The organism is Bradyrhizobium manausense (assembly GCF_001440035.1).
GTDB lineage: Bacteria > Pseudomonadota > Alphaproteobacteria > Rhizobiales > Xanthobacteraceae > Bradyrhizobium > Bradyrhizobium manausense.
The window spans coordinates 237,361-319,790 of the sequence record NZ_LJYG01000112.1; the positions used below are offsets into that span (position 1 = coordinate 237,361).

Below are 82,430 nucleotides of genomic sequence, written 5' to 3' on the forward strand. Positions count from 1 at the left end.
TGGATTCCGGGCTCGCGCTTCGCGCGCCCCGGAATGACGAGATCTCACTTAACTATCGCCCCGTGTTCTTGGCAGCTCCGGAAAATCCTCCTCACGGAATTCCCGGCCGCGCAGCGGATCGTCGCGATCGTTGTCGCGTTCGAGCCGTCGTAGCTGCACGCGGCGGATTTTGCCAGAGATCGTCTTCGGCAGCTCGGAGACGATTTCCAGCCGGCGGATGCGCTTGAACGGCGCAAGCCGGGTGTGCAGGTGCTTGAAGATGGAAAGCGCCGTCTCCGGCGTCCGCTCGGCGCCCGCGGTCAGCAGCACGAAGGCCTTGGGAATCGCGAGCCTGATGGGATCGGGGCTCGGCACCACCGCGGCTTCCGCGACGAGCTCATGCTCGAGCAGCACGCTCTCGAGCTCGAAGGGGCTGATGCGATAGTCGGAGGATTTGAACACGTCGTCGGAGCGGCCGACGAAGGTGAGATAGCCGTCCTCGTCTGCGAAGACGACATCGCCACTGCGATAGAGCTCGCCTTCCGCGCCCGACAGCTTACCGTCGTCGCCCTGATAGCCTTGCATCAGGCCGGCGGGACGAGCAGCGCCCAGCAGCAGCGCCACCTCACCTTCCTTGGCTGGATGGCCGTCGGCGTCGCTGACTTGCACACGGTAGCCCGGCAGCGGCCGGCCCATCGAACCAACCTTGATCTTTTGCCCAGGCGAGTTGCCGGCAAGCGCGGTCGTCTCGGTCTGGCCATAGCCGTCGCGGATGGTCAGACCCCAGGCAGCCTGAACCTGGTCGATCACCTCAGGATTGAGCGGCTCGCCCGCGCCGCAGACTTCGCGCAAGGCAACCTTGAACGAGGACAGGTTCTCCTGGATGAACAATCGCCACACCGTCGGCGGCGCGCACAGCGTGGTGACGCCGCAGCGGCCGATGGTGGCAAGCAGGCCCTTCGCGTCGAAGCGCGGCTGGTTGACCACAAACACGGTCGCACCCGCATTCCACGGCGCGAAGAAGCAGCTCCAGGCGTGCTTGGCCCAGCCGGGCGAGGAGATGTTGAGATGGACGTCGCCGGGCTTTAGCCCAATCCAGTACATGGTCGACAGATGCCCGACCGGATAGCTGCGCTGGCTATGCCGCACCAGCTTCGGCTTTGCCGTCGTGCCCGAGGTGAAATAGAGCAGCATCGGGTCGTCAGCGTTGGTCGGGCCGTCGGGCGTGAAACTCACAGGCGCCTTCGCCGCTTCGTCGTAAGCGAGCCAGCCCTCGGACGTCTCGCCCACAACGATGCGCGCGACACCATCGACGCCAAGGCTGGCAAACTTCGCGACCTGATCCTGTGCGGCCACCACCGCCTTCGCCTTGCCGCGATCGAGCCGGTCGCGCAGCTCGTCGGCCGTGAGCAGCGTGGTCGCGGGGATCACGACGACGCTGAGCTTCATTGCGGCGAGCATCGTCTCCCACAACGGAACCACATTGCCGAGCAGCAGCAGGAGGTGATCACCGCGCTTCAGGCCCTGCGCACGGAGGAAGTTGGCGACCTGGTTGGAGCGCTGCGAGAGCGCCGCAAAGGACAGTTTCGTCTGCTTGTCCTGCGCAGCATCGACAATCCAGAGCGCGGGCCGATCCTTGCTCTCCGCATTCGTCGCCAGCTCGGCGTCGAACCAGTCGAGCGCCCAGTTGAAGGGATCAGGATCGGGCCAGCGGAAATCCCTGACCGCTGTCTCGTAATCCGTGCGGTGCTGAAGCAGAAACGCGCGCGCTTCCTGAAATGTCGTCATCAAGATTTCCCGGCCAGCTCCCTAACGTGCTTGATAATTCCGGAAAAATCCACCCCGCCATGGCCGGCTGCGTCGAAAGACTGGTAGATCTCCTGCGCATGCTTGCCGAGCGGCGTCGCCGCGCCGGCGGCCTTGGCGGCGTCCTGCGCCAGGGTCAGGTCCTTCACCATCAGCGCCGAGGCGAAGCCCGGCTTGTAGTCGTTGTTGGCCGGCGAGGTCGGCACCGGGCCGGGAACCGGGCAATAGCTCGTCAGCGACCAGCACTGGCCCGACGAGGTCGAGGCAACGTCGAACAGCGCCTGATGCGAGAGGCCGAGCTTCTCAGCCAACGCAAAGGCTTCGCTCACCGCGATCATGGAAATGCCCAGGATCATGTTGTTGCAGATCTTGGCCGCCTGGCCGGCTCCGGCGCCGCCGCAATGCACGATCTTCTTGCCCATGTTTTCGAGCAAGGGCTTGGCTGCCGCGAACGCACCCTCCTCACCGCCGCACATGAAGGTGAGCGACGCGCCCTTGGCGCCACCGGTGCCACCGGAGACCGGCGCGTCCACCGAGAGCACGCCATGCTGGGCCGCAAGCGCATGTGCGGCCCGCGCGCTCTCGACGTCGATGGTGGAGCTGTCGATGATCAGCGCGCCCTTGGTCATGACAGGTACGACCTCGTTCCAGACGGCGAGCACGTGCTTGCCGGCCGGCAGCATGGTGACGACGACCTCGGCGCCTCTTACCGCGCTCGCCGCGCTGTCGGCGATGCTGGCGCCATCGGCCTTGGCCTGATTGCGGGAAGCCTCGACGAGGTCAAAGGCCACGACCTTGTGGCCGGCCTTGACCAGATTGGCCGCCATCGGGCCGCCCATGTTGCCGAGACCGATGAATGCGATCGTAGCCATTGTCGTTTCCTCCACTTCGATCGTTATTGGTTGAATTTGAGCTCGTCGGCGCCGATCTCGGCAAAATACGGTGCAAGCATCTCCGGCGTCACATCCTCGATGCGCGGCGGCGACCAGGTCGGGTTGCGGTCCTTGTCGATTACCGCGGCACGCACGCCCTCGCGGAAATCATCGCTGCGGAAGACCTCATTCGCGGCGCGATATTCCCGCACCAGGCATTCCTCCAGGCTCGACGCGGTGCGCGCCAGCCGCAGCAGTTTCAGCGTCACCACCATGCCGCGCGGCGATTTTTCGTTGAGCGTCTTGAGCGTTGCCAACGCAAAGTCCGAGCCGTCGCGCTTGAGCGCGGCAAAGATGTCTTCCATGCGGTTGAAGCCGAACAACGCATCAATCACCGGCTCCTTTGCCGCGACCGGCCCCGCGGTCTCGCCGGTCGCAAAACCGTTGATGAGCCTGCTGATATCAGTCGCGGTCGCGCCCGCGCGCACCTTGGTCAGCGCCTCACGCAACTCCGGCAATTTCGCTGCAGGAACCACCCAATCGGCAAATCTCGCGTGGATCGCATCCGGCCCGTTCATGGTCTGGCCGGTCAGGCCGAAGAACGTGCCGATCTCGCCGGGCGAGCGCGACAACAAATAGGTGCCGCCGACATCGGGAAAGAAGCCGAGCCCGACCTCCGGCATCGCCAGCTTCGTCCGATCCGTGACGACCCGATGGCTCGCATGCGCGGACAAGCCGACGCCGCCGCCCATCACGATGCCGTCCATGAAAGCGACATAGGGCTTTGGAAACTTCTTGATCCGGGCGTTGAGGATATATTCCTCGCGCCACAGGATCTTGCCGAGATCGCCGCCAGCCTTCGAGCTTTCCCAGAGCGTGCGGATGTCGCCGCCGGCGCACAGGCCGCGCTCACCGGCGCCTTCCAGCAGGATCACGGCAACGGTGGGATCGCTCTCGAAGCGGTCAAGCGCCTTCTCGATGTCGCGAAACATCTCCAGCGTGACGGCATTGATGGCCTTGGGACGATTCAGCCTGATCACGCCAGCCCCGCCCTCGACACGGGCGACCAGATCGCCCTCCTCCACTTCGTTCATCGCGCGCCCTCGATCAGTTTGCGCGCCACGATGAGCCGCATGATTTCATTGGTGCCTTCGAGGATCTGGTGCACGCGCAGATCGCGCACGATCTTCTCGATGCCGTATTCGCTCAAGTAGCCGTAGCCGCCGTGCAGCTGCAGCGCATGGTTGGCGACCTCGAAACCGACATCGGTACCGAAGCGTTTTGCCATCGCGCACAGCATGGTGGCGTCGTGGTCCTTGCGATCCAGTGCGGCCGCAGCCCGCCACAGGAGGGTGCGCGCGGCCTCAAGCTCTATCGCCATATCGGCGAGCTTGAACTGCAAGGCCTGGAATTCATCCAGACGCTTTCCGAACGCCTTGCGCTCCTTCATGTAGGCGCGCGCCTTGTCCAGCGCGGTCTGCGCGCCGCCGAGCGAGCACGCCGTAATGTTCAGGCGGCCGCCGTCGAGGCCGGCCATCGCGATCTTGAAGCCGACACCCTCCTCGCTCAGCCTGTTGGCAACAGGCACGCGGGCGTTCTCGAACATCACGGCGCGGGTCGGCTGCGCGTTCCAGCCCATCTTGCGCTCATTGGCGCCGAAGGAGACGCCCGGCGTCTTGCCGTCAATGACGAGGGTCGAGATGCCGCCCGGGCCATCACCGCCGGTGCGCACCATTGCGACCAGGAGATCAGTGCCGCCGGCACCAGAGATGAACTGCTTCTGGCCGTTGAGGACGTAGTGATCGCCGTCGCGCACCGCACGCGTCCGCAACGCCGCTGCATCGGAGCCGGCGCCCGGCTCGGTCAGGCAGTAGCTCGCGATCAGCTCCATCGAGCAGAGCTTTGGCAACCATTGATGACGCTGGGTGTCGCTGCCGAAGGCATCGATCATCCATGACGCCATATTGTGGATGGAGATGAAGGCCGACGTGGTCGGGCAGCCGGTCGCCAGCGCCTCGAAGATCAACGCGGCGTCGAACCGCGTCATGGCGGAGCCACCGACATCGTCGCGGATGTAGATGCCGCCCATGCCGAGGGTTGCGGCCTCGCGCATCACATCGACCGGGAAATGCTTCTCTTCGTCCCAGCGTAGCGCATGCGGCGCGATCTTCTCCGCCGCAAACGCCAACGCCATGTCGCGCACCGCGATCTGATCCTCGTTCAGAGCGAATTGCATGCTGGGCTCCTCACCTCCTCGTCATTGCGAGGAGCGAAGCGACGAAGCAATCCAGACTTACTCTGCGGAAAGATTCTGGATTGCTTCGCTGCGCTCGCAATGACGGGCTGGGCAACAGCCCCTACTTCATCAGCGGGATCGAGAACTCCGCACCTTCCTTGACGCCGGACGGCCAGCGCGAGGTCACCGTCTTGGTCTTGGTGTAGAAGCGGACCGAATCCGGACCGTGCTGGTTGAGGTCGCCGAAGCCCGACTTCTTCCAGCCGCCGAAGGTGTAATAGGCGATCGGCACCGGGATCGGCACGTTGATGCCGACCATGCCGACATTCACCTTGGCCGCGAAGTCGCGCGCGGCGTCGCCGTCGCGGGTGAAGATGGCAACGCCGTTGCCGTAATCATGCTCGGACGGCAGCGCCAGCGCCTCCTTGTAGTCGTGCGCGCGCACGACCGAGAGCACGGGCCCGAAGATCTCTTCCTTGTAGATCCGCATGTCCTTGGTGACGTTGTCGAACAGCGAGCCGCCGAGATAGAAGCCGTTCTCGTAGCCCTGCATCTTGAAGCCGCGGCCGTCGACGGCGAGCGTCGCGCCTTCCTTGATGCCGACGTCGATGTAGCTCTTGACCTTTTCGACCGCCTCGCGCGTCACCAGCGGACCGTAATCGGCCGACGGATCGATCGAGGTGCCGATCTTGAGCGACTCGACGCGCGGGATCAGCTTTTCCATCAGACGGTCGGCGGTGGACTTGCCGACGGGCACCGCGACCGAGACCGCCATGCAGCGCTCGCCGGCCGAGCCGTAGCCCGCGCCGATCAGCGCGTCGACCGCCTGGTCCATATCGGCGTCAGGCATGACGATGGCGTGGTTCTTGGCACCGCCGAAGCACTGGCAGCGCTTGCCGGTCTGGGCGGCGCGCTCGTAGATGTACTGCGCGATCGGCGTGGAGCCGACGAAGCCGATGGCCTTGATATCAGGGTCGTCGAGGATGGCGTCCACCGCTTCCTTGTCGCCATTGACGACATTGAGGATGCCGGCCGGCAGGCCCGCCTCCATCATCAATTGGGCGAGCAGCATCGGTACGCCGGGGTCGCGCTCGGATGGTTTGAGGATGAAGGCGTTACCGCAGGCGATCGCGGGCGCGAACTTCCACATCGGGATCATCGCCGGGAAATTGAACGGCGTGATGCCGGCGACCACTCCCAAGGGTTGCCGCATCGAATAGATGTCGATGCCGGGACCAGCGCCTTCTGTGTACTCGCCCTTCATCAGATGCGGGATGCCGCAGGCGAACTCGGCGACTTCGAGGCCGCGCTGGATGTCGCCCTTGGCGTCGGGCACGGTCTTGCCGTGCTCGCGCGCCAGCAGCTCGGCGAGCTTGTCGTAATCGCGCTGTACCAGCTCGACGAACTTCATCATCACGCGGGCGCGGCGCTGCGGATTGGTGGCGGCCCATTCGGGCTGTGCGGCGCGGGCGTTCTCGACGGCGGCGCGGACCTCGGCCTTGGACGCCAGCGCGACCTTGGCCTGGACGTCACCGGTCATCGGCTCGAAGACGTCGGCGGTGCGGCCCGAGGTACCCTTGACCTCCTTGCCGCCGATGAAGTGTCCGATTGAACGCATGGAATGATCTCCTTCAGGCCGAGCTTGGACGCTTTGACAAATCCTATTGACCTGCATTTTATAGGATTCAAGTCTGAGATAATGCACCATAGATGTGCGAAAATGCTGGATCAAGGCGCTATCGACTGGGATGACTTCCGCTTCGTGCTGGCCATTGTGCGGGGCGGCTCGGTGTCGGCTGCGGCAAAGCAGCTCGGCGTCGACCATGCCACCGTGATCCGGCGTGTGGACCGGCTGGAGAAGCATCTCTCGGCCAAGCTGTTTGACCGGCGAAAGACCGGCTATCTCCTCACCGAATCCGGCCAGCGCGTGGCCGACAGCGCGGAGGCGATGGAATCCACCATCGTGGCCAACCAGGAGCAGGTCGGCGGCTCCGTGGCGCGGTTGACCGGCACGGTGCGGATCGGCGCGCCCGATGGCTTCGGCACCGCCTTCCTGGCGCCAAGGCTCGCCCCGTTCGCGGACCGCTATCCCGACCTCGATCTGCAACTTGTGGCCACCGCGCGGTTGTTCAGCCTCTCCAAGCGCGAGGCCGACATCGCGATCAGCCTGACCATGCCGAAGGAAGGCCGCATCGTCGGCCGCAAGCTGCTCGACTACCGCCTCGGGCTCTACGCCGCCCCCGCCTATCTCGATCGCTTCCCGAAAATCGTCTCGCGGCAGGACCTGCCGCAGCACCGTTTCGTCGGTTACATCGAGGAGCTGCTGTTCACGCCGGAGCTCGACTATTTGCCGCAGGTGTCGCCGCGGATCTCGGCACGCTTCCGCAGCGCCAATCTGATCGCGCAGCTCAACGCTACGCTCTCAGGCTTCGGCATCGCTGTGCTGCCGCACTTCATGGCGAGCGACTATCCGCAACTCGTGGCGGTGCTGCCCGAGGAGATCTCGATCACCAGGACGTTCTGGATGCTGATGCACGCCGACAGCAAGGACCTGGCGCGGATCCGGGCGGTGGCGGATTATATCGGGGAGATCGTGGAGCGTGAGCGGGCGTTGTTTGCGGGGCGATAAAAGACGGGCTCGTAGGGTGGGCAAAGCGAAGCGTGCCCACGCGTTTTTTTTGCGACCGAGAGAGATGGTGGGCACGGCGCTTACGCGCCTTTGCCCACCCTACGGCACCTCGCCTAGTTTTGCTTCGCCTTCTTCGCAGCCGCCACCTTCGGCTCCCGCCTCGCGCCCTCGAGCGCGCTGTCCCGGCCCGCCTTCAGCACCTCATCCGACAGCTCGCTGGAGCCGGCGATGCGCGCCAGCAGCATGGTGCCAGCCATGGTCGCCAGCGTGGCGATCGCCTGCTTGCGCGCGGCCTTGCGCGGAACGTTCGGGATGAAATTGGTCATCATCTCGATCATCTCGTCGAGCTTGCCAGCAAAGGCTTTTCGCGTCTTCGGGCTCTCGCGGGCGATCTCGGCGCCGAGCGCTGGGATCGAGCAGCCCTGGCCGGGATTGTCGCGGTGCAGCGCGGAGAGATAGGTTTCGACGATCTGGGTGAGCTGCTTCTCGGGCGCAACCTGATCGGACTGCTTGCGCCAGTGCTCCATCGAGCGGTCCATGGCGTAGGCAAAGGCTTCGATCACCAGCGCCTCGCGCGAATCGAAATGGGCGTAGAAGCCGCCATGAGTGAGGCCCGCCTCCTTCATGAGGTCGGCAACGCCGATACCATGGGCACCTTTTTCGCGCAGCCGCACGGAGGCCTTCCTCACGATGCGGTCGTGGGTTTCCTGCTTGTGTTCCCGAGAATAGCGCATGCAGCTCTCATTGGATGTCGGAGGTCATCTCATAACACGAATATCGGCCAAGCGGCGCATTAATTCCCGGCAAAGATGTTGCCGACCATGGAAAAAGTTGCAGTTGCATGGACTGCGAGCGCCCCTTTACCATCGCGCACAAACCCTTCGGTATAGCTGGTCTGGCGCCCAAGCTTGATGATCTTGCCTTCGGCCGAGATCAGTCCGGACCGGACCGAGAGCGGCCGCAGGAAGGTGATTTTCAGGTCGAGCGTCACCGACGACTGGCCGGCCTCCAGGCGCGTCGAGATCGCACAGCCCATGGCGGTGTCGAGCAGAGCCGCCGCGGTCGCCCCATGCAGAAGGCCGATGGTATTTTCGAGATCCTCGCGCGGCTCCAGTTCCATCACGATCCTGTCAGGCTCGACCACGGCCATGACAAAACCGATCAGCCTGGCGAAGGGCGGCGGTGGCAGCCGACCATCGCGGATGCCAAGCATGGCGTCCAGGCCTGATAGCCCCATGGCCACTTTCGCGACCGGCGCAGGCACCTGCCAGTCGACCACGCGCTCGCGCCGCTGCGCGGATGAAAACAAATCGACTTGAGCGGATTCCGTCATGATGCCCTCTTTATAATATTATGACAATCATACTATGCGACGGACTTCATGCTGGCAACACCGTCGCATCCGCTTGACAAGCGCGGCGTTTCGGCCCGGAAGTAATGCCGACGGCCGCGCCTCGCGCCCGTCCACAAAGCTTCGAGACATCAGATGGAAATGCTCAACGACCACTGCGGCGTAACACGCGATGCGCGCGGCGTCGTTCATGTCGCAATCTGCCACGCCGGCTCACTGAACATTCTGAGCTCGCACGTGACCGACGCAGTCCGCGAAGGGCTGCAAAAGCTCGCCACTGACCGCGGCATCCGGGTCGTGGTGCTGCGCGGCCAGAGCGAGAAGAGCATGATCGGCGGCGCCGACATCAAGGAGATGGCCAAGCTCGACCAGACGTCCGCGGAGGCCTTCATCAGCCGCCTGCGCGATCTCTGCGAGGCGGTGCGGCAATTCCCTGCCCCGATGATCGCCCGCATGCCGGGCTGGTGCCTCGGCGGGGGGCTCGAGGTCGCAGCGGCCTGCGACTTCCGGATCGCGGCGCATGATGCGCATTTCGGCATGCCGGAGGTGCGCGTCGGCATCCCCTCGGTGATCCACGCCGCGCTGCTGCCGCGCCTGATCGGCTGGGCCCGTGCGCGTTGGCTGGTGATGACCGCAGAAAATATCGATGCGCCGACGGCGCTGTCCTGGGGACTGATTGACAAGGTCGCGCCGGCGGGCGGGCTGGATGCCGAGATCGAGCACTTGGTGAGCACGCTGCTCGAATGTGGTCCCGAGGCATTGCGCTCGCAGAAGGCGCTGCTGCGGCAATGGGAGGAATTGCCGCTCACGGAGTCGGTCAACCTCAGCGTCAAGCTGTTCGGCGAGTCGTTCCTGACCGACGAGCCGACGCGGCTGATGCAGGCGTTCGTGAACAGGAAGCGGTAGCTTCTGGGCTAAGACACAGCGATCACTCCGGACGACGCTGTCATGCCCCGCGAGGGGGGGCATGACACTATCTTTGGAGGGACGCCCTCGTTCCTCGCGCCAACCAACTTCGCTCGCACGACCAAATCTCATCCGGACCACGACATTTTCTCATGCCGGTCGCGGTTGCATTTTTTGCGGCGCATCATATGATGATCATAATTTAACAGATCGTCGCCAGGGAGTTCTGTCATGGCCGAAGCCGCCGATTCCGTCGTCATCGTCTCCGCCGCCCGCACCCCGCTCGGCCGCTTCATGGGCGAATTATCGCCGCTTGCCGCGCACAAGCTCGGATCGCACGTGATCAATGCAGCGTTGGAACGCGCCAGGCTCGCGCCCGAGAAAGTGGACGAGGTCTTCATGGGCTGCGTGCTGCCGGCCGGCCAGGGCCAGGCGCCGGCGCGGCAGGCGGCGCGTGGCGCTGGTCTGCCCGACGCCACAGGGGCCACCACAGTGAACAAGGTTTGCGGATCCGGCATGAAGGCGACCATGCTGGCACACGACATCATCCGCGCCGGCTCGGCCGAGATCGTCGTCTCCGGTGGCATGGAGAGCATGAGCAACGCGCCCTACCTGCTCGCGAAGGCGCGTGGCGGCTATCGCGCCGGGCATGACCGCATCATCGACCATATGATGATGGACGGCCTTGAAGACGCCTACGAGACCGGCCGCTCGATGGGCGATTTCGGCGAGGCCACGGCCGAGGCTTATCAATTCACCCGTAAGGACCAGGACGCCTATGCAATGGAGACGTTGAGCCGCGCACGCAAGGCGGTCGAGGGCGGTGCGTTCAAGGCCGAGATCGCGCCTGTTACGCTGACCGAGAAGGCAGGCCCGCGCGTGATCGCCAATGACGAGCATCCGCTGAAGGTCGATCCCGACAAGATCCCCGGACTGAAGCCGGCGTTCCGTGCCAACGGCACCATCACGCCGGCGGCCTCCTCCGCCAATGCCGACGGTGCCGCAGCGCTGGTGCTGACGAAGCGCTCGCTCGCCGATCGCAACAACCTTCCTGCCATCGCGGAGATCAAGGGCCACGCCACCCACAGCCAGGAGCCGCAATGGTTCACCACGGCGCCGATCCCGGCGATCAGAAAACTGCTCGATAAGGTCGGCTGGAGCGCGGGTGATGTCGACCTCTTCGAGATCAACGAGGCCTTCGCCGTCGTCGCGATGGCGGCGCAGCGCGATCTCGGCATCCCGCGCGAAAAACTCAACATCAATGGCGGCGCCTGCGCGCTCGGGCATCCGATCGGCGCGACCGGCGCGCGGCTGATCGTGACGTTGCTGCATGCGCTCGAAGCCAACAACCTCAAGCGCGGCGTCGCGGCGCTCTGCATCGGCGGCGGCGAGGCCACCGCAATCGCGGTGGAGCGCCTGACACCCTAGCCGTCGCAGCGTCCGAAATTGAGGGAAGTCTGTCATTTCAGACTTCCCGTTTTCGTGTCAGAACTGCAACAATGACGCGGGCCTGCCAAAACCCGCCAACCTGGATTGAGGCGCAATGATCTCGAACTGGCTCTCGGCCGCGCTCGGCCGTCGCAACATCCATTACGGCTGGGTGATGGTCGGCGTGACCTTCTTCGCCGCACTGATCAGCGCAGGCACGGTCGGCGCGCCCGGGGTGTTCATCGTTCCGCTTCAGAAGGAGTTCGGCTGGAGCACGGCCGAGATCTCCTCCGCGCTGTCGATCCGCTTCATCCTGTTCGGGCTGATGGCGCCGTTCGCGGCCGCCCTGCTCAACCGTTATGGCTTGCGCAACGTCACGCTGACGGCGCAGCTCATCGTCGTCTCGGCGCTGGTGCTCTCGCTCGGCATGACGCAGGTCTGGCAGCTCGTGATGCTGTGGGGCGTGGTGATCGGCATCGGCACCGGCATGACCGCGCTGGTGCTGGGCGCCACCATCGCGACGCGCTGGTTCACAGCGCGCCGCGGCCTTGTCATCGGTATCATGACTGCGAGCGTCGCCACCGGCCAGCTCGTATTCCTGCCGCTGCTGGCGAGCCTGACCGAACGTTTTGGTTGGCGCCTCGCGCTCGGCTTCGTCTGCATCATGCTTGGCGTTTCCGCAACCGCGGTCATGCTCATCATGCGCGACCGCCCAAGCGATGTGGGCCTGCGCCCATTCGGCGACGATGGCAGCGAGCCCCTGCCCGCGCCTCCGGTGAGCCACGGCTCGATCACGGCGGTGGCGCTCGGCACGCTGCGCGACGCCTCGAAGTCGAGCGCGTTCTGGATCCTGTTTGCGACCTTCTTCGTCTGCGGCGCCTCCACCAACGGCCTCGTGCAGGTGCATTTGATCCCAATGTGCCTCGATTTCGGCATCCCGCAGGTGCAGGCGGCGAGCCTCTTGGCGGCGATGGGCATCTTCGACTTCTTCGGCACCATCATGTCGGGCTGGCTGTCGGATCGCTACGACAATCGCTTCCTGCTGTTCTGGTATTACGGCCTGCGCGGCCTGTCGCTGATCTTCCTGCCCTTCAGCGATTTCTCGTTCTATGGCCTGTCGATCTTCGCGATGTTCTACGGCCTCGACTGGATCGCGACGGTGCCGCCCACGGTGCGGCTCACCGCGCAAAAGTTCGGCCCCGAACGTGCCAATCTGGTGTTCGGCTGGATTTTCGCCGGCCATCAGCTCGGCGCCGGCGCTGCCGCTTTCGGCGCTGGCCTGTCGCGGACGCTGCTGCAGAGCTATCTGCCTGCCTTCTTCATCGCCGGTGCGCTCTGCGTATTTGCCTCGCTGATCGTGCTGGCACTGTCGCGGCAGCCGAAGCCACAGGCAAAAGCCGCGATGGCCTAGCGCGATCGCGGCGGTGAAATCAGCTGGTCGGATGCGATGTGCCTCTTCGCCGCCGAACCCGGAACTGTTGACATGCTCGCCAGTGATTGCATCGCCGCTAGCGCTCGGACGGGGACCGGCTTTCCCATTGCTCAAGGCGATCGATTGCCGCCTCCCGTTCGTGCTGGCCCAGCCAAATCGTGAGGAGAACCAGCGCACCAGCGAGAGCGCCGATGCCGAAATATAGGTTCTTCATACGCGTTGAATGCGGCGAGGCGAATTTCGTTCCTGGGATCGCGGGGCGAACGCCGTTACGGATCGAGAAGTGGTCGCGGAAGCCCCGAATACCGGCGTCAGGCTACCATTGGACATCCAAGGAGCGAGCGAAGGCCTCCCGAACCAGATCTCCACTGGCTGATCAACCGGACGCAGCCGGGAGCAAGCCGGGCTAACGCGAGGCCGTTCTTGAAGCATCCTCGCCAAGTTGCTGGCCCTGCGCGAGCCTGCGCTCGACCATCCCCATGACGGAGCTCACTTCGTCGAAGGCTCGGGAGTGGGAATCGTCTCCGCCAAGGTGCGTGAGGTCGAATACCAGGATCTTCTGCTGCGCCAACGCACTTCTGTACGGCTCTTCCTTCGGATCGATAGCGCCGAGGCGGCTCGTCCCTCCAGCAAGCGACGTCGATATTTTGAGAGCGACATCATCCTGCGACAGGAACAGGCCGATGCGGGGGCGCCGCGGTCCCAGAGCTTCGGCCGCGCTGATGAACTCGTCGAAGCCGATGTCGGGCGCAACCAGCGCCACATTCTTCAGCTTCGACACCGATCCACTCCGCGAGGCCCTGCTCCGCAGCGCATCGAGTGTGACCAGGCAGCCCATGGAATGGCAGACGAACGTGATCTCCTTGATGGCGGGATTGGCGTTCACGGCCACCAGCAGTTCGGTCAGTGCCGCGCCCGATTGGCCCGCGACCTTGCGGTCGTGATCGTATGACCCAAGGTTGCCCGCCCCCTGCGACGGCCATGAAAACAGGATGGGAATGACGGGAAGCCGGCCGTCATGGACGAATTGCGCGTAGCGATACACCGCATCGTCAAAACGGTTGTTGAAGCCGTGCACGAAGACCATCGTCTTGTTGCGATGCGTGGCCTTCACCGCTTGGGTGATGGCAGCATTGAATTCGGCACGATCCAGATTAGCAGCCGATGCCGTGACGAACTCCTTGCGCGGATCGCCGGGAGGCGAGAGCGGCCACTGGATCTCTCCGACCTTGCGCAATCCATCCGGGGGAATCGACACGGTGACCTGGGCAAATGCCATCTCGGTCGAGGGCTCCCGGCTGAACATCTCCCCGGGATCGCCACTTGAACGCGCCCGTGTCGTTCCGATCAGAATAGGAATTTGGGAGGTCGCTTCAACGGCCTCACTGCTCGGGACCAGCACTCCTTGCAGGGGGCGCATGGTGCAGGAAATGCAGGCCAGCACGGTCAGCACGACAGCAGCAACGTGCAGGGAAGCGACGGTACGGCTCCGAGGATGCATCCGGTTCTCCTTCCGGCGCACACAATGGGGTCCGGAGCAGTCTCACAATCGCTTGTCGCCGGCCCCGATTTTAGCGCCGCCAGCGGGCGCATCCGCCAAGGAAAGACAGCTGCCCGCGCTTCCGATTGATCCAGATCAACCCTCCGGTCCGGCAAGCCGGCTCCCGACGACGCGATGATCCCTTGCCAGAACTCCGGCCCAAAGGCTTCTATGCCGGAAACCAGCCTTGATGTGCATCAAACGGTCGGGGAACGAAGCGGCTAGGAAGTGAGGCCTAACTCGCCGGCGTCGGAGCGCGACATGGGAAAACATGCTGTCAAGGTTTTGATAATTGCCGGTCTTACCGCTGGTTTCACCGCCGCGGCCCAGGCTGAAGACGTCGACGTCGGCAAGTCAGAGTTTCAGTCGTCCTGCGCGAGCTGTCATGGTGCGGATGCGAGGGGCAAAGGGCCGGTCAGCAACCAGCTGAGGACATCGCCTGCCGATTTGACGATGCTGGCCAAGAACAACAACGGCGTATTTCCCGCGGACGCCATTTACGAAACAATAGAGGGAATGAAAACAGTTCCCGCTCACGGCTCTCGTGAAATGCCGATTTGGGGCGAGCGGTTCAATCCCATCGTCAACCTGCCTCACTATGTCGACCCGTCATATTGGGAAAAGGCCGGGCCGGAAAAGAACCCCGAGGTCGTCGTGCGAAAGCGCATCCTCTCTGTTGTCGATTATCTCAGCCGGATTCAGCAAAAGTAGCAGCCGGCAAGGATCGAGATGACCGGCCCCCGGCGCCCGGCTGCCCTCCAGAGCGGCCCGCCGCCCAATGCCTCCCACCCCTGGCTCGGGGCATATTGCCGTGACGGCCCAAACGTGGACAATGCGACCTCAAGCGCTTCGCGCGCGCAGTGCACACCAAGATGCGCCAGAGGAAACAAGATGCCGACTGCCTTCCCGTCGCCCGTCCCCACCATTCCGACCACTCCCCTGACCGCCCAGCTCCGCGACGCGATGCGCGCGATCGTGGGCGAGAAGGGTTTCATCGAGGACGAACACGGCATGCAGCCGTTCATCACCGATTGGCGCGGGCTGCTGTTTGGCCGCGCCGGTGCCGTCGTTCGTCCCGGAAGTACCGAGGAAGTCTCAAAGGTCGTCCGGCTGTGCCACGAGCATGGCGTCGCCATTGTGCCCCAGGGCGGCAACACCGGGCTGATGGGTGGGGCCACGCCCTGGCCTGCGCACACCGGCATCGTGTTGTCGCTGGGCCGGATGAACCGCGTGCTCGACGTCGACCCGGTCGGCTATGCCATGACGGTCGAGGCCGGCTGCGTGCTGGAAACGCTTCAGGAGACAGCTAGCCGTCACGACAGGTTCCTGCCGCTCAGCCTGGGTGCCCAGGGCTCCTGCATGATCGGCGGCAACCTCTCGACCAATGCCGGCGGCGTGCAGGTGCTGCGCTATGGCAATGCCCGCAATCTCGTGCTCGGGCTCGAGGTCGTGCTGCCCAATGGCGACGTCTGGAATGGATTGCGCGCGCTGAAGAAGGACAACACCGGCTACGACCTCAAGCACCTCTTCATGGGCGCCGAGGGAACGCTCGGCATCATCACCAAGGCCGTCCTCAAGCTGTGGCCGGCGCCCAAGGATGTCTGCACGGCGTGGCTGGCCGTTCGCGATCCGCGCGCGGCGCTGGAGATCCTGTCCGAAGCGCACGCGGCGTCCGAGGACAATGTCGGCTCTTGCGAGCTCTTGAGCCGCGCGGCCGTCGACCTCGTGATGCGCCACATTCCCGGTGTGCAGGATCCGCTGAAGGCGGACACGCCGTGGTACCTGCTGCTGGAATGGTCGTCCTCGCGCCCGCGGCAGGACGGGGCCGACGGCATGTCGGAGAAGCTGGAGGCGTTTCTCGCCGACCAGTTCGAAGCCGGTCGCGTACTCGATGCGGTGATCGCGCAGACCGTCAGTCAGTCACGCAACATGTGGCGCATCCGGGAAGCCATGGCCGAGGCCGCCCGCGCCGAGGGGCCGGGGATCAGCTATGACGTGTCGGTAGCAATCTCCAGGATACCCGAGTTCATCGACAAGGGGCTCAAGGCCGTGCTCGACATTCTCCCGAGCATTCGCCCCTATCCGCTCGGGCATATCGGCGACGGCAATCTGCATTTCTCGTTCATGGGGCCCATCGGCATGGATCAGCAGACGCTGAACCAGTATACCGCCGCCATCACGCGGGCCGTGAACGACCTCATCACCTCCATGGGCGGCTCGATCTCGGCGGAGCACGGCATCGGCATCGAAAAGCTCGACGAGCTCAGCCACTACCGCTCGAAGACCGAGCTCGACATCATGCGCACCATCAAGCGCGCGCTCGATCCGCAGAACATCATGAATCCGGGCAAGGTGCTGCGGGTGTGATGGGCCGAGCACCTCGCCGTTTCCTCAGCCGCGCGGATTGACGATGGTGTAGCCCCGCAGCGAACGCGCGTGCATGCGTGTGGCGTGACCGCCCGAGTTGGCGTCGTACGCCATCCACATGTCGCCGCCGAGAGACTGCTCGAGAACGAAGACATGCCCCCGTCGCGCCGCGACCATGCCCGGCGCCGGCGCCGCGCGCGGAAAGCGCAGCCAGTTGGATGCAAGATTCAATTCCGGCACGACATGACCGAACACGCGCAGCGCCGCGCCGCAGCCACAGAACGACGATGGGCAACCGGCGGGCCGGCCTCCGATGATGCGCTCGCCGGAGACGCTGATCGTGCTGGCCGTGGCGCCGGCATCGGTCACCGTCATTTGCGTTGAGCGATAGGCCTGCAACGGCCTGGGAGCCCGCTCGCGTCGCGTGGGCGAATAGGAGAAGTCACAGGGCATGGTGACGTTGCATTCAGAGGCTTGGACAGCGCGATAAGGCCGCGCGTCGGCAACGGCAGAACTGGCGACAACAAAAATGCACGCAGAAAGAACTGGCTTGATCATTTGCAGGACTCTGAGTTGGAGGGTCCTGCCCCGCTGCAAAAGATCAATATTGGTTTGGCTGAAATGAGCCTGAACAGCGGCGGAAAGGCGCTGCGGAATTAACTTGGGTTAACTTGCTCGCTGCTGGACGGCCGAACCCTACGGCCTGATCGAGAAATTCTCCGGCGGCCCCGCTTTGCGCAGCGGCTCGGCGAGACGTGCGAACTCGCAGAGCAGCGAGCGTGTCTTGCGGGGATCGATGATCTCCTCGACCCAGAATTTCTCGGCCGAGCGGAACGGCGAGCGAAGTCTGTTGAGTCGCTCCTCGATCTCCTTCAGCTTGGCTGCCTTATCCTCGGCGGCATCGATGTCGGCGCGGTAGGCAGCTTCGATGCCGCCTTCGAGCGGCAGCGAGCCCCAATAGGCGGACGGCCAGGCGTAGCGGATCGAGAAGCGGTCGGCGGGCTGGTGCACCACGCCGGCGACCCCGAAGGCGTTGCGCAGGATCACGGTGCACCAGGGCACGGTGGTCTGGTTGACCGCGGCCATGGCGCGGACGCCATGGCGGATGGTCGCCGCCTTCTCGGCATCGAGACCGATCATGAAGCCCGGGCAGTCCATGAGATAGACGATCGGCAGATGGAAGGTTTCGGCGAAGTCGACCCAGCGAACCACCTTCTGGCAGGCATCGGCCGTCCAGGAGCCGCCATAGTGAAAACTGTCGCTGGCGAGCAGCATCACCGCCCTGCCCTCGAGCCGTGCGAGGCCGACGATGATAGGCTTGCCGAAATTACTGGCGACCTCGAAGAACGAGCCCTTGTCGACGACCTGCTCGATGATCGGCCTGACCTTGTAGACCTGCTTGCGGTTGCGCGGCACCGCCTTCATGAGCGCTTCTTCCATGCGCTCCGGATTGTCGATGCAAGGCAGGGTCGGCGGCAGCTCGTAGACCGACGACGGCAGATAGGACAGGAAGCGCCGGGCGCAGGCAAAGGCCTCCTCCTCGGTATCGACGGCATGATCGACCGCACCGGCCTTGGTCTGAATATCAGCGCCGCCGAGCTCTTCCTTTGAAAGGTTCTGACCGAGCGCCTTCACCACCGGCGGCCCTGCCACGAACATCGCGGACTTCCGGGTCATGATCGAATAGTGGCTGGCGGCAAGGCGCGCGGCACCTAAGCCCGCGACCGAGCCGAGACCGAGCGCGACCACGGGCACGCGCGATAAATTCTCCGTCGTGAAGCGATACCAGCGCGTGCCGCCGATGCCGCCGGGCAGGTTCGCCGCGCCCTTGGTCTCGATGGTCTTGACCGAGCCGCCGCCGCCGGAGCCCTCGATGATGCGGATGATGGGCAGACGGAAGTCGTGCGCCATCTCCTCCGCCATCAAGGGCTTTGCCGAGATCGACGCATCCGCCGAGCCGCCGCGCACGGTGAAGTCGTCGCCGACCACCACGACGGTCCGGCCGTCGACACGCGCGCGGCCGAACACGCAGTTCGCCGGCGTCACGGTCTTCAGCTCGCCTTTGGGATCGTACTCACCGATGCCGGAGACGGCACCGATCTCGTGGAAGCTACCCTTGTCGATCAGTCTGTCGATGCGTTCCCGAACTGTCAGCCGGCCCTGGTCATGCTGTCGCTTGACCTTGTCAACGCCGCCCATCTCCCGCGCGAAAGCTTCGCGCCGGGCGAGCTCGTCGAGTTCCGGCTTCCAGTTCATTCACTCCCTCCGAACTCATCGGCTTGTTATTGTTATGCACTGATATTGCGACCGGCTTGCGCGAGATGCGGTTGTTGAAGGCATCGCCTTCGGCGCCTTCCATCAGGCTGCCGAGCGAGCGGCCGAGCGCCAGCATCAGCGGCGCGACCTCGGCATCCAGGCGCTGCTCGTCATACATCGCCGACAGAAGCCCGATCGTGACGACCACGAAGGTCTGGTACTGCGGCGACCAGATCGGTACCGCCAGGCCGTTGATGTGCGGGCTCCACAGCCCGCAGGCCGTGACATAGCCGCGCTCGCGCAGCGACTGCCTGTTGGCCTCGATGCGGGGCCGCAGGATCTTTGCAGCCTCCGGCGCTTCGCGCTCCATGTCGTTGATGAAGGCATCGCCGACCTGCGGCGCCAGGGCCGCGGTGTAGGCCGCGCCCGCCGCGGTCGAGGCCATCGAGATGCGGCTGCCGGTGCCCTCGTGCAGGCCGAGCGCAGAAGGCGAGCGTGCAAACTGGAGATAGACCAGATGGAAGCGATCGGGCACGACGAAGCCGACGGTGCCGGGCAGCTGCTCGGCGACTTCCTGAAGCCGCTGGCGGATCATGCTGCGCAGCTGCGCGCCCTTCATCATCGAGGCGCTCATCGCCACGGCGCTCGGACCGATTCGGTATTTCTGATCGCGCGGCAGATAGACGAGCTGCCCCATGCGCGTCAGCGTGTGCGTGAGCCGCGACACCGTCGAGCGCGGCAGGCCGCAGCGATTCGAAATTTCGAGATTGCCGAGCCGCGCCTCGTGGCCCTCGAAGCATCGCAACACGTCGAACGCGCGCGACACCACCTGGATGACATCCCCCTCACCGGCATCGCCAGCGAGCGCACCTTGCCTGCTTAACCGCTCCGAACGTCGTCCCATGATCCCTACCGTTTGTTCCGCTCTGCGGAATTAAATTCCACTTTGTGAACGACGCTACCTCAGGCATTTTGCCACGACAACAAAAAGGCGATGGCATGCCAGAAATTAAGATCGTCATGGAGGTCGCCGGCCGCATCTGCGCAACTCCCGTGCAAGTTGGAGGAACTGTCGCCGATGGCGAGGACGTTGTGGTCGTCGAAGCCATGAAGATGGAGATACCGGTGCAATCGCCTGCATCGGGCACGCTGACATCATTGCTCGTGAAGATCGATGATCTCGTTGCCGAGGGACAGGCGATCGCGATCGTCGTGAGCTGCGCGCGCGCCATCGGCGGCTTGTCGGCCACGACAATCTGAAACAGATGATATCGGAAGGGCGCGTGGAGTCTTGCGTTCGGGCGTCACCACGAGACCGGACGGGTTGCGCATATGCTTAATGCGTTGCACAAGGGAGCGATGATAGCGCAACCGTTGCACGCCTCCGCCTGGACCCGCTCGAAGCCGCCGCTGCTGCGGTTTCTCGACACATGCCTCAATGAATTCTCCGCGGAGACTGCAGGCCATGTCGCAGATTATATTCCCGAACTGAGCAAAGCCGATCCTGCCTATTTTGGCATCAGCCTCGCCACGCTTGACGGTCATGTCTACGAGGTGGGCGACTCCCGGGTGCCCTTCACCATCCAGTCGATGTCCAAGCCGTTCGTGTTCGCTTTGGCGCTGGATCTTTTGGGCGCGGGCAAGGTCGAGGGGGCGATCGGCGTCGAACCCTCGGGCGATCCCTTCAACTCGATCCGGCTCAACGCGGAAAACCATCCGTTCAATCCGATGGTGAATGCCGGCGCGATCGCCTGCACGGGGCTGATCTACGACAGTAAGGGATCTGAGGCCTTTGAGCAGATCCGGCTTGCGCTCAGCCGCTTTGCCGGGCGCGAACTCGCCGTCGACGAGGCGGTTTACTCCTCGGAGAGCCAGACCGGCGACCGCAATCGCGCCATCGGCTATCTGCTCAAGACCAATGCGGTGATCTCGGACAATGTCGCTGAAGTCCTCGACGTCTATTTCCGCCAATGCGCCGTGCTGGTCACCGCGCGCGACATCGCAGTGATGGCGGCGACGCTCGCCAATCGCGGCGTCAATCCGGTGACGGGCGAACAGGTGCTGACGCCGTATGCGATTTCGCGCACGCTGTCGGTGATGACGTCGTCGGGCATGTATGATTATGCCGGCGAGTGGATCTACCGGATCGGCATCCCCGCCAAGAGCGGCGTCGGCGGCGGCATTCTGGCCGCGCTCCCGGCCCGTCTCGGGCTCGGCAGCTATTCGCCAAAGCTCGACAAGCACGGCAACAGCGTGCGCGGCATCAAGGTCTGCGAGGCGCTGTCCTCGCATTACGACCTGCACATGCTCAACCGCAGCGATGACGCCCGCAACGCCGTGATCGCCGACTACGATATCGGCAAGAGCCCGTCACGCCGCGTCCGCCGCCAGCAGGAGCGCGACATCCTTGCCGCGCACGAGCAGGCCGTGCGCGTGATCGAGCTGGTCGGCGTGCTGTCGCTGTCGGCCGTCGACTATGTCTCGCGGCGGCTCGCCGGGCGACCGCGACCGCAAATCGTCGTGTTCGACCTGCACCGCGTCACCTCGACGACGCGCGCCGGCGCGCGGCTGATCGCCGAGGCTTTCGAGGAGCTGGCCGCGCTCGATGTCACCGTGGTGATTTCAGGCGTTCGTCGCGCCTCCAGGGAATGGGACACATTGCGGGAGTGGACCGCGGAGCTGAAGAACGTCCGCGACTTCTATTTGCTCGACACGGCGATCGAATGGGCGGAAGACCAGATCGTCTATCGCTACGGCGGCTCGATCGATTTTCACGAGACCACCGAGCTGTCCGAACAGCCGCTGCTCGACGGCCTCAGCGCGGAAGAGCTGACCGATCTCGCCTCGATCTGCACCATCAGGACCTATCAGTCCGGCGCAAAGATCGTCACGACGGGCGATCCGGCCGATGCGCTGTTCTTCCTGCGCAGCGGCGCGGTGCATGTCACCCTGCCCGACGGCGTGCGCCTGGCGACGCTGACCGCCGGCATGGCCTTCGGCGAGATGGCCCTGATCGAGACCGCCCGCACCGCCGACGTGTTCGCGGATATGGCAGCGACTGCGTTCGAAGTGCCGCTGAAGGACTTTGAGCGCTTTCGCAGGCAGCATCCGCGTGCCTCGGAGCGCATCATGCGCAACCTGGCGCAGCTGCTCGCCGATCGCCTGATCGTCGCCAACACCAAGGTGGATATTCTGACTTCGACGTGAGCACAGTCTTCACCTCTCCCCGTCGGGGAGAGGTCGGGTTCAGCGGCTCGCTGCCTCGCTGATGCGTCGCTTGATCTTGGCGGCGCTGGCCTTGAGCAATTCGGACGGCTGCTGGCCGGTCGCGGCGCACAGGCAGGCCCAGTAGTAGATAACGTCGCCGAGCTCTTCGACGAGACCCGCCTTGTCGAGCCAGTCGTCACGCAGGAGTTTCTTGATGTGCTCGGCGACTTCGCCCGCTTCGCCGGCAAGGCCCAACCCGAGATAGGACAGCCGCTCGTTCGAGGGATGCTCGTCGACTTTCGCAATGGTTGCAGCCCAGGCCGCATATTCATCGATCGTCATGACCATCCCCCGCATCTCGCCTCTGATCAGCCCACCACTTCGGTGACGGGCTGGAGATCGATCTCAAACGTCTCCAAAAACTTTGACGTCATGATGTAGAATCCGACCGAGAGCTGCAACTCGACCAGTGCGGCCGGCGTCAGCTTCGCGGCGATTGCCCTGAAGGTCGCATCGGTCGGCTTCTTCAGCTTGACGATGTCGTCGGTGAAGGCGAGCGCGGCGCGCTGCGTCTCATCGAAACAGTCGGCGGCCTGCCAGTTCTCCAGCGCCTCGTTCTGCGCGTCGGTGACGCCGACATTCTTGCCGATGCGCTTGTGCGCGATGATCTCGTACGGCGCCTCGCACAGAATGCCGGTGCGCGTGATCGCAAGCTCGCGCAGAACAGGATCGAGTTCGCCCTTGTGCCTGATGGCGCCGCCGAGCCGGCAATACTGCTCAAAATAGCTCGGCGAATGCGCCATCATGCGGAAAATATTGGCGTTGCGGTTTTTGTCGAGGATTTCGCGGGTGCGGTCGGACGCCTTGGACGGATCGCTGTAGTCGATACGGGCCATGATTTACCTTGGGTTTTTCCTGACGCCTTTGAGGCTTATTGTCGTTACCGGAATAAGTTCCCAAAAACTCTATTCGCAGCCCGACGCAGGAGCAACATTATCGAGTCAAATTGCCGCCGCATTGCTGATCGACCTTGGCACAGTCGATATTCGCTGCGTGGGGACTTAATCGCGGTGAATACTCGAGTGGGGTGTTCCGAGTAAAAGCAATTGGCCGTCTGCGCGCTTAGCACGCAATGATGAGTCATGCCCAAGTCTAGGGAGAAAACGGCATGAAGGAAGCCTCCAAGGGGGCAGCCTCGGAAGCGCTCGCGCATATGCTGGCGGTGATGGCGATGCTCGTCGTCGCCAGCATCTTGTTCTACGCGCGCTGAGTTCGAGTTCTACAGTTTTCGTCATTCCGGAGTGGCCGTCGGGACCGCGCAAAGCGCGGCCCCGGCAGGCCAGGCCCAGAATTCCCGTTCCAGGCTCGGTCCCACGACCGCCCCCGAATGACGAAATTCCCTCGTGCGCTCCATCCGGGCTACAGCATCCCAATCCCACTATTTCTCTTTGGCGAAGTACGGCACGAGCTGACCGGCAAACGGCCTGAAGCTCGCCGTGACCGCATCGCCGATGGCCAATCCGTTATCGCCATGGGCCATCATCCGAAATCCTTCGGCGCAATCGACGAGGAGGATGTTGTAGGGTACGTGCGCGCGCGTCTCGGGCGTGGCGGCGCGGCAGACCAGAGAGGTTGCGTAGACCCTGCCCTTGCCGCTGGCGCGCGCCTCGCGCAGACCTGCGGCTCCACACGCGGCGCAGAAAGCGCGGTGGAAATACTGGACACGACCGCACGCGGCGCAGGCCTGGTAGGTAATGGCCTCTTCGCCCCTGGTCCAATCAGCTAAGCGCTCGCTCATCGCACTTGCTCCAGAAACATGCTGACATGGGACGACAGCACGCCGCCGTCGCCGTGCAGCAGCGCAATCGAGGCGTCACGCACCTGGCGATTCGCTGCCCGGCCCGTCATCTGCAAATGCGCCTCGACCAGATGCGCCATGGCGCCGCCGACGCCGCAATGGCCGTAGCTGAGCAGGCCACCATGCGTGTTGAGCGGCATCTCGCCGTCGCGGCCGAAATGCCCCGATCGCACGCGCGCAGCCGCCTCGCCTCGTCCGGCAAGGCCAAGGTCTTCCAGCAGCATGGCCAGCGTGATGGTGAAACTGTCGTAGATCGCGGCGTAACGCACGTCTGATATTGCCAGCCCCGTAGCCTCCTTCGCGCGCGCGATGGAGATTTCGGCGCCGAGCTCGCTTAAGCCGGGTGCGGCGGTGACGTGCTGATGCGTATGCGCCTGCGCGCAGCCGCGGATCCGCACGCCCGCCTCGCCGGTTCGCTCCCGGCTGATCACAAACGCAGCGCCGCCGTCGGACACCGGGCAGCAATCCAGCAGCTTTAACGGCATCGCCACTGGCTTGGAGGCCATGACATCGGCCACCGTGATGGGATCGCGGAATTGCGCCCCAGGATGGGTGCAGGCGTGCGCACGCATCAGCACGGCGAATTCGGCAAGGTCTTCTTCGGTCACGCCGTATTCGTGCATGTACCTGCTGGCAACGAGGCCGTAATAGGCGGGGATGGTCGGACCGAGCGGCACCTCGTAGTCGGGGTGGCCGACCTGCGCCAGCGCCTGGATCGAGGCATCGCGGCTCTGCCCGGTCAGGCGGTTCTCGCCGGCGACGACGAGCACATTGCGGCAGACACCTGATACGACGAGGTGATGGGCTAGCATGGTCATCGCAAGGCCCGTCGCGCCGCCGACCTGCACGGCATGGGCGTAAGACGGCCGGATGCCAAAATGCTCGGCGAAAACAGTCGCCAGCATGATGTGCGGCGAGACGGTGGAATAGCCGCAGAGGATGCCGTCGATCTCGGCGCGCTTGAGGCCGGCGTCGTCGAGCGCGGCTCGCGCCGCCTCGCTCATCAGGTCGAGCGAGGACGAGCCTTCGTGCTTGCCGAAAGACGTGAGGCCAACGCCGGCGATGAAGCTCATGGCGCGCCCCCATCGTCATTCCGGGGCGGTCCGAAGGACCGAACCCGGAATCGCGAGATTCCGGGTTCTCGCTTCGCGAGCCCCGGAATGACGGCGGAGAGAGCTTTCGCCATATCCCCTCCCCTACTCCGGTGCCGCGCGTGTGACGCCATCGCGGACCATGGCGGCGATCTCTCCCTCGGAGTAGCCGATCTCGCGCAGGATCTGCGCGCCATGCTCGTTGAGGCGTGGCGCCAGCCGCACCGGCTCGGCCGCGGTCTCCGACCAGCTCGCCGTCACCTTCATGCTGCGGATCGGGCCTTCGGTCGGATGGTTGACGACGGGGAAGAAACCGGTCGCTTCGAGATGCTCGTCGTGCAGGATCGATGCGAGGTCGTGCATCGGCATGACGGGCACATCGGCCCTGGTCAGCAGCTCGATCCATTCAGCCGTGCTGCGCGTCTCAAAGATGCGGGCGAGCTCGGCATAGACGACATCGATATTGGCCGCGCGCCCCGCGAAGGTCGCGAATTTGGGATCAGTGCGCAGGTCATCGCGCCCGGTCGCCTTGAAGAAATTCTCCCACTGCTTGTCGTTGTAGACGATGACGCTGAGATAACCGTCCGAGGTCTTGTACGGCCTGCGGTCGCGCGAGAGGTGGCGGGCATAGCCGCCCTTGTCGAGCGGCGGCTCGTAAGTCAGCCCGCCCATGTGATCGCCCATGACGAAGCCGGCCATGGTCTCGAACATCGGGATGTCCAGACGCTGGCCGTGGCCGGTACGGTCGCGATGCACGAGGCTGGCACAGATCGCGCCGACGGCGGTGAGGCCGACGATGCGATCGACCAGCGCGTTCGGCACGTAGCGCGGCACGCCGTCGCCGGTCTGCGCCATCAAGGCCGGCAACGCGGTTGCGCCCTGGATCAGATCGTCATAGGCGGGTTTTGCCGCGTATGGCCCGTCCTGGCCGAAGCCGAACACACCGGCATAGACGAGCCGCGGATTGATCGCGGAGACGACGTCATAGCCGAGCTGCAGCCGCGCCATTGCCTGCGGTCGGACGTTGTAGACGAGAACGTCGGCATCCTTCAGCAACCGCAGCACGGCCTCGCGGCCAGCGGGCTTCTTCAGGTCGAGGCAGATCGAACGCTTGCTGCGGTTGGTGTTGAGAAACACCGGGCCCATGCCGGCATGCCGCATCGGGCCGATCAGGCGGGTGACGTCGCCGTCGAGCGATTCCACCTTGATGACGTCGGCCCCGTAGTCGCCGAGCATCTGGGTCGCATAAGGTCCCATCAGCACGGTGGTCATGTCGACGACCTTGATGCCCTTCAGCGGCCCCATTGGTTCGCTCCCGATTGCGCGGGCTCTCCCGCGATTTCGGTCCAGCTAAGGGGAGTGGTGGCGCATGCGCAAGGGCGGCCGGCGAATAGCCGCATGCGCGCGGACGCGGCCGCTATTTCTTCTGGCGGGATTCGCGGATCTTCATGAGACGCTCGAGCTCGTCGTTCTGCTGGTTGATGCGGTCGGCGATGCGCGACTCGTTCTGCTCGCCGGAGGCGGCGGCGGCCTGCTCGATCAGCTGGCGGATATTATCCTCGAGAATCGCGATGCGATCGTTGAGGGCTTCGATAGAGAGTGAATCTTCGTAGTTAGTACTCATGATGCTTTTCCGCGAATCAATCAGGAGCCGTAGGGTGGGCGAAGCGAAGCGTGCCCACCATGATCTACCGCAAGGAAATGGTGGGCACGGCGCTTTTGCGCCTTTGCCCACCCTACAAGAGTCGAACCTTACTTCAATGGCTCGAGAACCGAGACGTAGTTGGCAACGGCCGCGCCGCCCATGTTGAAGATGCCGCCGAGCTTGGCATTCTTCAACTGCATGCCCTCGGGCGCCTGCCCGGCGAGCTGCATCGCGGTCATCACATGCATGGAGACGCCGGTGGCACCGATCGGGTGGCCCTTGGCCTTCAGGCCGCCGGACGGATTGACCGGCAGCTTGCCGTCCTTGAGCGTCCAGCCTTCCTTGATGGCGCGGGCGCCCTGCCCCCTCGGCGTCAGTCCCATCGCTTCGTACTCGATCAGCTCGGCCACGGTGAAGCAGTCATGGGTCTCGACGAAGGAGAGATCGGACAGCGTCACGCCCGCCTTCTCCAGCGCGCGCTGCCAGGCGACCGTGCAGCCCTCGAACTGGAGGATGTCGCGCTTGCTCATCGGCAGGAAGTCCTGGGCATGCGCGGTGGCGCGGAAGCCGATCGACTTGCTCATGGTCCTGGCGGTCTCGGTGTCGGCCAGCACCAGCGCGGCGGCGCCGTCGGACACCAGCGAGCAGTCGGTGCGCTTCAGGGGACCGGCGACGTACGGGTTCTTCTCGCTCTCGGCGCGGCAGAAGTCGAAGCCGAAATCCTTGCGCATCTGCGCGAAGGGATTGGCGACGCCGTTCTTGTGGTTCTTGGCCGCGATCAGCGCCAGCGCATCGGACTGATCGCCGTATTTCTGGAAGTAGGAGCTGGCGATCTTGCCGAACACGCCGGCAAAGCCGCCGATGGTGTCGCCGTCCTCGGGCAGGTACGAGGCCTTGAGCAGGTTCTTGCCGATCTCCGGCCCCGGTGTGCGGGTCATCTGCTCGACGCCGACGACCAGCACGATTCTGGCTGCGCCTGCGGCGATCGCACGCAGGCCCTGATGGACGGCAGCCGAGCCCGTCGCACAGGCGTTCTCCACACGGGTGGCCGGCTTGAAGCGCAGCTTCGGGTCGGCCTGCAGCACCAGCGAGGCAGTAAAATCCTGCGCCGAGAAGCCGGCATTGAAATGGCCAAGCACGATCTCGTCGACATCGGAGGCCGAAATGCCGGCATCGGCCATCGCCTCATTGGCGACCCGGGTGACGAGGCTTTCGACGGTTTCGGTGTCGAACTTGCCGAACGGCGTATGCGCCCATCCGACGATGCTGGCAGTCATGGTCTTCTCTCCCTGGCGGTCTCTTGCTGACCTAAGTCTTAGCCCAGGGATGGCAAGACTTCACGCGGGTTTAAGGGCATGGAGGGTGCGCTGGCAGATGGCAGTTATGCCGGCCCAGTTCCCCGCCCTGATCTCCGCCGTCGGGCACAGCCAGGAACCACCGACACAGACCACATTGGGCTCGGCGAGCCAGGTCGCCGCATTGGCCTCGCCGACCCCACCGGTCGGGCAGAACCGGACGTTAGGGAAGGGCCCGCCAAGCGAGCGCAAGCCCTTGATGCCGCCGGCCTGCTCGGCCGGGAAGAATTTTGCGACGTCGAAGCCGTAGGATAGCGCCGTCATCAGCTCGGAGGCGGTCGCGATGCCCGGTGCAAACGGCAGGGAGCTGTCGGCGGCGACCTTGAGGAGGTCGGGGGTCAGGCCCGGGCTGATGCCGAAGGCGACGCCGAGCTTCTCGACCCGGGTGAAGTCAGCCGGATTGAGGATGGTGCCGATGCCGACCACTGCGTCGGGGACCTCGGCCATCATCGCCCGCGCCGCCTCGATCGCGACAGGGGTGCGCATGGTCACCTCCAGCGTGCGGACGCCGCCGGCCACCAGGGCTTTTGCCAGCGGCACGGCATCCTGGATCCGGTCGATGGTGAGGACGGGAATGACGGTCGCAGCCTTGAACAGCGCGACGAGGTGGTTCTGTTGGGCAGCAGTGGGCATCTTCTGGGTCTTTTCGTTGACTTGGTCGCGTTACTTCGTGGCTCTACTTCGTGGCTTGGCGTGTGGTCGCAGGCCGGTGCCGCTTCTTCGGCGGCATGGCATAGCCCGGAATGATGGCGCCGGGATAGCAGATCACGAGACTGGCGAGGCGATGGCCCGATTGGGCCGCCTCGACCGGATCGGAACCACCGAGGCGGGCCGCGATATAGGCTGCGGCAAAACTGTCACCGGCCGCCGTGGTGTCGACGACGGGCTTTGTCATGGGTTCAGCGCGGACCTCGCTGGTACCACCCGGGTAGCGCAGCCGGCTGACGGGCTCCGCGAGCCGGAACACCAGCTCCGGCGTCGGGATGCGCGCCATCAATTGCTCAGGACTTTCGCCGGGATAGAGCGCGAGCAGATCCTCGGCCGACGTCAGCACGATGTCGGCCGCGGCAAAGGCCGCAGAAAACACCTCGCGGGCAATGTCGCGATCGGGCCAGCCGCGTGCGCGGAAATTGGTGTCGAACACGAAGCGGGTGCCGAGCAGGCGGGCGCGCTTGATCGCCGCGAACAGGCGGTCGCGCCCGGCCTGATCGTAGATCGAGAGCGTGATCGCGGAGAGATAGACGATGTCGTAGCTCATCAGCGAGTTGAGCAGTTCGTCGGTCTCCGGCAGGGTCATGAGTTGCCGCGCCGCCGCGCTGTCGCGCCAGTGGTAGAACTGGCGCTCGCCCTTGGCATCGAGCTGGATCATGTAGAGGCCGGGCAGCTTGCCCGGCAGCCGCACCACGCGCCTTGTGCCGACGCCTTCGGCGTTCCAGGCCGCAATCATCTCCTCGCTCATCGCATCGTCGCCGAGCGCGGTGAAATAGTCGACCTTGACGTCGAGCCGCGCCAGATACACCGCTGTGTTGAGCGTGTCGCCGCCGAAGCCGCGCGAGAACAGGCCACCGCCCTGCCCTGCCTGCCCACCCTGAGCCTGTCGAAGCTCGACCATGCATTCACCGATGCAAGCCACGCTCGCCATCGTCATATCCACGCTGTTCATCAGTTACGTCAGGCGACGAAGTTGCCGCCGAGCTCGTCTTCGATGTGAATGCGGATGATGTCGTCAAAGGTCTTCTCGGCCGTGGTGAAGCCGAGCTCGAGCGCCCGCTTTGGGTTGAAATTGCGCGGCCAGCCCCCGACGATACCGACAATGAAAGGATCGGGCTCCCGCTTGATGCGGGCAACGACCTTCTCGCCGGCAACGCGCTTCAAGGCGGCGATCTGCTCGCCGACGGTGGCCGACAGGCCCGGCATCGTCAGATTGCGGCGCGGGCCGACCGTGGCGAGGTCCATGGTGCCGGCGTGGAGCAGGAAGCCGACCGCCGAGCGCGGCGTCGCGTGCCAGTGGCGGACATCCTCCGACACCGGGAGCACCGCTTCCTTGCCGGCGAGCGGCTCACGGAGGATATTGGAGAAGAAGCCTGATGCCGCTTTGTTGGGCAGGCCAGGCCGGATGCAGATGGTCGGCAGGCGAATGCCGATGCCGTCGAGGAAGCCGCGGCGCGAATAATCCGCGAGGAGGAGCTCGCCGATCGCCTTCTGTGTCCCGTAGCTGAGCAGCGGGGTCTGGAAGAACTCGTCGCCGATCGCATCCGGGAACGGGGCGCCGAACACCGCGATCGACGACGTGAACACCACGCGCGGCTTGTAGCCGCCGCCGACCAGGCGGATGGCGTCGAGCAGCATCCGCGTGCCATCGAGATTGATGCGGTAGCCCTTGTCGAAATCGAGCTCGGCCTCGCCCGAGACGATGGCGGCGAGATGGAAGATCACATCGGGACGGCCGGCGATCAGCTTCTCGGCAGCGCCCGGCACGGCAAAATCGCCCGAGACCGTCTCGACGGCAAAACCCGCCTTCTCCGGCTTCCTGGGCTCGACCACGTCATGCATGGTCATCTTGGTGATGTCGCTCTTGCCGAGCCGGCCGTCGCGCAAGAGACGTTCACACAATTTGCGGCCGACCATGCCGGCAGCGCCCAGAACCAGAATGTGCAAGAGCTTAACTCCTTCTTATTGGCCGGAACGCGCCGCTCTTGGAAGATGCTGGCGCGTTCCCAGGCAGGCCCCGCTGGTCATTCCTTCACCGCGCCTGTCATCGCCGACACATAATACTCTACGAAGAAGGAATAAAGGATAACTACGGGGACCGAGCCGGTCAGGGCCGCCGCCATCAGGGCGCCCCAATGGTAGACGTCGCCGTTGACGAGCTCCGTGATGGCGCCGACCGGAATGGTCTTGTTCTCCGAGGAGGAGATGAAGGTCAGCGCGTAGATGAACTCGTTCCAGGACAAGGTGAAGGCGAAGATGCCGGCCGAAATGACCCCCGGCAGCGACAGCGGCAGCGTGATCTTGACCAGGATCTGCAGCCGCGTCGCCCCATCGATCAGCGCGCATTCCTCCAGCTCATAGGGGATGGTGCGGAAGTAGCCCATCAGCAGCCAGGTGCAGAACGGGATCAGGAAGGTCGGGTAGGTCAGGATCAGCGCCAGATTGCCGTCAAACAGGCCCAGCTGGAACACGATCGCCGCCAGCGGAATGAACAGGATCGAGGGCGGCACGAGATAGCCGAGGAAGATGGCGAGGCCGACATAGCGCGAGCCGGTGTAACGGAGCCGCTCGATCGCATAGGCCGCGCAGACGCTGGCGAACAGCGAGATGAAGGTCGAGGACACCGAGACGATCACCGTGTTCCACATCCACAGCGGATAGTCGGTGTCCACGAACAGCTTCTTGATGTGCTCGAGCGTCGGATGGGCAATCAGGAACGGATTGTACTTCTCGTAATCGTACATCTCCGCATCTGGTTTGAACGTCGTCACCGCCATCCAGTAGAACGGAAACAACAGGAAGAAGATGATCAGGCCGAGCGGGACGTAGACCCGGAGAAACTTCTTCGGAAAGCTCTCCAGATAGTCCATTCCGACGCTTTGGTCGTCCACGGTGGTCATGGTCAGTCCCTCCCGCCCTGTTGCCAGCGTGAGCGCTGAAGCCCGAAGAAGCTGAGCAGGATCGCGGCGACCAGGAACGGGATCATCGCATTGGAGATCGCCGCTCCCTCGCCGAGATTGCCACCGGTGATCGCGCGCTGAAACGACAGCGTCGCCATCAGATGCGTGGCGTTGATCGGCCCGCCGCGCGTGATGGTGTAGATCAGCTGGAAGTCGGTGAACGTCATCAGCACCGAGAATGTCATCACGACCGCGATGATCGGCGACAGCATCGGCAGCGTGATGTGGCGGAAGCGCTGCAGATTGGTGGCGCCATCGAGATTGGCGGCCTCGTAGAGCGAGGGCGAGATAGTCTGCAATCCCGCCAGCAGCGTGATCGCCACGAACGGCACGCCGCGCCAGATATTGGCGATCACGACCGACCAGCGCGCATTCCAGGGATCGCCCAGGAAATCGATGTAGCGGGTCAGAAGCCCCGCCTTGATCAGCACCCAGGAGACGATCGAGAACTGGCTGTCATAGATCCACCAGAACGCGATCGCCGACAACACGGTCGGCACCACGAAGGGCAATAGCACGATGGCGCGGATCATCGACTTGAATGGCAGCCGCTCGTTGAGCAGCAGCGCCAGATAAAGTCCGATCGCGAACTTCACGATGCTGGCGGTCACCGTATAGAAAATCGTGTTGAACACCGAGAGCCAGAACACCGAGTCCTTGGCAAGGGAAACGAAATTGCCGAACCCGATGAAGCGCCCTGCCCCTCCGATCTTGGTATCGGTCAGGCCGAGATACAAACCGAGCCCGAGCGGATAGGCCAGGAACAGGACCAGGATGGCCACGGCCGGCACCATGAACATCGCGCCGAGGCAGTTACGGCTCTCAAATGCCCTCGACCACAGGCTGCTGCGTTTCGGCTGCGCGATTGGCTCCGCCAAGACGGCCATATCGGACTCCCCTAGACAAATAGCAGCAGCGTCCGGCACGCCGGACGCTGCGCTGAAGGTGCGGATCAGACCTGGTAGTAGCGCTTGGCACGCTCGGCTGCGCGCGCCGCAGCCTCTTTCGGCGTCGCAGAACCGGTGGCTGCTTCCGCGAACATGTCGACGAGGACGAAGTCGCCCATCACCGCCGCGGAGGCGTAGCCGAGATCGCCGGCATAGCCGTTGTCAAGGCAACGCTTCAAGCAATCACGGAACGGCGTGATCTTCGGGTCGGAAGTCCAGACCGGATTGTCGTTGTAGGCCGGTAGCGGCGGCGCGACGTAGCCGTTGGAGGCAACCTCCCAGGCGTCGTAGTTCTCCTTTTCCCACATGAAACGGAGAAACTCTTTCACCGCGTTCGGATATTTCGAGTATTTGTAACCGTAGGCGATCACGATGTTCTGTTGCTCGGTCGGCTTGCCGACCGGACCGATGGGCAGGGCTGCGTGATCCGTATCCTTGGCGATCTCCTGCTGCTTCGGATCCGGGGAATTCTTGCCGACCGTCCAGATCGAGATGCCATTCAGGGTCAAGCTGAGTTCGCCGGACAGGTAGGCCTTGTTGTTGTTGGAATCGTTCCACGACAACACGCCCGGGATGAAGGTCGGATACAGTTGCTTGACGTATTCCAGCGCGGCGATCGTTTCCGGCGACTCGATCACCACCTCGTTCTTCTCGTTGACGAGCTTGCCGCCATGCGCCCAGAGCAGCCAATGGACCCAGCCATTGGCGTCGCCTGTCGCATGTCCCAGCGCGAATCCTGCCGGGGTGTTGTTCTTCTTCAGATTCTGGCAGAGCTTGAGGAAGCCGGGCAGATCCTTCGGAAACTCTTCGAATCCGGCGGCCTTCATGTGGCTGATCCGGTAGTTCATGCAGCCGCCGGTGGCGCCCTGGGGAATGGCGATCCAGCTATTGCCCTTCTTGCCGTATTTCTCGGCGACCGGATACCAACCGCCATATTTTGCGCCGAGATAATTCGCGACGTCGGTGACGTCGATCAGCTTCTCGGGAAATTTGTGGGCATCGTCCAGCGTGCCGATGATGAGGTCGGGACCGGCGCCGACATTGGCGGCCACTGCCGCCTTGGGGCGAATGTCATCCCAGCTCTCGGCCTCGAGCTTGACCTTGACGCCGGTGGTCTCGGCGAACTTCTTGGTCTGCTCGGCGAACTTGTCGTACTCGGCCTGGATGAATTGCTTCCAGCGCAAGACACGGATGGAGGCGTTCGGCTCGGGCTTGTTGGTCCACTCGGCCGCGCGCACCGGGACGACACCCGGGCCGGCCAGCAATGCTGCGCCGCCCAGGCCGGCCTTAAGCACACTTCGCCTGTCGAAATCGCTCATCGTTCTCTCCCTGATTTTTTAATTGTCTTTGGGTCGTCTTAAATCAAGAAACGCCACTACAGGCGTTTGCCTGTCGCCTCGTCAAACAAGTGGATCACGCCCGGATCGGGCTTCAGCTTGACCTTGTCGCCTGGATTGAACTGGTGGCGCTCGCGGAAGACCGCGACGACCTGCTCGCCCCCGAGCTTCGCAAACACCTGCGTCTCCGAGCCGGTCGGCTCGACCACGACGATCTCGGCGTCGGCGCCGTCATCGGCAATGGTGAAATGCTCGGGACGGACGCCGTAAACCACGGGCTTGCCGTCCGAGGCAGCCGGCGCGTTCTTGAGCGGCAGCTTGACGCCGTTTGGTCCCTCGAAGGTCGCAACGCCGTTGACGCGGATATGCCCCTTCAGGAAATTCATGGCCGGTGAGCCAATGAAGCCGGCGACGAACTGGTTTTCCGGCCGGTCATAGAGCTCGAGCGGCGTGCCCATCTGCTCGACGATGCCGTCATGCATCACGACGATCTTGTCGGCCATGGTCATGGCCTCGATCTGATCGTGGGTGACGTAAACGGTGGTGGTCTTGAGCCGCTGGTGCAGCTCCTTGATCTCGGTGCGCATGGCGACGCGCAGCTTGGCGTCGAGGTTCGACAACGGCTCGTCGAACAGGAAGACCTGGGGATCGCGCACGATGGCGCGGCCCATGGCGACGCGCTGGCGCTGGCCGCCCGAGAGCTGGCGCGGGTAGCGGTCGAGCAACGGCGTCAAGGCAAGAATTTCAGCGGCGCGCTTGACCCGCTTGCCGATCTCGTCCGAGCCGGCGTTCCGCAGCTTCAGCGAGAAGCCCATGTTCTCGGCGACGGTCATGTGCGGATAGAGCGCGTAATTCTGGAACACCATCGCAATGTCCCGCTCCTTGGGCTGGACATTGTTGACGACGCGATCGCCGATCGAGATCGTGCCTGAGGTGACGTTCTCGAGGCCTGCGAGCATGCGCAGCAGCGTCGACTTGCCGCAGCCGGAGGGGCCAACCAGGACGACGAACTGGCCATCCTCGATCGGGATCGAGACGCCGTGCAGGACCTCAAAATTGCCGAACGATTTCCGCACGTCGCGGATTTGCACAGACGACATCTAGCTCCCTCCTCCGACCGAAACGACACATCTGCAGCGCCGCCACCGTCTTGTTTTTTCTGAACTTCGCTGACCCGAAGCCCCTTGTAACAGGCGACATTGTCAGCAGTTTGTGCGGGTTTGGCAATTTGTCTTTGGTTAGTCGTTGCTGGTAGCGCTGTCAACGATCCTTTGTTTGCGGGAATGGCTGTGTTATGAGCAACAAATGGGTCGAAAGCGCACCAAGTCTGGCAAGATTCGGTTAGCGGAAGTCGCCGAGCTGGCCGGCGTCAGCCCGATCACGGCGTCGCGCTTCTTCCGCAATCCCGAGGCGTTGTCGGTCGCCAAGCGAACGCGGGTCGAAAGCGCGGCCCGGGAGCTCGGCTATGTGCCCAACCTTGCTGCACGTGCGCTGGCCTCGCAGCGCACCGAAGTGATCGGGGTCTTGATTCCGTCGCTGACCAACAACGTGTTTTCCGATGTGCTGCGCGGCATCTATGACGCGTCCGAAGGCAGCCGTTACTCGATCCAGCTGTCCAACACGCGCTACTCCATTCTCCAGGAGGAGAAGCTGCTGCGGCTGTTTCTGGCACAGAAGCCCGCAGGACTGATCGTCACCGGCATCGACCAGACCACCGAGTCCCGCGCGATGCTTGAGGCGGCCGACTGCCCGATCGTGCAGATCATGGAAATCGGGCCCAATCCGGTCGACATGATGATCGGCTTCTCTCATTATGATGCGGCGCGCGCGGCAATTGCCCATTTGTTCGCGCAAGGCCACCGCAGGATCGGCTTCGTCGGCGCCCGCATGGATCCCCGGGTGCAGCGCCGGCTCGACGGCTACGCCGCAGCCATGAAAGAGGCCGGCCTGTTCGACCAAAGACTGACCGTGACGACGGCAACGCCGACCTCGGTGACGCTTGGCGGCGCGCTGTTCGCCGATCTAATCGCGCGCGAGCCCGCCATCGACGCGGTGTTCTGCGCCAATGACGACCTCGCGCTCGGCGTTCTCTTCGAATGCCGCCGGCGCGAGATCCCGGTCCCCGATCAGATCGCGATCGTCGGCTTCAACGACCTCGAATTCATGGCCTCCTCGGTGCCGACGCTGACGAGCGTGCGGACCAATCGTTACGAGATGGGCAGCACGGCTGCCGCGATGCTGATCGAGGCGATCGAGGGAAAGCGCCCTGAAAAGCCCGTGCTCGATCTCGGCTTCACGGTGATCGAACGACAGAGTTCGCAAGCACAGCGGCCGACGGCGAGCCCCCGCGCGGGCGAATGGGTGGCCGCCGTACAAAATGATAGCGTTACCAACGACCCGTGAGTAGTATCCCAACCATGAGGAAATGTTCGCCAGCAGGCGGGCCGTCTGACCATGCTCGCGCTGCCGGGCAGCGCACCGATCGACATCCCGAACGTCGGACCGTGCGTTTGCATTGAAGGAGAAACCCATGACAAAAAACCCAACCAATGGGCACGCGCCCGCCGGCAACGGCACCCGCCGCCATCTTCGCTCGCAGGACTGGTTCAACAATCCGCATAATCCGGGCATGACCGCGCTCTATATGGAGCGCTACCTGAATTTCGGCCTCACCCGCGCCGAGCTGCAATCCGGCAAGCCGATCATCGGTATCGCCCAGACCGGCAACGACCTGTCGCCCTGCAACCGCCACCATATCGAGCTGGCCCACCGCGTCCGCGAGGGCATCCGCGAGGCCGGCGGCATTGCGATGGAATTCCCGACCCACCCGATCCAGGAGACCGGCAAGCGCCCGACCGCGGCGCTGGACCGCAACCTCGCTTATCTCGGCCTGGTCGAGGTGCTCTACGGCTACCCGCTCGACGGCGTGGTGCTGACCACCGGCTGCGACAAGACCACGCCGGCCTGCATGATGGCGGCGGCGACCGTCAACCTGCCCGCGATCGTGCTGTCGGGCGGGCCCATGCTGAACGGCTGGCACAATGGCGAGCGCACCGGCTCCGGCACCATCGTCTGGAAGTCGCGCGAGCGGCTCGCCGCCGGCGAGATCGACTATGAAGAGTTCATGGAGATCGTGGCGTCCTCGGCGCCGTCGGTCGGCCATTGCAACACCATGGGCACGGCCTCGACCATGAACGGCCTTGCCGAAGCGCTCGGCTTCTCGCTGCCGGGCTGCGCGGCCATCCCCGCTCCCTATCGCGAGCGCGGCCAGATCGCCTATGAGACGGGAAAACGTATTGTCGAGATGGTCTGGGAAGACCTCAAGCCGTCGGACATCCTGACCCGCAAGGCGTTCGAGAACTGCATCGTCATCAATTCGGCGATCGGCGGCTCGACCAACGCGCCGATCCACATCAACGCGTTGGCACGACACATCGGCGTCGAGCTGTCGATCGACGACTGGCAGAAAATCGGCCACGACGTGCCGCTGCTGGTCAACATGCAGCCGGCCGGATTCTATCTTGGCGAGGAATTCCACCGCGCCGGCGGCGTGCCCGCGGTGGTGCGCGAATTGATGAAGCACAAGCGCATCCATGAGGACGCGGTCACCGTCAACGGCCGCGGCATCGGCGATAATTGCAAGAATGCGCCGGCGCCCGACAACGACGTGATCTGGGCCTACGACAAGCCGCTGGTGAAGGACGCCGGCTTCCTGGTGCTGAGGGGCAATCTGTTCGATTCTGCGATCATGAAGACCTCGGTGATCTCCAAGGAGTTTCGCGATCGCTACTTGAGCAACCCGAAGGATCTGAACGCCTTCGAGGGCCGCGCCGTCGTGTTCGAGGGGCCGGAGGATTATCACGCGCGGATCGACGATGCCTCGCTCGACATCGACGAGCATTGCGTGCTGTTCATCCGCGGCACCGGCCCGATCGGCTACCCCGGTGGTGCCGAGGTCGTGAACATGCAGCCGCCGGCGGCGCTGATCAAACGCGGCATCCTGTCCCTGCCCTGCATCGGCGATGGCCGTCAGTCCGGCACCTCGGGCTCGCCGTCCATCCTGAACGCCTCGCCGGAAGCCGCCGCCAACGGCGGCCTCGCGATCCTCAGGACCGGCGACAAGGTCCGCATCGACCTCAACAAGGGCAGCGCCAACATCCTCATCTCCGAGGAGGAACTGAAGAAGCGCCATGCCGAGCTGAAGGCCGCCGGCGGCTTCAAGCATCCGCCGAACCAGACGCCGTGGCAGGAGATCTATCGTAGCACTGTCGGCCAGCAATCGACCGGCGCCTGCATGGAGCTCGCCACGCGCTACCAGAACGTCGCCTCGGCGTTTGGCGTGCCGCGGGATAATCACTGACGTTGTCATTCCGGGGCGCGCGCAGCGCGAGCCCGGAATCCATCAATCCACAAACTTTGCCGCACAATGGATTCCGGGCTCGCGCCAAGAGGCGCCCCGGAATGACCAACTCAAAGGGAGAACACCATGGCCAACCGCCTCAAGGGCAAGCGCGCCGTCGTCACGGCTGCAGCCGCAGGCATCGGGCGCGCATGCGCGCTCGCATTCGCGCGTGAGGGCGCAACCGTCATCGCCACCGACATCAACGAGGCGGGCATCGCAGGCCTGACCAGGGAGGGCGTCGCCGAAGTGGCGAAACTCGACGTCCGCAACACGGCCGACGTCAACGCTTTTGCAAAACGTGTCGGCAAGATCGACATCCTGCTCAACGCGGCCGGCTTCGTGCACCACGGGACCATCCTGGATTGCTCGGAAGAGGATTTCGATTTCTCGTTCGACCTCAACGTCAAGTCGATGCACCGGACCATCAAGGCCTTCCTGCCTGACATGATCGCCGGCGGCGGCGGCAGCATCGTCAACATCTCGTCCTGCGCGGCGCTGCGGCCGCCGGCGAACCGCTACGTTTACAGCTCATCCAAGGCCGCGGTGTCGCTGCTGTCGCGCGCGGTCGCGCTGGACTTCATCACCAAGGGCATCCGTTGCAACGCGATCTGCCCCGGCACCGTCGAGACCCCCTCGATGCTCGACCGCGCCGCCGCGCAAGGGCCGCAGGGCAAGGAGATGTTCATCTCGCGCCAGAAGATGGGCCGGCTCGGCACTGCCGAGGAGATCGCATCCATGGCGGTCTATCTCGGCAGCGACGAGAGCGCCTTCACCACCGGTGTCGACCTCGTGGTTGACGGCGGCTACATGCTCTGACGCCCACCGGATCACATCTGATGAACAAGATTGATCTCAACGACCGTGTCGCCGTCGTCACTGGCGGCGCGCAGGGCTTTGGCCGCGCCATCACCGAGCGCTTCGTCGCTTCCGGCGCCAGGGTCGCAATCTGGGACTTTGATTCAGACTTGGCGGAGAAGACCGCCGCGGAGATCGGCGACAACGTCCGCGTCTTCAAGGTCGACGTCACCGACACCGCAGGCGTCGAGCAGGCCCGCGATGGGACGCTCGCCGCCTTCGGCAGGATCGACATCCTCGTCAACAATGCCGGCATCGCCGGCATCAACAAGCCGGTCTGGGAGACCGATCTGGAGGAATGGCGGAAAGTCCTGCGCATCAACCTCGACGGCCCCTTCATCGTCTGCAAGGCCATCGTGCCCGTGATGCTCAAGCAGAAATACGGGCGGATCGTGAACATCGCCTCGATCGCCGGCAAGGAAGGCAATCCCAACGCCTCGCACTATTCGGCCTCCAAGGCTGGCCTGATCGCGCTGACGAAATCGCTCGGCAAGGAGCTCGCCGCGCATGATATTCTCGTGAATGCGGTGACGCCGGCGGCGGCCAAGACCGCGATCTTCGACCAGATGACGCAGCAGCATATCGATTTCATGCTGTCTAAAATCCCGAAAGCGCGCTTCGTGCTGGTGGAAGAACTGGCGGCGATGGTCGCGTGGCTCGCATCCGAAGACTGCGCGTTCTCGACCGGCGCGGTGTTCGATATCTCGGGTGGACGGGCAACCTATTGAGGACACCATGATCCGGGAAGGTGGATGCCTGTGCGGCGCAGTACGGTTCAAGGCGGAGGGCGAACCGCTGAACGTGCGCATCTGTCACTGCCGCATGTGCCAGAAGGCGATGGGCTCGCCCTATTTCGCCCGCGCCCAGTTCGACCAGAAGGCGCTGACAGTCGAGGGTGAGACCGGCCGCTACAAGTCGTCCGAGGCGATCGACCGCGTGTTCTGCAAGACCTGCGGCACGCGGCTGTTCTCCTGGCGGCGCAACGGCACACTGGCCGGCGTCGCGCTTGCGACCTTCGACGACCGCAACGCCTTCGCGCCGACCGAGCACATCTGGGTCTCGGAAAAGCTCGCCTGGGTGAAACTCGACGACGGCCTGACGCAGTATGAGACGACGATCCCGGCCTGAGGTCAGGGCTGCCTTGAAACGGTGATGCTTGCCGCCTGCACGCGCTTTCCCGTTGTCGTGGCTAACCAAATCCCTGCGAACACCGCGACAATGCCGGCCGCGAGATTCCAGCGCAGCGGCTCATGCAGCAGCCATGCGCCGACCAGCGATGCCGTGATCGGATTGACCGTGACCGAAATCGCCACGCGCGTCGGCGTGGTCCGCTCCAGCGCGAAGGCCCAGAGATAGAAGGTCAGCGCCGCGCCGAAGGCCCCGAGATAAAGCGCAGCCAGCCATTGGGGCGTGCCGAAATCTGCAACCGGCGCGAAGCTGCCTCGAAAACTTGAAAGCAGGATGAGGCAGAGACCGCCCGCGGCCATGCTCATGGTCGTAAACCCGATCGGGCTGGAGCGCCGGATCAGCGGCTTCGACCAGATACCATACAGCGCCATGCACAGCGCAGCCGCCATCATCAGAAGATCACCGCGCCAGGCCCCTGACGGCGCCGAGCTCAAGTCAGAGAGAAGCGCGACGGCAACGCCTGATGTTGCCACCACGACACCAATTGACTTGCGCCAGGTCAGGGCTTCGCTGCCGAGCGCGGCGCCAATCACTAGCGACAACAGTGGCAACGTCGATAGCGCGAGCGCGCCGCGCGCGGCCGTCGTGAAGATCAGCGATGCATTGAACAGGATTGGAAACAGCGCGAAAAACAATATGCCGAGGCCGACGGTAGCCGCCCAGTCATCGCGCTCCGGCCAGCGGTCGCCGCGCAGCAGGGTCAGCGGCAGTAGCAGCAGAAAGCCAATGCCAAACCGGAATGAGCCAATCGCCAGCGGATCGATGCTGCCGACGAGATAGCGCGTCGCGCCAATCGAGGTGCCGCCCAGCGCGCTCGACAGCACCGCGGCCAGAACGCCGAAAATCTCGCTCACGATTGCTCCCTGACGAACGCGCTGACGAACAGCATACGGGCCGTGCCAAAACTGAGAATGGAATTTCCGTCATACTGGGATAACGTTCCGTCATGACCGCGCCCGACCTCGATCCCGATCTGCTGAGGGCTTTTCTCGCCGTCGCCGAGCATCGCTCGTTCACGCGCGCGGCCGATCGGCTCAACCGCACACAGTCGGCGGTGAGCGTGCAGGTCCGGCGCCTCGAGCAGCGGCTCGGCACAAAGTTGTTTCAGCGCAATCGGGACGGCATCGTGCAGACCGCCGCGGGCAAAGAGCTGCGCGCCTATGCCCAGCGTATCCTTGCCCTTCATGCGGAAGCGGTCGACGCCTTGCGCGCGCGCAAGCCCGAGGCGGTCATTCGCCTCGGCGTGATGGACGATTATGGCACGATCGTCGTTCCGCCGCTGCTGGCGAGCTTTGCCAAGAATCATCCGACCGTCAGGGTCGAGGTCGAGACCGGGCTGACCGCCACCATGCCGGCCCGCCTCGGCGAGGGCTATGACCTCGTCATCGCCATGCATCCGGAAGGGCGTGGCGAGGGCGAGCTGTTGCGGCGCGAGCAGGCCGTCTGGGCAGCCGCCGCCGCTTGTCGCGCCATGGCGGAAGACACCCTGCCCGTCGCGCTCTACCCGCCGGGCTGCCTGTTCCGCCAATGGGCCGCGGAAGCACTTGATCACGCCGGCCGGCCCTGGCGGCTCGCCTTTGTCAGCCGGACGACGGCGGCGGTGGAATCGATCGCAGCGGAAGGCCTTGCGGTGACCGTGGTGAAGGCCGGCACCCTGCCGCGCCGCCTTCGACCTCTCGGCTTACGCGACGGCCTGCCGCCGCTGCCGGTGGCGGACATCCGCCTCCATTGCGCGCGCGGCCTATCGCGCCCGGCGGCACTGCTCGCCGATCATCTGCAACGTGGCATTTCGGAACGGGCCACCCTATGTTGAGCTGAAGCATTGCTGCACCGCCTGACGGTCGTCTGCAAGGCGACAGGCACAAACAGGCTGGATGCGACGTGAACGTTTCCTTTTATGATCTCTCGGTGTGGGTGCTGCCGCTGGTGCTTGCCATCACCTTCCATGAAGCCGCGCACGGTTTTGTCGCGCACCGGCTCGGCGACGACACAGCCTGGCAGCTTGGGCGCGTCAGCTTCAATCCTGCCAGGCACATCGATCCGTTCGGCACGCTGATATTACCGGCGATGCTGCTGTTTGCGCATTCCCCGTTCGTGTTCGGCTATGCCAAGCCCGTGCCGGTGAATTTTCGCAAGCTCAATCATCCGAAGCTGGACATGGTCTGGGTCGCTCTCGCCGGTCCCGTCACAAACATCCTGCTGGCGCTGGTCGCAGGTCTCGCCCTCCACGCTTTGCCCTTGGCGCCGGCAGGCTCCGCACAATGGATCTTTGACAATCTCAAGAATGCGCTGCTGATCAACGCCGTGCTGGCGGTTTTCAACATGATGCCGATACCGCCGCTCGACGGCGGACGGGTCGCGGTCGGGCTGTTGCCCCGCGCGCTCGCCCTGCCGCTGTCACGACTCGAGCCGTTCGGCATGATGATCCTGATCGGGCTTCTGATTTTGCTACCGCTGGCGGGTTCCCAGCTCGGTCTAAATCTTGATGTTATTTCAGCAATACTGCGAACGTTGACCGGTTATGTGATTCAAGCTGTTCTCTTGGCCACCGGCAATGCGTAGTTGAAACAGTAACTTGATATCCCTGAAGACAAAGCCGAAGGGCTAGAGGCCAACTTGGTCAAAGCTGCCGATATGCTGATCGCGCGTCGCGCGGACACCCGTGCCCGCGCCGATTTCGCCACCTGGAAGATGATGGCCAAGCTGAACGGGTTGTCGGCGCTGCCCCCTGACGCACAGGGCTTCCTGGACGGCTACAAGAAGCTGCTGGAGCGGATGAGCGAGGCTGAGGCGACAGAGGCCGCCATCGCCGAGGTCTACAAATCCTACTATCTTGAGATGGGCGGCGGTGGGAACCCGCCCGACGTCCGCACGCGGCCGGCCGAACCGGCAAGGGACAATGTTACCGCTTTCCGGCGCCCGGCTCCCAAGCCGAAAAAGACCGGCTTCTTCGGGGCGGCGACGGTCGGAGGAACCCAGAAACGCCCGCTGCCGGTGGCGCTGATCTTCGCCTGCCTGGTCGTGGTCTATGTCGGGATCAAGTTCTACTGGCGCTGAGCGCTATCAGCCTATTTCGACGGCTTCTTGAAATTCACCGGCAGGCTGAAGGCGAATTGATCGTCGGTCAACTCGGCCGGCGGAACCGGCACCGGATCCGACCGGCGCACCATGGAAATGGCCGCATCGTCGAAGGCGGGATCCCCTGAGGACTCCGCGACATTGACGGACACGACATTGCCGCGCCGGTTCAGGACCAGGCTGAGCGTGACCGTCGTCGTCTTGATCTTGTCCTTGGGATAGCGCTTGTGAATCTCGAAATAGGCGCTGATCCGCTTGCCCCACTCGGCGGTCAGCTTGCGGATGTCCTTGCCGATACCCTGATGGGGCGCGGCCGCCTTCTCGTCCTCGCGCGCGTCCTCGTTCAGTGCCTGCCTTGCCGATTCCTGGGCGTTCGGCATCTCCTCGACGGCCTGGGTCTCGACCTTGGCCACCTTCGTGGTGTCCTCCACCGGCTTCTTGGAGTCATTCTCGGTGACGAGGCGGTCCGGATCCTCGGCCTCCTGAGGGATTTCCTTCGGCAGATCGGTCTCCTTGAGCTCGGCCTGCTGCTGCATCTGCTGCGGCTGGTACTGCGAGGCTTCGCTGTCCGGACCGGGCGGCAGATCCGTCTCGGGAAGCTTCGGTGAGGTCATTTCGACGGCGTATTCCGCGCCGTTAACGCCGAGGCCGTCGTCACCGTCATCGGCACGTAGGTTGGCGAGCGCCAGCGCGGCCCCGCCAAGATGCAGGCCAACCGCTACGACAGCGGCCACGATCCACAACGGCCGCGAGGATTTTGCCTCGAACACAGGGTCGGTCATCGCACCGCCATCAGGGTTGGACTGCCCCTTGCGCCGGCCCGGCCGCCGCAGGAGGTGCCTCTAGCGCCACCAGCTTGATCCGAGAATAGCCGCCGGATCGCAGGATTTCCATCACGCCCATCAACTCGCCGTACGGCACCGCCTTGTCGGCGCGCAGGAACAGATATTTGTCCTTGCTCATATCGGCGACGGCATCGAGCGAGCTGACGAGGTCGGTGCGCTTGACCGGATTCTCTCCGATCGCCAGCGTCAGATCGGGCTTGATGCTGACATAGGTCGGCTTGTCCGGCTTCTTCTGCGGCTGCGCGCTCGACGTCGGCAGGTCGATCGGCAGATCGACCGTCGACAGCGGAGCTGCGACCATGAAGATGATCAGCAGCACCAGGATGACGTCGATGAACGGCGTGACGTTGATGTCATGCGTTTCGGAGAAATCGTCGTCGTCATCATTCTCGGTGAGCGAGACAGCCATGGCTTACTCCGCCGCGTGCGAATGCGCGCTGCCATGGCTGCGGTCGAGATCGCGCGACAACAGCCGGGCGGCGGCGCCCGAGGCGCGGCTGACGAGCTCGAGATAGCCCTTCGTCACGCGCGAGAAGTGATTGTAGATGATGACGGCAGGAATAGCGGCGACGAGACCGATGGCAGTGGCGAGCAGCGCCTCGGCGATGCCGGGGGCAACCACAGCAAGATTGGTCGTCTGCGACTTCGAGATGCCGATAAAACTGTTCATGATGCCCCAGACGGTGCCGAACAGACCGACGAACGGTGACGTCGAACCGATGGTCGCAAGCACACCCATACCGACGCGGATGCGCCGCGCTTCCGCGCGCACGATCTCGGCGAAGCTCGACGCCGCACGCTCCTTGATGCCGCCGTCGCTGGACAGGCCCGCCGACATCCGCGCTTCGCGCAGCGCGGCACTCAGGAAGGACGGCAGGATGCCCTGCTTGGTGCCGAGCGCCATCTGGGCTTCCGCGAGCGACCGCGCCTCTGCAATCCTCTTCAGCGCCGAACGAAGCCTCGTGGAGGCGATCGACAGCTCGATCGATTTTGCGATGAAGACGGTCCAGGTCACGAGCGAGGCGAAGGCAAGCCCGATCATGACCGCCTTCACGATGACGTCCGCCGACATGAACATCACCCAGGGTGACAATTCCTTCATGGCCGGCGCGATGCCGGCCTTTGGCGCTGGCTCGGATGCCGGGGCGATGGCAGCCTCGGTCGCGGGAGCGCTGGGCATCGCGGCCATGGGCGCCGCAGCCATGGGCGACGCAGCCGTGGGCATGGCAGCCGTGGCGGCTGCGGTCGAAGGCGCCGCGGTAGCGCTTGGTTGCGCCGCGGTAGCGGCAGTAGCCGGCGCCGGCAGGACCGCCGCAGGTGCAGGCGCTGTGGGCCGAGCCTGCGCCGCCGCCTGGGGTTGTGTCTGGGCAGCAGCAGGCGCTGTGAGCCAGGTGGCCGCGAGCAGCGCGGTTGCAACGAGGCTTGCGTGGAAAGATGCGAACTTCATACTTCGGCCCAGTTGCGAATGAGGTTGTGATAGATACCCGTCAATTTGACCGTTTCGGGATCGTCGCGCCCGAGCCGTGCCACCAGCGCCTGAATGGCGGTGTCGAGGTCAAAGATCATGCTGCGGGCTTGATCGTCCCGTATCATGCTCTGGAGCCAGAAGAAAGACGCAACCCGGGCCCCCCTCGTCACCGGGGTGACCAGATGCAGGCTGGTCGAGGGATAGAGCACGCAGTCCCCAGCCGGCAACTTCACTTCGTGCGAACCGTAGGTGTCCTCGATCACAAGTTCGCCACCATCATAATCTTCGGGCTCGCTGAGGAATAACGTGACCGACAGATCGGTGCGAATGCGAAGGCCGGTCAGGCGGTCGCCGCGGATCGCGTTGTCGACATGCAGGCCGAAATAGTGGCCGCTGTCCGCCGCATAGCGGTTGAACAGCGGCGGAAAGATCTGGAGTGGGATTGCGGCCGCCAGAAACCGCGGGTTCGCCGTCAGCGCCGAGATGATGCGATGGCCGAGCTTGCGCGCGACCTCACCGTCCGGCGGCAACTGCTCGTTGCGCTTGACCATGGCCGACTGCGCGCCCGCCGTGGAACGGCCGTCTTCCCATTCGCTGGCATCCATGATGCGGCGAAACTCCGCCACATCATCCTTGCTCAGGACGCCTTCAATGCATGTCAGCATGGCACCTCGTCATCTTCCCATCAGTAGCGCGCCGAGATCACGAAATAGGCGGCGCGTCCGGGTGCTTCCAGCACGAAGGGCGCGGCGCTCTGGTACAGCGCGTCGTAGTAGCGCTTGTCGAAGATGTTGTTGACGAACAGCTTCAGACGCCAGTTCTTGTTGATCTTGGCTTCCGCGAACGCATCAAAGCGCCAGTAGCTCGGAATCGACGTGCCCTGGTTGGCCGCGAGCAAAGTGCCGCCATAGATCTTGGAGCGGTATACCGCCTGGCCGCCGAGCTCCCAGGTGTCGTTGAGCTGGTACTTCGAGAGCAGGCTGAACGACTCGTGCGCGATGTTGGCGAGCGGACGCCCGACATTGGAGACGTAGAGTGTCGTATTGGCCGGCGGGGCCAGGGACTTCGTCACCTCCGACTGCATCAGCACGAGGCCGCCGAACACGCTCCATTTGTCCGTGATCTTGCCACCCACCCCGAGATCGATGCCGCGGACGCGATAGGCAGCGCCCGCCGTGATGCACGACACGGTCTTTGCCGGAGCCACGGGAGCGAAGGTACAGCCAAGCGCCGCCGCCGCCGCAGTGCTGCCGACGTTCTGCGCCTCGCGCGCGTTTTCCTTGGTCGTCTCGAACAGCGCGGCAGTCAGCAGCAGGTGGCGATCGAACAACTCCCATTTGGTGCCGAGCTCTATGGCCTTGTTCTTTTCGGGCCCGAAGATCTGGTTGTTGCCACCGGCCAGATTTGGATTGATGCCGCCATAGGCGGTGCTGGTGCCGTCGAACTCCGAGCCCACGGGATTCGCCGAGGTCGCATAGGCGGCATAAACGCTGCCGTTGGGCAGCGGCTTCAGCGTGAGGCCGAGGTTGTAATCCGGAACCAGGAATTGCGCGGACTGCTGCCCGAAAGCACCCGCCGCCGTGAAAGCCGATGTCTTGATGCTGTAATCGTCATAGCGGAAACCGCCGTTGAGGATGAGGACATCGCGATAATTCGCGCTGTCCATGACGTAGCCGCTGATGGTTTCAATCCCAATCTTGGTCGGCCTGCCGGTCAGGCCCCCCGGTATCGGGAACGGATTGTCGGTGGCCTGCGGATAAAACACGCTGACGCCGGACGTTGATCCCGAGCCGGTGAAAGGCGTCGTCCCGGTCGTGATCTCCGAGCCAAGCCCGGTGTAAGTGTCGATCGACGATCGCTCGTTGTCGTATTCGATGCCTGCAAACAACGTGTGCCTGAAGCCGGCATGATCGTCGAACTTGTACGTCGCCTCGGTCTGGTTGGCGAACACGTCGGTGGCCTGGTAGCGGCTCTGAGGGTTGGCGCTCACAGTATAGGCCGTGAACGGAGCGCCCGCGGCCAGCGTCGGCGATTCCGGCAGTGTGCCGATGTAGTTCTGCGTCGAGTGCGATTCCCGGATCTTGTTGGTGAGCAGCAGATCGGGCGTGACCTGAACTTCCGCATTGATCGTGCCGATATCCTGGCCGGTCCGGTAGAAATCGCGATTGACGAAGCCGTAGAAATTATTCCGGTTGACCCCGAAGTCCGGGAAAGGCCCGCCTGATGTCGACGACGTGCTCGGCCGATAATACGGCACGCCGAAATCGGGAATGCCCGTCAGCTCGGTGTGAATGTAATTGCCGGTGATCTTGATGGCGTCGGTCGGCTTCCAGGTCGTGGCGACGAAGGCGCCATCGCGATTGTCCTTGACGCGATCCCGCCCCGCAACGTCGGCATCCTGAAACAGGCCACCGGCGCGAACGGCGAGCGACGGGTTGATCACCTGGTTGACGTCGAGCGTGACACGCTTGGTCTGGTCGGTGCCAAACGTCGTGTCCATGTTGTAGAAGCTCTTCTCGGTCACGGCCTGCTTGGTGACGATGTTGATGGCGCCACCCGCCGTGCCGCGGCCCGCGAAGGACGACGCGGGACCGCGCAGGATCTCGACCTGCTCGGTGAAGAAGTTCTCGCGCACGCTGACGCCGGCATCGCGCACGCCGTCGATGAAGACGTCGTTGCGGGCGTCAAAGCCGCGGATGAAGAAGCGATCGCCGAAAGCATTGCCGCCCTCGCCGGTGCCGAGCGTCACGCCGGCCGTGCTCAGGATCGCCTGCTTCAGCGTGGTGGCGCCCTTGTCGTCGAGGACTTCCTTGCTCAGCACCGTGATCGACTTCGGCGTATCGACCAGCTTCTCCGGAAACTTGCCGCCGGCCTGGACGTGATCGACTTTGTAGGGCGCAGCCGGATCTGCATAGGGATTGCTATCAGGCGACGGTGCGGCCGCATCGACGACCGGGGCCACTGCAGCCTGCTGACGTTGTTGTGCCGCACGCCGCAGCGCGTTGCGGGCGCGGACCTGATCGGGCGTCGGTTTCGCGGTGGTGGAGCGCGGCCGCTCCTTGGGTGCGTCGACGTTGACCGGCGGCAGACTTGTCTGCTGCGCTTGTGCTGCGCCCGATACCGACGCGACTGCGATCAGGCCTGCAACGGTGGAAGCAGTCTTGCCAGCCGCACCATCGAAATTGCCGACCAAAGCTTGCCGTGCCGCGGTCGAACGCAACGACCGCGGAGCCCTCGCCATACCCATCCTTACGCCCCATTCCAATTGCTGCAGTGTGTCGCGCCGTGACAGGGCGACGCACTGGTCGTATCGAGCGGGGCAATGAGGGTCAACGCAGTGACGGCATGAGCAACGTTGAATCCATCCAGATCAAAACGATTCTAAATTTGAGTTTGAAACCGTTCTAAGCTCGAGCTTGTAAGCGTTCTAAACTGAAGCCGATGTTTGTCCTTGCGATGCGCGGTTCGTGCATCGCGCTTTTGCGTCAAAGCACGGGACGCCTGTCGCAGCAGGTATTGTCGCGCGACACGTTGATGCAGCGGGACATAGCGACACTCGTCTTCGCGCATCATCTTGCGCGGCCGTCAGTCGCTGCTCGGGGGCTTCATCAGCGAGAACAATTCATCGACGGTGCGCTGCGCGGTTGCACGCACGCGATCTGTGTTGTCCATGCCCACGATCTTGACGCCGCCAACGACGGCTTTGATCTCGTCGCGGAAGTCGGTGAGAAAGCGCAAGGGATCGCGCTGCTCATTGGCTACGCGCGCGATCAACCCCGTAATCAGAATCTGGCACGCGATCAGCTTGCCGTTCAATTCGTCCATTCCGCACTCCTGACGTGGCGGCGCCGATATGAACGATGCTGGTTTTGGTGACAACCGAAACGCGACCGGGGCGGTTTAGAACCGTTCTCGCGAAGGCAAATGCGCCCGTACCAACACAGCGCGTTCGCTGGCGTCCTCCATCGCAACGTCACGACGCCTGCGAGTATTCTCTGTCTCTTGCACGCTCCTCGCTCGTCACAAGAGAATGCAGCACTGCACACCGGCGCGTCACCCGGTTGCCTACGGGGTGCAAAGCTTTCCAATTGTTTAGGATTCTCAACTGATAGTGCTGTTTACACTGGAACTTGGCGTGTAATATACAAGCCTTGCTGGAACCCTTTGATTGCCCCGCCATTCGTTGTTTTGGGCATACAAGCCGATACACTCACAATGAAAAAGTCACGGCCGATCCTGTGGATTGTCATCATCGCAGCTGTGGCCGGTGGCGGCTATTACGGCTGGCAGCGATATCAGGCCGCGGAGGCCGGGAAAGCCCAGACTGCACAGAAGGGTGCGCCGCGCGCGCCCGCCGTGCCCGTCAGCATCGCGCCGGTCCAGAAGAGCGACTTCCCGGTTTACCTGACCGGTCTTGGCACCGTTCAGGGCTTCAACACCGTACAAGTCCGGACCCGGGTGGATGGCCAGATCGACAAGATCGCCTTCACCGAAGGCCAGATCGTCAAGCAGGGCGAGTTGCTGGTCTCGATCGATCCCCGCCCCTATCAAGCCACGCTCGACCAGGCCAAGGCCAAGAAGGCGCAGGACGAGGCTAGCCTGGCCAATGCCAATCTCGAGCTGCAGCGCGCGATGAAGCTCGGCGAATTCGCGACCGCACAGCGCGTCGATACCCAGCGCTCGACCGTCGCCCAGCTCACCGCCCAGATCGCCGCCGACGAAGCCGCCATCGCCAACGCCCAGACCCAGCTCGACTACACCCAGATCACGGCACCGATCACGGGCGTCGCCGGCCTGCGCCAGGTCGACATCGGCAACATCGTCAACGCCTCGAACCAGACCGGTGTCGTCACCATCGCTCAGGTCGAACCGATCACCGTGATCTTCACCGCGCCGGAGGACCAGCTGCCCTATATCAGCGAGGGCCAGAAAGCCGGCGAGCTCAGGGTGATCGCGTTCACCACCGACGGCAAGAAGACGCTGGCCGAAGGCAAGCTTGCCGTCATCAACAACCAGGTTGATACGACCAGCGGGACGATCAGGCTGAAGGCGGTGTTCGACAACAAGGAGCACACGCTGTGGCCGGGACAATCGGTGTCGACGCGACTGCTGGTGCGGACGCTGAAAGACGCGACCATCGTTCCCGATGACGCGGTCCAGCATTCGACCAACGGCCTCTACGCCTATACCGTCAGCCAGGACAACAAGGCCGAGGTTCGCAAGATCAAGGTCGCCTATTCCATCGACGGACGCTCGGTCATCGAGGAAGGCTTGAGCCCCGGCCAGCAGGTGATCACCGGCGGCCAGTACAAGGTTCAGCCCGGCAGTCTGGTCTCGACGACTGTCGCGAGTTCGGATCCGGTCCAGAAAAACAAGGTTCAGCAGGAATGACCGAAGGCGGGATTTCGGCACCTTTCATCCGTTATCCCATCGGCACATCGCTGCTGATGGCCGGCATTCTTTTTGTCGGCCTCGTCGCCTATCCGCTGCTGCCGGTGGCGCCGCTGCCGCAGGTGGACTTCCCGACCATCCAGGTCACGGCCAATTTGCCGGGCGGCAGCCCGGAGACGATGGCCTCGTCGGTCGCCCAGCCGCTGGAGCGCCAGTTCGCCCAGATTCCCGGCATCGCGCAGATGACCTCGACGAGCTATCTGGGCACCGCCTCGATCACCATTCAGTTTGACCTCAACCGCAGCATCGACGGTGCAGCGAACGACGTGCAGGGCGCCATCAACGCCGCCAGCGGCCAATTGCCGAAGAACCTGCCCTCGCCGCCGACCTACCGCAAGGTAAACCCGGCCGACTCCCCGATCCTGCTGCTGTCGGCGACATCAGACACACTGCCCCTGACCACCGTCAGCGATTCGATCGACGCCCAGCTCGCCCAGCAGATCAGCCAGATCTCCGGCGTGGCACAGGTCTTCATCGGCGGCCAGCAGAAACCCTCGATCCGCATCCAGGTCGATCCGGCGAAGCTGGTCGCCAAGGGCCTATCGATGGAGGACGTGCGTAGCCAGATCGCGATCACCACGGTCGACAGCCCGAAGGGCAATATCGACGGCGAGAAGCGCGCCTACACGATCTACGCCAACGATCAGCTCACCCAGTCCAAGGACTGGAACGACGTCATCATCGCATACCGCAACGGCGGCCCGCTGCGCATCCGCGACATCGGGCAGGCGGTCAGCGGCGCCGAGGATGCCAAGCAGGCGGCCTGGGCCAATGGCAAGCGCGGCGTATTCCTGGTCGTGTTCAAGCAGCCGGGCGCCAACGTCATCGAGACCGTCGACCGGATCAAGGCGACCCTGCCCCGCCTCGTCGCAGCCATCCCGCCCGCGATCAAGATCGAGCTCATCAGCGACCGCACCACCACCATTCGTGCCGCGGTCGAGGACGTGCAGTTCACGCTGCTGCTGACCATCGCCCTCGTGGTCATGGTCATCTTCGTGTTCCTGCGCAGCTTCTGGGCGACGGTGATTCCCACCATCACGGTTCCGCTGGCGCTGCTGGGTGCCTGCGCCCTGATGTGGGTGTTCGGCTATTCGCTCGACAATCTGTCGCTGATGGCGCTCACGATCGCGGTCGGCTTCGTGGTCGACGACGCCATCGTGATGCTGGAGAACATCACGCGTTACATCGAAGAAGGCGAAAAGCCGCTCGCGGCCGCCTTCAGAGGCTCCAAGGAGATCGGCTTCACCATCGTCTCGATCTCCATCTCGCTGGTCGCCGTGCTGATCCCACTGCTCCTGATGGGCGGCATCATCGGACGCCTGTTCCGCGAATTCGCGGTCGTGCTGGCGATGACGATCTTCGTGTCGATGTTCGTGTCGCTGACCCTGACGCCGATGATGGCCTCGCGCTTTCTGCGTGCCCATGGCGAAGTGAGCCACGGCAAATTCTACAAATGGAGCGAGGGCGCCTTCGACGCGATGCTGCGCGGCTACGAATGGGGGCTCGACCATGCCCTGGCCTGGCGGCGCACCACCCTCGTGGTCTTCTTCGCCACGCTTGGGCTGTCGATCTATCTCTTCGTCCTGATCCCGAAAGGCTTCTTCCCGCAGCAGGACGTCGGTCTGATAACGGCGACCTCGGAAGCTTCCCAGGACATTTCCTTCAAGGAGATGGTCAAGCGCCAGGAGCAGCTTGGCAAGATCATCCTCGCTGATCCCGACGTCGCAAGTGTTGCGATGTCGATCGGCGGCAGTGGCCGTGCCGGCAACAACGGCAACCTGTTCATCACGCTGAAGCCTCGCGACCAGCGTGTGGCGTCGGCCCAGGAAATCATCGCGCGGTTACGCCCAAAATTCGACAAGGTCGAGGGCGCCCGCCTGTACATGCAGGCAGCCCAGGACGTCCGTCTCGGCGGCCGTCCGACCCGTACCCAGTTCGAGTTCACATTGCAGGACGCCGACCTCGGCGAGCTGAACGAATGGGCGCCGAAAATCCTCGCCAAGATGCAGACGCTGCCAGAGCTGCGCGACGTCGCCACCGACCAGCAGACCCAGGGCACCACGGTCCAGCTCAAGATCAACCGTGACACCGCCTCGCGCTACGGCATCCAGCCGCAGCTGATCGACGACACCCTCTATGATGCCTTCGGACAGCGGCAGGTCACGCAGTATTTCACACAGCTCAACACCTACAAGGTGATCCTGGAAATTCTGCCGGAGATGCAAGGCAACCTGGATTCGCTGAACAAGCTTTATCTGAAGTCGCCGCTGACAGGCGACCAGGTGCCGCTGTCGACCTTCGCGACCTGGACCACCGATCCGGTCCGTCCGCTCTCGATCAGCCACCAGGGCCAATTCCCGGCGATCACGATCAGCTTCAACCTTGCCCAGGGCGTTGCGCTCGGACAGGCCACCCAGGCCGTTCAGAAGGCGATGGCCGATCTCGGCGCGCCGGCGACGCTGAATTCGAGCTTCCAAGGCACCGCACAGGCGTTCCAGCAGTCGCTCGGCACCGTGCCGCTGCTGATCCTGGCCGCGCTCGTCGTGGTCTATCTGATCCTCGGCATCCTCTACGAGAGCTACATCCACCCGATCACGATTCTGTCGACCCTGCCCTCGGCCGGCGTCGGGGCGCTCATGATCCTCATGGCGGCTGGCTTCGACTTCAGCCTGATCGCCTTGATCGGAATCATCCTGCTGATCGGTATCGTGAAGAAGAACGGCATCATGATGGTCGACTTCGCCATCGCCGCCGAGCGCGATGAGCACAAGACGCCGGAGGAATCGATCCGGCAGGCCGCGCTGCTGCGCTTCCGCCCGATCATGATGACGACGATGGCAGCATTGCTGGGCGGCGTGCCGCTGATGCTCGGCCACGGCACCGGCGCCGAGATCCGCCAGCCGCTCGGCTACGCCATGGTCGGCGGCCTCATCGTCAGCCAAGCGCTGACGCTGTTCACCACACCGGTGGTCTATCTCTATCTCGACAAATTCTCCAACCTGTTCAAGGGCGGCTCGGCCGACGAGGATGGGCTCGCGACGTCGGAGCACGGCACCGTCAAGGAAGCCGCCGAGTAAGCTTGCGTCGCGACATCCGCGACGCTACAGCCAAGCCTCGGTTCACGCCAACGCGGTCACGCCATGCCCACGCAATCCAGACTTGTCGCCCTTGCCGCCGCTGTTCTGTTGTCGATGGGCGCTGCGTCTGCCCAGCAGGGCAGCAAGAAGAACGCGGCTTCCCCTGCCCCCGCCGCCCAGCCGACGCCTGCACCAACCCAACCGCAGGCCGAGAGCACGCCGCCTCAGCCCGGCTGGATCGCGCGCTGCACCAGCGCGAGCCGCGACGCCCCGCTCGAATGCGCGATCGAGCAGAACGCAGTGCTGACCAAGACCGGCCAGACCATCGTCTTGATCAACATCCGCGTCGCGCCCGACACCCGCACGCCGGTTGCGCTGCTGCAGCTGCCGCTCGGCCTCAATCTCCCGCTCGGCGCCAAGCTTCAGGTCGACGAAGGCAAGACGATCGATCTGCAGATCCAGACCTGCGAGAACCGCGGCTGCTATGCCTCGACGCCGATCGCGCCCGACCTGCTCGCGAGCCTTCGCTCGGGCAAGCAGCTGAAGGTCTCCTTTCAGAACATGGCCAAGGAGACGATCGCGATCCCGATGCCGTTGAACGACTTCGCCGCGGCCTACGACAAGATCAAGTAATTCGCGCGGCCAGCTCTGATCAGGGTTGCGGAAGCTGGATGGACGCCATGTAGTCGCGGATCGACCGATCAGGGATCGACTTGCGCGCAATCAGGTGATGAATACAGTTCGCAGCAAGGTCGAATGAGCGGTAGCAATGATGAGCGATCATTGCCAGATGCTTGAGTTGCTCGACCGTCATGTCAGCCGGCCGCATGAAGTTTCGCACATAGACGATATCGGCCTCCAGCAGCTGGTTCATCGCCGCGTAGGGATTGGATGGGTCGCTCAAAGGCGCGATCATACGCCGGTTGACGGCCGTAAAGGCGTGAGGAACGAACCCCTGCCTGCGCAATTCGCCATCGATATCGCCGAATGTCGGCTGCTCCTTGTAAAGGCAAAGAAACGAGACCTCCGTTTGAATGGCGACGGCCTGCTTCAGCTTCTGCCGCCCGCTTCCGAAGACAGCCAGCTCGGAGCCCTGAACGTCGATTTTCAGGAAATCCAGATCCCGGATCTCGGCGATATCGTCGAGCCGGCGGGTCTGGACCGGATGTTCGCTGACCACGGTGCCCCATTCGGAAAATTTCGCAAAATGCGACAGCACATTCTGATCAGGAAGTAGCAGGCTCGTCATTCCCGGGATTCGGCACAGACGCAGCTTTGCCTTGTGCCCATTCCCAACGACATAATGATAGTAGCTCTCGAGGTCGCTCTTGCGGGCATTGAGCTCTGCAAGCGCTTCGTCCTGCGGTTCAAAGCCAACGACGGTGCAAAGTCTTCGTTGCAGCATCGCCTTGTAGGGCGGATCGCCATCGATCGGATTGGCCCCGATATCAACGACCGAGGTCAGCCGTGCCGGCCGGATGAGATCATGTAAAAAGTCCGGTTCGTTATCAGTCATTTCAGGACAAGCCCATGGAAGGAATGACATGAGGCTTCAGGCCAAGGGCGACCTCATGATGAGATTTAGACGGCAAACGAGGCCGGCGCTTCTCCGGCGCAATGCCGACGCCACATTTCATTGAAGGCCTTTTCGATGTGCCGCGTCATGCGGGCCGTATCGAACAGCGGCCAAGTGGTCCGCTGCGACGCCAGCTTGCTCTTAAGCACGGTTCGAAGTTCGGAATCATGCGCGATTCGAAGCGCCAAGCTCTCATAGTCGTTCAGCGATTGCGTCACCAGTTCGGGTAGGCCGACAGCGTTCAGGATGCTGGCTGCAACGCGTCCCGCAAAGGCGCTGCCGAGGCAGGTCACGACCGGCAAGCCAGCCCAAAGTGCATCACTGGCACCGGTGTGGGCATTGTAGGGCAATGTATCCAAGAACAGATCGGCGAGTTGGTGGCGCACCAGGTGCGCGTCTGCCGGCGCGTGTGGGGCGAACACGATCCTCTCTGCCGCGATGCCGCGCGCAACGGCCTCACGCTTCAGGTTCTCCCTGGCGATCGGATCGCCATCAAGCAGCCAGAGGACGCTGCCGGCGGTCTTGGCAAGCAGCCTCATCCAGACATCGAACAGCACCGGCGTGATCTTGGACGTTCTGTTGAACGCACAGTAGACGAATGCATCGTCCGGCAGTCCGACCTCGCTTCGGGCCGGTACACTTGCAAGCGATCGCCTCGCGTCGGTTGCCTGATAGCTGTCCGGAAGATAAATCACCTTCTCGGCGTAGTGCTTCTGCTCTGCTTCGGGCACGATGATTCGGTCGGCCATAACGTAGTCCACGTAGGATGCGCCCATCGTGCCGGGGTAGCCGAGATAGTTGACCTGGATGGGAGCCGCCCGGTGCGCCAGGATCCTCGGCCGCGCGCCGGCCGTGAAGCCTCCGAGATCGACGAGAACATCGATGTCGAGCCGGCGTATCAGCTCGACCACGCCCTCATCGGGAAGATGGCTGACGTCTTCGAAGCGCTCGAATGCTGCCTTCAGGCGGCCGCGCACCTCGCTCCGGTCGTCGGGCCCGTACGAAATGGCGCTGATCTCGAAACGCTCGCGGTCGTGCTCCTCGATGACCCCGACCATCAGATGACCAATGGCGTGATTGCGAAGATCGGCAGACATGTACCCGATCCGCAGCCGGGAAGCCGGTGACGGCGTTCTTGGTTTCGCCGCACCTCGTTCCGGCGCGACGTTGGCGACGAATGTCTTCGCACAGGCCAATTGGCGTGCGGGAGACGACGAGGCATGAAGGAACATGAAGGGATCGACCGCGACGCCGGATTCGACGGCCTCGTCCAGGCCGGCCTGTTCACGTTCGAAATCGCGCCAGTCGGCGCGCTTCCGCCTGGCGTCAACGAGCTTGCTCAACGCGAATGGGAAGGCCTTGTTCAGTGCGACAGTTCTTTCGAGCGCTCCAATCGCTTCGTCGTGTCGGCCCATTTGGCCAAGGACCTCAGACAAGACGAAATGGAGCTGTGGATTCGACGGTGCGAGCGCGACGGCACGTTGGTAGCTGTCATGCGCGTCGTCGAGCTGACCGAGCTGCTGAAACGCACTGCCCCGGTTTGCGAACGCCGCACTCGATGGCGCGATCGCAATGGCGCGATCGAATTCCGCGATGGCTCCGTGAAGCTCCTTCCGTGCAAGCAGGATCGCTCCGCGATTGAGATGCGCATCCGCAAAGTTCGGCGACAGGGCAATCGCTTTCGCAAGCCAGTCGAGCGCATCGTCTGTTTTGTCCAATGCACGCAGCACATTGGCATAGTTGAAAAGAACGTCGGGATTGCCGGCATCGACGCGGGCGGCCTTCTTGAGCAATGGCTCGGCGTCTGAGAAATTGCCACGCTGAGCATGCAACAGCCCCAGCATATGCAGCGCCACAGAATGCGTTTTGCTGCCCTTCAGGACGGTTGCATAGACCCGCTCTGCCTCCAACAGATTGCCCGAACGGTGCGCCGCAATTGCCTGGTCCAGAATAGCCGACGAATGGAGTGAGGAGGAGGCCGAAGCTTCCTTGTTGCGGCTCTGCTGCGACATGCGACTGGGGTTCCGGACTCCGATGACGGGTCTGTTTTCTGTTGAACTGGTGCAAAAAACTCTAGTTGCCTTTGCTGCAGAGAACAACGGCCGTGCCGTTGCGCTGCAAGGCATGAAATGACCGCGCGCGTGTCGATTTCGACCAATTCGTTTGGCCTTTCGATCCTTCGCGCGGCGAGGATGTTCAAAGTGACACGCAAAAAAATAGGCCCCCAGCGAAACCGCTGGGGGCCTTTGTTATCGGCTCAGGACTGAGCTTAGAAGTTACGCTGAGCGCGGAGGAGCAGGGCGACCGAGTCCTGGTCCTTCAGCTCATAGAGAGCTGCCGGCTTGGCAGCGGCCGCAAGGCCCGGGCTCGCGATGGTGCCCGAGTACTTCTGGTCAAGACGCGACCAGCTCACGTCCGCCGTGAAGGCCAGGTTCTTCACCGGGGTCCACACGGTGTTGACACCGATCACAGCGAAGTTGAAGTCCGGGTTGCAGTTGCCGGTGAGGCCGAGCAGCGTGACCATGTTCGCGCAGATCGCAGCCTTGCCGCCGGAACCGTACTGAATGGCGCCGTAGCCACCATAGATGGCGCTCGCCCAGTTCGGGCTCCAGTTGTGGGTGTAGCCACCGCGGAAGCCCCAGGACTTGACGGATTCGATGCCAGAGCCGGTGGTGTAGACACCATCAGCAATGCCGGCGAAGCCGAGGCCCTGATAGGCAATGCCGCTACCGCTGTACATGAAGAAGGTCTGCGGGAACAGGCTCTGGAAGTTGTAGCGGCTCGCACCGTCGGTGTAGACCGCCTGCAAGTTGATCGAGTCACCCGCGCCAGTCGGGATGTTCTTGATCGACAACGATCCCTGGACCGCCCAGCCCCACTTGTCGCCCGGGTGACCCGTGGGTTCCGTCGCGCCGTAGTAGGCAGCATGCATGTCATGCGCGGCAACCGAGATCTGGGCCAGACCCCAGGCCTGGTCGACACGGATCGCACCGGTGATGTCGGGCGAGCGCGTACCACCCCAGTTGTTGGCGCCGTACGCACCCGTGATGATGCCGGCCGCAGTCGCGCTCGACAGGTTCCACAGGTTCGACTGACCACCAGCCGAGGTCGTTTCGTCCTCGAGGGCGATCGAGCCGGTGATGCCCTGGCCGAAGTCAGCGGTATAGGCGACCTGGTTGATACCGGTCACGTGGTTGGAACCGCCCGGAAGGGTATCGGGACCGCCAGCCGGATAGCTCTGCCACGGAGCGTCGAAGATCGAGACCGTGCGGCCGAAGGTGAAGCCGGCGAACTGGATGAACGCATGGTACAGGCCGAGCGAGGCCGAAGTGTTAGGCGTACCATTGAGGGTCGACGGGTTGCTGTTGCTGACAGCTTGCGTATCCCAGGTGAAGACCATGTCGGCGAAGGTGCGAACCACGCCGTACTCGGTCGCCGTGCGCGTATCGACCGTGAGGTCCATACGAGCGCGCATGCCCCAGTAGTTCGTCAGACGGTTGTTCGAACCCTGGTTCGCGCCCTGACGGAAGCCATAGTCGCCGCCTTGGGCCCAGTAGTCAGCACGCACGTAGCCGCCGAACTTGATGCAGGTATCGGTGCCCGGCATGTAGTAGAAACCCGCACCGTACAGCGAGCAGATCTTCACGTATTCGACCGCCTTGGCCTTCACGGGGAGATCGGCTGCTTGAGCTCCGCCCACGGCGATCAGACCCGCCGCTGAGCCGAGCAAAAGGCTCTTAACCAACTTCATGTTAAACCTCCAAGTTGCTCTTCAGGGAAGGTCACTGACCCGAACGGCCAATTCCCCAACCCCCTTTAAATCACCGCTTTGGCCGCCTTCGCGTCTTCGGACACACCCGCATGAACGCGAGGGACTTAAGCGAAAGACCTAAACGGGACGACCTTGGGATGCCCCCCTCCGTCGCCCGATCACCATGATGGATGGCCGATGCACACGCAACATCCGAACGGGCCCAAACACCGCCGAACAATCCGAATCCGGGCAGGTGTTGCACAAAAATCACGCAGCATTTTTTGGACCAAGGCCGAATAATCAATTGATTTTACTTCATAAAATATCGATCACAGCTGCGTGACGCCCACGGTCCTGAATGGAACCCGTCGCTATGGGGGTTGGCAGGCGAACCCTGGAGACCACGCTTCCGGGCTTGAAAGGGTCGAATCGGGCCGCGCGGGATGAGCGCTCCGCACCACACGTCATCGCAGTAACGACGAAGACGTTCACGCGCTTTTTCAAATCATTACGTGTCGCGCGGACGCATTATTTCACGAGCCGTATTTGCGCGGCGGGTGAAGATCGCAGCTATGCGAATGCGAACGGCCATGGCGCTGGTCGTTCCCAACACGATGCGTTGCTGAACAGAGATTGTCGGACGAGGATGGTGACCGCGTTCGCGCTCGGCGGATCAATGGACGATCCCGGTCGGGAATCTGACGCTTGGCTGGGGAACCTGGATTCGAACCAAGACAAACAGAGTCAGAGTCTGTTGTGCTACCGTTACACCATTCCCCAACGGAATAGCCGAACAAATTCAACGTCTTACTGATTTGTCCGACTGTGGCCGGCAGCGCGGTTTGCGCAAATCGCGGCTCAGGCGTGCAGCCTTCTACCTGCTCAGCCATAGGCTGGCAAGCGCGGCTGTGCATCTGGGGGATCGCACGACGATTCGCACTTGCCGGATTGATCGAACGCGAGTTCGGCGGATTCGCCGCCGCCGCCGTCGCTCGCGCGCGGCGGCGACGGCTAGAACGCGATGAGATTAGGAGCAATCATCATCGCGCTTCAGGAAGCGCCGGCGGCAAGACGCTCGGCATAATCAATGGCCTCGATCAGGCTGTGCTCGTTGGCGATGCCCCTGCCGGCAATGTCGAAAGCGGTGCCGTGATCGACCGAGGTGCGGATGATCGGCAGGCCCAGCGTAATGTTGACGCCTGAGAGTTCCTGCCAGCGACCGGTCGTGGGATCGACTTGGAAGCCGAGCAGTTTTACGGGAATGTGCCCCTGGTCGTGATACATCGCGACCGCTGCATCGAACTGGCCGGCGCGCAGCTTGACGAAGATGGTGTCGCCCGGCACGGGGCCGACGACGTCCAGACCATCGGCGACGGCTTTGGCGATCGTCGGCGCGGAAATGTCGATATCCTGCCGGCCGAAAAGACCGCCCTCGCCGGCATGCGGATTGAGCGCGGCGATCGCGATCTTGGGCTTTGCAATGCCGAGCCGGCGCAGCGCGTCATTGGTGAGATCAATCACCATGCGCAGTCGCTCCGGGGTCAGACGCTTCGGCACGTCCTCCAGCGCCACATGGGTCGAGACATGGCTGACGCGCATGTTGCCATGGGCGAGCAACATCACCGAGCCGCGCACGCCGGTGAGATGCGCCAGCATCTCGGTATGGCCCGGGAAGTGGTAGCCGGCCTTGTTGAGCGCTTCCTTGTTCAGGGGCGCCGTGACGATCGCCGCGGTGCGGCCGGACTGCGTCAGCCGGACGCCCTGCTCGATCGCCTTATAGGCAAAGCGGCCGCCATCGGCACTGAGCACGCCCGGCTTGATCGGATCGCCTTCGGCGTCGGCTTGCAGGTAGCATAGATTGGGCCAGTCGCGATCGTCGGCGGTGACTTCCGGGATCGCAACGTTGGCACCGAGCGCAGCCTTCGCGCCATCCAGCGCCGCGCCGCTGCCGATGATGAGCAGGCGGAGATCGCCTCTGGCAATCCGTTCTTTCAATCCGACGCAGGCCTTGACGATGATCTCCGGCCCGATTCCGGCGGGATCGCCCATGGTGACGGCGAGGTGACGAGAGGTCATGTCGGACTCTCCAAGTTGAGCAAATGATTGTCCCGCAGCAGATCGCGCCACAACTCGCGCGCGCCGAATGCGCCGGATTTCGAGATGACATCGACGCCGGCCCAGCGGCCACCCTGCAGCGTCGAGCGGGGCAGGCCGGGCACGATGCGACCCGTAACCTGAAGCGCATGCGCACCGAGCGCAACGCATACGACCTTCAACGTCTCGCCGCCGGCAACGATCAGGGTTCCCGGCGGATCGAGGGCGGCGGTGAGCGCCGTCAATTCGCGAGCGATCCGTTGCGCGGCCTCGGCGCGCGACAGGTCATCGGGAAGCGCGAATTTCACAAAGGCCACGCCGCCGTCTTCGAGTTTGCGCTGAACGCGCATGCTGCTTTCACTTTGGGCCAACGAAATTGTCGCCTCACCGCACGCTGCAAGCTGTGCTGCGGTTGCGGCTTGATCCGAGCCGAACAATCCGAGCACGGGCCTCTTAAGCTCAGGCGAAGCATCGGCGCGATGACTGCGCGCAAGCGCACCGGCCAAACCGCCGCTGCCGCACCAGAGCACAGGTCCCGGCAGGCGTCGCCCCATCTCGGCGACGCGGTCGAGATCGAGGTCGCTCTCAGCGTCGAAGACCTGAACACCGCCCTGTGACAGCGTGTCGGAACAACCCCGCTGCGCCGCGATGCCCTCCTGCCTTAGCTGGTCCAGCAGATTGTCGCCAACGCGATGCCAGTCGCCCTGCACGGTAAGCGCATATTGCTGGCCATCGACTGTGCGGCGTCCCTGATAGTCGAAAGCAGGTGCGACCACGCAAGACGCCCAATGGCCGGTGTTCAGGCAAGCGCCGAGTTCGGCCGCCCACGCACCACGAAGCAGGCTGTCGACTTTCTTGTAGGCGATATCGCCGTCCTGAAGCAGCGGCGCCAGCCGAGTGACGATCTCGACACTCTCGGTCTTCGAACGCTCGCGAGTGCCGCTGTCAATGGCCAGGCTCCGCGAGACTGACGCAGCGAACGCCTCCGACCAGATCACGTCGAACGGCCCGCACAGGCCGACGAACTCCGCCGCGGTGTCGAGCGCGCCGGTCAGATCGTCGGCCAGCATACGGGCGCGCGTCATCGCCATGCCTTGTCGTTAGCCTCTAAGCGGCTTTCGCGAATGCTGCGGCACTCGCGAGCAATTCTTTCACTTGAGCAGCCGGCAAGGTCTCAAGCGGCGGCCGCAGCCGCTGCCAGCCGGCGTGACCTGTGCGCTCGGCCATCAGCGCCTTCAGCGACGGCATCTGCGCGAAGCGCGAGACCAGCTCGCGCGCCTTGACGATGCGCGCCTGCGCTGCAGCGAGGCTTGCATCGCCGTCGCTGTCGCGGAAATGCTTGAAGACATAGGCAAGGTCGCGGGCGACGAGGTTCGAGGTCGCGGTGATGCAGCCCGCGCCGCCCTTGCGCAGCAGCGGCAGCAGCAGCGGGTCGGCGCCCGTCAGCACCGCAAAGCCCGGGAAACGCTCGACCATCGCGGTCATGTTGGCGAAGTCGCCCGAGGAATCCTTGATGCCGACGATGGTCGACGGATAGTCCTTGCGCAGCCGCTCGATCAGCGCATGCGAGATCGGCTGCATCGACATCTGCGGGATGTGATAGAGCACGATCCTGAGCCTGGGATTGGCGATGCGCTGGATGATCTCGCTGTAGGCGGCATAGACGCCGTCGTCGCTGACGTTCTTGTAATAGAACGGCGGCAGCATCACCACGGTCTCGACGCCGACCGACAGCGCGTGGCGCGTCAACGCAACAGTCTCGGTGAAGGCCGCGACGCCGGTGCCCGGCAGCAACTGGTTGGGCTTGATGCCGCCAGCGATCACGGCCTGCAACAATGCGGTCCGCTCGGAGACCGAGAAGGAGTTCGCCTCCCCCGTCGTGCCGAGCATCGCGATGGCGTCGCAGCCTTCTTCCAGCAGATAGCGGCAATGCGCGATGAAGCGCGCGTGATCAGGCGCGAGCTCGGCGTCGAGCGGCGTCAGCGCGGCGGAGAAAACGCCATGCGGATGCAAGGACTGTGAGTGCACGGAGTTGGGTTGCAGCGATGATGTCGACAAAGCTTCCTCCGATCGTTGGATCGACGTTGCTCGAAATGCGAACATCCGTGATCTGATCCGTTGGTAAGAGCCGGCCGCCGCGGCGTCAACGGCCGCGGCCGTCATGGCAGGGCATTCGGGCACGGCCAAGGTCGAGAACAAGGCGGCGAAGCGCTCATCGTCACCGTGGACGTGATGCGTACGACATGCCGACCCTTCCGCGAGCAGGCGCCGCTGCAGCTGATGCGGCTGCCGGGCCCGGTGCAGGATCTCGCCATCGGGCCGGAACTATTGCGATGATCGCGGGATGCGGTCCTGGCGGCCGCTATTCCGGGACGAGCGTCGCAAGCCCGGCTTCGATGATGCTGATTTCCTCGCTGACCTGCGCGATGGCCTGCTTCGGGTCGACACCGGTCACGGTCACCAATTGCCGCAGGAGGTCCTGGCGATGCGTCAAAATACCTTCGAGCGCACGGCGATCGTTCAGCCTCACATAGCCCTCGACGATCAGTTCAACGGAACGCGACATCAATACTCTCAATACAACCTGATTTCTGATCTCGCGAAAATACCGCGCTGGCGCGCAGCTGCGGGAATGAAGTCGCGTCAACCTTGACAGGTAAGATTAACGACCGTGCAACGCACTGCCTAAACAGTGATACGATCCAGATCAGCGGCGATCCTGACGCTCGGGAAGATCCTTGCAGCTTCGGCCAGGATCTCGTCGTCCCCATAACGACCCGACAGATGGGTCAGAACGAGCTGCCGGACGTTGTTGGCAGCCGCGAACCGCGCCGCCTCTGCTGCCGTGAGGTGGCCGTAATCTCGCGCCGTCGCAGCATCCTTGTGCAGGAACGTCGCCTCGATCACGAGCAGATCGGCAGCCGCGACCTGCGTCGAAAGACCCTCGGTGGTCTCGGTGTCGCCGATCACGACCAGCTTCTTGCCGCCGCTTGGCGGCCCCAGAACATCCTCCGGGTCAATCGTCCGGCCGCCTTCAACGACGATCGGCCGACCTGCGGCCAGCTCACCGCGCATGGGTCCATCGGGCACACCAAGTGCTGAGAGACGATCAGACAACAGATGACGGCGCGCCGGACTCTGGAATGAGAAGCCAAAACTGTCGGTGTCGCGATGGCGGACCGGAAAGCAGTCGATGCTGAAGTCGCCTGCGTTGATGACCTGCCCTTCCGACAGGGGCACAAACTCCAGTGCTATCGGCGCCCTTCCCGCGCCCCACAGGCCTGCAAGCATGCGGATCACGATATCGAGCGTTGCGGGCCCGCCATGGATGGTCATCACGTCGGAAGTCTGCCGAAGCCCCATCGTCGAGAAGAGACCGGGGATGCCCAGCACGTGATCGAGATGTCCATGCGTGAGAAGAATGCGATCGAGCCGCCGAAAGCCGGCGCCACTTCGCAGCAACTGGCGCTGCGTTCCCTCCCCGCAATCGATCAGCATGCGCGTGCCCGCGGCCTCGAGCAGGAGCGCCGGATGATTGCGTTCAGCAGACGGAACGCTTGCGGAGGTGCCAAGGAATGTCAGGGCGAACATGGTGGTCAGTTGTCCAGCGGATCGGCCGAGGCCCGCCCCCAGACGGCCTCACCGTCCCCAATGCCACGTGAGCAGCAGTGCGTATAGCCCCATTGATGCGGCATAGAGTGCAGCAAGCAGTGCGTAGCCCGCAATCTGACGGCCAAACGCGGCCTTCGGCGCGATCCACCAATCGAGCGACTTGAACGCAGTAGGCACGAGCCACCAGCCGAGCAGCTGAGTGCTGACGAGATTGCCGACGAAGAGCGACAGCCAGATCGGCACCCCATGGCTGTCGATCAGCGGATGGCTGATGAAAGTGCCCCAGAGATAGACCACGGGATAGAGCACCAAGAGGACGATGAGGTTGCTCTTCCAGATCAGGTTCAAACTTTGCTCGGGGGCCTGGGCCTTGCCGGCCGGGAACCAGAAATTGAAGCCGTAGCTTGCCCTCTTCACGCTCATGCCGGCGTTGAAGCGCGCACCCTCTTTCAGCAGCGTCTGCCGCAAGGGCGAGTCCAGCCAGGCGCTGAGGTTCGCATCGCTGTCGAACGACAGGATGATGATCCACTCATCGTGCAGGCCCGGAATCGGCCGCTCGATCTTGTGGCGGAGGAATCCCTTGAACTCGGCTTCTGCGGCCTGAATGCGCTGCTGCCATTTGAGGAAGGCGTCCTCCAACCCAGCTGGCACCTTGAAGGAAATGACGGCGGAGACGGCGCTGTCGCGCTCGACGCCGGTATCGGGCAGGATATGGACATCCTCCGAACCGACGAAGTAGCGCTGCACCTCCGCGATCAGCTTCGCCCGCACCTCGCTCTGAAGCCAGGCGCGCGCCGCGGCCGGGCTCGCAAAACGCACGATCGTCACCCAGTCGACATGCGCCGGCGGCTGTGGCGGAACCACCTCCTGGCCGAGAAAGCCGGGCCATGCCTTGAGCACCTCGCCCACCTCGCCGTTCCATCGGGCGAAGGCGGCAAAGCCATCGTCGGCGATCCGGCGCTGGATGACGAGTGCGACCGCCTGACCGGCCTTGTCGGGTGATCCGTTCATCGCGTCCGTTTCAGCTCTTCTTGTAGAGACGCTTGCCCATCACCCAGGTCTCGTCGACGCAGCGATCGTCACCGACCATCATGACGGCGAACAGCATGCTCGCGGCCTCGTCCATCGTGCGCGGACCGGCGCCGTCGGCGATCAGCGACTGGTGCCAGGCTTGCGCGATTTGCCCGCCGTTGGGATCGAGTGCGACGAAATCGGCCTCCTTGCCCGGCTCGAAATTGCCGAGCCTGTCGTCGATATAGAGACCTTCCGCCCCGCCGAGCGTGATCGACCAGAAGCCACGATAGGGCGAGAGCTTGTTGCGCTCGGCTTCGGCAAGATCCTTTCGCGCCGGATCAATGCTGCCATCGAGCAGCGTGTTGTTGCACATACCGACCTTGTAGGCGTCATCTAACACGGAGATCATCGAGAAGCGGTTGCCGCCGCCGACGTCGGTGCCGAACGACATTTTCACGCGATGCTCCGGATCGGTGGCGCGGCCGAGGCGGAACAGGCCGCTGCCGAGAAACAGGTTCGAGCACGGGCAGAACACTACCGCCGCCCCCTTCTTCGACATGCGGCGGAACTCGTTGTTCGAGAGGTAGACGCCGTGGCCGCCGGAGAATTTTGGGCCGACCAGATCGAACTTCTCGTAGACGCCGAGATAGTCCTGGCAGTCCGGATGCTCGACCAGCACCCCAGTGCACTCGGCCGGGTTCTCGGAGATGTGGGTATTGACCCAGCAGTCGGGATGCTCGTGCTTGAGGCGCTGGCACGCCTTCAGCAGCTCCGGCGAGGCGCCGAAAGCAAAGCGCGGCGTGATGGCATAGAGGTTGCGGCCCTTGTTGTGGTACTGGGCGATCAGCCGCTTGCTGTCGCGATAGAAATTCTCGGGAGTATCGATGAAATCGGCGGGTGCGTTGCGATCGATCCCGGTGAGGCCGGCGATAACGCGCATGTTGCGGCGAGCCGCTTCCTCGAACAGCTCTTCGGTCGAGACCGGCGAGGAGCTGGTGAAGGCCTGGCAGGTGGTGGTGCCGGACGCCAGCAGCGCGTCGAGGAAACGCTTCACGCCCTCGCGCGCGTAGTTGCGATCGCGGTACTTGAGCTCTTCCGGATAGACCCACTTCTGCAGCCAGGGCAGCAGCTGCTCGCCATAGGCGCCTAACACGCGGGTCTGCGGCAAATGGATATGACCGTCGATGAAGCCGGGGACGATGATGCGGTCCTTGATGTCGGTGATCTCGACGCCCGGATGCGCGGCCGCGATCTTCTCGTAGGGCCCGAACGCCTTGATGATGCCGTCGGTGACGACCATGAGGCCGTCCTGATGGAAGCGCGCTGCGGCCTGCTCGTTGCCGACGTGCTTCCAGGGATCGTCGACGAAGTCGAAGAACGTGCCGCGAATACCCACTGTGGTCATGACGTGATTCCTTCTTGTGTCTGGGTGGCCTGGCGCGCCGCGGGCAACGAGATCGCGAGCAGCACGCCAGCGATGGCGCAGAGGCCGAGATAGAGCAGTCCGATCGGCGCCTGTGTCTCTTCGGGCAACACCGCCGCGATCGCCATGGCGCCGCTGACGGCGAGATAGCAAAGCGCGCTGATGAGGCCGCCGATCAGGCCATGGTCCCGCTCGAACAGGCCGAGCCCCATGCCGTACATCATCGGGCACAGCACGCCGCAGCCGCCGAGCACCAGCGCGCCGCCCAGTGTGATCGACACGAAGTCGAGGCCGAGCGTCATGCCTGTTCCGGTCAGGACGCCGGCGCCGGCAACAAACAGCGCGAAGGCGCCGAAGCCGAGCAGCCGGGCCGGCAAAAGCTGCGCGAAATGCGCGCAGCCGAGTTCGCCGGCGAGATTGACGCCGCCAAGGCCGAGCGCGACGAGGCCGTAGATGGCCGCGGAGTAACCGAGCCCTGTCTGATAGAAGAACGGCGCGACGACGCCGAACGCCAACTGCGCGCTGGCGGCCGCAGCGAAGACCAGCACGAAGGCGAGGAAGCCCGGACGCAGCAGCGCATCGCGCAGGATGCCCGCGGTGCGGCGCGGATCGAATGGCGCCCGTCGTTCGGCTGGCAGCGTCTCGGGCAGGAGGAACACGACGATCATGGCGACGGTGCTTGCGGCGATGGCGATGACGATGAAGACACCGCGCCAGGATGTGAGGTCGACGATGAAGCCGCCGGCCGCCGGCGCAAGCACGGGTGCGAGCCCCCAGGCGGCGCCAAGCAGACCGGAGATCGCGGTCAGCTCACGGCCGCGATAGCAGTCGGCGGCAACCGCATAGGCGACCACGAGGCAGGTGCAGCCGCCGATGCCTTGCAGGAAACGCAAGCCCAGCAGCAGCGAGGCGCTGGTGGCCATGGCACAGGCGACGCTCATGGCGATGAGCATCGAAAGACCCGCGAGCAGGACGTTGCGACGCCCGAGCGTATCGGAGGCAATGCCGACAGGCACCAGCGCGAGGCTCATGCCGAGCATATAAGCGGTGACGGTGTTCTGCATCGACGCGGAGTCGGTCGCCAGATCCACCACCATCTGCGGCAGGCCCGGCGTATAGGCATCGAGCGGAATCTGGCTGAACGGCACGACGCACAGCAGGATCGGCACGATCCCCCGCTTGGCGCGACCGGCGTCCGAAGCAAGTGCAGTCATGAACAACGCCCCCACAGTGCCCGCGGGCACCGTCTTTCGTGCGCGCAATGAGACGCGACGATGCGGGTTGCGGGTCTTGACGCGCGGGACCGTGTCACAACTTTATGTAGAAATTCTTAGAGGTCCGGTTTCGATGCGCGCAGCCGTTGTTCGGGCGCCTTGCGGCGTGAGGACGCCCGGTCGAAAACGCGAAAACAACCCCATGCACAGTACAAATCATTGGCGAATTTCGCGTCTCGCGCCGCGCGCCGCGCTGACGCCGGGAGGCTTGACACGTCGGGCAAAACAGGCGCGCGATGGCATAATCTCCAGTCGCGAATCCGCAATCGCTCCGAACCATTAACTGTTCGGAAGCCATCGCCGTTGCGAACGCGGCGCGCCCCGGACGTCGCGAGGAGCCGCATCGCTTTCGCCGAATTCGGGTGTGGGGTATAATAACGGCGGTGCCGGGCCTGATGAACGCCCGGGAGCAATCCCCGTGGAGGCGCGGGTTGGACGAAGTCAGGTTTGAACGAGCCAGATCGGGCACTCGCCCGCATGCGATCAGAATGGCGCGGCAGCGACTGGTGCTCTGCCGTCTCATGATCGAGATCATGCGGAGCCTCCACGGGACTTACGCGCCCAAGAACGAGCCGTTTGGGACCAGATTGGAGACCTTCTTCATAGGTCTTTGCGTTGCTCTCGGACAGTTCGAGCAGAAACCCTTCTCGGTCACCAAGATAGCCGCCTTTATGCATGTCCCCCGCACGACCGTCATCAGAAGGCTTGAGCAGCTGCAAAGCTGGGGCCTGGTTCAACGGCAGGGCAAGAAGTACTACATGGATGAGCTGGCGCTTAACTCTCTCCTTGGGTTGAAAAGCTATCGGCGGATCCGAGGACTTATCGAGAAGGCACGAGCGGAGTTGACCGTTTTGGACACTTTGCCGGATTGACTTGAGGTGAGCCCGAGTCGATGACTTGTGGGTCCGGCACAGCGAGTGGCTGGCTCGAATTCTCCTTCACTTGATTCTTTGGACGTCGTCGCAGATCGGCGGCAGAACGGAGCCGGCCGATGCTGTTCGCGCATGCGTTCGACAGACCCAACCTGCTCGCCTGGATCCGTCGCCATCGCAATAGCCCGCTGCGGGTCTATGGCCTGGCGCTCGGCTTGATCACCGCTGCCACACTCTTGCGTCTGGGCCTGCATCACCAGCTCTCGACCGCATCGCCGTTTACGGCCTACGGCGTACCGGTGCTCTGTGTCTCTCTGCTCGGTGGTTTTTGGCCCGGTATCGTGACGCTGGCTGCATCCCTTGTTACTGGGTCGATCCTCTTCCTTCCGCCGGCTTTCAGTTTCGCACTCGCGGAGGGAGCAACGTGGCCGCTCCTGATGTTTGGCACATTCGGAATGATTCACGTCGTCCTGGTTTCCGGAATGATGGCCAGCATCCTGCATCATGACGAGCATCAGCGCTTTCTGTTCGGCGAATTGCGACATCGTTCGCGCAATCTGTTCGCCGTCGTGCAAGGGATGGCTTCTCGAACGCTGATGGAAAGCGCATCGGTCGGAGCTGCGAGGCAAGCCCTCGAAACGCGATTGAGATCGTTGGCGCGCACTCACGGGATGCTGGCCGACAGTGGCTGGACCGGAGCGCCACTCGACCAGATCGTATCGGAAGAACTCATGAGCTTCGCAAACCAGTTCGATTGCGCTGGATGCGACCTCATTCTGGATACGCCGGCTGCTCAAAGCTTCGCGCTTATAATCCACGAACTGGCGACGAACGCCGTCAAGCATGGGGCGCTATCACAACCGGCGGGCCGGGTCGCGATCAAAGGCTCGATCCTGCAGGACGAGAAGGGAGAGCTGTTCCGATTTGTCTGGACTGAGAGCGGAGGACCGGCCGTCTCGGCGCCAAGGCGCAAAGGTTTCGGTAGTTCCATCCTCGATACGATGGCAAATCGATTCGCCTGCCGTGTCGAAGCCGCGTTTCGTCCCGAAGGGCTGGTCTACGGACTGCAGGTGCCGCTTCACTCGGTGCTGGCACGGGTGCAATCTAGTCACGGGCGCAAATTCTGGAAGACGATAGAAAGGTTCTGGCCCGGGTCGCAGCCCATCGGTTCGGCGACGGATCCCGCATTTGCAACGACGCAGCGGCGTCTGGATATCTCAGCTCAAAAGCGTTGAGCCGCCTGCCGCAACACGGATCATACGGCATTAGCTGAAAGGTACAGCCCATGGCTTCGGTGTTTTTGGTGGAGGATGAAGTGCTCATCCGGATGCTGGTCGCGGACATGGTGACGGAGCTTGGCCACGCGGTTGCAGCCGAAGCTGGGGACTTATCCTCGGCGCTGGATCACGCGAACAGTGCTGTCTTCGATATGGCGGTCCTGGACGTGTGGCTAGGTCGGGACAGCATCGAGCCTGTGGCGAACGCTCTCGCAAATCGCAACATCCCATTCGCATTCGCCAGCGGCGTCGGAGCGGAGGGAGTGCCAGAGCAATTCCGAGAGCGCCCACGGCTCCAAAAGCCCTTCGCGATGGCGCAGCTTGAACGCTGTTTCGTTCAATTGTTGGCCCAAGCACCAACAAATGCGGTTACGCCGCGCGCATGTCTTCCAGGAACTTCCCGACCTCGAGCTTGAGCCGGCCGGAGTCTGCGGCGAGCAACTGGGCGGTGGCCAACACATGCGAGGAGGCCGAGCCGGTCTCGCTCGCGCCGTGCCGGACGTCGGTGACGTTTGCGGAGACCTGCTGGGTGCCGTTCGCCGCCTGCTGCACGTTGCGGGCGATTTCCTGCGTGGCCGCGCCTTGCTCTTCGACGGCGGCAGCGATGGCCGAGGAGATTTCCGACAGCTTCTCGATCGTGCCGCTGATCTCCCTGATCGCGCCGACCGATTCCTGTGTCGCGGACTGGACGCTGGTAATCTGTTGACGGATTTCCTCGGTTGCTTTCGCCGTCTGCTGCGCCAGCGCTTTCACCTCGGAGGCGACCACGGCAAAGCCGCGGCCGCTATCGCCGGCGCGCGCCGCCTCGATGGTGGCGTTCAGCGCCAGCAGATTGGTTTGGCTGGCGATCGAGTCGATCAGTTCCACGACGTCACCGATCCGACCCGCGGCCTGCGACAATTCGCTGACGCGTTCATTGGTGCGGCTAGCCTGGTCAACCGCGTCTCCGGCGATGCGTGCGGAGTCCTGGACCTGGCGGCTGATCTCGTGGACCGAGGAGGTCAGTTCCTCGGTGGCGGAGGCTACCGACTGCACGTTGGCGGAGGCTTCATTTGAGGCGTCTGCGACCGCCATCGACAGCACCTTCGACCGATCGGCCGTGGTGTTCAGTGTACCGGCGGAAGCCTCGAGTTCGGTCGCCGCGGACGAAACCGTGTTCACGATCTCGCCGACCATGGCCTCGAAATTGCGCGTGATGGTCTCGACGCGGCGGCTGCGCGCGATCTGCGCTTCGGCGTCACGCGCGACTGCCTCGTCCGCGAGTTTTTTCGCGATCAGCGCATCCTTGAAGATCTGGAGCGCGTTCGCCATGGTACCGATCTCGTCGCCGCGATGTCCGTCCGGAATTGCGACATCGAGATCGCGGTCGGCAAGCCGCAGCGTCGCGCCCGTCAGTCGAGTCAGCGGGCGGATGACCTGGCGCATCACCGCGACGACGACTGCGAGCGAGGTGGCGAACACGACGAAGAGAGCCGCAAGCGCCCAGACGAGCCGGGTCTGCGCCTGCGCGATCGCTGCGTCATTGGCCCTGTGGGCAAAGCTCAAGGCGGCGTCGCGCAGACCCAGCACGCTGTTCAGGACGGTCCCCCAGTCGGCCTCGCCGACCGGGGAAGGACGCCCCTCGCGCGCGGCCGCGGCGACGTCGCGAAACCGTGGCTCGCCTTCATCCATCAGTGTCGTGCGCACCGGCTTGATGGCGTTCACGAGCTCAGGCGCATCTCCGGCGTTGTGCACACCTTGCTCGATCTGCTTCCAGATCAGCGCGACCTGGCCGCTCAGCTCGGTCGCTTCGACGATCTGTGCCGCGGACATGGGCTGCTTACGGACCAGAAGGCCGAGGAGCGCCGCACGGGAGCCGTTGATCGCGCGCATGGCTTGCGCTCTTTGTGCGAGCTCCGCCGACGGCAGCAGATTTTCGATGTCGCTTCCGACGCGCGACAGGCTGATCAAGGCTTCGCTTGTCGCCGCCGTGAGCGCATCGACCGCGCGGGCCAGACCGTCGACGATGGCCGACTGGCTGTTGGCGGGGCGCTGCGCCTTGGGCTGCATCGCCGCCTGACGCGCGACATTGCGCGTATTCTGCAAGGCTGTTTCGGCGGCTTCGATCGATCCCGCCGGCAGCTCAGCCGCGCGAATGGCCTGCTTTGCGGCACCGATCGCTTCGTCCGTGGCGGCGAGTGCCTTGTCCAGAGCGGACAGGTTCTCGGGCGTGGTAGCATCGGTCAAACCCATGACCGCGAACCAGGCGGAGCGTTCGGCCGGGATCCGGCTGTTGGCCTTCATCACCAGCTCGAATGCGGACAGCGCGCGCGCCGCGGCTTCGCTCTTGCGGAGATCGCCCCATCCGTTCCAGGCGATTGCTGCCGCAAAAGCCACCGCGAGAAGGCTCGTGATCAGATTGCCGGCCAGCAACCGCCATCGCAGGCTGATGCCCTTATGTCGACTGACGGATGAGTCCGGTGGAGAGGAAGGATCTGACATCGTAGCACCAGGGCAAAATCGCGCGATTTGGCTGTGGAAGGGACCGATGGGCCACTCCCCCGGGGCACGGTACTTCGCAATCGCAACCAAACCCTTACGCTTGGAACCCGGGCGTTTACGGATGCCGATCATCGACCTGAGGCAAAGACTGACGTCCGCGACGATCCTGAACGGGCGATCCCAATGCCCAACGCCTGCTCATCGCGAGGCCGCCCCCTACCGACGGCGGAGTAGCCTAGTCCCGCTCCGACTGCGCCTCGACGGCCTGCACCGCTACGCTCGCCACCTGACGCAGCGCGTCGCGGTCGGAGCCCGACGATGCCATCACGCCCATGCCGACCGAGACGGCCGACACATAGCGCGCGAGCGCGGCGGGATCGGATGCCGGCTTCAGGTCGCCCTCCGCCTTGGCGCGGATGAAACGCTCGCGGAGCTGGTCTTCGTTCTGGGCTCTGCGCGCGGCAAGCTCGAAGGGGACGTTCTCGGAGCCAGTGCCGCAGGCGATGCCGCCTTGCACGAGCAGGCAGCCGGGCGGATTGGCGGGATCGGTCTGCTTCTCGGCGATGCCCATCAGCATCCGCTCGGCGACCTCGCGGGCAGTCGGTGCGGACACCACCTCGTCCATCCAGGCGCCGCGCAATTTGGTGTAGCGGTCGAGCGCGGCCTTGAGCAGGCCTTCCTTGTTGCCGAAACAGGCATACAGGCTCGGCGGGTTGATCCCCATGGCCTCCGTGAGCTGGGCAATCGTGGCGCCTTCATAGCCGTGGCGCCAAAATACTTCCATCGCCCGGTCCAACGCGACGTCAGCGTCGAATTCGCGGGGGCGTCCCATGCCCATGTCACTGATCTCCTCGGATTCGGCGCCGTCCCTCGATCTTAACGCCAGCTCCTATCTAATTGTTCTATCTTTCTTTTCTTTTCCGCCTTCCCATTCTTGCGGTAAGCGGCTACAATTTTCTTAGCGAACGGTACATAAGTATCTTGCGCTGCGATATCCAGCTCCACATCTGTAGTGAACACTACATATCTGGAGCGCGCAAATGCCCCCCACCCCAAAAGTCTCTCGTCCCGGCCGCATCCGCCGTCTTCTCGGTGGCGCCGCTGTTGTGGGCGCCCTCGCCGTGGCCGGCTCGATCGCGACCGGCCACTACTTCCGTTCGGCCCAGGCCACCGCAACGGCGGCCGCGGCCGAACAGGCCGTGCCGGTGACGGTCGCTCTGATCGAGCCGAAGCAGACCGTGCTGTGGGACGATTTCTCCGGCCGGCTCGAGGCGATCCAGCGCGTCGAGCTGCGGCCGCGCGTTGCCGGTGCGATCCTGTCGACCAATTTCACCGAAGGCGCGCTGGTGAAGGCCGGCGACGTTCTCTTCAAGATTGATCCGGCGCCTTATGCCGCCGAGGTCGACAAGGCTGCCGCACAGCTCGAAGCCGCGAAGGCGCGCGTCGTCTTCACCCAGAGCGAGCTCGAACGCGGCGCGCAGCTGGTCGGCAACGCCGTGGTGACGCGGCGCGACTACGACCAGCGCGACAACGCCAATCGCGAGGCCATCGCCAACGTCAAGGCGGCCGAGGCGACGCTGCAGACCGCAAAGCTCAATCTCGACTACACCGAGGTGCGCGCGCCTGTTGACGGCCGCGTCGGCAAGATCGAGGTCACCGTCGGCAATCTCGTCGCGGCCGGCACCGCCTCTCCCATCCTGACCTCGCTGGTCTCGGTCAATCCGATCTACGCCTCGTTCGATGCGGATGAAGAGGTCGTGCTGCGGGCGCTGAATTCGATCGCGGATGGCAGCGGCAAGCGCGGCAATCTCGACCAGATCCCGGTGGAGATGACGACGTCAGGCGGCCTTTCGGCCAAGGGCCACATCCAGCTCATCGACAACCAGGTCAACGGCCAGAGCGGCACCATCCGCGTCCGCGCGGTCTTCCAGAACGACGACGGGCGTCTGATCCCCGGCCAGTTCGCCCGCGTGCGGATGGGCCAGCCGATGCAGCAGACCCTGGTGATGATCGACGAACGCGCGATCGGCACCGACCAGGACAAGAAGTTCGTGATGGCTGTAGGCGATGACAGCCGCGCAGTGTATCGGCCGATCACGCTCGGCGGCGCGGTCGACGGCCTGCGCATCGTCACCGCGGGGCTCAAGACCGGCGATCGCATCGTCGTCAACGGTCTGCAACGCGTGCGTCCGGGCGCCCTCCTCAAGACGGAAGTGGCGGCGATGGGTGCGCGCGGGCAGCAAGCTTCCAACCACAGCAACCAGAACGTGGTGCAACGCTAGTCTTGCCGACATTCCGGGGCGCGCGCAGCGCGAACTATGGTGCGCAATTGCGCACCTGAGAATCTAGAAGTTACTGAACTCCGATCACATCACCTCTGGATTCCGGGTTCGCGGGCTTCGCCCGCGCCCCGGAATGACGGGGAGAGCTGTCGGAGAACCGCAGGATATTGCCCAGGGGCGAAGCCATGAATCTCTCAAAGTTCTTCATCGATCGTCCGATCTTCGCCGGCGTGCTGTCGGTGCTGATCTTCCTCGCCGGGCTGATCTCGCTGTTCGCGATGCCGATCTCGGAATACCCTGACGTGGTGCCGCCCTCCGTCCTGGTGCGGGCGACCTATCCCGGCGCCAATCCCAAGGTGATCGCGGAAACGGTGGCGACGCCGATCGAGGAGCAGATCAACGGCGTCGAAGGCATGCTCTACATGTCGAGCCAGGCCACCACTGACGGCGCGATGACGCTGACGGTGACGTTCCGCCTCGGCACCGACCCCGACAAGGCGACGCAGCTGGTTCAGAACCGGGTGCAGCAGGCCGAGCCGCGCCTGCCGGCCGTGGTGCGCCAGCTCGGAATCATCACCAAGAAGTCGTCGCCCGACCTCACCATGGTCGTGCATCTGTTGTCGCCGAACAACCGCTACGACATGACCTATTTGCGCAACTACGCGGTGCTGAACGTCAAGGACCGCCTGGCGCGGATCGACGGCGTCGGCGACGTCCAGCTCTATGGCGCCGGCGACTATTCGATGCGGGTCTGGGTCGATCCGCAGAAGGCGGCCGAGCACGGCCTGACCGCCAGCGACATCGTCAAGGCGATCCAGGCGCAGAACGTCGAGGCCGCCGCCGGCGTGGTCGGCTCATCGCCGAACGTCAGGGGTATCGACCTGCAGCTCTCCGTCAATGCGGAGGGGCGGCTCGCCAACGAAGAGCAGTTCGGCGACATCGTGGTCAAGACAGGCACGCGCGGCGAAGTCGTGCGCCTGCGTGACGTCGCGCGCATCGAGCTGGGAGCCTCCGAATACGGCCTGCGCTCGCTGCTCGACAACAAGCAGGCGGTGGCGATCCCGATCTTCCAGGCGCCCGGCTCCAACGCGCTGCAGATTTCCGATCACGTCCGTGCCACCATGGCGGAGATCAAGAAGAACATGCCGGAGGGCGTGTCCTACCAGATCGTCTACGATCCCACCCAGTTCGTGCGCTCCTCGATCGAGGCCGTGATCCATACGCTGCTGGAGGCGATCGCGCTGGTGGTGCTGGTCGTGATCCTGTTCCTGCAGACTTGGCGCGCCTCGATCATCCCGCTGCTGGCCGTGCCGGTGTCGATCGTCGGCACCTTCGCGGTGATGCACGTGTTCGGCTTCTCCATCAACGCGCTCAGCCTGTTCGGCCTCGTGCTCGCGATCGGCATCGTCGTCGACGACGCCATCGTCGTGGTCGAGAATGTCGAGCGCAACATCGAGGCCGGACTATCGCCGCGCGATGCGACCTATCAGGCGATGCGCGAGGTCTCGGGGCCGATCATCGCGATCGCGATGGTGCTGATCGCGGTGTTCGTGCCGCTCGCCTTCATCTCCGGCCTGACGGGACAGTTCTACAAGCAGTTCGCGCTGACGATCGCGATCTCGACCGTGATCTCGGCGATCAACTCGCTGACCTTGTCGCCGGCGCTGTCGGCGCTGTTGCTCAAGGGCCACGACGAGCCGAAGGATCGGCTGACGATCATTCTCGAAAAGGGTTTTGGCTGGTTCTTCCGCCGCTTCAACCGGGCCTTCACCTACTCCTCGAACAGCTATAGCGGCACGGTGACCAAGGTGATCTCGGGCAAGGCCGCGGTGATGGGTCTCTACGTCGTCCTCGTCGGCGTCACCGCTTTCCTGTTCCAGCAGGTGCCTGGTGGCTTCGTGCCGGGCCAGGACAAGCAATATCTGGTCGGCTTCTCGCGCCTGCCCGATGGCGCCACGCTCGACCGCACCGAAGAGGTGATCCGCAAGATGAGCGACATCGCGCTGACCCAGCCCGGCGTCGAGAGCTCGGTTGCCTTCCCGGGCCTGTCGATCTCCGGCTTCACCAACTCCTCCAACGCCGGCATCGTGTTCTCGACGCTGAAACCGTTCGACGAGCGCAAGGATCCCTCGCTGAGCGGCCCTGCGCTCGCCGCCGAGCTGAACAAGAAATATGCCGGCATCCAGGAAGCCTTCATCGCCATATTCCCGCCGCCGCCGGTCAACGGCCTCGGCACCATCGGCGGCTTCAAGCTGCAGATCGAAGATCGTGCTGGTTTGGGCTATGACGCGCTGAACGAGGCGACCAAGGCGTTCATGGCGGCGATGCAGAAGGCGCCGGAGATCGCCGGCGTGTTCTCGAGCTTCCAGGTCAACGTGCCCCAGCTGTTCGCCGATATCGACCGCACCAAGGCGCTGCAACTGGGCGTGCCCGTGACCGAGGTGTTCAACACGCTGCAGATTTACCTCGGCTCCTACTACGTCAACGACTTCAACAAGTTTGGCCGCACCTATTCAGTCCGGGTCCAGGCCGACGCGCCGTTCCGTGCCCGTGCCGACGATATCAGGCAGTTGAAGGTGCGCTCGTCCTCCGGCGACATGGTACCGCTGTCGGCTCTGCTGACGATCCGCCAGAGCGCGGGTCCGGAGCGCGCGATCCGCTATAACGGCTTCCTGTCGTCCGACATCAACGCCGCCGCTGCGCCCGGTTACTCCTCAGGCCAGGCGCAGGAAGCGGCGACGCGCATCGCGGCGGAGGTGCTGCCACCCGGCTTTGCCTTCGAATGGACCGACCTGACCTATCAGGAGTTCATCGCCGGCAATTCCGGGCTCTGGGTGTTCCCGCTGGCGATCCTGCTGGTGTTCCTGGTGCTGGCCGCGCTTTATGAGAGCCTCACTTTGCCGCTCTCGATCATCATGATCGTGCCGATGGGCCTGTTGGCTGCGATGTTCGGCGTCTGGCTCTCCAAAGGTGACAACAACGTCTTCACCCAGATCGGCCTCATCGTGCTGGTGGGACTCTCCGCCAAGAACGCGATCCTGATCGTCGAATTCGCCCGCGAGCTTGAATTCGCCGGCCGCACGCCGATCCGGGCCGCGATCGAAGCGAGCCGGCTGCGCCTGCGTCCGATCCTGATGACGTCGATGGCGTTCATCATGGGCGTGCTGCCGCTGGTGCTCTCGACCGGCGCCGGTTCCGAGATGCGGCGCGCGATGGGCGTTGCCGTGTTCTCCGGCATGATCGGCGTCACCGTGTTCGGCCTGTTCCTGACGCCGGTGTTCTATGTGCAGCTGCGGACCGTCACCGGCATGAAGCCGCTGGTACATCACGGCAGCGACATCAGCGCGGCACCGGTGCAGGGCTCGGTACAGGGCTCGGTCGCCAATCCCGGGCACTAAAGCCTGATGGGACCGGACAACCAGATCGCGCCTCGATCTATTTCCGGTTCTCCTCGCAAAACTTCAGCGCGGCGAGCGCCTCGCCGGCGCGCGGGATCTGCATCTCGATGCTGTCGTCGTCATCGTCCTCGAAGTCCAGCGTCAGACGCTTGGCTTTCGACAGGCGGTCCATGATGGACTGATCGTACTCGAAGATGCCGCGCACGGTGGTCTTGTCCATGACCTCCCATTTCGCCTTCGCCATGATGTCGGCGTCGTCGGTGCCGACGTCGGCACGCAGGATCTCGCCGACCTTGTCCCACTCCCAGCCATCATAGATCATCACGATCACGATGGCCTTGTCCGAATAGGTGATGACGATGACGTAGTCGCGGTTCTCGTCGTCCTTGTCCTTGTAGCCGCGGCTCGCGTTGCAATGGGTGTCCTGGGTTCGCTTCTCGATGGTCCAGTCGCCGACCTTGGATTGTTGCGCGACCGCGGGCCCCGCGATCAAGGCCGCGGCGAACAGTCCAGCGGCAAGGCAGAATCTTGTCATGTCAGCCCTCCAGCGTTTCCCCGCACCAAGCTGACCACCTCTGCCGGAAGGCCGCAAGGGCCGGCTCGACGCGGCCGCCGGCGAAGGCGGGCCGGCTACGTTCGCCTTGGCACGATCGCGATCGGGGTGAAGGTGTAAACCTCCTCGCCGTTCTGATTGAACATCGTCCACTTCACCATGGCGATGCCCTGCGGCTTCGACTTCGACGGCGTCAGGCTCATGACCTCGCCGACCAGATGCAGCCGGTCGTTGGGCCGCACTGGGATGGTCCAGCGCAAGCCGTCGACGCCGGCGCCGATCAGCGGGTGCGGGCCGAAGGGCCGGGTCTGGATCGCCAGATTCATGGCGATCGCCGCGGTGTGCCAACCCGAGGCAGCCAGGCCCTTGAACAGGGTGTCCTTGGCGGCTTCGTGATCGAGATGCATCGGCTGCGGGTCGAACTCGGCGGCGAACCGCTTGATGTCGGCTTCGCTGACCACGACCTCTGGGGATCTGAAGCGCATCCCGACGGTGAGATCGTCGAACCAGGCGACCTGAGCCATGATCTTGCCTCGAAATGTGACATGCCGCGCGCGCAATGCACACGACCAAAAGGTGGATCGTTCAGGGGATGTAGCGGTTCGGCCGCCCGCAGGATAGGTCCCGGTTCCCCGCGAAACCCCTTTCCTATCTCGACGAAACACGCCTGAAACAGACAGCCGCTTATCTAGTTGTCAAAATCATACAGGGACGTGCGCCATGCAATTCTTCCTCGACCTGATCAGCGAATATGCCTGCTGCCAGCACCTCGTCGCGCAGCCGCTTGGGGAGGACGACATATGATCGAGTTCATCTCCGTTGTCCTCGCCCTGTGCAGCATCGCCGTCTTCGCAGCGCACGCGGTGGACGCCTATCGCACCACCCACTTCTAGCCAACAGTGGCGGCGCAGTTAGAACGGCCGCCGGTAGAAGTGCTCTGAATGCGTCGCCGGCGGAAACCGGTTGGCGAGCGCCAGCGCCCCCTTTTCGTCCGTCTCGAGCGCGATCTTCTGCGCCAGCATGACGTCGCCGGGCACCAGGAAGCCTGACGGGACGAAGCACCACCCCATCGTTGCATTGCCTGACGCATCGACCTCGTGGACGTTGGCGGCCGTGCCGTAGTGGATGCGATAGCGCTTGCCGCTATCGCAGCCGATGACGTCGAAATGCCGGTATTGCTCGAACTGAGCGCGCTGCTCGTCGGAGAGCCATTCAGCCAATAACCGCCTCCCCCGCGCCTCGGGCGTGTTCTCGCCGAAGAAGCGCCGGTAGAGCTCGCGGAGCGCGTGCAACCGCGCCCGCGCGGGCGCGCGGAGTCTGAAGACCGCGATCATGGACCGTTCAGATCAACCGCCGACCAGGCGGGGATAGAACAGCGTTTCGTGCGCGGTCGGGTCGAACGATTTGATACGCGTAACTTCGCCGGGGCCGGTCCGATACGCGGCGGTAAAGCCCGCACCGGTCAATTCCCGAAAGCGTTGTTCGGCCTGCGCCAACGCTTCGGCATTTTCGGGATCAAACTCGTGGCGTGTATCGCCAGTCTGATCCATCACGATCTGGGTAGCCATGTTGAGTCTCCTCATGCCCAGCCCTGAACTTGATCAAAGCAAACCTCATGCCGTCAGTTCCTGAAAACAACAACTTTCTCTCTGAGACGTCCAGTCACGCCTTGCGGAGCAACTCAACGCACCGACGCCGTCCCGCCACCCCCGTCGATCTGCCGGCCCATCAGCGCAATGGCCTTTTGGTAGACGCCGGCCGCATTCCAGGCCTGGATGGCGGCGAAATTCGGCTCGCCCGGCTGGTAACCGGCTCCCGCACGCCAGCCATTGGCCTTGAGGAAGTTCGCCGTCGAGCTCAGCGCGTTGGCGGCGACGTCGAGATTGCCGGTGCCATAGGCCAGGATGTTCTTGGGCATGAACTGGGTCTGGCCGACCTCGCCATGCATGGAGCCGCGGGTCGCCCCTGATAGCACACCGCGGTCGACCAGCTTCAGCGCCGCATAGAGCTGCTCGGTGAAGAATTCGGGGCGACGGCAGTCATAGGCCAGCGTTGCGATCGACGACAGCATGTTCTGGTTGCCGCGCTGGCTGCCGAAGCCGGTTTCCATGCCCCAGATCGCGATCAGCGGTCCCGGCGGCACGCCGTAACGCTGCTCGATCGAGGCGAACATCGCCGCCTGGGATTGCTTCAGAGACCGGCCGCGCGCCACGATGGTGGTGGCGCCGCGCTTGGCCAGGAACTGGTCGAGGGACAGCGAAAAACTGTGCTGGCTACGGTCGGCATTGATGGTGGCGCTGGCGTAATTGGTCTGCATCAGCGCCGCGATCGCGGTCTGGCCGATGCCCTTGCCCTGCGCTTCCGCGCTGAACTCGCGCTTCCAGGCCTCGAAACCGCCGGGCCCGTTGCCGCATTGCGCAGCCATGGCCGAGGGAGCCAAAAACAACACCAGGGACAACAGCAGCGCGGCCGCGCCGATCAACGCCGTCGCAACGGTCCTGCCCTCAGTCATTCCTGCGCTTCCTTCTTTCAGATTTGCGCGA

General features: G+C 63.7%; 74 protein-coding genes and 1 tRNA gene. 24 read left to right on the plus strand and 51 right to left on the minus strand.

The window, feature by feature from the left end; all coding sequences use genetic code 11:
- Positions 1 to 48: 48 nt before the first annotated feature.
- The 5 genes from AOQ71_RS37685 to AOQ71_RS37705 form a co-directional block, all read right to left on the minus strand.
- Positions 49 to 1,767: an AMP-binding protein gene (locus AOQ71_RS37685; RefSeq protein WP_057758144.1), complete on the minus strand. Its 1,719-nt coding sequence runs from the start codon at positions 1,765 to 1,767 to the stop codon at positions 49 to 51.
- Positions 1,767 to 2,657: a 3-hydroxyisobutyrate dehydrogenase gene (gene mmsB, locus AOQ71_RS37690; protein ID WP_057758146.1), complete on the minus strand. Its 891-nt coding sequence runs from the start codon at positions 2,655 to 2,657 to the stop codon at positions 1,767 to 1,769. Before mmsB ends, AOQ71_RS37685 begins: the two co-directional genes overlap by 1 nt.
- Positions 2,658 to 2,680: 23 nt before the next feature.
- Complete coding sequence (locus tag AOQ71_RS37695; RefSeq protein WP_057758148.1) at positions 2,681 to 3,751, minus strand: enoyl-CoA hydratase/isomerase family protein; 1,071 nt, start codon at positions 3,749 to 3,751, stop codon at positions 2,681 to 2,683.
- The gene (locus tag AOQ71_RS37700) at positions 3,748 to 4,893 is read right to left on the minus strand and encodes an isobutyryl-CoA dehydrogenase (protein ID WP_057758150.1); all 1,146 of its coding nucleotides are present in this window, start codon (positions 4,891 to 4,893) and stop codon (positions 3,748 to 3,750) included. The genes AOQ71_RS37695 and AOQ71_RS37700 overlap by 4 nt, the downstream gene beginning before the upstream one ends.
- A 121-nt stretch (positions 4,894 to 5,014) precedes the next feature.
- Positions 5,015 to 6,511: a CoA-acylating methylmalonate-semialdehyde dehydrogenase gene (locus AOQ71_RS37705; RefSeq protein ID WP_057758152.1), complete on the minus strand. Its 1,497-nt coding sequence runs from the start codon at positions 6,509 to 6,511 to the stop codon at positions 5,015 to 5,017.
- Between the two features lie 102 nt (positions 6,512 to 6,613).
- On the opposite strand from AOQ71_RS37705, the gene AOQ71_RS37710 reads away from it, so the two are divergent.
- Positions 6,614 to 7,522: a LysR family transcriptional regulator gene (locus tag AOQ71_RS37710; RefSeq protein WP_057758154.1), complete on the plus strand. Its 909-nt coding sequence runs from the start codon at positions 6,614 to 6,616 to the stop codon at positions 7,520 to 7,522.
- A gap of 113 nt (positions 7,523 to 7,635) precedes the next feature.
- On the opposite strand, the gene AOQ71_RS37715 is transcribed toward AOQ71_RS37710, so the two are convergent.
- Positions 7,636 to 8,256 (minus strand): TetR/AcrR family transcriptional regulator, encoded by a 621-nt coding sequence (locus AOQ71_RS37715; RefSeq protein WP_057758156.1) that lies wholly within the window; start codon positions 8,254 to 8,256, stop codon positions 7,636 to 7,638.
- A gap of 59 nt (positions 8,257 to 8,315) precedes the next feature.
- On the minus strand, positions 8,316 to 8,855 hold the full coding sequence (locus tag AOQ71_RS37720; protein ID WP_057758158.1) for a PaaI family thioesterase: 540 nt from the start codon (positions 8,853 to 8,855) through the stop codon (positions 8,316 to 8,318).
- A gap of 153 nt (positions 8,856 to 9,008) precedes the next feature.
- Between AOQ71_RS37720 and AOQ71_RS37725 the strand changes: the two genes are divergently transcribed.
- The 3 genes from AOQ71_RS37725 to AOQ71_RS37735 all read left to right on the plus strand — a co-directional run bounded on the left by AOQ71_RS37725 (position 9,009) and on the right by AOQ71_RS37735 (position 12,618).
- On the plus strand, positions 9,009 to 9,779 hold the full coding sequence (locus AOQ71_RS37725; protein ID WP_057758160.1) for an enoyl-CoA hydratase: 771 nt from the start codon (positions 9,009 to 9,011) through the stop codon (positions 9,777 to 9,779).
- Positions 9,780 to 10,010: 231 nt separating this feature from the next.
- Positions 10,011 to 11,207, plus strand: a complete 1,197-nt coding sequence (locus tag AOQ71_RS37730; RefSeq protein ID WP_057758162.1) for an acetyl-CoA C-acyltransferase — start codon at positions 10,011 to 10,013, stop codon at positions 11,205 to 11,207.
- Between the two features lie 115 nt (positions 11,208 to 11,322).
- On the plus strand, positions 11,323 to 12,618 hold the full coding sequence (locus AOQ71_RS37735) for an MFS transporter (RefSeq protein WP_057758164.1): 1,296 nt from the start codon (positions 11,323 to 11,325) through the stop codon (positions 12,616 to 12,618).
- A gap of 427 nt (positions 12,619 to 13,045) precedes the next feature.
- Here the strand turns inward: AOQ71_RS37735 and AOQ71_RS37740 are convergent, their stop codons facing one another.
- On the minus strand, positions 13,046 to 14,092 hold the full coding sequence (locus AOQ71_RS37740; protein ID WP_245317361.1) for an alpha/beta hydrolase: 1,047 nt from the start codon (positions 14,090 to 14,092) through the stop codon (positions 13,046 to 13,048).
- A 348-nt stretch (positions 14,093 to 14,440) separates the two neighbouring features.
- On the opposite strand from AOQ71_RS37740, the gene AOQ71_RS37745 reads away from it, so the two are divergent.
- Positions 14,441 to 14,890 (plus strand): c-type cytochrome, encoded by a 450-nt coding sequence (locus AOQ71_RS37745; protein WP_057758168.1) that lies wholly within the window; start codon positions 14,441 to 14,443, stop codon positions 14,888 to 14,890.
- 180 nt (positions 14,891 to 15,070) lie between these two features.
- Positions 15,071 to 16,546, plus strand: coding sequence for an FAD-binding oxidoreductase (locus AOQ71_RS37750; RefSeq protein ID WP_057758170.1), 1,476 nt, complete (start codon positions 15,071 to 15,073; stop codon positions 16,544 to 16,546).
- A 24-nt stretch (positions 16,547 to 16,570) separates the two neighbouring features.
- Here the strand turns inward: AOQ71_RS37750 and AOQ71_RS46520 are convergent, their stop codons facing one another.
- From AOQ71_RS46520 to AOQ71_RS37765, 3 genes are all read right to left on the minus strand, one after another.
- Entirely contained in the window at positions 16,571 to 16,921 is a 351-nt protein-coding gene (locus AOQ71_RS46520; RefSeq protein WP_347336730.1) for a hypothetical protein, read from the minus strand.
- Positions 16,922 to 17,242: 321 nt separating this feature from the next.
- Entirely contained in the window at positions 17,243 to 18,802 is a 1,560-nt protein-coding gene (locus tag AOQ71_RS37760; RefSeq protein WP_057758175.1) for an acyl-CoA carboxylase subunit beta, read from the minus strand.
- Positions 18,732 to 19,706, minus strand: a complete 975-nt coding sequence (locus AOQ71_RS37765; protein WP_057758177.1) for an IclR family transcriptional regulator — start codon at positions 19,704 to 19,706, stop codon at positions 18,732 to 18,734. The genes AOQ71_RS37760 and AOQ71_RS37765 overlap by 71 nt, the downstream gene beginning before the upstream one ends.
- A 95-nt stretch (positions 19,707 to 19,801) precedes the next feature.
- Here AOQ71_RS37765 and AOQ71_RS37770 point away from each other — a divergent pair, with 95 nt between their 5' ends.
- Positions 19,802 to 20,062: an acyl-CoA carboxylase biotin carboxyl carrier protein subunit gene (locus tag AOQ71_RS37770; RefSeq protein WP_057758179.1), complete on the plus strand. Its 261-nt coding sequence runs from the start codon at positions 19,802 to 19,804 to the stop codon at positions 20,060 to 20,062.
- Positions 20,063 to 20,161: 99 nt separating this feature from the next.
- The gene (gene glsA, locus AOQ71_RS37775) at positions 20,162 to 22,009 is read left to right on the plus strand and encodes a glutaminase A (RefSeq protein ID WP_057758181.1); all 1,848 of its coding nucleotides are present in this window, start codon (positions 20,162 to 20,164) and stop codon (positions 22,007 to 22,009) included.
- A gap of 39 nt (positions 22,010 to 22,048) precedes the next feature.
- On the opposite strand, the gene AOQ71_RS37780 is transcribed toward glsA, so the two are convergent.
- The 14 genes from AOQ71_RS37780 to AOQ71_RS37845 all read right to left on the minus strand — a co-directional run bounded on the left by AOQ71_RS37780 (position 22,049) and on the right by AOQ71_RS37845 (position 35,013).
- Positions 22,049 to 22,351: a nucleoside triphosphate pyrophosphohydrolase family protein gene (locus tag AOQ71_RS37780; protein ID WP_057759035.1), complete on the minus strand. Its 303-nt coding sequence runs from the start codon at positions 22,349 to 22,351 to the stop codon at positions 22,049 to 22,051.
- Between the two features lie 26 nt (positions 22,352 to 22,377).
- Positions 22,378 to 22,905 carry a carboxymuconolactone decarboxylase family protein gene (locus AOQ71_RS37785; RefSeq protein ID WP_057758183.1) on the minus strand — a complete coding sequence of 176 codons (528 nt, stop codon included), beginning with the start codon at positions 22,903 to 22,905 and terminating at the stop codon, positions 22,378 to 22,380.
- Positions 22,906 to 23,447: 542 nt separating this feature from the next.
- Positions 23,448 to 23,807 carry a Zn-ribbon domain-containing OB-fold protein gene (locus AOQ71_RS37790; protein WP_057758185.1) on the minus strand — a complete coding sequence of 120 codons (360 nt, stop codon included), beginning with the start codon at positions 23,805 to 23,807 and terminating at the stop codon, positions 23,448 to 23,450.
- The gene (locus tag AOQ71_RS37795; RefSeq protein WP_057758187.1) at positions 23,804 to 24,940 is read right to left on the minus strand and encodes a thiolase family protein; all 1,137 of its coding nucleotides are present in this window, start codon (positions 24,938 to 24,940) and stop codon (positions 23,804 to 23,806) included. Before AOQ71_RS37795 ends, AOQ71_RS37790 begins: the two co-directional genes overlap by 4 nt.
- 123 nt (positions 24,941 to 25,063) lie before the next feature.
- The gene (locus AOQ71_RS37800) at positions 25,064 to 26,263 is read right to left on the minus strand and encodes a CaiB/BaiF CoA transferase family protein (protein WP_057758189.1); all 1,200 of its coding nucleotides are present in this window, start codon (positions 26,261 to 26,263) and stop codon (positions 25,064 to 25,066) included.
- 112 nt (positions 26,264 to 26,375) lie between these two features.
- The gene (locus AOQ71_RS37805; RefSeq protein ID WP_057758191.1) at positions 26,376 to 26,582 is read right to left on the minus strand and encodes a hypothetical protein; all 207 of its coding nucleotides are present in this window, start codon (positions 26,580 to 26,582) and stop codon (positions 26,376 to 26,378) included.
- Between the two features lie 128 nt (positions 26,583 to 26,710).
- On the minus strand, positions 26,711 to 27,880 hold the full coding sequence (locus AOQ71_RS37810; protein ID WP_057758193.1) for an acetyl-CoA acetyltransferase: 1,170 nt from the start codon (positions 27,878 to 27,880) through the stop codon (positions 26,711 to 26,713).
- 60 nt (positions 27,881 to 27,940) lie between these two features.
- Positions 27,941 to 28,591 (minus strand): bifunctional 4-hydroxy-2-oxoglutarate aldolase/2-dehydro-3-deoxy-phosphogluconate aldolase, encoded by a 651-nt coding sequence (gene eda, locus AOQ71_RS37815; RefSeq protein ID WP_057758195.1) that lies wholly within the window; start codon positions 28,589 to 28,591, stop codon positions 27,941 to 27,943.
- Between the two features lie 43 nt (positions 28,592 to 28,634).
- A complete protein-coding gene (locus tag AOQ71_RS37820; protein ID WP_057759038.1) occupies positions 28,635 to 29,600 on the minus strand; it encodes a sugar kinase in 966 nt (321 codons plus the stop codon).
- Between the two features lie 29 nt (positions 29,601 to 29,629).
- Positions 29,630 to 30,616: a D-erythronate dehydrogenase gene (gene denD, locus AOQ71_RS37825; RefSeq protein WP_057758197.1), complete on the minus strand. Its 987-nt coding sequence runs from the start codon at positions 30,614 to 30,616 to the stop codon at positions 29,630 to 29,632.
- A 77-nt stretch (positions 30,617 to 30,693) separates the two neighbouring features.
- Entirely contained in the window at positions 30,694 to 31,569 is an 876-nt protein-coding gene (locus AOQ71_RS37830; RefSeq protein WP_057758200.1) for a carbohydrate ABC transporter permease, read from the minus strand.
- Positions 31,570 to 31,571: 2 nt separating this feature from the next.
- Positions 31,572 to 32,516 (minus strand): carbohydrate ABC transporter permease, encoded by a 945-nt coding sequence (locus AOQ71_RS37835; RefSeq protein WP_083514782.1) that lies wholly within the window; start codon positions 32,514 to 32,516, stop codon positions 31,572 to 31,574.
- 65 nt (positions 32,517 to 32,581) lie between these two features.
- Positions 32,582 to 33,895, minus strand: a complete 1,314-nt coding sequence (locus AOQ71_RS37840) for an ABC transporter substrate-binding protein (RefSeq protein WP_057758202.1) — start codon at positions 33,893 to 33,895, stop codon at positions 32,582 to 32,584.
- Between the two features lie 56 nt (positions 33,896 to 33,951).
- A complete protein-coding gene (locus AOQ71_RS37845) occupies positions 33,952 to 35,013 on the minus strand; it encodes an ABC transporter ATP-binding protein (protein ID WP_057758204.1) in 1,062 nt (353 codons plus the stop codon).
- 205 nt (positions 35,014 to 35,218) lie between these two features.
- Here AOQ71_RS37845 and gntR point away from each other — a divergent pair, with 205 nt between their 5' ends.
- From gntR to AOQ71_RS37870, 5 genes are all read left to right on the plus strand, one after another.
- On the plus strand, positions 35,219 to 36,316 hold the full coding sequence (gntR, locus tag AOQ71_RS37850; protein WP_057758206.1) for an HTH-type transcriptional regulator GntR: 1,098 nt from the start codon (positions 35,219 to 35,221) through the stop codon (positions 36,314 to 36,316).
- A 127-nt stretch (positions 36,317 to 36,443) separates the two neighbouring features.
- Positions 36,444 to 38,273: an IlvD/Edd family dehydratase gene (locus AOQ71_RS37855; RefSeq protein WP_057758208.1), complete on the plus strand. Its 1,830-nt coding sequence runs from the start codon at positions 36,444 to 36,446 to the stop codon at positions 38,271 to 38,273.
- Between the two features lie 126 nt (positions 38,274 to 38,399).
- A complete protein-coding gene (locus AOQ71_RS37860) occupies positions 38,400 to 39,131 on the plus strand; it encodes an SDR family oxidoreductase (RefSeq protein WP_057758211.1) in 732 nt (243 codons plus the stop codon).
- 20 nt (positions 39,132 to 39,151) lie between these two features.
- Positions 39,152 to 39,898, plus strand: coding sequence for an SDR family NAD(P)-dependent oxidoreductase (locus tag AOQ71_RS37865; protein ID WP_057758212.1), 747 nt, complete (start codon positions 39,152 to 39,154; stop codon positions 39,896 to 39,898).
- A gap of 7 nt (positions 39,899 to 39,905) precedes the next feature.
- Positions 39,906 to 40,298 carry a GFA family protein gene (locus tag AOQ71_RS37870; protein ID WP_057758215.1) on the plus strand — a complete coding sequence of 131 codons (393 nt, stop codon included), beginning with the start codon at positions 39,906 to 39,908 and terminating at the stop codon, positions 40,296 to 40,298.
- A 2-nt stretch (positions 40,299 to 40,300) separates the two neighbouring features.
- On the opposite strand, the gene AOQ71_RS37875 is transcribed toward AOQ71_RS37870, so the two are convergent.
- On the minus strand, positions 40,301 to 41,212 hold the full coding sequence (locus AOQ71_RS37875) for a DMT family transporter (RefSeq protein ID WP_057758217.1): 912 nt from the start codon (positions 41,210 to 41,212) through the stop codon (positions 40,301 to 40,303).
- A gap of 92 nt (positions 41,213 to 41,304) precedes the next feature.
- Here AOQ71_RS37875 and AOQ71_RS37880 point away from each other — a divergent pair, with 92 nt between their 5' ends.
- The 3 genes from AOQ71_RS37880 (at position 41,305) to AOQ71_RS37890 (ending at position 43,415) form a co-directional block, all read left to right on the plus strand.
- Positions 41,305 to 42,171 (plus strand): LysR family transcriptional regulator, encoded by an 867-nt coding sequence (locus AOQ71_RS37880; protein WP_057758219.1) that lies wholly within the window; start codon positions 41,305 to 41,307, stop codon positions 42,169 to 42,171.
- Between the two features lie 68 nt (positions 42,172 to 42,239).
- Positions 42,240 to 42,920, plus strand: a complete 681-nt coding sequence (locus tag AOQ71_RS37885) for a site-2 protease family protein (protein WP_057758221.1) — start codon at positions 42,240 to 42,242, stop codon at positions 42,918 to 42,920.
- A 72-nt stretch (positions 42,921 to 42,992) separates the two neighbouring features.
- Complete coding sequence (locus AOQ71_RS37890; protein ID WP_057758223.1) at positions 42,993 to 43,415, plus strand: hypothetical protein; 423 nt, start codon at positions 42,993 to 42,995, stop codon at positions 43,413 to 43,415.
- Between the two features lie 11 nt (positions 43,416 to 43,426).
- Here the strand turns inward: AOQ71_RS37890 and AOQ71_RS37895 are convergent, their stop codons facing one another.
- The 6 genes from AOQ71_RS37895 to AOQ71_RS37920 form a co-directional block, all read right to left on the minus strand.
- Positions 43,427 to 44,218 (minus strand): energy transducer TonB, encoded by a 792-nt coding sequence (locus tag AOQ71_RS37895; RefSeq protein WP_057758225.1) that lies wholly within the window; start codon positions 44,216 to 44,218, stop codon positions 43,427 to 43,429.
- A 10-nt stretch (positions 44,219 to 44,228) separates the two neighbouring features.
- Positions 44,229 to 44,690, minus strand: coding sequence for a TonB system transport protein ExbD (gene exbD, locus AOQ71_RS37900; protein WP_057758227.1), 462 nt, complete (start codon positions 44,688 to 44,690; stop codon positions 44,229 to 44,231).
- 3 nt (positions 44,691 to 44,693) lie between these two features.
- The gene (exbB, locus tag AOQ71_RS37905; protein WP_057758229.1) at positions 44,694 to 45,728 is read right to left on the minus strand and encodes a tonB-system energizer ExbB; all 1,035 of its coding nucleotides are present in this window, start codon (positions 45,726 to 45,728) and stop codon (positions 44,694 to 44,696) included.
- Entirely contained in the window at positions 45,725 to 46,414 is a 690-nt protein-coding gene (locus tag AOQ71_RS37910; RefSeq protein ID WP_057758231.1) for a Fe2+-dependent dioxygenase, read from the minus strand. The genes exbB and AOQ71_RS37910 overlap by 4 nt, the downstream gene beginning before the upstream one ends.
- Positions 46,415 to 46,434: 20 nt before the next feature.
- The gene (locus AOQ71_RS37915; RefSeq protein WP_057758234.1) at positions 46,435 to 48,996 is read right to left on the minus strand and encodes a TonB-dependent receptor; all 2,562 of its coding nucleotides are present in this window, start codon (positions 48,994 to 48,996) and stop codon (positions 46,435 to 46,437) included.
- Positions 48,997 to 49,334: 338 nt separating this feature from the next.
- A complete protein-coding gene (locus tag AOQ71_RS37920; RefSeq protein ID WP_057758236.1) occupies positions 49,335 to 49,574 on the minus strand; it encodes a hypothetical protein in 240 nt (79 codons plus the stop codon).
- Between the two features lie 390 nt (positions 49,575 to 49,964).
- On the opposite strand from AOQ71_RS37920, the gene AOQ71_RS37925 reads away from it, so the two are divergent.
- The 3 genes from AOQ71_RS37925 to AOQ71_RS37935 all read left to right on the plus strand — a co-directional run bounded on the left by AOQ71_RS37925 (position 49,965) and on the right by AOQ71_RS37935 (position 54,910).
- Entirely contained in the window at positions 49,965 to 51,140 is a 1,176-nt protein-coding gene (locus tag AOQ71_RS37925) for an efflux RND transporter periplasmic adaptor subunit (protein WP_057758238.1), read from the plus strand.
- Positions 51,137 to 54,277: a multidrug efflux RND transporter permease subunit gene (locus tag AOQ71_RS37930; RefSeq protein ID WP_057758240.1), complete on the plus strand. Its 3,141-nt coding sequence runs from the start codon at positions 51,137 to 51,139 to the stop codon at positions 54,275 to 54,277. Before AOQ71_RS37925 ends, AOQ71_RS37930 begins: the two co-directional genes overlap by 4 nt.
- A 63-nt stretch (positions 54,278 to 54,340) precedes the next feature.
- Positions 54,341 to 54,910: an invasion associated locus B family protein gene (locus AOQ71_RS37935; protein WP_057758242.1), complete on the plus strand. Its 570-nt coding sequence runs from the start codon at positions 54,341 to 54,343 to the stop codon at positions 54,908 to 54,910.
- Between the two features lie 19 nt (positions 54,911 to 54,929).
- Here AOQ71_RS37935 and AOQ71_RS37940 read toward each other — a convergent pair whose 3' ends face one another.
- The 12 genes from AOQ71_RS37940 to AOQ71_RS38000 all read right to left on the minus strand — a co-directional run bounded on the left by AOQ71_RS37940 (position 54,930) and on the right by AOQ71_RS38000 (position 68,964).
- A complete protein-coding gene (locus tag AOQ71_RS37940; protein WP_057758244.1) occupies positions 54,930 to 55,793 on the minus strand; it encodes an FkbM family methyltransferase in 864 nt (287 codons plus the stop codon).
- A 65-nt stretch (positions 55,794 to 55,858) separates the two neighbouring features.
- Positions 55,859 to 57,865 carry an O-linked N-acetylglucosamine transferase, SPINDLY family protein gene (locus AOQ71_RS37945; RefSeq protein ID WP_057758246.1) on the minus strand — a complete coding sequence of 669 codons (2,007 nt, stop codon included), beginning with the start codon at positions 57,863 to 57,865 and terminating at the stop codon, positions 55,859 to 55,861.
- Between the two features lie 257 nt (positions 57,866 to 58,122).
- Complete coding sequence (locus AOQ71_RS37950; protein ID WP_057758248.1) at positions 58,123 to 59,604, minus strand: porin; 1,482 nt, start codon at positions 59,602 to 59,604, stop codon at positions 58,123 to 58,125.
- A 709-nt stretch (positions 59,605 to 60,313) separates the two neighbouring features.
- Positions 60,314 to 60,387 (minus strand) — tRNA-Gln (locus AOQ71_RS37955).
- A gap of 270 nt (positions 60,388 to 60,657) precedes the next feature.
- Positions 60,658 to 61,683, minus strand: a complete 1,026-nt coding sequence (gene pdxA / locus AOQ71_RS37960) for a 4-hydroxythreonine-4-phosphate dehydrogenase PdxA (protein ID WP_057758250.1) — start codon at positions 61,681 to 61,683, stop codon at positions 60,658 to 60,660.
- Complete coding sequence (locus AOQ71_RS37965) at positions 61,680 to 62,786, minus strand: four-carbon acid sugar kinase family protein (protein WP_057759042.1); 1,107 nt, start codon at positions 62,784 to 62,786, stop codon at positions 61,680 to 61,682. The genes pdxA and AOQ71_RS37965 overlap by 4 nt, the downstream gene beginning before the upstream one ends.
- A 22-nt stretch (positions 62,787 to 62,808) precedes the next feature.
- Positions 62,809 to 63,729, minus strand: coding sequence for a dihydrodipicolinate synthase family protein (locus AOQ71_RS37970; protein ID WP_057759045.1), 921 nt, complete (start codon positions 63,727 to 63,729; stop codon positions 62,809 to 62,811).
- 334 nt (positions 63,730 to 64,063) lie between these two features.
- Positions 64,064 to 64,267 (minus strand): hypothetical protein, encoded by a 204-nt coding sequence (locus AOQ71_RS37980; RefSeq protein ID WP_057758254.1) that lies wholly within the window; start codon positions 64,265 to 64,267, stop codon positions 64,064 to 64,066.
- 119 nt (positions 64,268 to 64,386) lie between these two features.
- Positions 64,387 to 65,292 (minus strand): ribonuclease Z, encoded by a 906-nt coding sequence (gene rnz, locus AOQ71_RS37985; RefSeq protein WP_057758256.1) that lies wholly within the window; start codon positions 65,290 to 65,292, stop codon positions 64,387 to 64,389.
- A gap of 48 nt (positions 65,293 to 65,340) precedes the next feature.
- The gene (locus tag AOQ71_RS37990) at positions 65,341 to 66,324 is read right to left on the minus strand and encodes an antibiotic biosynthesis monooxygenase (protein WP_057758258.1); all 984 of its coding nucleotides are present in this window, start codon (positions 66,322 to 66,324) and stop codon (positions 65,341 to 65,343) included.
- 10 nt (positions 66,325 to 66,334) lie between these two features.
- The gene (gene guaD, locus AOQ71_RS37995; RefSeq protein ID WP_057758260.1) at positions 66,335 to 67,732 is read right to left on the minus strand and encodes a guanine deaminase; all 1,398 of its coding nucleotides are present in this window, start codon (positions 67,730 to 67,732) and stop codon (positions 66,335 to 66,337) included.
- Positions 67,729 to 68,964, minus strand: a complete 1,236-nt coding sequence (locus tag AOQ71_RS38000; RefSeq protein WP_057759047.1) for a multidrug effflux MFS transporter — start codon at positions 68,962 to 68,964, stop codon at positions 67,729 to 67,731. The genes guaD and AOQ71_RS38000 overlap by 4 nt, the downstream gene beginning before the upstream one ends.
- A 491-nt stretch (positions 68,965 to 69,455) precedes the next feature.
- Here AOQ71_RS38000 and AOQ71_RS38005 point away from each other — a divergent pair, with 491 nt between their 5' ends.
- A complete protein-coding gene (locus AOQ71_RS38005; protein ID WP_157083797.1) occupies positions 69,456 to 69,896 on the plus strand; it encodes a helix-turn-helix domain-containing protein in 441 nt (146 codons plus the stop codon).
- A gap of 119 nt (positions 69,897 to 70,015) precedes the next feature.
- A complete protein-coding gene (locus AOQ71_RS38010) occupies positions 70,016 to 71,131 on the plus strand; it encodes an HWE histidine kinase domain-containing protein (protein WP_057758264.1) in 1,116 nt (371 codons plus the stop codon).
- 411 nt (positions 71,132 to 71,542) lie between these two features.
- Here AOQ71_RS38010 and AOQ71_RS38015 read toward each other — a convergent pair whose 3' ends face one another.
- Positions 71,543 to 73,045 carry a methyl-accepting chemotaxis protein gene (locus AOQ71_RS38015; RefSeq protein ID WP_245317362.1) on the minus strand — a complete coding sequence of 501 codons (1,503 nt, stop codon included), beginning with the start codon at positions 73,043 to 73,045 and terminating at the stop codon, positions 71,543 to 71,545.
- Between the two features lie 46 nt (positions 73,046 to 73,091).
- On the opposite strand from AOQ71_RS38015, the gene AOQ71_RS49280 reads away from it, so the two are divergent.
- A complete protein-coding gene (locus AOQ71_RS49280; protein WP_245317363.1) occupies positions 73,092 to 73,232 on the plus strand; it encodes a hypothetical protein in 141 nt (46 codons plus the stop codon).
- Between the two features lie 657 nt (positions 73,233 to 73,889).
- Here the strand turns inward: AOQ71_RS49280 and AOQ71_RS38020 are convergent.
- The gene (locus AOQ71_RS38020; protein ID WP_057758268.1) at positions 73,890 to 74,492 is read right to left on the minus strand and encodes a TetR/AcrR family transcriptional regulator; all 603 of its coding nucleotides are present in this window, start codon (positions 74,490 to 74,492) and stop codon (positions 73,890 to 73,892) included.
- 202 nt (positions 74,493 to 74,694) lie between these two features.
- Between AOQ71_RS38020 and AOQ71_RS38025 the strand changes: the two genes are divergently transcribed.
- On the plus strand, positions 74,695 to 75,936 hold the full coding sequence (locus AOQ71_RS38025) for an efflux RND transporter periplasmic adaptor subunit (protein ID WP_057758270.1): 1,242 nt from the start codon (positions 74,695 to 74,697) through the stop codon (positions 75,934 to 75,936).
- Positions 75,937 to 76,121: 185 nt separating this feature from the next.
- The gene (locus tag AOQ71_RS38030; protein ID WP_057758272.1) at positions 76,122 to 79,334 is read left to right on the plus strand and encodes an efflux RND transporter permease subunit; all 3,213 of its coding nucleotides are present in this window, start codon (positions 76,122 to 76,124) and stop codon (positions 79,332 to 79,334) included.
- Positions 79,335 to 79,371: 37 nt separating this feature from the next.
- On the opposite strand, the gene AOQ71_RS38035 is transcribed toward AOQ71_RS38030, so the two are convergent.
- From AOQ71_RS38035 to AOQ71_RS38055, 5 genes are all read right to left on the minus strand, one after another.
- Positions 79,372 to 79,869 carry a hypothetical protein gene (locus AOQ71_RS38035; protein ID WP_057758274.1) on the minus strand — a complete coding sequence of 166 codons (498 nt, stop codon included), beginning with the start codon at positions 79,867 to 79,869 and terminating at the stop codon, positions 79,372 to 79,374.
- A 95-nt stretch (positions 79,870 to 79,964) separates the two neighbouring features.
- Positions 79,965 to 80,411 (minus strand): MaoC family dehydratase, encoded by a 447-nt coding sequence (locus tag AOQ71_RS38040; protein WP_057758276.1) that lies wholly within the window; start codon positions 80,409 to 80,411, stop codon positions 79,965 to 79,967.
- Positions 80,412 to 80,798: 387 nt separating this feature from the next.
- Positions 80,799 to 81,221: a hypothetical protein gene (locus AOQ71_RS38045; RefSeq protein ID WP_057758277.1), complete on the minus strand. Its 423-nt coding sequence runs from the start codon at positions 81,219 to 81,221 to the stop codon at positions 80,799 to 80,801.
- Between the two features lie 12 nt (positions 81,222 to 81,233).
- The gene (locus tag AOQ71_RS38050; protein ID WP_057758280.1) at positions 81,234 to 81,455 is read right to left on the minus strand and encodes a hypothetical protein; all 222 of its coding nucleotides are present in this window, start codon (positions 81,453 to 81,455) and stop codon (positions 81,234 to 81,236) included.
- Positions 81,456 to 81,568: 113 nt separating this feature from the next.
- Positions 81,569 to 82,399: a lytic murein transglycosylase gene (locus AOQ71_RS38055; protein WP_057758282.1), complete on the minus strand. Its 831-nt coding sequence runs from the start codon at positions 82,397 to 82,399 to the stop codon at positions 81,569 to 81,571.
- Positions 82,400 to 82,430 lie beyond the last annotated feature (31 nt).

Bases quoted from the DNA above. Each gene is read 5' to 3' on its own strand.
- AOQ71_RS37685 (WP_057758144.1), bottom strand. From the start codon at position 1,767: ATGACGACATTTCAGGAAGCGCGCGCGTTTCTGCTTCAGCACCGCACG.
- mmsB (WP_057758146.1), bottom strand. From the start codon at position 2,657: ATGGCTACGATCGCATTCATCGGTCTCGGCAACATGGGCGGCCCGATG.
- AOQ71_RS37695 (WP_057758148.1), bottom strand. From the start codon at position 3,751: ATGAACGAAGTGGAGGAGGGCGATCTGGTCGCCCGTGTCGAGGGCGGG.
- AOQ71_RS37700 (WP_057758150.1), bottom strand. From the start codon at position 4,893: ATGCAATTCGCTCTGAACGAGGATCAGATCGCGGTGCGCGACATGGCG.
- AOQ71_RS37705 (WP_057758152.1), bottom strand. From the start codon at position 6,511: ATGCGTTCAATCGGACACTTCATCGGCGGCAAGGAGGTCAAGGGTACC.
- AOQ71_RS37710 (WP_057758154.1), top strand. From the start codon at position 6,614: ATGCTGGATCAAGGCGCTATCGACTGGGATGACTTCCGCTTCGTGCTG.
- AOQ71_RS37715 (WP_057758156.1), bottom strand. From the start codon at position 8,256: ATGCGCTATTCTCGGGAACACAAGCAGGAAACCCACGACCGCATCGTG.
- AOQ71_RS37720 (WP_057758158.1), bottom strand. From the start codon at position 8,855: ATGACGGAATCCGCTCAAGTCGATTTGTTTTCATCCGCGCAGCGGCGC.
- AOQ71_RS37725 (WP_057758160.1), top strand. From the start codon at position 9,009: ATGGAAATGCTCAACGACCACTGCGGCGTAACACGCGATGCGCGCGGC.
- AOQ71_RS37730 (WP_057758162.1), top strand. From the start codon at position 10,011: ATGGCCGAAGCCGCCGATTCCGTCGTCATCGTCTCCGCCGCCCGCACC.
- AOQ71_RS37735 (WP_057758164.1), top strand. From the start codon at position 11,323: ATGATCTCGAACTGGCTCTCGGCCGCGCTCGGCCGTCGCAACATCCAT.
- AOQ71_RS37745 (WP_057758168.1), top strand. From the start codon at position 14,441: ATGGGAAAACATGCTGTCAAGGTTTTGATAATTGCCGGTCTTACCGCT.
- AOQ71_RS37750 (WP_057758170.1), top strand. From the start codon at position 15,071: ATGCCGACTGCCTTCCCGTCGCCCGTCCCCACCATTCCGACCACTCCC.
- AOQ71_RS46520 (WP_347336730.1), bottom strand. From the start codon at position 16,921: ATGACGGTGACCGATGCCGGCGCCACGGCCAGCACGATCAGCGTCTCC.
- AOQ71_RS37760 (WP_057758175.1), bottom strand. From the start codon at position 18,802: ATGAACTGGAAGCCGGAACTCGACGAGCTCGCCCGGCGCGAAGCTTTC.
- AOQ71_RS37765 (WP_057758177.1), bottom strand. From the start codon at position 19,706: ATGGGACGACGTTCGGAGCGGTTAAGCAGGCAAGGTGCGCTCGCTGGC.
- AOQ71_RS37770 (WP_057758179.1), top strand. From the start codon at position 19,802: ATGCCAGAAATTAAGATCGTCATGGAGGTCGCCGGCCGCATCTGCGCA.
- glsA (WP_057758181.1), top strand. From the start codon at position 20,162: ATGATAGCGCAACCGTTGCACGCCTCCGCCTGGACCCGCTCGAAGCCG.
- AOQ71_RS37780 (WP_057759035.1), bottom strand. From the start codon at position 22,351: ATGACGATCGATGAATATGCGGCCTGGGCTGCAACCATTGCGAAAGTC.
- AOQ71_RS37785 (WP_057758183.1), bottom strand. From the start codon at position 22,905: ATGGCCCGTATCGACTACAGCGATCCGTCCAAGGCGTCCGACCGCACC.
- AOQ71_RS37790 (WP_057758185.1), bottom strand. From the start codon at position 23,807: ATGAGCGAGCGCTTAGCTGATTGGACCAGGGGCGAAGAGGCCATTACC.
- AOQ71_RS37795 (WP_057758187.1), bottom strand. From the start codon at position 24,940: ATGAGCTTCATCGCCGGCGTTGGCCTCACGTCTTTCGGCAAGCACGAA.
- AOQ71_RS37800 (WP_057758189.1), bottom strand. From the start codon at position 26,263: ATGGGGCCGCTGAAGGGCATCAAGGTCGTCGACATGACCACCGTGCTG.
- AOQ71_RS37805 (WP_057758191.1), bottom strand. From the start codon at position 26,582: ATGAGTACTAACTACGAAGATTCACTCTCTATCGAAGCCCTCAACGAT.
- AOQ71_RS37810 (WP_057758193.1), bottom strand. From the start codon at position 27,880: ATGACTGCCAGCATCGTCGGATGGGCGCATACGCCGTTCGGCAAGTTC.
- eda (WP_057758195.1), bottom strand. From the start codon at position 28,591: ATGCCCACTGCTGCCCAACAGAACCACCTCGTCGCGCTGTTCAAGGCT.
- AOQ71_RS37820 (WP_057759038.1), bottom strand. From the start codon at position 29,600: ATGGCGAGCGTGGCTTGCATCGGTGAATGCATGGTCGAGCTTCGACAG.
- AOQ71_RS37830 (WP_057758200.1), bottom strand. From the start codon at position 31,569: ATGACCACCGTGGACGACCAAAGCGTCGGAATGGACTATCTGGAGAGC.
- AOQ71_RS37835 (WP_083514782.1), bottom strand. From the start codon at position 32,516: ATGGCCGTCTTGGCGGAGCCAATCGCGCAGCCGAAACGCAGCAGCCTG.
- AOQ71_RS37840 (WP_057758202.1), bottom strand. From the start codon at position 33,895: ATGAGCGATTTCGACAGGCGAAGTGTGCTTAAGGCCGGCCTGGGCGGC.
- AOQ71_RS37845 (WP_057758204.1), bottom strand. From the start codon at position 35,013: ATGTCGTCTGTGCAAATCCGCGACGTGCGGAAATCGTTCGGCAATTTT.
- gntR (WP_057758206.1), top strand. From the start codon at position 35,219: ATGGGTCGAAAGCGCACCAAGTCTGGCAAGATTCGGTTAGCGGAAGTC.
- AOQ71_RS37855 (WP_057758208.1), top strand. From the start codon at position 36,444: ATGACAAAAAACCCAACCAATGGGCACGCGCCCGCCGGCAACGGCACC.
- AOQ71_RS37860 (WP_057758211.1), top strand. From the start codon at position 38,400: ATGGCCAACCGCCTCAAGGGCAAGCGCGCCGTCGTCACGGCTGCAGCC.
- AOQ71_RS37865 (WP_057758212.1), top strand. From the start codon at position 39,152: ATGAACAAGATTGATCTCAACGACCGTGTCGCCGTCGTCACTGGCGGC.
- AOQ71_RS37870 (WP_057758215.1), top strand. From the start codon at position 39,906: ATGATCCGGGAAGGTGGATGCCTGTGCGGCGCAGTACGGTTCAAGGCG.
- AOQ71_RS37880 (WP_057758219.1), top strand. From the start codon at position 41,305: ATGACCGCGCCCGACCTCGATCCCGATCTGCTGAGGGCTTTTCTCGCC.
- AOQ71_RS37890 (WP_057758223.1), top strand. From the start codon at position 42,993: ATGCTGATCGCGCGTCGCGCGGACACCCGTGCCCGCGCCGATTTCGCC.
- AOQ71_RS37895 (WP_057758225.1), bottom strand. From the start codon at position 44,218: ATGACCGACCCTGTGTTCGAGGCAAAATCCTCGCGGCCGTTGTGGATC.
- exbD (WP_057758227.1), bottom strand. From the start codon at position 44,690: ATGGCTGTCTCGCTCACCGAGAATGATGACGACGACGATTTCTCCGAA.
- exbB (WP_057758229.1), bottom strand. From the start codon at position 45,728: ATGAAGTTCGCATCTTTCCACGCAAGCCTCGTTGCAACCGCGCTGCTC.
- AOQ71_RS37910 (WP_057758231.1), bottom strand. From the start codon at position 46,414: ATGCTGACATGCATTGAAGGCGTCCTGAGCAAGGATGATGTGGCGGAG.
- AOQ71_RS37915 (WP_057758234.1), bottom strand. From the start codon at position 48,996: ATGGGTATGGCGAGGGCTCCGCGGTCGTTGCGTTCGACCGCGGCACGG.
- AOQ71_RS37920 (WP_057758236.1), bottom strand. From the start codon at position 49,574: ATGGACGAATTGAACGGCAAGCTGATCGCGTGCCAGATTCTGATTACG.
- AOQ71_RS37925 (WP_057758238.1), top strand. From the start codon at position 49,965: ATGAAAAAGTCACGGCCGATCCTGTGGATTGTCATCATCGCAGCTGTG.
- AOQ71_RS37930 (WP_057758240.1), top strand. From the start codon at position 51,137: ATGACCGAAGGCGGGATTTCGGCACCTTTCATCCGTTATCCCATCGGC.
- AOQ71_RS37935 (WP_057758242.1), top strand. From the start codon at position 54,341: ATGCCCACGCAATCCAGACTTGTCGCCCTTGCCGCCGCTGTTCTGTTG.
- AOQ71_RS37940 (WP_057758244.1), bottom strand. From the start codon at position 55,793: ATGACTGATAACGAACCGGACTTTTTACATGATCTCATCCGGCCGGCA.
- AOQ71_RS37945 (WP_057758246.1), bottom strand. From the start codon at position 57,865: ATGTCGCAGCAGAGCCGCAACAAGGAAGCTTCGGCCTCCTCCTCACTC.
- AOQ71_RS37950 (WP_057758248.1), bottom strand. From the start codon at position 59,604: ATGAAGTTGGTTAAGAGCCTTTTGCTCGGCTCAGCGGCGGGTCTGATC.
- pdxA (WP_057758250.1), bottom strand. From the start codon at position 61,683: ATGACCTCTCGTCACCTCGCCGTCACCATGGGCGATCCCGCCGGAATC.
- AOQ71_RS37965 (WP_057759042.1), bottom strand. From the start codon at position 62,786: ATGACGCGCGCCCGTATGCTGGCCGACGATCTGACCGGCGCGCTCGAC.
- AOQ71_RS37980 (WP_057758254.1), bottom strand. From the start codon at position 64,267: ATGTCGCGTTCCGTTGAACTGATCGTCGAGGGCTATGTGAGGCTGAAC.
- rnz (WP_057758256.1), bottom strand. From the start codon at position 65,292: ATGTTCGCCCTGACATTCCTTGGCACCTCCGCAAGCGTTCCGTCTGCT.
- AOQ71_RS37990 (WP_057758258.1), bottom strand. From the start codon at position 66,324: ATGAACGGATCACCCGACAAGGCCGGTCAGGCGGTCGCACTCGTCATC.
- guaD (WP_057758260.1), bottom strand. From the start codon at position 67,732: ATGACCACAGTGGGTATTCGCGGCACGTTCTTCGACTTCGTCGACGAT.
- AOQ71_RS38000 (WP_057759047.1), bottom strand. From the start codon at position 68,964: ATGACTGCACTTGCTTCGGACGCCGGTCGCGCCAAGCGGGGGATCGTG.
- AOQ71_RS38010 (WP_057758264.1), top strand. From the start codon at position 70,016: ATGCTGTTCGCGCATGCGTTCGACAGACCCAACCTGCTCGCCTGGATC.
- AOQ71_RS38015 (WP_245317362.1), bottom strand. From the start codon at position 73,045: ATGCGCGCGATCAACGGCTCCCGTGCGGCGCTCCTCGGCCTTCTGGTC.
- AOQ71_RS49280 (WP_245317363.1), top strand. From the start codon at position 73,092: ATGTCGCTTCCGACGCGCGACAGGCTGATCAAGGCTTCGCTTGTCGCC.
- AOQ71_RS38020 (WP_057758268.1), bottom strand. From the start codon at position 74,492: ATGGGCATGGGACGCCCCCGCGAATTCGACGCTGACGTCGCGTTGGAC.
- AOQ71_RS38025 (WP_057758270.1), top strand. From the start codon at position 74,695: ATGCCCCCCACCCCAAAAGTCTCTCGTCCCGGCCGCATCCGCCGTCTT.
- AOQ71_RS38030 (WP_057758272.1), top strand. From the start codon at position 76,122: ATGAATCTCTCAAAGTTCTTCATCGATCGTCCGATCTTCGCCGGCGTG.
- AOQ71_RS38035 (WP_057758274.1), bottom strand. From the start codon at position 79,869: ATGACAAGATTCTGCCTTGCCGCTGGACTGTTCGCCGCGGCCTTGATC.
- AOQ71_RS38040 (WP_057758276.1), bottom strand. From the start codon at position 80,411: ATGGCTCAGGTCGCCTGGTTCGACGATCTCACCGTCGGGATGCGCTTC.
- AOQ71_RS38045 (WP_057758277.1), bottom strand. From the start codon at position 81,221: ATGATCGCGGTCTTCAGACTCCGCGCGCCCGCGCGGGCGCGGTTGCAC.
- AOQ71_RS38050 (WP_057758280.1), bottom strand. From the start codon at position 81,455: ATGGCTACCCAGATCGTGATGGATCAGACTGGCGATACACGCCACGAG.
- AOQ71_RS38055 (WP_057758282.1), bottom strand. From the start codon at position 82,399: ATGACTGAGGGCAGGACCGTTGCGACGGCGTTGATCGGCGCGGCCGCG.